The sequence below is a fragment of the Nonomuraea candida genome (assembly GCF_000725485.1).
In the GTDB taxonomy this organism is placed as follows: domain Bacteria; phylum Actinomycetota; class Actinomycetes; order Streptosporangiales; family Streptosporangiaceae; genus Nonomuraea; species Nonomuraea candida.
In genome coordinates, this window is sequence record NZ_JOAG01000045.1 from 1 (window position 1) to 89,717 (window position 89,717).

Annotated in this window: 78 protein-coding genes; 41 read left to right on the forward strand and 37 right to left on the reverse strand. The window is 73.4% G+C overall.

Annotated elements, in window-relative coordinates:
• Positions 1 to 484: 484 nt before the first annotated feature.
• The 3 genes from IO39_RS34705 to IO39_RS34715 all read right to left on the reverse strand — a co-directional run bounded on the left by IO39_RS34705 (position 485) and on the right by IO39_RS34715 (position 3,486).
• Positions 485 to 1,348 carry an SMP-30/gluconolactonase/LRE family protein gene (locus IO39_RS34705; RefSeq protein WP_043632495.1) on the reverse strand — a complete coding sequence of 288 codons (864 nt, stop codon included), beginning with the start codon at positions 1,346 to 1,348 and terminating at the stop codon, positions 485 to 487.
• A 282-nt stretch (positions 1,349 to 1,630) separates the two neighbouring features.
• The gene (locus tag IO39_RS51940; RefSeq protein WP_043632498.1) at positions 1,631 to 2,431 is read right to left on the reverse strand and encodes an NAD(P)-dependent oxidoreductase; all 801 of its coding nucleotides are present in this window, start codon (positions 2,429 to 2,431) and stop codon (positions 1,631 to 1,633) included.
• Positions 2,432 to 2,436: 5 nt separating this feature from the next.
• The gene (locus IO39_RS34715; protein ID WP_084773989.1) at positions 2,437 to 3,486 is read right to left on the reverse strand and encodes an EamA family transporter; all 1,050 of its coding nucleotides are present in this window, start codon (positions 3,484 to 3,486) and stop codon (positions 2,437 to 2,439) included.
• Positions 3,487 to 3,562: 76 nt separating this feature from the next.
• On the opposite strand from IO39_RS34715, the gene IO39_RS34720 reads away from it, so the two are divergent.
• Positions 3,563 to 4,066 carry a MarR family winged helix-turn-helix transcriptional regulator gene (locus tag IO39_RS34720; protein ID WP_043632647.1) on the forward strand — a complete coding sequence of 168 codons (504 nt, stop codon included), beginning with the start codon at positions 3,563 to 3,565 and terminating at the stop codon, positions 4,064 to 4,066.
• Between the two features lie 328 nt (positions 4,067 to 4,394).
• On the opposite strand, the gene IO39_RS51235 is transcribed toward IO39_RS34720, so the two are convergent.
• Both IO39_RS51235 and IO39_RS34730 read right to left on the reverse strand, forming a co-directional pair.
• Positions 4,395 to 4,982, reverse strand: a complete 588-nt coding sequence (locus IO39_RS51235; RefSeq protein ID WP_157549265.1) for a hypothetical protein — start codon at positions 4,980 to 4,982, stop codon at positions 4,395 to 4,397.
• Entirely contained in the window at positions 4,969 to 5,379 is a 411-nt protein-coding gene (locus IO39_RS34730) for a hypothetical protein (protein ID WP_169789177.1), read from the reverse strand. The genes IO39_RS51235 and IO39_RS34730 overlap by 14 nt, the downstream gene beginning before the upstream one ends.
• Before the next feature lie 191 nt (positions 5,380 to 5,570).
• Between IO39_RS34730 and IO39_RS34735 the strand changes: the two genes are divergently transcribed.
• From IO39_RS34735 to IO39_RS34760, 5 genes are all read left to right on the forward strand, one after another.
• The gene (locus IO39_RS34735; protein ID WP_043632504.1) at positions 5,571 to 6,254 is read left to right on the forward strand and encodes a response regulator transcription factor; all 684 of its coding nucleotides are present in this window, start codon (positions 5,571 to 5,573) and stop codon (positions 6,252 to 6,254) included.
• Positions 6,255 to 6,380: 126 nt separating this feature from the next.
• Positions 6,381 to 6,764, forward strand: a complete 384-nt coding sequence (locus IO39_RS34740; protein ID WP_043632507.1) for a response regulator — start codon at positions 6,381 to 6,383, stop codon at positions 6,762 to 6,764.
• Positions 6,734 to 9,259 carry a sensor histidine kinase gene (locus tag IO39_RS51240; RefSeq protein ID WP_052423749.1) on the forward strand — a complete coding sequence of 842 codons (2,526 nt, stop codon included), beginning with the start codon at positions 6,734 to 6,736 and terminating at the stop codon, positions 9,257 to 9,259. Before IO39_RS34740 ends, IO39_RS51240 begins: the two co-directional genes overlap by 31 nt.
• A 188-nt stretch (positions 9,260 to 9,447) precedes the next feature.
• Complete coding sequence (locus IO39_RS34755; RefSeq protein WP_043632510.1) at positions 9,448 to 10,254, forward strand: putative protein N(5)-glutamine methyltransferase; 807 nt, start codon at positions 9,448 to 9,450, stop codon at positions 10,252 to 10,254.
• Between the two features lie 160 nt (positions 10,255 to 10,414).
• Positions 10,415 to 11,536: an esterase-like activity of phytase family protein gene (locus IO39_RS34760; RefSeq protein WP_052423750.1), complete on the forward strand. Its 1,122-nt coding sequence runs from the start codon at positions 10,415 to 10,417 to the stop codon at positions 11,534 to 11,536.
• Positions 11,537 to 11,607: 71 nt separating this feature from the next.
• Here IO39_RS34760 and IO39_RS34765 read toward each other — a convergent pair whose 3' ends face one another.
• Together IO39_RS34765 and IO39_RS34770 are read right to left on the reverse strand one after the other, a co-directional pair.
• Positions 11,608 to 14,673, reverse strand: coding sequence for a pyridoxamine 5'-phosphate oxidase family protein (locus IO39_RS34765; protein ID WP_084773997.1), 3,066 nt, complete (start codon positions 14,671 to 14,673; stop codon positions 11,608 to 11,610).
• Positions 14,670 to 15,419, reverse strand: a complete 750-nt coding sequence (locus IO39_RS34770; protein WP_043632516.1) for an HAD family hydrolase — start codon at positions 15,417 to 15,419, stop codon at positions 14,670 to 14,672. Before IO39_RS34770 ends, IO39_RS34765 begins: the two co-directional genes overlap by 4 nt.
• A gap of 176 nt (positions 15,420 to 15,595) precedes the next feature.
• On the opposite strand from IO39_RS34770, the gene IO39_RS34775 reads away from it, so the two are divergent.
• The 3 genes from IO39_RS34775 to IO39_RS34785 all read left to right on the forward strand — a co-directional run bounded on the left by IO39_RS34775 (position 15,596) and on the right by IO39_RS34785 (position 18,302).
• Positions 15,596 to 16,489, forward strand: coding sequence for a hypothetical protein (locus tag IO39_RS34775; protein ID WP_052423751.1), 894 nt, complete (start codon positions 15,596 to 15,598; stop codon positions 16,487 to 16,489).
• A 146-nt stretch (positions 16,490 to 16,635) separates the two neighbouring features.
• On the forward strand, positions 16,636 to 17,223 hold the full coding sequence (locus tag IO39_RS34780; RefSeq protein ID WP_043632519.1) for a TetR/AcrR family transcriptional regulator: 588 nt from the start codon (positions 16,636 to 16,638) through the stop codon (positions 17,221 to 17,223).
• Between the two features lie 191 nt (positions 17,224 to 17,414).
• A complete protein-coding gene (locus IO39_RS34785; RefSeq protein WP_043632662.1) occupies positions 17,415 to 18,302 on the forward strand; it encodes an ABC transporter permease in 888 nt (295 codons plus the stop codon).
• A 150-nt stretch (positions 18,303 to 18,452) separates the two neighbouring features.
• Here the strand turns inward: IO39_RS34785 and IO39_RS34790 are convergent, their stop codons facing one another.
• Positions 18,453 to 19,430 carry a TolB family protein gene (locus tag IO39_RS34790; protein ID WP_043632522.1) on the reverse strand — a complete coding sequence of 326 codons (978 nt, stop codon included), beginning with the start codon at positions 19,428 to 19,430 and terminating at the stop codon, positions 18,453 to 18,455.
• A gap of 220 nt (positions 19,431 to 19,650) precedes the next feature.
• Positions 19,651 to 20,295: a Dps family protein gene (locus IO39_RS34795; protein WP_245642471.1), complete on the reverse strand. Its 645-nt coding sequence runs from the start codon at positions 20,293 to 20,295 to the stop codon at positions 19,651 to 19,653.
• Between the two features lie 334 nt (positions 20,296 to 20,629).
• Here IO39_RS34795 and IO39_RS34800 point away from each other — a divergent pair, with 334 nt between their 5' ends.
• Entirely contained in the window at positions 20,630 to 20,965 is a 336-nt protein-coding gene (locus tag IO39_RS34800) for a hypothetical protein (RefSeq protein ID WP_043632525.1), read from the forward strand.
• A 120-nt stretch (positions 20,966 to 21,085) separates the two neighbouring features.
• Here the strand turns inward: IO39_RS34800 and IO39_RS34805 are convergent, their stop codons facing one another.
• Together IO39_RS34805 and IO39_RS34810 are read right to left on the reverse strand one after the other, a co-directional pair.
• Entirely contained in the window at positions 21,086 to 21,865 is a 780-nt protein-coding gene (locus IO39_RS34805) for an SDR family oxidoreductase (RefSeq protein ID WP_043632528.1), read from the reverse strand.
• A gap of 104 nt (positions 21,866 to 21,969) precedes the next feature.
• Positions 21,970 to 22,566: a TetR/AcrR family transcriptional regulator gene (locus IO39_RS34810; protein WP_043632531.1), complete on the reverse strand. Its 597-nt coding sequence runs from the start codon at positions 22,564 to 22,566 to the stop codon at positions 21,970 to 21,972.
• Positions 22,567 to 22,650: 84 nt separating this feature from the next.
• On the opposite strand from IO39_RS34810, the gene IO39_RS34815 reads away from it, so the two are divergent.
• Positions 22,651 to 23,484, forward strand: a complete 834-nt coding sequence (locus tag IO39_RS34815; RefSeq protein WP_043632534.1) for an SDR family oxidoreductase — start codon at positions 22,651 to 22,653, stop codon at positions 23,482 to 23,484.
• A gap of 160 nt (positions 23,485 to 23,644) precedes the next feature.
• Positions 23,645 to 24,541, forward strand: coding sequence for an MBL fold metallo-hydrolase (locus IO39_RS34820; protein ID WP_052423753.1), 897 nt, complete (start codon positions 23,645 to 23,647; stop codon positions 24,539 to 24,541).
• Between the two features lie 299 nt (positions 24,542 to 24,840).
• Here the strand turns inward: IO39_RS34820 and IO39_RS34825 are convergent, their stop codons facing one another.
• From IO39_RS34825 to IO39_RS34850, 6 genes are all read right to left on the reverse strand, one after another.
• Entirely contained in the window at positions 24,841 to 25,695 is an 855-nt protein-coding gene (locus tag IO39_RS34825; protein WP_043632537.1) for a geranyl diphosphate 2-C-methyltransferase, read from the reverse strand.
• 39 nt (positions 25,696 to 25,734) lie between these two features.
• Positions 25,735 to 26,907, reverse strand: coding sequence for a family 2 encapsulin nanocompartment cargo protein terpene cyclase (locus IO39_RS34830; RefSeq protein ID WP_043632540.1), 1,173 nt, complete (start codon positions 26,905 to 26,907; stop codon positions 25,735 to 25,737).
• Positions 26,908 to 26,932: 25 nt separating this feature from the next.
• On the reverse strand, positions 26,933 to 28,327 hold the full coding sequence (locus IO39_RS34835; RefSeq protein WP_043632543.1) for a family 2B encapsulin nanocompartment shell protein: 1,395 nt from the start codon (positions 28,325 to 28,327) through the stop codon (positions 26,933 to 26,935).
• Positions 28,328 to 28,501: 174 nt separating this feature from the next.
• On the reverse strand, positions 28,502 to 28,729 hold the full coding sequence (locus tag IO39_RS34840; RefSeq protein ID WP_043632546.1) for a hypothetical protein: 228 nt from the start codon (positions 28,727 to 28,729) through the stop codon (positions 28,502 to 28,504).
• Positions 28,730 to 28,786: 57 nt separating this feature from the next.
• A complete protein-coding gene (locus tag IO39_RS34845; RefSeq protein ID WP_063765401.1) occupies positions 28,787 to 29,587 on the reverse strand; it encodes an SDR family oxidoreductase in 801 nt (266 codons plus the stop codon).
• A 38-nt stretch (positions 29,588 to 29,625) separates the two neighbouring features.
• Positions 29,626 to 30,396 (reverse strand): alpha/beta hydrolase, encoded by a 771-nt coding sequence (locus tag IO39_RS34850; RefSeq protein ID WP_052423755.1) that lies wholly within the window; start codon positions 30,394 to 30,396, stop codon positions 29,626 to 29,628.
• Positions 30,397 to 30,582: 186 nt separating this feature from the next.
• Between IO39_RS34850 and IO39_RS55145 the strand changes: the two genes are divergently transcribed.
• The 6 genes from IO39_RS55145 to IO39_RS34875 all read left to right on the forward strand — a co-directional run bounded on the left by IO39_RS55145 (position 30,583) and on the right by IO39_RS34875 (position 35,290).
• Complete coding sequence (locus IO39_RS55145) at positions 30,583 to 30,720, forward strand: keywimysin-related RiPP (RefSeq protein WP_157549269.1); 138 nt, start codon at positions 30,583 to 30,585, stop codon at positions 30,718 to 30,720.
• Between the two features lie 10 nt (positions 30,721 to 30,730).
• Positions 30,731 to 32,560 carry an asparagine synthase-related protein gene (locus IO39_RS34855; protein ID WP_169789178.1) on the forward strand — a complete coding sequence of 610 codons (1,830 nt, stop codon included), beginning with the start codon at positions 30,731 to 30,733 and terminating at the stop codon, positions 32,558 to 32,560.
• The gene (locus IO39_RS34860; RefSeq protein ID WP_043632549.1) at positions 32,557 to 32,808 is read left to right on the forward strand and encodes a lasso peptide biosynthesis PqqD family chaperone; all 252 of its coding nucleotides are present in this window, start codon (positions 32,557 to 32,559) and stop codon (positions 32,806 to 32,808) included. The genes IO39_RS34855 and IO39_RS34860 overlap by 4 nt, the downstream gene beginning before the upstream one ends.
• Positions 32,809 to 32,861: 53 nt before the next feature.
• Positions 32,862 to 33,230: a lasso peptide biosynthesis B2 protein gene (locus IO39_RS34865; RefSeq protein ID WP_245642472.1), complete on the forward strand. Its 369-nt coding sequence runs from the start codon at positions 32,862 to 32,864 to the stop codon at positions 33,228 to 33,230.
• Positions 33,231 to 33,343: 113 nt separating this feature from the next.
• On the forward strand, positions 33,344 to 33,934 hold the full coding sequence (locus tag IO39_RS59150) for a transcriptional regulator (RefSeq protein ID WP_052423757.1): 591 nt from the start codon (positions 33,344 to 33,346) through the stop codon (positions 33,932 to 33,934).
• Between the two features lie 282 nt (positions 33,935 to 34,216).
• Positions 34,217 to 35,290, forward strand: coding sequence for a Gfo/Idh/MocA family protein (locus tag IO39_RS34875; RefSeq protein WP_043632556.1), 1,074 nt, complete (start codon positions 34,217 to 34,219; stop codon positions 35,288 to 35,290).
• A gap of 143 nt (positions 35,291 to 35,433) precedes the next feature.
• On the opposite strand, the gene IO39_RS34880 is transcribed toward IO39_RS34875, so the two are convergent.
• Positions 35,434 to 37,824, reverse strand: a complete 2,391-nt coding sequence (locus IO39_RS34880; RefSeq protein WP_043632559.1) for an ATP-binding cassette domain-containing protein — start codon at positions 37,822 to 37,824, stop codon at positions 35,434 to 35,436.
• A 343-nt stretch (positions 37,825 to 38,167) separates the two neighbouring features.
• Positions 38,168 to 39,277 (reverse strand): LLM class flavin-dependent oxidoreductase, encoded by a 1,110-nt coding sequence (locus tag IO39_RS34885; RefSeq protein ID WP_052423758.1) that lies wholly within the window; start codon positions 39,275 to 39,277, stop codon positions 38,168 to 38,170.
• Positions 39,278 to 39,471: 194 nt separating this feature from the next.
• Between IO39_RS34885 and IO39_RS34890 the strand changes: the two genes are divergently transcribed.
• Positions 39,472 to 40,311 (forward strand): class I SAM-dependent methyltransferase, encoded by an 840-nt coding sequence (locus IO39_RS34890; RefSeq protein ID WP_043632561.1) that lies wholly within the window; start codon positions 39,472 to 39,474, stop codon positions 40,309 to 40,311.
• Between the two features lie 90 nt (positions 40,312 to 40,401).
• Here IO39_RS34890 and IO39_RS34895 read toward each other — a convergent pair whose 3' ends face one another.
• The gene (locus tag IO39_RS34895) at positions 40,402 to 41,859 is read right to left on the reverse strand and encodes a M81 family metallopeptidase (RefSeq protein WP_043632564.1); all 1,458 of its coding nucleotides are present in this window, start codon (positions 41,857 to 41,859) and stop codon (positions 40,402 to 40,404) included.
• Positions 41,860 to 41,870: 11 nt separating this feature from the next.
• Positions 41,871 to 43,100 carry an ROK family transcriptional regulator gene (locus IO39_RS34900; RefSeq protein WP_084774001.1) on the reverse strand — a complete coding sequence of 410 codons (1,230 nt, stop codon included), beginning with the start codon at positions 43,098 to 43,100 and terminating at the stop codon, positions 41,871 to 41,873.
• A gap of 208 nt (positions 43,101 to 43,308) precedes the next feature.
• On the opposite strand from IO39_RS34900, the gene IO39_RS34905 reads away from it, so the two are divergent.
• From IO39_RS34905 to IO39_RS34935, 7 genes are all read left to right on the forward strand, one after another.
• Positions 43,309 to 45,036, forward strand: coding sequence for a peptide ABC transporter substrate-binding protein (locus IO39_RS34905; RefSeq protein ID WP_043632567.1), 1,728 nt, complete (start codon positions 43,309 to 43,311; stop codon positions 45,034 to 45,036).
• 3 nt (positions 45,037 to 45,039) lie between these two features.
• Positions 45,040 to 45,999, forward strand: coding sequence for an ABC transporter permease (locus tag IO39_RS34910; RefSeq protein WP_043632570.1), 960 nt, complete (start codon positions 45,040 to 45,042; stop codon positions 45,997 to 45,999).
• Positions 45,996 to 46,877, forward strand: coding sequence for an ABC transporter permease (locus IO39_RS34915; protein WP_043632574.1), 882 nt, complete (start codon positions 45,996 to 45,998; stop codon positions 46,875 to 46,877). Before IO39_RS34910 ends, IO39_RS34915 begins: the two co-directional genes overlap by 4 nt.
• A 15-nt stretch (positions 46,878 to 46,892) precedes the next feature.
• Positions 46,893 to 48,911 (forward strand): ABC transporter ATP-binding protein, encoded by a 2,019-nt coding sequence (locus IO39_RS34920; protein WP_043632577.1) that lies wholly within the window; start codon positions 46,893 to 46,895, stop codon positions 48,909 to 48,911.
• A gap of 210 nt (positions 48,912 to 49,121) precedes the next feature.
• Entirely contained in the window at positions 49,122 to 49,769 is a 648-nt protein-coding gene (locus tag IO39_RS34925; protein WP_052423759.1) for a DUF1345 domain-containing protein, read from the forward strand.
• Between the two features lie 78 nt (positions 49,770 to 49,847).
• Positions 49,848 to 51,056 carry a cytochrome P450 gene (locus IO39_RS34930; protein WP_211267271.1) on the forward strand — a complete coding sequence of 403 codons (1,209 nt, stop codon included), beginning with the start codon at positions 49,848 to 49,850 and terminating at the stop codon, positions 51,054 to 51,056.
• Positions 51,050 to 51,748, forward strand: coding sequence for a TetR/AcrR family transcriptional regulator (locus IO39_RS34935; protein WP_043632580.1), 699 nt, complete (start codon positions 51,050 to 51,052; stop codon positions 51,746 to 51,748). Before IO39_RS34930 ends, IO39_RS34935 begins: the two co-directional genes overlap by 7 nt.
• Before the next feature lie 152 nt (positions 51,749 to 51,900).
• On the opposite strand, the gene IO39_RS34940 is transcribed toward IO39_RS34935, so the two are convergent.
• Positions 51,901 to 52,854, reverse strand: a complete 954-nt coding sequence (locus IO39_RS34940; protein WP_157549273.1) for a hypothetical protein — start codon at positions 52,852 to 52,854, stop codon at positions 51,901 to 51,903.
• The gene (locus tag IO39_RS51250) at positions 52,851 to 57,089 is read right to left on the reverse strand and encodes an HPC2 multi-domain protein (protein ID WP_157549275.1); all 4,239 of its coding nucleotides are present in this window, start codon (positions 57,087 to 57,089) and stop codon (positions 52,851 to 52,853) included. The genes IO39_RS34940 and IO39_RS51250 overlap by 4 nt, the downstream gene beginning before the upstream one ends.
• A gap of 267 nt (positions 57,090 to 57,356) precedes the next feature.
• On the opposite strand from IO39_RS51250, the gene IO39_RS34950 reads away from it, so the two are divergent.
• Positions 57,357 to 58,748, forward strand: coding sequence for an amino acid permease (locus tag IO39_RS34950; protein WP_043632586.1), 1,392 nt, complete (start codon positions 57,357 to 57,359; stop codon positions 58,746 to 58,748).
• Positions 58,749 to 58,816: 68 nt separating this feature from the next.
• On the forward strand, positions 58,817 to 59,707 hold the full coding sequence (locus IO39_RS34955) for a sigma-70 family RNA polymerase sigma factor (RefSeq protein ID WP_043632589.1): 891 nt from the start codon (positions 58,817 to 58,819) through the stop codon (positions 59,705 to 59,707).
• Here IO39_RS34955 and IO39_RS34960 read toward each other — a convergent pair.
• Positions 59,697 to 60,296, reverse strand: coding sequence for a helix-turn-helix domain-containing protein (locus IO39_RS34960; protein WP_043632592.1), 600 nt, complete (start codon positions 60,294 to 60,296; stop codon positions 59,697 to 59,699). The genes IO39_RS34955 and IO39_RS34960 overlap by 11 nt on opposite strands.
• A gap of 106 nt (positions 60,297 to 60,402) precedes the next feature.
• Between IO39_RS34960 and IO39_RS34965 the strand changes: the two genes are divergently transcribed.
• Positions 60,403 to 62,082, forward strand: coding sequence for an FAD-dependent oxidoreductase (locus IO39_RS34965; RefSeq protein ID WP_043632595.1), 1,680 nt, complete (start codon positions 60,403 to 60,405; stop codon positions 62,080 to 62,082).
• Between the two features lie 21 nt (positions 62,083 to 62,103).
• Here the strand turns inward: IO39_RS34965 and manA are convergent, their stop codons facing one another.
• From manA to IO39_RS35000, 7 genes are all read right to left on the reverse strand, one after another.
• Positions 62,104 to 63,291, reverse strand: a complete 1,188-nt coding sequence (manA, locus tag IO39_RS34970) for a mannose-6-phosphate isomerase, class I (RefSeq protein ID WP_245642473.1) — start codon at positions 63,289 to 63,291, stop codon at positions 62,104 to 62,106.
• Positions 63,292 to 63,411: 120 nt separating this feature from the next.
• Positions 63,412 to 64,764, reverse strand: a complete 1,353-nt coding sequence (locus IO39_RS34975) for a cytochrome P450 family protein (protein WP_084774003.1) — start codon at positions 64,762 to 64,764, stop codon at positions 63,412 to 63,414.
• Positions 64,761 to 65,852: an NAD(P)/FAD-dependent oxidoreductase gene (locus IO39_RS34980; RefSeq protein WP_043632598.1), complete on the reverse strand. Its 1,092-nt coding sequence runs from the start codon at positions 65,850 to 65,852 to the stop codon at positions 64,761 to 64,763. Before IO39_RS34980 ends, IO39_RS34975 begins: the two co-directional genes overlap by 4 nt.
• Positions 65,849 to 66,793 carry a cucumopine synthase-related protein gene (locus tag IO39_RS34985; RefSeq protein ID WP_043632601.1) on the reverse strand — a complete coding sequence of 315 codons (945 nt, stop codon included), beginning with the start codon at positions 66,791 to 66,793 and terminating at the stop codon, positions 65,849 to 65,851. Before IO39_RS34985 ends, IO39_RS34980 begins: the two co-directional genes overlap by 4 nt.
• Positions 66,794 to 66,868: 75 nt before the next feature.
• Positions 66,869 to 67,864: a hypothetical protein gene (locus tag IO39_RS34990; protein ID WP_052423762.1), complete on the reverse strand. Its 996-nt coding sequence runs from the start codon at positions 67,862 to 67,864 to the stop codon at positions 66,869 to 66,871.
• Positions 67,865 to 67,921: 57 nt separating this feature from the next.
• Positions 67,922 to 69,382: an RICIN domain-containing protein gene (locus tag IO39_RS34995; protein ID WP_043632604.1), complete on the reverse strand. Its 1,461-nt coding sequence runs from the start codon at positions 69,380 to 69,382 to the stop codon at positions 67,922 to 67,924.
• 151 nt (positions 69,383 to 69,533) lie between these two features.
• Positions 69,534 to 70,823, reverse strand: a complete 1,290-nt coding sequence (locus IO39_RS35000) for an MFS transporter (RefSeq protein ID WP_084774005.1) — start codon at positions 70,821 to 70,823, stop codon at positions 69,534 to 69,536.
• 23 nt (positions 70,824 to 70,846) lie between these two features.
• Here IO39_RS35000 and IO39_RS35005 point away from each other — a divergent pair, with 23 nt between their 5' ends.
• The 3 genes from IO39_RS35005 to bla all read left to right on the forward strand — a co-directional run bounded on the left by IO39_RS35005 (position 70,847) and on the right by bla (position 72,799).
• Entirely contained in the window at positions 70,847 to 71,119 is a 273-nt protein-coding gene (locus tag IO39_RS35005; protein ID WP_211267272.1) for a winged helix DNA-binding protein, read from the forward strand.
• 45 nt (positions 71,120 to 71,164) lie between these two features.
• On the forward strand, positions 71,165 to 71,584 hold the full coding sequence (locus IO39_RS35010) for a hypothetical protein (protein WP_052423763.1): 420 nt from the start codon (positions 71,165 to 71,167) through the stop codon (positions 71,582 to 71,584).
• A gap of 231 nt (positions 71,585 to 71,815) precedes the next feature.
• The gene (gene bla, locus IO39_RS35015) at positions 71,816 to 72,799 is read left to right on the forward strand and encodes a class A beta-lactamase (RefSeq protein WP_043632607.1); all 984 of its coding nucleotides are present in this window, start codon (positions 71,816 to 71,818) and stop codon (positions 72,797 to 72,799) included.
• A gap of 131 nt (positions 72,800 to 72,930) precedes the next feature.
• Here bla and IO39_RS35020 read toward each other — a convergent pair whose 3' ends face one another.
• The gene (locus tag IO39_RS35020; protein ID WP_043632610.1) at positions 72,931 to 73,635 is read right to left on the reverse strand and encodes a bleomycin resistance protein; all 705 of its coding nucleotides are present in this window, start codon (positions 73,633 to 73,635) and stop codon (positions 72,931 to 72,933) included.
• 48 nt (positions 73,636 to 73,683) lie between these two features.
• Here IO39_RS35020 and IO39_RS35025 point away from each other — a divergent pair, with 48 nt between their 5' ends.
• Positions 73,684 to 74,454 carry a TetR/AcrR family transcriptional regulator gene (locus IO39_RS35025; protein WP_043632613.1) on the forward strand — a complete coding sequence of 257 codons (771 nt, stop codon included), beginning with the start codon at positions 73,684 to 73,686 and terminating at the stop codon, positions 74,452 to 74,454.
• A gap of 110 nt (positions 74,455 to 74,564) precedes the next feature.
• On the opposite strand, the gene IO39_RS35030 is transcribed toward IO39_RS35025, so the two are convergent.
• Positions 74,565 to 75,758 (reverse strand): MFS transporter, encoded by a 1,194-nt coding sequence (locus IO39_RS35030; protein ID WP_043632616.1) that lies wholly within the window; start codon positions 75,756 to 75,758, stop codon positions 74,565 to 74,567.
• 100 nt (positions 75,759 to 75,858) lie between these two features.
• On the opposite strand from IO39_RS35030, the gene IO39_RS35035 reads away from it, so the two are divergent.
• On the forward strand, positions 75,859 to 76,440 hold the full coding sequence (locus tag IO39_RS35035) for a TetR/AcrR family transcriptional regulator (protein WP_043632619.1): 582 nt from the start codon (positions 75,859 to 75,861) through the stop codon (positions 76,438 to 76,440).
• A gap of 252 nt (positions 76,441 to 76,692) precedes the next feature.
• Here the strand turns inward: IO39_RS35035 and IO39_RS35040 are convergent, their stop codons facing one another.
• Positions 76,693 to 77,244, reverse strand: coding sequence for an AAA family ATPase (locus tag IO39_RS35040; protein ID WP_245642474.1), 552 nt, complete (start codon positions 77,242 to 77,244; stop codon positions 76,693 to 76,695).
• 262 nt (positions 77,245 to 77,506) lie between these two features.
• Between IO39_RS35040 and IO39_RS35045 the strand changes: the two genes are divergently transcribed.
• The gene (locus IO39_RS35045) at positions 77,507 to 78,826 is read left to right on the forward strand and encodes an MFS transporter (RefSeq protein WP_084774007.1); all 1,320 of its coding nucleotides are present in this window, start codon (positions 77,507 to 77,509) and stop codon (positions 78,824 to 78,826) included.
• On the forward strand, positions 78,823 to 79,191 hold the full coding sequence (locus tag IO39_RS35050; protein WP_245642475.1) for a MerR family DNA-binding transcriptional regulator: 369 nt from the start codon (positions 78,823 to 78,825) through the stop codon (positions 79,189 to 79,191). Before IO39_RS35045 ends, IO39_RS35050 begins: the two co-directional genes overlap by 4 nt.
• A gap of 133 nt (positions 79,192 to 79,324) precedes the next feature.
• Here the strand turns inward: IO39_RS35050 and IO39_RS51255 are convergent, their stop codons facing one another.
• Both IO39_RS51255 and IO39_RS35060 read right to left on the reverse strand, forming a co-directional pair.
• Positions 79,325 to 81,136: a discoidin domain-containing protein gene (locus IO39_RS51255; RefSeq protein WP_052423765.1), complete on the reverse strand. Its 1,812-nt coding sequence runs from the start codon at positions 81,134 to 81,136 to the stop codon at positions 79,325 to 79,327.
• Between the two features lie 60 nt (positions 81,137 to 81,196).
• Positions 81,197 to 82,378, reverse strand: coding sequence for an ROK family transcriptional regulator (locus IO39_RS35060; RefSeq protein WP_043632625.1), 1,182 nt, complete (start codon positions 82,376 to 82,378; stop codon positions 81,197 to 81,199).
• Between the two features lie 133 nt (positions 82,379 to 82,511).
• Between IO39_RS35060 and IO39_RS35065 the strand changes: the two genes are divergently transcribed.
• From IO39_RS35065 to IO39_RS35085, 5 genes are all read left to right on the forward strand, one after another.
• A complete protein-coding gene (locus IO39_RS35065) occupies positions 82,512 to 83,756 on the forward strand; it encodes a Gfo/Idh/MocA family protein (RefSeq protein WP_043632629.1) in 1,245 nt (414 codons plus the stop codon).
• Between the two features lie 104 nt (positions 83,757 to 83,860).
• The gene (locus tag IO39_RS35070) at positions 83,861 to 85,483 is read left to right on the forward strand and encodes a beta-N-acetylhexosaminidase (RefSeq protein WP_043632724.1); all 1,623 of its coding nucleotides are present in this window, start codon (positions 83,861 to 83,863) and stop codon (positions 85,481 to 85,483) included.
• Between the two features lie 25 nt (positions 85,484 to 85,508).
• Positions 85,509 to 86,753, forward strand: a complete 1,245-nt coding sequence (locus IO39_RS55150) for an ABC transporter substrate-binding protein (RefSeq protein WP_052423766.1) — start codon at positions 85,509 to 85,511, stop codon at positions 86,751 to 86,753.
• 3 nt (positions 86,754 to 86,756) lie between these two features.
• The gene (locus IO39_RS55155; protein ID WP_043632634.1) at positions 86,757 to 87,635 is read left to right on the forward strand and encodes a carbohydrate ABC transporter permease; all 879 of its coding nucleotides are present in this window, start codon (positions 86,757 to 86,759) and stop codon (positions 87,633 to 87,635) included.
• Positions 87,628 to 88,446 (forward strand): carbohydrate ABC transporter permease, encoded by an 819-nt coding sequence (locus tag IO39_RS35085; protein WP_043632637.1) that lies wholly within the window; start codon positions 87,628 to 87,630, stop codon positions 88,444 to 88,446. The genes IO39_RS55155 and IO39_RS35085 overlap by 8 nt, the downstream gene beginning before the upstream one ends.
• 39 nt (positions 88,447 to 88,485) lie before the next feature.
• Here the strand turns inward: IO39_RS35085 and IO39_RS35090 are convergent, their stop codons facing one another.
• On the reverse strand, positions 88,486 to 89,508 hold the full coding sequence (locus tag IO39_RS35090) for a LacI family DNA-binding transcriptional regulator (protein ID WP_043632640.1): 1,023 nt from the start codon (positions 89,506 to 89,508) through the stop codon (positions 88,486 to 88,488).
• Between the last annotated feature and the right edge of the window lie 209 nt (positions 89,509 to 89,717).

Consider the following 89,717-nt stretch of genomic DNA (forward strand, 5'->3'; position numbering starts at 1 on the left):
CAGGACCTTGACCGCCACCTGCCGCCCCTGAGGGTCGACAGCCAGGTGGACAACGCCCATCCCGCCTTCACCGAGCCGCCTGAGCAGCCGGTAAGGGCCCAGCCGATCGTGCTCGTTCGCGTGTTGGGTCATGCGTTTCCTGATGCTGTGGCGCCCTCGTTTCTCCCGATGCTGACCGGTGCGGCGAGTCTCCGCAACTCCGGCGAGAGAACTGGCTGGGAGTGGAATGCATCAGGCTGCACAAGTCAGGACATGGGCAAGCTCGACTATCCGCAACGGTCCGAGTCGCTGCCGATCGATGGAAAAGACTGTCGGTGGACCTCATGTAAAACGAGCAGGTTGGGCGCAGCGTGTGAAGTACCTGCGGGGGTGAACCCTGGACGCCCCCAGCGGTCGGTCAATGTCTGCTGGGCTGCCCTGCCGGGTGGCTGCCGGGTTGCTCTGGTGGAGATAACCCCGCCGGGAGATCCCCGGCGAACCTCGGTCACAAGGTGGTCGGGAGGACCGGGAGGCCGCGGACGCCGGGGTCGGCGGCGAAGACGGAGCCGGCCAGCGGCTGCTCGGCGCGGTCCACGCCGAGGGCGGAGGTGGTGACGAAGAGCCGGTCGAGGTCGTCGCCGCCGAACGTGACCGCGGTGACCTGGCGGGCCGGCAGGCTGATGACGGCGTCGAGCTGCCCGCCGGCATCGTACCTGCGCACCGCGCCGCCGCCCCACAGCGCGACCCACACCCCGCCCTCGGCGTCCACCGTCAGCCCGTCCGGAGCGCCGTGCCTCGGGTGCACGATCGCGAACGGCCGCCGCCCGCTCAGCCCGCCCTCCCGGTCGTAGTCGAACACGTCCACCTGCCCGGTCGCGGTGTCGGCGTAGTACGCCAGCCGCCCGTCGGGGCTGAACCCGAACCCGTTGGAGACCGTCACCCCGGACAGCACCACGCTCAGCCCGCCCTCCGGCCCGGCCACGTAGAGCGCGCCGCGCCCGGGGGCGGAGTCGTAGGCCATGCTGCCGATGTAGAACCGGCCGTCGGGGTCGCAGCCGCCGTCGTTCATCCGGACCGTGGGGTCGCTCCACGCCTCGCCCAGGGAGCGCAGCGGCGCGTCCAGGTCGTCGGAGTCGGTCAGCAGCAGCTCCCGCTCGCCCGCGACGACGTAACCGCCCGAGACGCGCGGCCGCACGACGGCGGCGACCGCTCCCACGTGCCGGCGGCGCACCTCGCCGCCGGGGCCGAGCGCGAGCACGTCGCCGGCCAGCATGTCCACCCACCGCAGCCCGCCCCAGCGGGCGGACCACACGGGCCCCTCGCCGTGCTCGGCGACGGGGTCGGTGACGGTGTACGCGGTGATGGTCATGCCGCTGCTCCCTGGCGCTCGTCGGCGAATGTCATGATTGATGACCTTATCCGGGACGGGCAGCCCACCCGATCACCCCGCGCGCCGATCCCTGGGCCCGGACGGGGTGGGACAGGACGGGCGGGGTGGGGACAGGATGGGCGGGGCGGGGACAAGGCGGGCGGGCAGGGCGGGCGGGCAGGGCGGGGCGGGCGACCCGCCCGATGGGATCTTCGTCCCGCTTCGGCATGCGCCGAGGCGGCGCGCGTCCCTTCGGTGCGCGCCGAGCCGGCACGCGTCGCGTCAGTACGCGACGGTGAACCTCACCCGGCGGTGCCGGGGACGCTCGGCCTCGTCGAGCAGCGCGACCGCGAAGTCCTCCATCGAGATCGCCGACCTGCCCGCGGCGTCCACGAGCAGCTCGTCGGCGCCGATCCGGTAGCGGCCGGTACGCTCCCCGGGCTCGATCAGCGCGGGCGGGCTCACGTACGTCCAGTCGGCGGCCCGCTCGGCGCGGCAGACGTCGAGCTGGGCGTTGCAGGCCAGGGCGATGGGCCGCCACGAGGGCGGGAAGTCCGGCGTCTCGACGACGGTCAGGCCGCCCGTGCCCGGCACGGTCAGCCCGGCGGCGCCGCCCACGAGCAGCAGCCGCACCCCGCTCTCCGCCACCCCGGCCAGCAGCGCCCTGGCCGTCGTCACCAGGTCGTCCTCGTGGCCGGGCGCGGGGCGGGTGGCGCTGATCACCAGGTCCTGCCCGGCGCTGAGCCGCGCCACGTCGCCGGGATCGGCCGCGTCCCCGACCCGAACCCGCACCCCGGCCCCGTCGAGCAGCCCGGCGGCCGGACCCCGGAGGCCGCTGGGATCACGCCCGCCCACGGGGAGCCGGGGGCCGGTGGGATTGTGGCCGGAGGAGGGGTGCTGGAGGCCGGCGGGACCGCGCGCGGCCGCGGGAGCCTGAGGGGCGGCGGGACGGTGCGCGGGGGAGGGGGGCTGGAGGCGGGACGGGTCGCGGACGGCGGCGGTGACCTCGTGGCCGCGCGACAGCGCCTCGGTCACGACCCGGCTGCCGACCGCGCCCCTGGCGCCGAAGACGGTGATGCGCATGCTGATCAGAGATCCTTTCCGGCGAGCCGGCCGGCGGGCACGTTCGGCGTCCCGGTGAGCGGCGGGAGATCGGGGGTATGGGGGCGCCTGTGGGCGGGCACGTTCGGTGTCCCGGTGAGGGGCGGGTGATCGAGGGTGCGGGGCCGCCTGTGGGCGGGCACGTTCGGTGTCCCGGTGAGGGACGGGTGATCGAGGGTGCGGGGCCGGGCCGGGAGCTGGGCGGCGACGAGGGCGGCCAGCACGACGAGCGCCCCGAACGCCTGCGCGACCGTGAGGTCCTGCCCGAGCACGATCCAGCCGAGCGCGGTGGCGACGACGGGGCTGAGCAGGCCCAGGAAGGTGACCTTGGTGGCCGACAGCAGGCGCAGGCCCCGGAACCACAGGGCGTAGGCGAGGGCGGCGCCGATGAGGGTGAGGTAGGCGTACCCGGCGAGGTTGGCGGCGCTCAGCCCCGACGGCGGCGCGCCCTCGACGACCAGGGCGAGGGGGAGCAGCAGCAGGCCGCCCGCGACGAGCTGCCAGCCGGTGGTGGCCAGCAGCGGCGCCGGTGACTGCCACCGCTTGCTCAGCACCACCCCGGCCGCCATGACGGCGGCCCCGCCGAGCGCGGCGGCGATGCCCACCGCGTCGAGCCGCGCGTCGGCCCGCAGCACGAGCAGGCTCACCCCGGCCACGCCCGCCACGGCGGCCAGCGTCGTGCGCAGGGTGAGGCGCTCGCCGAGCAGCCCGGCCGACAACAGGGCGACCAGCAGCGGCTGGACGGCGCCGACGGTCGCCGCCACCCCTCCGGGCAGCCGGTACGCGCCCACGAACAACAACGCGAAGAACACCCCGATGTTCAGCGCCCCCAGCACGAACGCCCGCCACCACCAGCTCCCCCGCGGCAGCCGCCGGGTGATGGCGACGAGCAGCAGCCCGGCGGGCAGGGCCCGGACCACGGCGGCCAGCAGGGGGCGGCCGGGCGGGAGCAGTTCCGTGGTGACGAGGTAGGTGGTGCCCCAGATGGCGGGGGTCAGGGCGGTGACGAGGACAAGTCCCGTTCGATTACTTAGCACTAAGACAAAGTATCTCAGCGCTAAGGTACTCGCCAGGTGATTTATCTCACCACTAAGACATCGGTAGGCTGGGGTGGTGGCCGATCATGTCGATGTCGTACTTGAGCAATGGCACGCCCAGCGCCCCGACCTGGACGTCTCCCCCATGGCGGTGATCGGGCGGCTGTCCCGGTTGTCGCGGCTGATCGACGCCGAGCTGCGGCGCACGTTCGCCGCGCACGGCCTTGACTCCGCCTCGTTCGACGTCCTGGCCACGTTGCGCCGCGCCGATCCGCCGCACCGGCTGACGCCCGCCGAGCTGATGCGCGCGTCCATGATCACCTCGGGCGCAGTCACGCAGCGGCTGGACCGGCTGGAGTCGCGCGGGCTGGTCACGCGCACCCCCAGCGACTCCGACGGGCGCGGCGTGCACGTGACGCTCACCGAGGAGGGGTACGCGCTGATCGAGCGCGTGCTGCCCGACCACCTGGCGACGGAGCACCGGGTGCTGAGCGCGCTGACGGACGAACGCCGCGAGACCCTCGCCGCCATCCTGCGCGACCTGCTCCAGTCACTCGGCGACACCACGGACGGCCCCTGACCGGACCACCCGGAACCACGGCGGACCCTGTCCGGGCCACCCGGCACACCCGTGATCACGGGCACACCCGGGATCACGGGCACGTCCGGGCTCACGGCACGTCCGGGCTCACGGGCGCAGCCTGGGCCGGGCCGCCCTGGGCGGGCCGTGATCGTGCGGGGCCGGGCCGGAAGCGCATGAAGCGGCCACCCGGACGGGAACGTATCCCGTCCGGGTGGCCGGAGCCTCAGGGGCGCCGGGGCGGCCCGGTGCCCCGGCACGGTGCCCTGGGGCTCGGAAAGGGCGTCGGGCCCGGGTGGCGAGAGCCCGCGCCGCCCCGGGGGCGGGGTCAGCCGGCGAACTGCTCCATCGGGCGCGCCCCGCCCGGTTCGCCGTCGCCCCACGCCCCCGCCCCGAGTGCCACGCCCCGCCGCACGATCTCCACCGTGACGAACTGCGCCCGGCGCGGGTGCCGCACCACCCGGACCGAAGTCGCGCAGCAGGCCGCCGCGATTTCCCCGGCGAACGCCTCGAAGTCCTCCGCGCAAATCCCCGCCCGGAGCAGAATGAAAGCCCTTTCCCCGAAGTGCTCCGGCGTTATCCAGAGGATCAGCGGAATTCTGCCCTTTCGCGTGTGCATCGACGTCTCCAAGCACACCCGCTGCAGCCGGTGCCGGGAAAACAGGCACCAGAAGTGCCGCCGAATCCATTTCCGGCCGGCCGGCACGGTCGCGGGCACCGAGACGGTGCCCGCCAGCGCGACCGCCCACCACATGCCCTGGACCGCGGCCGTCGTGATGACGAACGCCGCCGCCGCGGACAGCCCGGCCAGTGCGATCTCGGTGCGCCAGCGCCACACCACCGTGAGGGCGCCGCTGCCGGGGGCCGGGCCCTCGACGGGCGGGTACGGGTTGTGCCGCGGATTACGCATGGACATGCCGGTCACCTCTCAGGGCCGGGCTCCCGCCCCTGGCCTCCGGGAACCTGCCGTCCTGGGGTCTGCCGTCCTGGGGCCTGGCGCCCTGGGACCTGCCGACCTGGGGCCTCCCGTCCTGGGGTCTGGCGCCCTGAGGTCTGCCGTCCTGGGAGCTGACAACATCCTGGGACCCCGCGCCCTGGTACGCCCTGCCGCCCGTCCGGGCCGCCCGGAGCGCGTCGAAGCGCGGGTCGCGATACCGCCGGGAGCCGAACCCCGTCCTGGTGACCGTCCAGCCGTGCCGCCGGGCCCGCTCGTCCTGGCCCGCGCACACCGCCCGGTCGGCGCGGGCCACCAGCGCGCCGACGCGCGCCGCGATTCGCGCCGCCCACCCCGTGACGTCAAGCATTTCGGCCACCACTTCCCCTCCGTCTTGGCCGTAACTGAAACCCCTCATATCCGCTCGCAGATTGACTGCCGATGCCGTCAGTTTGCGCCGCACCCGGTATTTCAGCGATAAAGCTGCCTTCCGAGTTCGTGGTTCGGTTTTCCGCACCCGTTCAGGGGCAGCCGTTGAGCCGGCGGGGCGCCGCGGACTACGGTTTGCACGTGACGCCACTGCGGATAGTGATCGCCGAGGACAATTTGCTGGTGCGCACCGGGATCCAGGCCCTCATCGCCACGGAGGCCGGGGCCGAGGTGGTCGGTGTCTGCTCGGGGCTCGACGCCCTCATGGCCTGCGTCGACCAGGAGAAGCCCGACGTCGTCGTCACCGACATCCGCATGCCGCCGACCATGACCGACGAGGGGATCAGGGCGGCCACGACGCTGCGGGCCGGCCATCCCGACGTCGCCGTCCTGGTGCTGTCGCAGTTCCTCGACCCCGCCTACCTGCTGGCCCTGATCGAGCAGGGCAGCAGCAGGCGCGGCTACCTGCTCAAGGAGCGCATCGCCGAGCCGGGCGAGCTGATCTCGGCCGTGCGCACGGTGGCCTCCGGCGGCTCGTTCATCGACTCCGTGGTCGTCGACTCGCTGGTGAGCGCCAAGGCCCGCAACGACGACGCCGGGCCGCTGCGGCACCTGACGCCGCGCGAGCGGGAGACGCTCGCCGAGGTGGCCGCGGGCCGCTCCAACCTCGCCATCGCCGCCGCGTTCAACGTCACGGAACGGGCGGTGGAGAAGTACATCAACTCGATCTTCCTCAAGCTCGGCCTGCGCGGCGACCGCGACACCAACCGGCGGGTCAAGGCGGTGCTGATGTTCCTCGACTCGGGCCCGTCAACGAGGTCCTGACACCGCCGGCCCGCACCGGTCAACGCCGAGTGGGGCGGGGCACGGCCGAGACAGTGATGCTGGCACCACCGACGCGTGGGGCTGGCACCACCGACACGGCGGCGATCGAATGCGACGATCAGGTCTGTGGACCAACCCCTCGTGCGCGTTCTGGTCGTGGACGACCTGCCGTCGTTCCGCAGGGCCGTGGCCGGCGTGATCGCGGTGGTGGACGGGTTCGTGCTGGCGGGGGAGGCGGCCAGCGGCGAGGAGGCCCTCGACTTCCTCCGGGGCGAGCCGGTCGGCATGGTGCTGATGGACGTCAACATGCCGGGGATGGGCGGCCTGGAGGCGGCGCGGCACATCAGGTGCCGGCACCCCGACGTCAAGGTGGTGCTGCTGTCGGTCAACAACACCGAGGACCTGCCTCGTGACGCGATGGTGGTGGGGGCTCATTATCGGCACAAGGACCGCTTCGGCCCCGACGAACTGGAGGCGTTGTGGAACGACGGGGGCCATTCAGACTCTTAGCCGGCCTGCGGGGGCACGAGATCATCGAGATCGGCGCGCCGGAGTGGGAGCGCCTGCGCAGCTACATCCAGACCGACCTGCTCGGCGTCGCGGTGGCCGTGGTCTGGCTGACGGTCCTGTGGGCCACCGTCCTGCCCGACGGCCGGCTGCTCGCGATCGTCGCGCTGCTGCTGGCCATGGCGGTGTTCCTGGTGCGGGCCGTCCACCTGATCCACGGTTACCGGCGCTTCGCCGCGGTCGTGGTCTTCGCGCTGGCCAACTGGATCGTGGCCGTCGCGGTCACCGCCATGGTGCCGTTCGCGCTGGCCACCCTGGTGCCGGCCGTGCTGCTGCCGGTGCTGGTGGCCGTGCAGCACATGAACCACGTCCGGCTGTCGGCGATGCTCGGCGCGACCATGCTGGTCGGCACGGCGCTGGTGGTCGTGGGCAGCCTGAGCCACGGGGCCGGGCTGGAGGAGCAGGTGCCGGGGACGGTGACGAACGCGCTGGCGATCGCGTACATCCCGTTCATCACCGCCCTGGTGTCGCTGGCCGCCTGGCAGAACCACGGCATGCTGGTCGCCAGGACCGAGGCGCTGCGCGAGTCGCGCGCCCGGCTGGTCGCGGCGGCCGATCGCGAGCGCTGCCAGATCGAGCGCAACCTGCACGAGGGGCCGCAGCAGCGCCTGGCGGCCGCCGCGGAGCAGACCCGGCGGGCCGCGGCGCTGCTGGAGAGCGACCCCGGCCGGGCGGGCCCGCTGCTGGCACGGCTGTCGGACGACCTCCAGGAGGCCAGCGCGGAGCTGCGCGGCCTGGCGCACGGCATCTACCCGCCCCAGCTCGGCCAGTACGGCCTGGAGACGGCGCTGCGCGCGGCGGCCCAGCACGCCCCGATCCCGACGACCGTGCGCGCCGTCGGCATCGGCCGCTACCCGCCCGAGATCGAGATCAACATCTACTTCTGCCTGCTGGAGGCCCTGCGCAACGCGGTGAAGCACGCGGGCAAGGACGCCACGGTCAGCATCCTGCTGCAGGACCGCAACGGCCTGTCCTTCGACTTCCGCGACTCGGGCGTGGGCACGAGCCCCGCCACCCTCCAGACCGGCACCGGCATGATCAACATGAACGACCGCCTCAGCGCCATCGGCGGCGCCCTCACCATCGACACCAGGCCGGGCGGCGGCCTGCGCCTGCACGGCCACCTGCCGCGCTCGGCGCTGGAGAGCGCGGGCGTGGAGCGTTCCCGCCAGGAGCCGGGCGAGCGCGTGCGCGAGGCGCTGCAGGCCGTCTGGTACGCCATCGCCCGCGTCTACACCACCCTCCAGCGCAGCGCCCACCCGCACCCCTACCAGTACATCGCCACGGGCCTGTGGACCATCCTGGGCGTCGCGCTCGGCGGCGGCGCGCTCGCCCTGGCCGTCTTCGCCGGCACCCGCATCCCCTGGCTGCTCACCCTGGCCGGCCTCTGCGGCGCGGTCGCCCTGCCGGTCGTGGCCGCGCTGCGGGTCGTCAGGCGCGACCGCGTCCGGCACGCCATCGCCGTGTCAGCGGGCACCGCCTGGTGCTTCGCGCTCGCGCTGACCGTGCTGCTCCCCTCCGCGCTGCCCTACGCCACGCTGGTGACCGTCTCGCCGGTGCTGCTGTCGGTGGCGTACCTGCCGCGCGGGCGCTTCAAGCTCGTCATGGGCGCCACCGTCGCCGCCGCGGCCGTCATCACGCTCGCCGGCGTCCTCGCGCCCGGCGTCGGCTTCGAGCAGGCGCCCCGCTGGATCACCGCCCCGGTCGTCATCGCGCTGGTCGTCCTCGGCCTCACCCGGGCCTGCTACCTCGCCTGGCACAACCACGTGATGCTGGTGGCCAGGGCGGAGGCGGTGCAGGAGTCGCGCGCCCGGCTGGTCGCGGCGGCCGACAGGGAGCGCCGCCAGATCGAGCGCAACCTGCACGACGGCGCCCAGCAGCGGCTGGTCGCCGCGGCCGTGCAGTCGCGGGTCGCGCAGCGCCTGGTGGCCACCCAGCCGGACGACGTGGGGCCGCTGCTGGCGCAGCTCTCGGAGGACCTGCGCGAGGCCCAGGCGGACCTGCGCGACCTGGCGCACGGCATCTACCCGCCGCAACTGGCCGAATCGGGGCTGGAGGCGGCGCTGCGCGCGGCCGTGCGGCACTCGCCGCTGCCGGCCCAGATCCACGCCGCCGACCTCGGCCGCTACCCGCCCGAGATCGAGATCAACCTCTACTTCTGCCTGCTGGAGGCGTTGCAGAACGCCAGCAAGCACGCCGGCGAGCACGCCACGGTCACCATCGACCTGCGGGAGAAGGACGGGCTCTGCTTCGACTTCCACGACACGGGCAACGGCTGCCATCCCGGCCTGATCCGTACCGGGCAGGGGATCACCAACATGTACGACCGGCTCGGGGCCATCGGCGGCACCCTGACCATCGAGACCGGCCAGGGCGCGGGGCTGCGCCTGCACGGGCACATCCCGCGCTCGGCCTACGAGCCTTCCGGCAGGACGTGAGAAGCGCTCTGATACTGTGACGTCTCGCGTAAGCGATCGTCCTTCGGCCCCGGGAGGTGAGACCCATTTCCGCTCTGTCAGGCTGGGTGCTCCCTTCCAGCAGCCGTGCCGCGCGTGCGCGCGCGGTGGCGCGGCCCACCGGGCTCAGGTGACCGCGGGAGCGCCCATCGGCATCCCGAAAGGCTCCCATGTCGGTTTTTTCGTCATCTATCGCTACTCCTGCCATCGTTGCCCGCCTCCGCGCCGCCGGCTGCGTCTTCGCCGAGGACGAGGCCGGCCTGCTCGTCTCCACCGCGTCCGGCCCCGCCGAGCTGGCCGCCATGGTCGAGCGCCGCGTGGCCGGCGAGCCCCTCGAACACGTCCTGGGCTGGGCCCGCTTCTGCGGCCTGCGCGTGGCCGTGGAGCCGGGGGTGTTCGTGCCCAGGCCGCGCACCGAGTTCCTCATCCACGAGGCCGTCGCCCTGGCGCGTGCGGCCGCCGGCTCGCCGGTCGTCCTCGACCTGTGCTGCGGGACCGGCGCGATGGGCGCCGCGGTGGGTGCGGGGCTGGCGCGGGCAGGGCTGGCGTGCGCCGAGCTGCACGCCGCCGACCTCGACCCCGCCGCCGTGCGCTGCGCCCGGCGCAACCTGCCCGGCGCCCACGTCTACCAGGGCGACCTGTACGAACCGCTGCCCGCCTCCCTGCGCGGCCGGGTGGACCTGCTGATCGCCAGCCCGCCGTACGTGCCGTCGGAGTCGGTCGGCCTGCTGCCGCCGGAGGCCCGGCTGCACGAGCCGCTGCCGGCGCTGGACGGCGGGGCCGACGGGCTCGACGTCGTGCGCCGGGTGATCGCCGGCGCGCCGGGCTGGCTCGCGCCCGGCGGGAGCCTGCTGGTGGAGACCGGCGAGCGCCAGGCGGACGGCGCGGCCGCGGCGATGCGCGCCGCGGGCCTGTCCGCCCGGGTCGCCACCTCCGACGAACTCGACGCCACGGCGGTCATCGGCACCCGCCATTAATACCGCATTTCGCCGCGCCGCCGGAGAACGCGCAGTAATTTGCGCCCTTTTGTGATGGGGCGTGCCATTGTTTTGTCGTGGACTTCGGGGCTGATCCGCGCTTTCCTTTCCCTCGTCGATTTTCGCTTCGGAGGGTCACATGGGTCGTACAAGGAAAGTCGTGGGAATCGCCATCGCCTGCGCGATGGTGGTGGGCGCGGCGCCGCCGGCGGCGGCGGAGCCGCGCGGGCCGGTGCGGATCACGCGCTTCCTCGGGGAGCAGCGCCTGCCGCACCTCATGAGGTTCGCCGGCACCACGGTCGGCGGCATCTCGGGGTTCGACCGCGATCCGCGCGACGGCACCTGGTACTTCATCTCCGACGACCGGTGGCGCTACGACCCGGCCCGGTTCTACACCGGCAGGCTGGCGTTCGACCGGGTCACGGGAGCGCTGAAGCGGGTGCGCATCAGCGGGGTCAGGACGCTGACCAGGCCCGACGGCAAGCCCTACCCCGCGTACGGCAAGCCGGGGTCGGCCGACCCCGAGTCGATCAGGTTCGACCGGTGGCGCGGGCGGCTGGTGTGGGGCGACGAAGGGGACCGGCCCGACGAGAGAAACCCGAATATCCCCATTTCGCATTCCGCGGTGCGCGCCGTGGGACTGGACGGGCGATTCCAGGGCGAATTGGGGCTGCCATGGAATCTGCGGCTGACGGATGAGAACCGCGGGCCGCGGCGCAATTTCGGATTCGAGGGCGTCGCCGTCTCCCAGCACGCCGTCACCGCCGTCACCGAGGGGCCGCGCTTCGAGGACGGCGCCCTGCCGACGGTCTACCGGGGCTCGGTGGCCCGGGTGACCATGTGGGACCGCCAGGGCCGCCCCCGGGGCCAGTACGCCTACCATCTCGACCGGCTGTCCGTCCCGCCCAGCCCGCCCACCGGCCTGGCCGACAGCGGCGTGTCCGAGCTGCTGGCCATCGACGACTTCCGCTACCTGGCGCTGGAACGCTCCTGGATCCAGGGCGTCGGCTACCGCGTCAAGCTCTACGAGATCGACCTGCGCGGCGCCACGAACGTGATCGGCCGCGACTACCTGGAGCGCGGCGGCCCGTACCGGCCGGTCGCCAAGCGGCTGGTGGCCGACCTGGGCGGCTTCCGCCCGCCGGTGCAGAACCTGGAGGGCATGGCCTGGGGGCCGCGGCTGGCCTCCGGCGAGTGCACGCTCGTGATCGGCTCCGACGACAACTTCGCCAAGGAGGAGGTCACCACGTTCATGGCCTTCGGCGCCACCGGCTGCCCCTGACCGGCCGCACGCCGTGGCGACGGCGTGCGGGCGGCGCCCTCCAGGGAGATGCGGCGGCCGGAGGGATCGGGCTACATGCCGTGGATGCGGCGGCCGGTGATCTGCTGCGGCACGATGCGGATGTAGAGCTGCCGCTCGCCGCCCGCCCACGGCGTAACCCCGGTCCTGGCCGCGCTCCCCACCTCCTCCGGCGGCACGTGGTGCGCCGGCCCCTGCACCAGCACGCTCCACCCCTCCCGGTTGGCCTCGTCGATGTTGTCGATCTGGAAGGCGATCTTGATGTCGACGCCTTCCAGGCCGCTGCGCAGGTCCTTGTCCATGGCCCCGCCGGCGGCGGTGCGGAAGACGATGGCGCCGTTCTGCACCTTGTAGTTGACGGGCAGCACGGTCGGCCCGTGCGAGCCGTTGAACGCCACCCGCCCGATCCCGCCCGGCTCGATCAGCCGCCGGCACTCCGCCTCGTCCAGCGTCTCCAGCGTCGGATGGGCCATGGCGGGACCGCGGCCGGGCGGCCGGTCCTGGCCGCCGCCCAGCAGGTCGTCCACGGTCGTGTTCAGCGCGTCGGCCAGCCGGTAGAGCGAGCCGGTGTCGGGCGTGTCGGCGTTCTCCTCCAGATACCGCAGATAGCCCGGCGACATGTCCGCGTGCTCGGCGACCTGCTCGCGGGTCAGGCCGAGGCGCTCGCGGTGATGGATGATGCGGCGGCCGAGATCGCCGGTGCCTGCCATGATCACGTCTCCTCCGGTGTAAGTGCGGCGCGCGGTCCCGTTGACGCGCGCCTCGCGGTGGTCGGCGTCGATGAACAGCCGGCGGCCGCGATAGCAGATGGGCATCGACACCAGCCCGAGCCGGTCGGGCAGCAGCGGGTCCAGCCGCAGCCCCTCCGGGCGTGGCTCCAGGCCCAGGTAGCAGCGTTGCAGCAGGTTGAGCGTGCCGCCCATGGCCCCCAGGTGGATGCCCTCCGCCGTCGTGCCGCCCTGCACGTCCTTCACGTCGCTCTCGAGCGCCTCGATGAAGAAGCGCCAGGACTCCGCCCGGTTGGAGCGGGCCAGCACCCATGCGTGCACGACGGCGCTGAGCGTGGAGCCGTGGCTGGTGCGCCGCAGATAGTACGAGATCGTCCGCGAGATCAGCTCCGGCCCCGCCCGATAGCCCAGCCGCTCCAGCACGCCGGTCAGCTCGTCGCCCGGCAGCAGGTAGCAGAGCATGAGCGTGTCGGCCTGCTTGGAGGCCTTGTAGCGGTTGACGTCGTCGCCGTCGGCCTCCAGCGCCCGGTCCAGCCTGCGCACCCCGGCGTAGCGGTCCCAGTCGAGCTCCAGCAGGTCGCCGTAGCCGGTGAACTGGCTGATCACGCCGTCGTGGAAGTCGACCCGCAGGCGGCGGCCGACGTCGTCCCAGCGGGCCAGCTCCTCGGGCGACGGCGCCAGGCCGGGCGGCAGGTCGGGCGCCAGGGCGGCGGTGTCGCGGGCGCGGGCCATCAGCCACGCGGTCATGACGTTGGTGTAGGCGTTGTTGTCCAGGCCCGGCAGGGCCGCCCCGGGGTAGGCGTCGTGGTACTCGTCGGGGCCCATGATGCCGCGGATCTCGTACCGGTCGCCTGCGGGCACCGCCAGGGAGGCGAAGAACCTGGCGATGTCGAGCAGCAGCTCCGCGCACCACGACGGCATCGAGCCGGTGGCCAGGTAGTGGTGCCAGACGTTGTAGGCGATGGCCAGGCCCACGTGCCGCTGCAGCCGGGAGTGGTCGGGCAGCCAGCGGCCGGAGGCGGGGTTGAGATGCAGGACCTGGGTCTCCTCGCGGCCGTCGCTGCCGCTCTGCCACGGGAACATCGCGCCCTCGTGGCCGGCCTCCCTGGCGGCGTCCCTCGCCTCGGGCAGCCGCCGCCAGCGGTAGCGCAGCAGCCCCTGCGAGATCTCCGGGAAGCGCAGGTCCAGCCACGGCTGCACGAACAGCTCGTCCCAGAACACGTGCCCCCGGTACGCCTCGCCGTGCAGGCCGCGCGCCGGCACCCCGGCGTCCAGGCCGGCCGTGTGCGGCGAGAGCGTCTGCAGCAGGTGGAAGATGTGCAGGTGGACGATCTGCGACAGCTCGGGGCCGTCCACGTCGAGCCGGGCGCGCTGCCACAGCCGCTCCCAGGCGGCCTGGTGCCGGGCCAGCAGCTCCTCGAAGCGCGGCGCCCGGCGCGCGTGCCGCAGCGCCGACGAGCGCGGGTCGTGGCTGGCCGGGTCGCGCGAGGACGTCAGCGCCACGATCTTCGTGTGCCGGGCCGGCACGCCCTCGGCCAGGTCGAGCACGTGGTCACAGGTGATGTGGTCGCCGGCGGGCGCGGGCCGGGCGGCGGGGGCGGCGGGGGCGGCGGTGTCGATCCTGGCGGCCAGCGCCACGAGCACGTGCGAGTTGCGGGTGCTCGCCGTCAGCCAGGTCAGGCCGTCCTCGGCGCCGGTCGCGTGCCCGGTGAGGTGGTCGCCGCGCAGGTCGCGGTAGCGGGCCACGCCGTCGTTGGCGACCCGGCCCTCCAGCGTGGCGCGCACCCGCAGCGGGCCCGACCAGTTCTCGGCGGTGAACTCCGTCTCCATCGCCGCCAGGTACGGGTCCGCCATCGACACCAGGCGGCGCTGGCGCACCCGGGTGATTCGGCCGGCCCCGTCGCGCCAGCGCAGCTCGCGCACCAGCACGCCGTGCCGCAGGTCCAGCTCGTGCCGGTAGAGCGGCAGGTCGGCGTCCTGGGGGCGGAACCAGCCGGCGCCCGGCGTCGCGAACGTCAGCGGCAGCCAGTCGGGCAGGTTGACGATGTCCTCATTCGTCACGGTACGTCCGGCGATCACCGAGTCCAGCCGGTCGTAACAACCGGCCAGGTACGTGCCCGGCGTGCGCGGCTCGCCGTCGGGCGTGGCGCCGCGCGTGGCGAACCGGCCGTTGCCCAGCGTGCACAGTGCCTCCCGCAACCCTTCGCGCCCGGCGTCGAACCCCTCGTAGACCAGCGTCCACGCGCTCGCCGCCGTCTCGCCCTCCACCGGGCGGTCGTGGCGGGTCGCGCCGGCTCCCGGCTCGATGTCCTCGCAGGCCGTGTCGCCTCCCGGCCCGCCGCCCTCGGAGGTCGTCGCGGTCCCCGGGCCGCCGTAGGGTGGCGTGCTCATCGCCGTCCCACGGGCACGCGCCCCGTGACGTCGGCGTCGGCCAGGTCGGCCATCACCGCGCCGGCTCCCGCCGCCAGCATCGCGGCCGCCTGCGTGCCGCTCCTGTCCACCGCGACCACCTGGCCGAACCCGCCCCTGCGCCCGGCCTCCACCCCGGGCAGCGCGTCCTCCACGATCGCCACCTGCGCGGGCGGCAGCTCCAGCCGGCGCGCGGCCTCCAGGAACAGCGCCGGGTCGGGCTTGCCCGGCAGCCCCAGCCGGGCCGCCTCGGTGCCGTCCACCAGCACGTCGAACAGGTGCAGCAGCCCCGCCGACGACACGACCGCGCGGCAGTGCCTGCTGGCCGAGACCACCCCCGTACGGCAGCCGCGCCGGCGCAGCTCGTGCAGCAGCGCCACCGTCGAGGGGAAGGGCGCCACCCCGTGCTGCCGGATCTGCTCCACGAACAGCGCGTCCTTGGCCAGCCCCAGGCCGTGCACGGTCGCCGCGCCCGGCTCGTCGTCCGGCCCGCCCTCGGGCAGCGAGATGCCGCGCGAGGCCAGGAACGTGCGCACGCCGTCGAGCCGCGGCCGCCCGTCCACGTGGGCCAGATAGTCGGCGCGGATGTCGAACGGCCCGGAACGGCCCCGCAGGAAGGGGTCGAACACGTGCTTCCACGCCGCCGCGTGCACCCGGGCCGTGTCGGTGACCACGCCGTCGGTGTCGAAGACGACGGCGCGCAGGCTGGTCAGATCGAAGGTGGCCATGTCTGGACGCTACCCCCGCACGGCGGGCCCAGCCATGAGACCTTGGACCCGGCGCGCCGGGACGTTCGGCCCCCGCCGGGATCGCCCGCCGCCACAGGTGAACCGGTGTCCCGTGCGCCGCTCGGTGACGCACGTGAATGGGTACGTCTTCCTCGTGAGGCCGCCCCGGACTTCTCGTGCGGCCGCCGGAGCAGGAGGTACCGCATGAGAGCACTGGCCGTCCGCGCCCTGCCGCTGCTGACCGTGATCGCGGTGGCCGGGGCGGGCTGCGGGGCCACCGGGCCGCCGGGGGCCACCACCACGGTCACCGCGACCGGCCCCGCCACCGGCACCGCGACCGCCCCCGGCGCCCCCTCGCCCCCCGACCCGCCCCCGACCGGCGGCACCCCGGCCCCCGAGCCCTCCCCGGCCCCGAGCACCCCGCGGGGGCGTCCCCCGTCCCGCGCGAGACGCTGATCGCCGGCCACTACCACCCGCTGTGGCCGTTCTCCGACCCCGGGCAGGTCGCCGCCTGGCAGCGCGAGTACCGCGCGAACGGCCGCGAGCGCTGGCGCCTCGACCCCGCCCGCACCGCGGTCGCCTTCAGCCGCGACTTCCTCGGCTTCACCGACATCGACCGGGCCGTCAAGACCGTGCGCGACGGCGCGCACGCGCGCGTGCACGTCGGCTTCCGCGCCGAGGAGGGGCCACGCCCGCTGGTGGTGGCCGTCGTGCACCTCATGCGGTACGGCCAGGGCAAGGACGCCCCCTGGGAGGTGGTCGGCACCGACGACACCACGCTCTCCCTGACCAGGCCCGCGTACGGCGCCGCCGCCCGCTCCCCGCTGACCGTCGGCGGGCGCGTCACCGGCGTGGACGAGAGCCTCCGGATCGAGGTGCGCCACCCCTCCTCCCGCAAGCCGCTGGGGGAGCGGTGCTGCCTGCCCGCCGGCGGGCAGAACGCGCCCTGGTCGGGACGGGTCTCGTTCACCGCGCCACCGGGCAGGACGCTCACCGTCGTGGTCTCCACCGGCGGCCACGTCGCGGCCGTCGAACGCTTCGCGGTCACGGCCGTGACCGTGCCCCGCTAGCCACCACCGACGGCCGTGCCGCGCTGGCCGCGAGGGCGGCCGTGCTCACCGCGCGGCCGTTCATACCGTCGTGGGATGGGCCGGGGCGGGCCGGGCTGCTGGTAGTTTTTAAACGAGCGTTCACATATCACGGCCCGGGAGACGACATGGGCAGGCCCCGTACGACCAGTGATGAGGCGATCCTCGCCGCCACCGCGCGCGCGATCCGGCGGCACGGCCCGCAGAGCCTCACCCTGGCCGCCGTCGCCACGGAGGCCGGGCTGTCCCCGGCCACGCTGGTGCAGCGGTTCGGCTCGAAGCGGGGCCTGCTGCTCGCGTTCGCCGTCCACGCGGCCGAGACCGCGGGCGAGCCGTTCGAGCGGGCGCGGCACGAGCACGCCTCACCGCTCGCGGCCCTGCGCGCCGCGCTGGTGCGCATGTCGGAGGGCGTGGCCACGCCGGAGGAGCTGGCGGGCAGCATCGGCTTCCTCCAGATCGACCTGACCGACGCCGAGTTCCGCGGGCACGCCGCCGGGCACGCCCGCCGCACCCGGGACGCGATCGCCGGCCTGCTGGCGGAGGCGGTGGCGGCGGGGGAGCTGGCGGCGGGAACGGAGACGCCGGCCCTGGCGCACGCGGTCCAGGTCGCCTACAACGGCGTCCTGGTCCTGTGGGCACTGACCGGCGAAGGCACCCTGCCCGACGCGATGCGCGCCACCCTCGACCAGACCCTCCGCCCGTACCTGCCGGCCTGACCGGCCTGCCGGGCGCGCGGAGGTTCCGCCGGGGGGTGAATGTCCGGCGTTTCGGGGTGGGGTTTCTCGACTCCGCGACGCTCCGGCCCAAAACTGGACCGATGCCCCTCGCGACAGGGCATGATCATGATCGGACGACCCCTCGGTCACCGGGCCCGCACGCGCGGTGACCGCAACGTTTCGAGGTGCTCATGAGCCACGTGGAAGACCCCGCGCCGCAGTCGCTGGCGGAGCTGGCCCGCAGGCACGGGCTACGCCCCGCCATCGCGCGGCCCCGGTTCAACGTCTACCTACGCCAGCTCTGGGAGCGGCGCCACTTCGTGCTGACGTACGCGACCTCGCGCAACGTCTCCAAATACTCCGGCTCGGCCCTGGGCCAGCTCTGGCAGGTCATCACCCCGCTGCTGAACGCCGCGATCTACTATGTGATGTTCGGCCTCATCCTGGGCGGCAGCGACAACATCCCGAACTATCCGGCGTTCCTGCTGACCGGGATGTTCGTGTTCACCTACACGCAGCGCACGGTGACCGCGGGCGCCAAGTCGATCTCCGGCAACCTGTCGCTGATCCGAGCCCTGCACTTCCCGCGCGCCTCGCTGCCGCTGGCGTACACGATCCAGGAGCTGCAGCAGCTCCTCGTCTCCATGGGCGTGCTGCTGGCCATCGTGCTGATCACCCAGGAGCCGGTCACCTGGTTCTGGCTGATGATCCCGGTCGTGCTGCTGCTGCAGACGATGTTCAACATCGGGGCGGGGCTGATCCTGGCCAGGGTCGGCTCCTCGATGCGCGACCTCAACCAGCTGCTGCCGTTCATCATGCGGACGTGGCTCTACGCCTCCGGGGTGTTCTTCGCCATCCACGACAAGGTCGTCAACAGCGCCGGCCTGCCGGAGTGGGTGGCCACCGTGATGTACCTGAACCCGGCCGCCTCCTACATCGAGTGGATGCGCGACATCCTCATCGGCAGCCACTCCCCGCCACGGCTGGTGTGGGTGTCGTGCCTGGTGTGGGCGGTCGGCGCGCTGGTCTTCGGGTTCTGGTACTTCTGGCGCGCCGAGGACCGGTACGGCCGCGGCTGAGCGGCGCGCCACCACCGGGGCGGGCGCGCCGGGGTCCGGGCGGCGTACCGGGTCCGGGGCGGCGTACCGCAGCCGGGCGGCGCGCCACCGCCCGGGGCGGCGCGCCATGACGGTGGCCCGCCCTCCCGGGGGCCGTGCGCCGCGCGGGGCTCAGCTCTTGGCGCGGGCGTCGAACCAGGGGTAGAGGTGCTGCTTCTTGCCGACCTTGACGAGGGTCTCGACGGCACGGCCCTTGAGATCGACGACGCCGATGCCGTCACGGACGGGCGCGAGCAGGTGCTTCTCGTCGTACCAGCCGAGCACCGGCCCCCAGACGGGGCTGAAGGCGATCTTGATGCGGGTGACGGCCTTGCCGGTGGCGGTGTCCCAGACGCAGGCCGACTTCTCCAGCGAGGTGCACGCCGTGACGAACCGGCGGCCCGAGGGGGAGAACGTGCCCAGCCCGTGGGGCACGGGACGGCCGCGCACGTGCCAGGTGCGCTTGACCGCGCCGGTGAGGTCGTACTGGCGGATGGAGGACTTTCCGTTCTTCCCCCAGCGCACCACCAGGCCGTCGCCGTCCCGGGTCCACTGGAAGCCGCCCACCGTGATCAGCGCCTTCTCGATGCGGACGAAACGCGCCTCGAGCGCGGGCACCTCGACCAGGACGACACCCGCGGACCGCGGCTCGTTGCCCGAGGCGAAGACGTTGAGCAGCAACCGGCTGCCGTCGGGCGACCAGGTGGGCCAGAGCGTGTGCAGCGGCATGTCCCCGTTGCGGGGGTCGGGAGGCACGGGCAGCTCGACGTCGGTCTCGCGGCCGCTCTTCCGGTCGGTGAACCGCACCGTGACCGGCTCGGCGGGCCCGCGCCGCTGCCGGAGCTCGGCCTGCCACTGCCCGCCGGGGGAGACGGTGACGGGCCCTTCGGCCTTGACGAACTTCCGCTTGGCGGGGCTCCACGCCCAGTTCTGCTGCGGGGGCCTGCCGTTGGTGAACACCGAGTAGGAGCCGAGCTGGACCGGCCGGCCCGTCATGTCCACCCCGAAACGGGCGTCGGTGCCGGGCAGCTTCGTGCCGGCGTCCGGCTGCGCGGGCGGCGCGCCGAGCACGGCGGTCAGGGCGAGGACCGCGCCTAAGTTCGTGATCATGAATACCCCCGTGGGTGGTGGTCGGACCCGGCAGATCCTACAAGATCACCACCGTCGGGGAAGGGGAATCGGCCTGCCCACCGTGCTCCTGGCGCCGGACAGGCCCGGCCTCACCGGCATGCACGCGCCCTCCGGCCCGCCTGAACGCGTGCCCTCCGGCACGCCGGGGCGAACGCCGTCCGGTACGGCCGGGCGCGCCCCGGCGTACCGGAGGGCGGGCTCACTTCGACTTGGTGGTCGTGCGGCGCGGCGCGTGCACCTGGCCGTTGCCCGGCGTGTCCACCAGCGGCGTGTCCACCAGGTGCTCGACCAGGAACCACGTCTGCCGCTCCCCGGTGCGGATGACGTCGGAGACGAGCAGGTCGTTCGTGCCGTCGTCGCCCAGCTCCGCGGCGCGGGCGGCGGCGTCGTGCGAGGTGATGAGGATGGTCTCGTGCGCCTCGATCAGGCGCGACAACATCGCCGGCACCTCCTCGGCGCCGTTGGGCGGGCGCGGCACCACGGTGATCTCGGCCACGTGCCGCGGGTCGCCCACCGCGATGCCGCCCAGCGCCTGGATGCGCTCGGCGACCAGGTCCACGAGTTCGAGCTGCTCGCCGGCGTGCTTGTCCAGCAGCAGGTGCAGCTGGTAGAACGTCGGGCCGCGCATCAGCCAGTGGTGCTTCTTGTAGAGGCTGTAGAGGATCTGCGTGTCGGCGAGGATCTGGTTCAGCCGCTCGCAGGCGTAGCCGCGGGCCTCCTCGGACAGGCCCAGGGGCCACGTCCTGATCGTGCCGAACTCCTGAATCTGGGTGCCGTCCACGTGCAGCCAGGGCTGGCTGCTCGATTTCTTCGACGCTTTGCTGGTGCTGCCTTTGGCGGGCACGATCATCTCCTGAGGCGGTGCGTTTGAGCCGGTCCGACCTCGAACCTTCCCGTACGCCCGCCAAAGCAGCTCCCGCCCCGACCAGCGCATGGCAAAGCTTGCGGCATGCCGCCCCGGACCGCGATCCCTGGGCGAGGGGTGGTCTCCGTGCCGGTACTGCCGCATCACAGCTTCGTTGCAGTGTGCAACGGTTGCTTGGCGTGTCCGGACATATCTGGATGAATGGTCCTCTCCTGCCCGCCACGGAGGGGCAGGCCACGCGACGGAGGGGCGTGCGGCGGGGACGGGGACGCGCGTCGCGTCACGGACGGCGAGGAACGGGGGGACGTGAGGCATGCGGCTCTCGCGTAAGGAACGCCGGGCGCTGGCGAGGCTGGAGAGCCGGCTCGCCAGGGAATCGCCCGAACTCGACGCCCTCCTCTCCGGAGCGCTCGGCCCGGACCCGGATCCGCTCCCCGGGCCGCTCCCCGGGCGGCTCCCGCGGCCTGTGCCGGAGCCGCTCCCGGTGCCGGCGGACAGCCGCTCCCTCCTGCACGTGTGGTGCATGCTCGTGATGCTCACGTGCGCGGTGCTCATGCTGGGCATCGTGCTGCTGGCCGCCGGTGACCGGAACTGCACCGGCCTCCAGTCCACCTCCTGCCAGCGCCCGGCGGGCACCCAGGAAGGGTAGGCCCCGCCCCCGGCGGAGGAGCGGCCCGGCGGACGTGCCCGGCCGGACGGCCGGGCCGGGCAGGGGGTGCCGTGCCGTCCGGAGCGGGCCGGACGGCGGCGGGCTGCTCGCCGGCGTGGATCAGGCGAGGCCGCCGTTGCTCATCAGGAGCTGGCCGTTGATCCACTGGCCCTCGGGGGAGCACAGGAAGGCCACGAGGTTCCCGGTGTCGCCGGGCGTGCCGAGGCGGCCCAGCGGGGTGTGGGCGATCAGCTGCTCGCGTGCCTCGCCGGACATCCAGCCGGTGTCCACCGGGCCGGGGTTGATGACGTTGGCGGTGACGCCGAGGTGGGCGAGTTCGTGTGCGGCGGCCAGCGTGATGCGGTCGAGCGCGCCCTTGCTCGCGCCGTAGGGCAGGTTGCCGACGGTGTGGTCGCTGGTGAGGGCGATGATCCGGCCGGTGCCGTGCGGGCCGGCGAAGCGGCGGGCGTACTCGCGGATCAGCAGCCAGGTGGCGCGGGCGTTGACCGCGAAATGCCGGTCGAAGCTCTCGACGGTGGTGTCGAGCAGGCCGGAGTCGACCGACTCGCAGTGGCACATCACCAGGGCCGTGACCGCGCCCAGACGGCGCTCCACCTCGTCGAAGACCCGCGCCGGCGCCTCCGGGTCGGTGAGGTCGGCCTCGACGGCCGTGGTGGCCGCGCTCAGCTCGGCCAGGGACCTGGCGATGGCGTCGGTGGCGCCCGCCTCGGCGCCCCAGGTCATCCGCTCGTCGTACGGGGTCCAGGAGGTGAACGCGACGTCCCACCCGGTCGCGGCCAGCCGCCGCGCGATGCCCGCGCCGATGCCGACGGTACGTCCGACCCCGGTGACCAGGGCGAGCGGGCGGGCGGAGTGGTCGGGGCGGGGCGTCTGATCCATGTTCGTCACCCGACCGATCTTGGGACCGAACCGCCGGCTTCGCAAACGCCATTTCCCGGCCCCGGACACCGCGGGCACCTGACGGGCGGGCCTGCGGGGAGGGCTCAGGGGGCTTCGAGGGAGTCGATCCAGGCGAGCAGCCGGGCGCCCTCCCGGTCCATCACCCCCGGCTCGCGCAGGGCGCTGGCCAGCAGTGACATGCCCTGGTACGCGCCCACCAGCGTCAGGGCGAGACCGTCGGGCTCCGGCTGGCCCAGCTCGCGGAACTGCCGCTCCACCCAGTCGAGCAGCAGCCGGATGACCCGGCCCGCCTCGACGTCCAGGCCGCCCTCGTCGCGCTTGTCGAGCTCGGCGGCGAGCGTGCCGGTCGGGCAGCCGTAGCGGGCGGCGAGGTCGCGCTGGCTCACCCAGCCCTCGACGAGGCCCTTGAGCCGCTCGCGCGGGCCGGGGAGCCGGTCCAGCCGGTCGGTGAGCAGCTCCAGTTGCCGGGCGTGCTCCGACAGGGCGGCGGCGACCAGCTCGTCCTTGGTCTTGAAGTAGTAGTAGACGTTGCCCACCGGCACGTCGGCGGCGCGTGCGATGTCCGCGATGGTGGTGCGCTCGACTCCCTGCCGGTGCACGACCTGGGCCGCGGCCGCCATGAGCCGCTGCCGTTTGGCGCCCGCCGTCCGGACCCGCGCGGACACTTTCGAGTCAGTCACCTGACTAACTATAGGCCCCGCCCTGTGCTACAGTCCTCTCGTTCGCAAGTGAGTCAGCCAACTAACTCAATGGGAGTCAGCTTTATGATCATCGTCACGGGCGCCACCGGGAACGTCGGCCGCACCCTGGTCCGCACCCTCGCCGGGCAGGGTCACGAGGTGACCGCCGTGTCGCGCCGCATCGTCCCGTCCGACGTCCCCGCCGGGGTGCGCGCGGTCGCCGCGGACCTCGCCCAGCCGGCCGCCGGCCCGCCCACCGCGGCGGACGCGGTCTTCCTGCTGGTCGGCGGGGACCTCATGATGGCCGGCGACCCCGCCACGGTCGTCGCCCCCTTCACCGGCGCGGGCAGGATCGTGCTGCTCTCCTCGCAGGGGGTGGCCAGCCGGCCCGACTCCTTGTCGCACGGCCGCGCCTTCGCCGCCTTCGAACGGGCCGTCATGGAGTCCGGCACCGAGTGGACGATCCTGCGCCCCGGCGGCTTCGCCTCCAACTCCTACGCCTGGGCGCCCTCCATCAAGGCCGCCCGCACGGTCGCCGCCCCCTTCGGCGACGTCGGCCTGCCCGTCATCGACCCCGACGACATCGCCGCCGTGGCCGCCGTCGCCCTCACGAGCCCCGGTCACGCGAAGGAGGTCTACGAGCTGACCGGTCCCGAGCCGGTCACCCCGCGCGAGCGTGCCGCCGCCATCGCCGACGCCATCGGCGAGCCCGTCACCTTCGCCGACCAGACCAGGGAGGAGGCCCGCGCCCAGATGGTGGCGTTCATGCCGCCCCCGGTGGCCGACACCACGCTCGACATCCTCGGGACCCCGACCGTCCGCGAGCGGACCGTCAGCCCCGACGTCGAGCGCGTCCTCGGCCGCGCCCCCGGCGCCTTCGCCGCCTGGGCCGCCCGCAACGCCGCCGCCTTCCGCTGATCCCGCCCTCTGCCTGCGCCCGCCTTCCCCTGCCCCGCCCTCCGGAAGGACGACACAGGAAGGAGGGAGGGGCGGGACAGGGGAAGACGGGACGGGGGCGCGGGATAGGGTCGGCGGCAGGCCGGGCAATGTGTCGTGGTCCCAGGGGGAAGGGCGGCGGATGATCCATCGCTTCGCGGTCGGAGACCTGGCCTGCGCCGTCATCAGCGACGGCCAGCCGCCACCGCCCTGGGAGCCGCCGCTGGCCGAGTTCTTCACCCCCGAGACCGGGGTGCCCGAGCCCGACCTGCGCGCCGCCCTCGCCGCCGAGGGGTGCGGCAGGACGACCCTGACCTGCGGATACAACTGCCTGTGCGTGCAGACCCCGGCCGGGCTCGCGGTGATCGACACCGGCCTGGGCAAGGGGTTCCTCGGTTACGGCCCGTACATCACGCCTCAGGTCGGCCATTTCGGCGCGGCGCTGGCCGGGGCGGGGCTCCCGGCGGCCGAGCCGGCCGCCGTCATCCTCACCCACCTGCACGAGGACCACGTCAGGGGCGCCACATGGGCGGGCGAGCCGGCCTTCCCCGGCGCGGTCGCGTACGCGCACGCCGACGAGCTGGCCTTCTGGTCCGGCCGCGCCGCGGAGCTGCCCGACGAGCAGCGCCGGCCCGCGCTGGAGGCGATCAGGATCCTCGGCGAACGGCTGCGCCCCGCCGAGTACGGCGCCGAGCTCCTGCCTGGCGTCCACACCGTCGACGCCGCCGGCCACACCCCCGGGCACACGGCCGTCCTGCTGCGCTCGCGCGGGCAGCGCCTGCTCTGCCTCGGCGACACCTTCTACGACCCGCTCCAGCTCGCCCACCCCGCCTGGCGCACACCGTGGGACCACGACGCCGCGCGCTCGGTGGCCAGCCGCCGCCGGCTGCTGGCCTGGGCGGCGGCCGAACGGCTGCCGGTCCACGCCTACCACCTGCCGTTCCCCGGGCTGGGGCTGATCGAGCGGCGAGGGGACGCCTTCGCCTGGCGCCCGCTCACCTCGCCCGACGACCCCGGCGCGACGCACCCGGCGGGGTGATGCCGCTGAGGCCCGGCACGCGCACCGGTGGGTCCGCGCCGGGGAAGGGCCGGGAAGGGCCGGGGAAGGGCCGGGGAGGGCCGGGGAAGGGCCGGGTGCGGGAGCCGCGCCGTGGGGGCTCCCGCTCGTCCCCGGCCTGCTGAGGGGGCCGGCCGGGCGAGGACGAGTGGAGGCCGCAGTGGCGGGTCCCGGCAAAAGGTCCGGGCAAAGTACCGGCAAGGGGTGCCGGCAAAGAGTGCCGGCAAAGGTCCGGCGCAGTGCCGCGGTGGCGATCGCGGTCGCGACCGCCGGGCGGACCGTCAGACGCGGTCGGCGGCGATCAGCAGGTACTGGAAGCTGCCGCTCTTGTACGCCTCCAGGAAGGACTCCTCGATGCCGGTGGCCAGATGGGTCCTGGCCCGCAGCTCCCAGTAGGGGATGGTGGCGGCGGTGAGATCGACGACGCTGACCGGGACCAGGCGGTGCGCGGCCAGCTCCTTGAAGTAGGTGCTGCGGGAGTGGATGTCGCAGATGTAGTGGGCGTTGATCTGGCTGATGGCCCGCGACGGCAGGCCGTAGGCGTCGTTGTAGCAGCCGGTGATGCAGACGTAGCGGCCGCCGCGGCGCAGCAGCCTGGCGTGCTCGGCGAAGAGCAGGGACAGCTCGACGTACATCGTGCTCTCGTTGTTCCAGGACGCCTGGAAGGCGCCGGTCTCGAAGCCGGTGTCGAGCATGTTGCGGAAGTGGAAGCGCACCTTGTCGTCCACGCCGCGCTCCTTGGCCTGCTGGTTGGCGAAGGCGACCTGGGACTCGGAGATGGACACGCCGTCCACCGAGCAGCCGTGGCGCAGGTTGGCCAGCAGGCTGGAGCCGCCCCGGCCCGAGCCGGCGTCGAGGAGGCGGTGCTCGGGGCGCAGCGGGCCGAGGTGGGCGATGAGCGTCTCGGCCTGCACGCACTCCAGCCGGTGCAGCTCGTTGACGACGCGTTTCTCCCTCGTCTCGGCCGGGCCGTCGAGGACCGACCAGTCCACCTCGCCGATGCCGTAGTGGTGGTGGTAGAAGCCGTCCACCTCGCCGAGGCGCAGGTTGACGGGGTTCTCCTCGGTGTTCCAGTAGTCGGCCACCGATTGCTGGTAGAGGGTGGTCAGCACGGGGGCATGCGGGGTCACGGTCACCGTGGGCTCCTTTCTCGGTTGCGTTTTACGGGGGGCTGGTCAGGACTGGTAGCGGCTGGTGCTGCCGTGCCATTCGAGCCCGCCGGCCATCCACGCCTGCGCGCCGCGCAGGAAGCGCTTCAGCTCGGGGGAGGGCAGGGCGGACAGGGCGCGCTGGCTCTGCTCGAAGCCGCGGACGAAGTGGTTGTGCAGGTGGACGGCGCGCTCGGTGGCCTCGCGCGTCGAGCAGCCGTCCTCGGCGGCCATCAGCAGGATCACGTTGGAGTCGGGCAGCTCGTCGGCCGCCTCCCTGGCCACCGAGTGCAGGTCGTTGACCAGCACGCTCGCGGTGCCCGCCTGCATGAGCGCGGTGTGGAAGCGGCGTTCGGCGAACAGGTCGGGAGGCAGCGCGTAGCCGCCGACGATGTCGATGAGGGTCATGGAGGTGTAGAAGCTGTCGTGCTGGCGGGCGGCCAGGTAGCGCCAGACGGGTGGCGGCGTCTCCAGGTAGCGCCAGGCGGCGTAGGCGGCCCAGCTCACGTACATCTGGCTCGTGATGTTGCAGATGCGCATGACCTGCGCCGGGGTGGAGTGGCGGGCGGCGTGGCTGGTGGCCGAGCGCAGCGAGACCAGGACGGGGTCGTTCCTGATGTGCTCCTCCAGTTGCGCGGTGTAGCCGCCGGCGTCGGGCGGCGGGTCCATGGCCGACATGACCAGGGCCAGCCGGGGCGGCAGCTCGGTGGGCGTGGCGCCGAGGTCGGTCTCGTCGGCGTAGTAGTCGTCGGCCGCCCACCACGCGGCGTTGAGCTGCGCGGCGATCAGCAGCAGGTCGGGGTCGTCGGTGTCGGCGTGGGCGAGCATGGCCAGCCGCCCGAACCCGGTGGCGGCGAACTCCTCCATCCGGCCCGCGTGGATGCCGACCCGCTCGGCCCACGCCACCAGCCGCCGGTCGACCTCCGCGCCCAGCGCCTCGTCCACCCGCGCGGTCTCGGGGCAGTAGAGCGGCGGGTACGTCCCGTCGCCCCACTCCCGCTCCCGGTAGGCGAGCGGGGCGAGGCTGTGGGCGGACGACGGCGTCGCGGGGCCCGGCCCCGGCTCGTGCCCGTCGCCCTCCTCGAACCTGGGCCGGCCGGGCCGCAGCGCGGAGCGCAGGCTGAGGGTGTGGGCGCCCAGCCCCGTCGGACCGGCGGGCACCGGCAGGGTGGCAGGGTCAAAGGGGGCGAAGTCCGGCATCACGCCTCTTCCTCGGGTCGGCGGGTCAGGAGCGCGGGGCGGCGACGTTGACGTCCTCCAGCACCCCGATCGCGTCGGGCACCAGAATCGCCGCCGAGTAGTAGGCGCTGACCAGGTAGGACATCACGGCCTTGGAGTCGATGCCCATGAAGCGCACGTTGAGCCCCGGTTCGTACTCCTCGGGGATGCCCGTCTGGTAGAGGCCCACGACGCCCTGGTCCTCCTCGCCGACCCGCATGGCCAGGATCGAGGTGGTGCGCCGCTCCGAGATCGGGATCTTGCCGCACGGGAAGATCGGGATGCCCCGCCAGGCGGGCACCTCGTGACCGTTGACCTCCGTGGAGCCCGGGACCAGCCCGCGCCTGTTGCACTCGCGGAAGAACGCCGCGATCGCCTTGGGATGGGCGAGCAGGAAGCGGGTCTTGCGGCGCATGCTGATCAGGTCGTCGAGGTCGTCGGGGGTCGGCGGGCCGGACCAGGTGTAGATGCGCTGGTCGTAGTCCGCGTTGTGGAGCAGCCCGAACTCGCGGTTGTTGAGCAGCTCCCACTCCTCGCGCTCGCGCAGCTCGTGGATGGTCAGGCGGAGCTGCTCCTCGATCTGGTTCATCGGGTCGTTGAACAGGTCGGCCACGCGGGTGTGCACGCGCAGGATCGTCTGCGCGACGCTCAGCTCGTATTCGCGGGGGCGCAGGTCGTAGTCCACGAACGTGCCCTCGATGACCGGCTCGCCGGTGTGCCCGGCCGAGAGGGCGACCTCGGCCTCGCCGCGCCGGTTGACCGGCCTGCTCAGGCGGTCGAGGTGGGCCGCCAGGTGCGCGCGCAGCGTGGGGGAGCGCGCCGCGATGCGCCGCAGCTCCTCGCGCCGGGCGAACAGCAGCGTGCAGGCGGTGGCGGCGCGGTAGGTGCACGGCCAGCGCGGGTCGTCCGCGGTGAGCGCCTCGTCGCCGAGCTGGTCGCCGTCGGCGATGACGCCGAGGAACTGCGGCTCGCCGTACGGGCCCTTGTCCACCCGCTCCAGGCGGCCGTGCGCGATCACCCCGGTCTCGGCCACCGGCGTGCCGGCCACGGCCACCACGTCGCCGGCCCGCACCTCACGCACCGTGAACGCGGCGGCGAGCGCCGCCAGCACCTCCGCGTCGGCGAAGCCGCGCAGCGCGGGGATCTCGGTCAGCGTCTCCGGCACGATCCGCACGTCGTCGGCCCCCGCCCGCACCACCCCGACCCGGCCGCGGCCCGGCACGTGCGTCAGCCGCCGGTTCACCCGGTAGGTGCCGCCCCGCACGTCCACCCAGGGCAGCATGCGCAGCAGCCAGCGGGAGCTGATGGCCTGCATCTGCGGGCGGGTCTTGGTCGTGGTGGCCAGGTTGCGCGCGGCCCTGGTGTCCAGGCTGAGCCGGGCTTCCGTCGGCTCCGTGGGCATCTTTCCTCCGGAGGTCGGCGAGCAGTCGCTACTTAAAGTAGTTTTGCGACTACTGATCGTAGAGTCTCCGGATGGTTAGGAATGCTGACGGATCGGGAAGGCCGGTCTGTCCGAACCGCCACATCGGCACCCCCGTAAGATCAGCCGCCTTCCACGCGCCGGGCCGGCGGCGCGTCAGCCGCCTTCCCGCTCAGAGCGGGGCCGCCGGCCGCGGGCGGGCCGCTCGGACTTCGGGCCCTCCGCGCGGTCGCCGCCCACCTTGCGGGCCTGCTTGCCGGGCTCGGACTGCAGCTTCTTGTTCACCTTGGCGTCGAGCTCCCGCTCGCTCATCCCCTTGCGCTCCAGGTCCTTACGCAGGCGGGCGCGCTTGGCGTCGTAGGCGTTGCTGCCTGGTCGAGGCATGGCAGACCACTTCCTTCCCCCTTGCCCGGCCGCTACCCGGCCCGCCGCCGGGCACACCTACAGCTCGCGCCACTCGCCGGAGTCGAGGGCCGAGGCCCCCTGCGGGCCCATCATCGTCATGCCGCCGTCGACGAACACCGTCGTCCCCGTCACGTACGAGGCCGTGGGACCGGCGAGGAAGGCCACCACGGCGGCGACCTCGCGGGCGTCGCCCGGCCGGGGAATGGGGTTGCCCGGCCGGCTGCCCGGCCGCGGCGGGCGGTCCTCCTGTCCCGTCATCGGGGTGGCGATCTCGCCCGGCGCCACCGTGTTGACCGTGATGCCGTGCCCGGCCAGCTCCAGCGCCAGCACCCGGCTGAGCAGCCGCAGCCCGCCCTTGGCCGCGCAGTACGGCCCCGAGCCCATCTTCGGGTACTCCTCGTGCACGCTGGTGACGTTGACCACCCGCCCGCCCCGCCCGGCGGCCACCATCCGCCTGGCCGCGCGCTGCGCGCACAGGAACGGCCCGTCGAGGTCCACCGCCAGGATCGAGCGCCAGCGCTCGTAGCCCATCTCCAGCAGCGGCTCGTGGCTGCCCGTGCCCGCGTTGTTGACCAGCACGCCCAGCCCGCCCAGCTCGTCGGCCAGCTCGTCCACGGCCGCCGCCGCGCCCACGGGCTCGGTCAGGTCGTGCCGGCGGATCGCCGCCGTGCGGCCCGTCCCGCGTACGAGGCGGGCCGTCTCCTCCGCGCCCTCGCGGTCCCGGTGGTAGGTGATGCCGACGTCGAACCCCTGCCCGGCCAGCGCCACGGCGGTGGCCTTGCCGATGCCCGAGTCCGCCCCCGTGACGACCGCCACCCGGTCGTATCCGTTGTCCATGGTCATCACCTGCCCCGGACGGCCGGTTGAAACGGCCCTTACCAGCCCCGGCCGCGCAGGAACGCCGCGCAGCGCAGGGTCCAGTCGCCGGTCACGGGGTCGTCCCCGGCCAGCCCGAGACCGTGCCGGCCGCTGGGATAGACGTGCACCTCCTGCGGGACGCCGTTGCGGGCGAGCGCCTGGGAGAGCAGCAGAGTGTTCTCGACGGGGACCGACTCGTCGTCGGCGGTGTGCCACAGGAACATGGGTGGCGTGCTGGGCCCGACCCGGCCGGGGAGGGAGAGCGCGGCGCGTACCGGCTCGGGGGCGTCCGCGCCGAGCAGGTTGGCGGCCGAGCCCCGGTGGGACCGGGGGCCGGTGAGCGTGGTGACGGGATAGCAGAGCACGGCCAGCCCCGGCCGGGCGTCGGCCGCGTCGATCGCGTCGTGCGGGCCCTCCGCCTGCATCGGGCCGGTCTCGGTCGCCAGCAGCCCCGCCAGGTGGCCGCCGGCCGAGAAGCCGAGCACCCCGACCCGGCCGGGGTCCACGCCGTGGGCGGCGGCGTGGTGGCGTACCCACCGCACGGCTCTGGCGGCGTCGAGCAGGGGCAGCGGGTGGCGGTGCGGCGCGACCCGGTAGCGCACGACGAACGCCGCGACGCCGAGCGAGTTGAGCCACCGCGCGACCGGGGCGCCCTCATGCTCGGCCAGGTGGTGGTACGCCCCGCCGGGGAAGACCAGCACGGCCGGGGCCGCCCCGCCGCCGGCGGCCACGGGGAAGGCGGTGATGGTGGCCGCGCCGGTCGTGGGCCACAGGGGGTGCTCGCTCATGGACGCCTCTCGTCTCGGTCGATCGCCGTGATCGACGACGGATGCTAGCGAGCGCCCGGAGCGGCCCGCGTCGCGGGGCACGGGTCACGCCGGCGGCGATCCGGGAACGTCCGGGACGGCGCAGAACGATGATCGGCACCCGCCGCTGTGCTAGGCAGGTACCGAAGATCGAAAGGAGGTGATCCCATGCAGGACGGACGGAGCACGCAGGACGAGTACGAGGCCCCCGCGCTGGAGGAACTCGGCTCCTTCCAGGAGCTGACCGGGTATGTGGGGCTGCGCAACAGAGAGTCGCTCCTCGGCTATCCCCGCAACATCTGGTGACCCCGCACCCATGAGCACTGGAGGAGTGGAGGTCGGTCACCCGGTGCGACATTTCGTGGTCCTTCCGGACGTTCCCGCCGCCGCCGAGGTGGCCGGCCGCTGCCTGCCAGGAGCGACCCACCAGATCTCCCACCCTTCCGGCCGCCCCCTCGTGCTCGCCGGCGTGCCGGCCGGCCAGATCGTCCGCGCGCGGGCGGGCGACGACCGGCTCGTGCTCATCGGCCGCGCTCCGGCCGACCGCCGCGCCCTCGAAAGGCTGCTGGCCCGCGACCCCGCAGGCGCGATCGACCGGCTCGCCGCGCTGCCGGGCAGCTTTCACCTCGTCGCCGTGACCGGCGGCCGCACGCTCGTGCGCGGCAGCGCCTCCGGCCTGCGCCGCGTCTTCCACGCCACGATCGGCGGCGTCGACGTCGCCTGCGACCGCTCCGACGTGCTCGCCGCCCTGCTCGGCGCGGAGCCCGACCCGGGCGTGCTGGCCCTGCGCCTGCTCGACAGCCTGCCGCACGTGCTGGGGGAGCGGTCGGTGTGGCGCGGCGTGCGGCCGGTGCCCGCCGGGCACTGCCTGGTGTACGACCCGGGCTCCCCGGCCGCGCGCACCCTGGACGCCTGGCGGCCCCCGCAGGGCGGGCTCCCGCTCGACGCCGGGGCGCGGGAGCTGCGCCGGGCCCTGACCGAGGCGGTGGCCGCGCGCACCGGCGACGGCGCGACGATCAGCGCGGACCTGTCGGGCGGGATGGACTCGACGTCGCTGTGCTGCCTGGCCGCCGATGGGCCCGCCCGCCTCACCGCCTTCACCATGGCCAGCGACGACGCGGCCGACGACGACCTGCACTGGGCGCGCATCGCCGCGCGGGCCCTGCCCGGCGTCGAGCACGTCGTCTACCCCGAGCGGGAGCTGCCGGAGTTCTACGCCGGGGTGGGCGCGGAGGCCCGCACGGACGAGCCGTCGCTCGCGGTGCTGAACGCCGCCCGCTTCCTGTGGCGGCTCGGCCGGGCCCGCGAGCGCGGCGCGCGCCTGCACCTCGACGGGCTCGGCGGCGACCAGGTGCTCACCGGGACCCCTGCCCTCTACCACGACCTGCTGCGACGCCGGCCGCTCACGGCGCTGGCCCGGCTGCGCAGGCATCGCCACCTCGACGGGTTCCCGTGGCGGGCGGTGGGGGAGCTGGTCGGCGGCCGCCCCTACCGCGACGCGCTCGCGGGACTGCGCGACCGGCTGCTCACCGGCGCGCGGGAGCCCGCCGGCGGCCGGGCGTTCGGCTGGGAGCCGCCGCCGGCCATCCCGGCCTGGCTCACCCCCGAGGCCAGACGGCTCATCGCCGCGCAGCTCGAAGAGGTCCTGGACCAGGCCCGGCCGCTGGCCCCGCGCCGGGGCGCGCACGCCGATCTCGCCGCGATCCACGCCGCCGGGCGCGAGGTGCGGCTGCTGCACCAGCTCGCCCCGGACGACGGCCCCGCCGCCGAGTCGCCCTTCCTCGACGACAGCGTGGTGGCGGCGTGTCTCGCGGTACGCCCAGAGGACCGGCTGACCCCGTACGAGTACAAGCCGCTGATCAAGGCGGCGATGGCCGGGGTGCTGCCCGGCGGGCTGCTGGCCCGCAGGAGCAAGGCCGACGGCACCACCCTGGCCGCCGAGGGGTTCGCCAGGAACCGCCGCGCCCTGGCCGCCACCTGGGCGGACTCCCGGCTGGCCGGGCTCGGCCTGATCGACCCGGCGCCGCTGACGCGGCTGACCGGCATGACGTACGCGAACCGGTCCCACCACTGGGGCATGGACGCCGCCCTCGCCACCGAGTGGTGGCTGCGCCTGCGGGACGAGGCTGAAAGGCGAGTGACATGAAACTGGGCCCCGGGGTGGTCACCGCGGACACCGAGTACGGCCTGGTCCTGCTCGACGAGGGCAGCGGCCGCTACTGGCGGCTCAACGAGACGGGCGCCCTGGTCGCCACGGTCCTCATCGAGGGCGGCACGCCCGAGACGGCGGCACGCCGCCTCGCCGACCGCTACGGCATCCACCGCCCCCGCGCCGAGCAGGACGTCCGCGCCCTGCTGAACGCCCTCGTCGCCGCCGGCCTGGCCACCGAATGAGCAGCCGCGAGGACGCGGGGCGGCCGGGGCGTGGCGGAACGTGGGGGGCGCGGTTGCGGGCGCGGTGTGCGGTGGGGGCGGCGCGGGTGCTGGCGCGCAGGTCGCCGGCCGGGATCCGCACGGTGCTGGAGCGCCTGCGCGGCGGCGCCCGGCCCGCCTCGCACGCCGAGGCCGAACGGGCGCTCGAAAGCGTGCTCGCCGTCAGCCTGCGCTGCGCCGGGCCGGAGGCGTGCCTGGTCAGGTCCCTCGCCGTGGTGCTGGCCTGCCGGCTGCGCGGGACCTGGCCGACATGGTGCGTCGGGGTGCGCGTGCGCCCGCCGTTCGGGGCGCACGCCTGGGTCGAGGCGGAGGGCCGCCCGGTCGCGGAGGCCGCCGGCCCCGACTACTTCCGTCGCCTGATCGTGGTGGGCGATTCCGGCTGATGACCCGGGACGGGTAGATCGTGTACGTTTGACAACCTGGAACTCCTGTTACCCGAGGCGTATTTCGTGTCGGCCGGGGACCACGACGGCCCCGGCGAGATGGGGGCCGAAGTATGGCAGAGGCGACCGGTGACGACCTGCTGCCGAAACCGGAGACGGCCGGGTCGGTGGCCGAGTTCGTCGCGATGCTCAGACAGCTCAAGTCGTTGTCGGGGCTGACGTACAAGGAGCTCGAGAGCCGCGCCCGCACCGACGGATCCTCCCTGCCGCGCAGCACGCTCGCGGCCGCCCTGAACCGCAACGGGCTGCCGCGCGAGCAGCTGCTGACCGCGTTCCTGCGCGCCACCGGCTGCGGGCCGGGGGAGATCGCGGCGTGGGTGAGGGCGCGCAAGACCCTCGGCGCGAGACCGGCCCCCGCCGCCCCGCCCGTGCCGCCCGGACCCGGGCCGTTCCCTGGCGGCGCCGCGCTGCTTCCCGCCGGGCCCGGGCCGTTCCCCGCCGGGCCTGGGCCGTTCCCCGGCGGGGGCGCACCGTTCCCCGGCGATGCCGGGCCGCTCCCCGCCGGGCCGGGGCAGTTCCCCGGCCGGGACGGGCGGGGGCGGCGCGGTCTCCTGCCGGTCAAGCCGTATGCCCTGCTCGTCGGGTTCGTGCTGGGGTGCGTCACCGGCTACCTCTGGCGCAGATCCGCGCACGCCGGACGCTGATCGCCGGGAGACGGGCCCGGGGTCACCGTGAGACGGGCCCGGGGTCACCGTGAGACGGGCCCGGGGTCACCGGGGGCTTCGGGCCAGGGGGACACGGATGCGAGTCCGCGCCCCGAAAGGGAACGCTGATCCATATGACGGACGTTTCCCGTGCACTCCCGCAGCTCCGACCGGCGCCCCGAGTCGCGCCACCGCCGCTGGCGGGTGCCCGCGCGGAGCGGGTGTGATCGCCGGGATAGGCTGTGGCGGGTTTCGCGACGGCCGGCGAGGAGGTCCGGATTCATGACCACGACGTTCGGGGCGATCGGCAGCGGCCGGCGCACCCGGTTCTTCCTGCGGCTGGCCGCGGCGATGCCCGACCGGCTCCGGGTCGCCGGCGTCGTGACCCGCAGCGCCGCGCGGGCCGAGGAGATCACCGCCGAGTGGGGCGTGCCCGCCTTCCGCTCCATCGACGAGCTGCTGCGCCACGAGCGGCCCGGCTACCTCGCCGCCGCGGTGCCCTGGGACGCGATGCCCGGCGCGATCCGCGAGGCCGCCGCGCACGGCGTGCCGGTCCTCGCCGAGACGCCGCCCGCGCCCGACCTGGCCGGGCTGCGCTCGCTCTGGAACGACGTCGGCGGCACCGGCCTGGTGCAGGTGGCCGAGCAGTATCTGCTGATGCCCGGGCACGCGGCCCGGCTGGCGATCGTCCGCGCGGGGGTGATCGGCGCGCCCACCTCGGTGCAGGTCTCCTCGACCCACCTCTACCACGCGGTGTCGCTGATCCGCGGCCTGCTGGGCGCCGGGTTCGACGCCGCCGAGGTGCGCGCGGGCGCGTTCGAGGCGCCGCTCGCCGACCCGCTGGGGGCCGACGGCTGGACCGGCGACGACACGCCGCGGCGGGCGACCACGACCATCGCCACGATCGACTTCGGCGGCACGATGGGCCTGTACGACTTCACCGACAACCAGTGGTGGAACCCGCTGCGGGCGCGGCGCATCGTGGTGCGCGGCTCGATCGGCGAGCTGGCCGACGACCGGGTGGTCAGGCTGGCCGACCCCACGACGCCGGTGGAGTCCCGGCTGATCCGGCGCGACACCGGCGTCGATCTCAGCCTGGAGTTCCGCGACCTCAAGCACATCAGCTTCGACGGGCGGGTGGTCTACCGCAACCCGTTCGACGGCTGCTCCCTGTCCGACGACGACATCGCGGTCGCGGACATCCTGGCGCGCATGGGGGCCTGGGCCCGGCAGGAGGGGCCGGCCCCGTACCCGCTGGCCGAGGCCTGCCAGGACCACCTCATCGGCCTGGCCATCGGCGAGTCGGCCAGGAGCGGCGGCCCGGTCACCACCGGCAAGGAGCCCTGGGCGGCCTGAACCGGCCGAGGCGGGCACCCGAGGCGGGCACCCGAGGCGGGCACCCGAGCCGGGCACCCGAGGCGGGGCGCGGCCCCGGCCGGCGCGCCGCCGTCCCGAGCGGTTCCGGTCAGGCGCGCGCCGAAGCGGCCGCCGCGCGCCGGTCAGGCGCCGACGTAGGCCGCGAGGTGCTCGCCCGTGACCGTGGAGCGGGCGGCGACCAGGTCGGCGGGCGTGCCCTCGAACACGATCCGGCCGCCGTCGTGCCCGGCGCCGGGGCCGAGGTCGATGATCCAGTCGGCGTGCGCCATGACCGCCTGGTGATGCTCGACGACGATGACCGACTTGCCGGCGTCGACGAGCCGGTCCAGCAGGCCGAGCAGCTGCTCCACGTCGGCGAGGTGCAGGCCGGTGGTGGGCTCGTCGAGGACGTAGACGCCGCCCTTGTCGGCCATGTGGGTGGCCAGCTTGAGCCGCTGCCGCTCGCCGCCGGACAGCGTGGTGAGCGGCTGGCCGAGGCTGAGGTAGCCGAGGCCGACGTCGGCGAGCCGGCGCAGGACGGCGTGCGCGGCCGGCGTGCGCGCCTCGCCGGCGCCGAAGAACTCCTCGGCCTCCGTCACCGACATGGCCAGCACCTCGCTGATGTCGCGCCCGCCGAGGCGGTGCTCCAGCACCGAGGCGTCGAACCGGCGGCCGTCGCACTCCTCGCAGGTCGCCGAGACGCCGGCCATCATCCCGAGGTCGGTGTAGACGACGCCGGCGCCGTTGCAGTTGGGGCAGGCGCCCTCGGAGTTGGCGCTGAACAGCGCCGGCTTGACCCCGTTGGCCTTGGCGAACGCCTTGCGGATCGGGTCGAGCAGCCCGGTGTAGGTGGCCGGGTTGCTCCGCCGCGAGCCGCGGATCGGGCTCTGGTCGACCGACACCACGCCCTCTCCGGCGGGGATGGACCCGTGCACGAGCGAGCTCTTGCCGGACCCGGCGACGCCGGTGACGACGACCAGCACCCCCAGCGGGATGTCGACGTCCACGTCGCGCAGGTTGTGGGCGTTCGCGCCGCGGATCTCCAGCCGCCCCGACGGCTCGCGCACCTTCTCCTTGAGCGTGGCCCGGTCGTCGAGGTGGCGCCCGGTGATGGTGCCGCCGGCCCGCAGCCCTTCGACGGTGCCCTCGAAGCAGACGGTGCCGCCCGCCGTGCCGGCCCCCGGGCCGAGGTCGACGACGTGGTCGGCGATCGCGATCGTCTCCGGCTCGTGCTCCACGACGAGCACCGTGTTGCCCTTGTCGCGCAGCCGCAGCAGCAGGTCGTTCATGCGCTGGACGTCGTGGGGGTGCAGGCCCGCGGTGGGCTCGTCGAAGACGTACGTGACGTCGGTGAGCGAGGAGCCGAGATGGCGGATCATCTTGGTGCGCTGCGCCTCGCCGCCGGACAGCGTGCCCGCGGGACGGTCGAGCGAGAGGTAGCCCAGCCCGATCTCCACGAACGAGTCGAGCGTGCCCCGCAGCGCCGCGAGAAGCGGCGCCACCGAGGGCTCGTCGAGGTCGCGCACCCACGCGGCCAGGTCGCTGATCTGCATCGCGCACGCGTCGGCGATGTTGATCCCGCGGATGCGCGACGATCTGGCCTCGGGGCTGAGCCGGGTGCCGTCGCAGGCGGGGCACGGGGTGAAGACGACCGCGCGGTCCACGAAGGCGCGGATGTGCGGCTGCATCGCCTCCTTGTCCTTGGCCAGGAACGATTTGCGCAGCTTGGGCAGCAGCCCCTCGTAGGTGAGGTTGACGCCGTTGACCTTCACCTTGATCGGCTCGCGGTGCAGGAAGTCGTGCAGCTCCTGCTCGGAGTAGTCGCGGATGGGCTTGTCCGGGTCGATGAAGCCCGACTGGGCGTAGACCTGGACGGTCCACATGCTGTCGGCCTTGTAGCCCGGGATGGTGATCGCGCCCTCGGAGATCGACTTGGAGTCGTCGTAGAGCTGGGTGAGGTCGAAGTCGGAGACCTTGCCCCGGCCCTCGCAGCCGGTGCACATGCCGCCGGTGCGGGTGTAGGTGGCCCTGACGGTCTTGCGGTCACCGCGCTCGACCGTGATCGCGCCGCTCGCCCTGACCGAGGGGACGTTGAAGGAGAACGCGTTGGGCGAGCCGATGTGCGGCTGCCCGAGCCGGCTGAACAGGATGCGCAGCAGCGCGTTGGTGTCGGTGGCGGTGCCGACCGTGGAGCGCGGGTCGGAGCCCAGCCGCTGCTGGTCGACGATGATCGCGGTGGTCAGCCCGTCGAGCACGTCGACCTCGGGCCGCGGCAGCGTCGGCATGAACCCCTGCACGAACGTGCTGTACGTCTCGTTGATCATCCGCTGCGACTCGGCGGCGATCGTGTCGAACACCAGCGAGCTCTTGCCCGAACCGGAGACCCCGGTGAACACCGTCAGCCGGCGCTTGGGGATCTCGATGCTGACGTCCTTGAGGTTGTTCTCGCGCGCCCCGTGCACGCGGATCAAGTCGTGGCTGTCGGCAACGTGCGGTGTGGGAGGCCGCGTGTCCGTCCTCGTGGCCATGCTCATGGTGTCCTGTCTGTCCAGCGGGGCCGCCCGGCAGGGCGGTCTCCGTCGTCGGCGCCTGGCAAGATTTAACCAGCTCCGAGCCATATGTCCGGTTCGCTGGCAGGATCACGTTAGTCGTGGCCGGGGGAGCGGCGCTTCTCGATTCCTGACCGGTTGCCTGGGCGCGCCGGGGACGGCCGCGGAAGGGCGTCCGGCCAGGTCAGGGATTCGGGGGCCGGTCCCCGGGTAGGCGAGCCCGGTATGAAATTCGGGAACTGGGACGTCAGACCGCTGGGCGGGTGGATGGGATGCCTGGCGATGATCGTCATATCGATCGTGTTGTCGGTGCTGCTGACGCTGATCATCAACCTGCTGATCTAGCGGGGTCCCGGTCGCCGTGTTCGCGTGCCGGCGTCCGGCCGCGCAGCAGCGGGAGGAGGTGCTCGCCCTGGCGGCGGAGCTCCGTTAGGTAGGGCGTGTCGGAGAGGATGAAGTGGGTGATGCCGAGCGCCTCGTACCGGCGCAGCGACGTGGCCACCTCCTCGGCCGAGCCGACCAGCCAGGTGGTGCCCGCGCCGCCGCCGCCGTACCGGCCGGGCGCGGTGTAGAGGTTGCCATCGAGCACCTCGCCCCGCGCGGCCAGGCCGAGCAGCCGCCGCTGGCCGACGGCGGCGCTCCAGTTCACGTCGCGCGCGACCCGCCCCTTGGCCATCTCGGCGACCTTGGCCTCGGCGTCGGCCCAGGCCCGCTCGGCGGTGTCGCGGACGACGGTGGTGACCCGCAGGCCGAACTCCAGCGGCGGATGCTCGCGGCCGAGCCGCTCGCCGAGCCGCCTGAGCCGGTCGATGCGCTCGCCGACGTCGTCGAGCGGCTCGCCCCAGAAGAGCTGGACGTCGGCCTCGGTGGCGGCCACCCGCTCGGCGGCCTCCGAGGCGCCGCCGAAGTAGAGCCGCGGATGCGCGCGACCGTCCCGGACGACCGGCCGCGCGGCCACGGTGGAGCCGGTGACGGTGAAGTGGCCGCCGCGGAAGGTGACGTCCTCCTCGGTCCACAACCTCCGCACGACCTGCATGAACTCCTTGGTACGCGCGTAGCGGGCGGCCTGGTCGCCCTCGCTGTCGCCGTACGCCGCCAGGTCGTCCTTGCCCGAGACGATGTTGACCAGCACCCGGCCCCCGGTGAGCCGGTCCAGGGTCGCCGCGGCGGAGGCGAAGTTGGCCGGATGCCAGAAGCCGGGCCGCGCGGCGATCAGCGGCTGGAACGTCGTCGTCCGCGCGGCCAGGGCGGTGGCGACGGTGAAGGTGTCGGGGCGTCCCCAGCCGGTGCCGATGAGCGCTCCGTCCCACCCGTGCTCCTCCAGGGCCCGAGCCTGGCGGGTGAGGGTGTCGAGACTGTTGTGGCCGGCGACGACGTCGTCGCCCCGGTGCCCGGGCTGCACCTGGTTCGGGATGTACCAGAGGAACTGGCGGCTCATGCGCGGTCGTCCTGTTCTGCTCGGAGGGCGGTCACGGCGCATATTACCTATTATTCCAATAGGTTTTAAGGGGAAGGGGGTGAATCCTGAGCGGCCGGCCGCGCAGCCGGCCATCCAGGGCGTCTGACCGCGCCCGGCCCGGGGGCGGAAAATCCGATCGACCGCGGGGCCGCGCGTCGGCCATCATGATCGTCATGACCGCCGAGTCACGGGAACGGGTACGCGAATACTTCGACGCCTTGGGAGACGCCGAATGGCACCGCCTGACCGGTGACATCAGGGGCCGCGTCAGCCTGGAGGTGCACCGCCGGCTGCTCGCCCGGTTCGTCCGGCCCGGCCATCGGGTCCTGGAGGTGGGCGCGGGTCCCGGCCGGTTCACCGCCGAGCTGGCCGCCCTGGGCGCGACCGTCGTCGTCACCGACCTCTCCCCGGTCCAGCTCGCGCTCAACGAGGAACGGCTGCGGGGCAGCGCGGCCGAGGCGGCGGTGGAGCGGCGGGAACTGCTGGACGTCTGCGACACCGGCCGCTACGCCGACGGGGAGTTCGACCTGGTGCTCGCCTACGGCGGGCCGCTGTCGTACGCGTTCGAGCAGGCCGGGGCCGCGCTGCGCGGCCTGTTCCGCATCACCGGGCCGGGTGGCGCGGTCGTCGGCTCGGTCATGTCCCTGCTGGGCGCCTGGCGGCACTTCCTGCCCGGCGCGGTCGGGGTCGCCGAGGCCATCGGCGAGGACGCCAACGACCTGATCCTGCGCACCGGGGACCTGCGCCACAAGGGGGAGCCCGGCGGCCACGTCTGCCGGATGTTCCGCGCCGGCGACCTGACCGCGCTGGTCGAGGCCGCCGGCGGGGAGGTCGTCGCCCTCAGCGCCAGCAACTGGGCCTCCCTCGGCGACCTCGACGCGCTCGCGTCGCTCGAGGCCGACCCCGACCGGTGGGCCCGCTTCCTGGAGCACGAGATCGCCGCGTGCCAGGAGCCCGGCGCCGTGGACGGCGGCACCCACATCCTGTTCGCCGCCCGCCACCGACCGTCCTGACCGGCGCGGCCCGAGCCGGAACGCGGCAGGTCGCCGACGGGGGTCGAGGTGGGCGGTGGGGGGTCGAGGTGGGTGGCGGGAGGTGGGTGGTCAGCGGGGGCCGAGGTGGAGGGCGGTGCCGAAGTCGAGTGCGGCGTCGGGGTCGATCGGGAAGATCGGCCGCCGCAGGTTCCGGTACGGCAGCCGGTGCAGGTCCTGGTCCACGCCCCCCGGCGTGAGCGCCAGCATCCAGTCCGCCGCCGCGTCGAACAGCTCGGGCTCCAGGTACCCGATCTTCACCGTGACCACGTCGACGTCCGCCACCTCCACCCCCAGCCGCCGGTACGACTCCAGCAGCCGGTACTGCATCCGCCGCGAGGTCAGGAAGACGCTCAGCCCCCCGACGCGCACGCCGGCCACCAGCCCGCCGTCGGGGTCGTCGGCCAGCGCCTCCAGCGTGCCCTCCAGCAGCAGCGGCCCCGGCTCGCGGGTGTCGACGCGCCCGCCCGCGCGCACGCTGACCGGCGCGCCGATCGGCAGGCCCGCCAGGCTCGCCACCGCCTCCGGGTCGAACAGGGAGGCGTAGACGGCGCGGACCGAGCCGTCGCGGATCTCCGGCCTGGCCAGCATCCGCTCCAGCGCGTAGGTGACGTCGTCGGCGCCGCCCGCGCCGGGGTTGTCGCCGGAGTCGCTGATGAAGTACGGCCGGGCCGAGCCCTCCTTCAGCGCCGCGTCCAGGCACTCGTCCATGGAGCCCGTGGGCGCGACGAAGGCGAAGTCGTCGCGCGCGTCCCAGAACGCCTGCCCCAGCTCGCGGGCCGCCCGCTCGGTGGCGGCGGCGTCGGTGCCGGTGACCACCACGGCGCCGGTGCAGCGCGGCTCGTCGGCCCAGGCGAAGCCGATCCAGACGGCCGCGTCGATCACGCCCGGCCGGGCCTCGATCTCCGGGACGCGGTCGTACAGGCCACGGGCGGGCTCGACGCGGGTGCTGGTCATCTCGCCGGGCAGCAGGATCGGCACGTGGACCAGCGCCTTGTACGGCCGCCCGCCCCGGCGCAGCGCCTCGACCAGGTTGCGGGCGGCGCGCTCGCGGGTCTCCCAGACGTCCACGTGCGGCGCGGTGCGGTAGCAGGTCAGCAGGTCGCAGCCGTCGAACAGGGTGGGGGAGACGTTGCCGTGCAGGTCCATCGCCGCCGACACCAGCGGCTGCGGGCCGATCGCCGCGCGCACGGCGGTGATCAGGTCGCCCTCGGCGTCCTGGCGGCCGACCACGCTCATCGCGCCGTGGATGTCCAGCAGCACGCCGTCGTACGGGCCGTCGGCCAGGCCCCGGACGATCTCGTCGCGCCAGGCGTCGTACGCGGCCGGCTCGACGGCTCCGCCCGGCAGGGCACGGGCGTGCACGAGCGGCACCCACTCCACGCCGGCCGCCCACGGCGCGCCGAGCCAGTCGTACCTGCCGAGCAGGTCCTGGCCACGGGTGACGTCGAAGTCGGCGGCGCCGCTCAGGTGCGGCGAGAAGGTGCTGGACTCGATGTGGATGCCGCAGATGGCGATACGCAAGGACACGGTGCTGCTTTCTAGGAGGAACTGCCGTCGTTCGAGGGGCGGAGGCTGGTGGAGGGGCGGAGGCCGGGGGAGGGGCGCGGGCCGGCCGGGGGGCCGTGGCCGGCGGGCAGGCGCAGGTCGGCGCTCTCGCGCAGCAGGTGGCCCAGCCCGATCAGCGCCGCGTCGGGGCCGGCCACGCTCGCCTCGATGGACAACGACTGGGTCAGCGGCGGCAGGCAGCGCTCGTACAGCATGCCCTTGACCGCCGCCACGTAGACGTCGAGGCTCGACAGCGCGCCGCCGATCACCACGCTGTCCGGGTTGAGGAAGTTGACCAGGCCCGACAGTGCGACGCCGAGCAGCCGGCCGGCCTGGCGCACGAGCGTCACCACGGCCGGGTCGGCGTTGACGGTGGCGGCGATGACGTCGCGGGTGCTGGCCACCGGCAGGCCGCGGCCGGCCAGCTCGCGGGCGAGCGCGGCGCCGCTGGCGACGGTCTCCAGGCAGCCGCGGCTGCCGCAGGAGCACTCGCGCTCGCCGCTGTCGGCCACCCGCACGTGGGTGACGTCGCCGCTCAGCCCGCGCCCGCCGCGGTAGATCTCGGCGCGGCTGACCAGGCAGCCGCCGATGCCGGTGCCGGCCTTGACGTAGATCATGTCGCCGGTCTCGCGGCGCGTGACGTACTCGCCGATCGCGGCGGCCTTGGCGTCGTTGTCGACGACGGCGGTCACCTCGAAGCGGTCGCGCAGGTCGCTCTGCACGTCGTAGCCGCTCCAGCCCGGCATGCGGGCCGGGCCGATCAGCCGCCCGTGCGGGAAGTCCACGGGGCCGGGCAGCGCCATGCCGACGGCCAGCAGCCGCCGGCCGGGCGCGTGGGCGGCCCGGACGCGGTCGAAGGCCGCGGTGATCTCGTCGAAGATCGCCCCTGGGCCTGCTCCTATGTCGACGGCGAACTCCTCGGCCGCCTGCAGCTCCCCGGAGGGCGAGCAGAGGCCGACGCGGGCGTGACGGGCGCCGAGCTCGGCCACCGCGAACACGCCGCCGTCCTCGCGCAGCCGCAGGATCCTGGGCCGGCGGCCGCCGGTGGAGGCGCCCACGCCCTCCTCCAGGATCGTGCCCTCCTCCAGCAGGCGGCGCACCACGCTGGAGACCGTCGACGGAGCCACCTCCAGGATCTCCACCAGGTCCGCGCGGGAGGCGGCCTTGCCGCTGGCCAGCAGGTTCAACGCCTGCTCGCGCAGCTTGGCGGGCGGCTCCGGCATGGGTCTCCTCCCCTTTGACGAACACAGCAGATGCCCATCATCGGGCACGAAGACGATCACCGATAGGTGCCTTCGCCGCGGACTCTATCCCGAAATAAGTGTCCCGAACAAAGCTGATTTTTCGCATTGACTTACTACTTGCACCTCTATACATTCTCCGGACTGAAGGGCCCCTGGAGGGCACGCGCACCTCTCGACGAGGAGAAACATGGGGACGAGAACCCGCTTCGTGAGCGGCGTGGTGGCCGTCGGGCTCGGTTTGACCGCCTGCAGCGCGGGCGCCGGCGGCAGTGCGCAGCAGGGCGGCGCTCAGGGCAAGGACACCGTGACCGTGGCCCTGCGCACGCCGAACTGGATCCTGCCGATCTCGGCCCCCGGCTTCACCCAGGGCGAGAACGAGATCTTCACCACCGCCCTGTACCGCAAGCTGTACAGCTACCAGCTCGACGGATCCAGCGCCGACAACGTCAACCCGCAGCGCTCGCTGGCCGAGCCGCCCGTCGTCAGCGACGAGGGCAAGACGCTGACGATCACGCTCAAGGACAACACCTGGTCCGACGGCAAGCCGATCACCACCAAGGACGTCAAGTTCTGGTGGGACCTGGTGACCGCCAACAAGGACAAGTGGGCGTCGTACAAGCCGGGGGGCTTCCCCGACAACGTCTCGGACTTCAAGGTCAAGGACGACAAGACCTTCTCCCTGACCACCACCAAGGCGTACAACGCCGCCTGGTTCGTCGGCAACCAGCTCAACCGCATCGTGCCGCTGCCCCAGCACGCCTGGGACAAGGGCGACCCCAAGAAGACCTTCGAGGAGCTGACCGCCGCCTCCAAGGACCCCAAGAGCTACGCGACGAACCCGCTGTGGAAGACGACCAGCGGCCCCTGGAAGCTGGAGAGCTACGTCCCCAGCGGCGAGGTCGTGCTGGCCAAGCAGGACGCCTACTCGGGCCCGGACAAGCCGAAGCTGAACAAGGTCGTGCTGCGCCCGTTCACCGGCGACGACGCCGAGTTCAACGTGCTGCGCGCCGGGCAGATCGACTACGGCTACATCCCGCCGGCCAACCTGTCGCAGCGCTCCTACCTGGAGTCGAAGGGCTACAAGGTCGCCCCCTGGTACGGGTGGTCGATCACGTACCTGCAGCTCAACTTCAACAACCCCAAGACCGGGGCGCTGTTCAAGCAGCCGTACCTGCGCCAGGCGCTGCAGATGCTCATCGACCAGCCCACCATCAGCAAGGTCATCTGGTCCGGCATGGCCGCGCCCACCTGCGGCCCGGTCCCCGCCGAGCAGGGCGCCCCGGCCGGCCAGGGCTGCGCCTACCCCTTCGACCCGGCCAAGGCCAGGCAGCTGCTGGAGAGCCACGGCTGGAAGGTGACCCCCGACGGGCAGACCACCTGCGCCGACCCCGCCCTGTGCGGCGACGGCATCGCCAAGGACACCCCGCTGAGCTTCACCGTCACCAGCCAGTCCGGCTTCGCCGCGACCACCAAGATGTTCGCCGAGATCAAGTCGACGATGGCCAAGGTCGGCGTGCAGCTCACGATCAAGGAGGTGCCCGACTCCGTCGCGGTCACCCCCGCCTGCAAGCCGGAGGAGTCCAAGTGCGACTGGGACATGTCGTTCTTCGGCTCCCAGGGCAGCTGGTACTACCCGGCCTTCGCCTCCGGTGAGCGGCTCTTCCAGACCGACGCCCCCGTCAACCTCGGCAGCTACAGCAACCCCGAGGCCGACAAGCTGATCGAGAAGGCGCAGTTCTCCGCCGACGCCGGCGCCCTGAAGGAGTACAACGACTTCCTGGCCAGGGACCTGCCGGTGCTGTGGATGCCGAACCCGGTCTACCAGATCTCGGCGTACAAGTCGGGGCTGCAGGGCGTCGAGCCGCAGGACCCGATGAACCTGATGTACTTCCAAGACTGGTCCTGGAAGAGCTGACCGTTGACCCGGTACGTCCTGACGCGCCTGGGCCAGGCCCTGGTCATCGTGATCCTGGTGACGCTGATCACGTTCGTGATCCTGCACCTGCTGCCGGGCGGCGCGGCCCGGGCCATCCTGGGCAAGGAGGCGACGCTGCAGCAGATCGCCGCCTTCAACCACGAGATGGGATACGACCGGCCGCTGTGGGAGCAGTACGCGATGTACCTGCGGCGGCTGGTCACCGGTGACCTCGGCTACTCCTTCCAGCTCAATCAGTCGGTGGCCGAGGCCATCGCGCAGCGGCTGCCCAAGACCATGCTGCTGTCGGTGGCCTCGACCCTGCTCGCGGTCGTCGTGGCCGTCCCGCTCGGCGTCGTGCAGGCCGTGCGCCGCAACCGCTGGCCCGACTACACGATCAACGGGCTGTCGCTGCTGGCCTACGCCACGCCGATCTTCTTCATGGGCCTCATGATGATCATTCTGTTCTCCCAGGTGTGGCCGGTCCTGCCGCCCGAGGCGCCGCAGGGCTTCACGCTGGCGGAGGTGCTGGCCGACCCGGCCGGGCTGGTGCTGCCCACGCTCACGCTGACCATCCTCACCGTCGCGGTCTACTCCCGCTACGTGCGCTCGTCCATGGTCGACAACCTGAACGAGAACTACGTGCGCACCGCGCGCAGCAAGGGCCTGTCGGAGGGCCGGGTGATCGTCGGGCACACCCTGCGCAACGGCCTGTTCCCCGTCATCACGCTGCTCGGCATGTATCTGCCGGCGCTGTTCAGCGGCGCCCTGGTGGTCGAGCGGCTGTTCAACTACCCGGGCATGGGGCTGCTGTTCTGGCAGGCGGCGCTCAAGCGGGACTATCCGATCCTGCTCGGCGTCACCCTGCTGATCTCGGTGGCCACCGTGCTCGGCGCGCTGGTCGCCGACGTGCTCTACGCCGCGGTCGACCCGCGCGTACGACTCAAGGCAGGCCGCTCATGACCGCTCGCGAAGAAGAAGAGGCACCCGTCCGCGGGATGTGGCGCCAGGGCCTGGAGGTCTTCTGCGAGAACCGGCTCGCCCTGGTGGGCGTGGGCCTGTTCGTCCTGCTGGCGGCCTTCAGCTTCCTCGGGCCGCTGTTCTACCAGACCGACCAGGTGCACACCGACCTGACCAGGGTCTTCCTGGCCCCCGGCACGGACGGCCACCCGCTGGGCACCGACGGCGTCGGCTACGACCAGCTCGGCCGGCTGATGCTCGGCGGGCAGACCTCGATCGTGGTCGGGCTGGCGGCCGGCCTGCTGGCCACCGTCGTCGGCACCGTCTGGGGCGCCATCGCCGGCTTCGCCGGGAGCTGGGTCGACGCGGTCATGATGCGCGTGGTCGACGCGATGATGTCGATCCCGGCGCTGTTCCTGTTCATGCTCATGGCCTCGATCGTGACGCCCACGGTGCCGATGCTCATCGTCATCATCGGCGCGTTCGCCTGGCTCGGCCCCGCGCGGCTGGTGCGCGGCGAGGCGCTCACGCTGCGCACCCGCGAGTACGTCATGGCGATGCGCGGCATGGGCGGCACCGGCGGGCGCGCGGTGCGCCGGCACATCATCCCCAACGCCATCGGCACGGTGATCGTCAACGCCACCTTCCAGGTCGCCGACGCCATCCTGTACGTGGCCTACCTGTCCTTCCTCGGCCTGGGAGTGCCGCCACCCGCGGCCAACTGGGGCGGCATGCTGTCCGACGGCCTGGCGGACACCTTCAGCGGCCACTGGTGGCTGCTGTACCCGCCGGGCATCGCCATCATCCTCATCGTGCTCGCCTTCAACTTCATCGGCGACGGGCTGAGGGACGTCTTCGAGGTCCGCCTCCGGCGGCGTTAGCAGGAGATTTCGTACATGGAGGCACCCATCAAGCAGCCGCTGCTGCGGTTGCGCGACCTCAGCACCGACATCGCGCTGCGGCGCGGCACCGTGCACGCGCTCGACCAGGTCAACCTGGAGGTCAACCAGGGCGAGACGCTCGGCATCGTGGGCGAGTCGGGCAGCGGCAAGACCATGACCGTCCTGTCGATCATGGGGCTGCTGCCCGCGGGCGGCAGCGTCGTCGGCGGGGAGATCCTCTTCGACGGCCGCGACCTGCGCGGCATGGCGGCGCCCGAGCTGCGCAGGGTGCGCGGCGTCGAGATGGGCATGGTCTTCCAGGACCCGCTCACCTCGCTCAACCCCACCATGCGCATCGGCGCCCAGGTCGCCGAGCCGCTGCGCGTGCACCAGGGCGTGAGCAAGGCCGAGGCGCGCGAGCGGGCCGTGGAGATCCTGCGCCGGGTCGGCATGCCCCGCCCCGACAAGATCGTCGACGACTACCCGCACCAGCTGTCGGGCGGCATGCGCCAGCGCGTGGTCATCGCCATGGCGCTCATCCGCTCCCCGCGCCTGCTCATCGCCGACGAGCCCACCACGGCCCTGGACGTCACCACCCAGCGCCAGATCCTGGAGCTCATCGACGACCTGCGCGAGGAGTTCAGGATGGCGGTCATCCTGGTCACCCACGACCTCGGGGTGATCGCCGGCCGTGCCGACCGGGTCGCCGTCATGTACGCCGGCCGCGTCGTGGAGACCGCCACGACCGCCGAGCTGTTCCGCGCCCCGCGGCACCGCTACACCGAGGCGCTCATGCGCGCCCTGCCCGAGTCCGCCCACGACGGCGACGGCCGCCTCTACAGCATCCCCGGCCTGCCGCCCGACCTGTCGCGCCCGCTGACCGGCTGCCGCTTCGCGCCCCGCTGCCGCTTCGCCACCGACGAGTGCCGCACCACCGACGTCGCCCTCACCGGGGACGGGCACGCGTTCGCCTGCCTGCACCCGGTCACCGAGCCCGTCACGATCGCGGCGGCGGCCGGCCACGACCGGGCCGTCCCCGCCGCCGCCGAGCCGATCCTGACCGTGCGGGACCTGGTCAAGGAGTACGACGCCGGCGGCGCGGGCCTGCGCAGGAGCGCCGGGCGGGTCAGCGCCGTGGCCGGGGTCTCCTTCGAGGTCAGGCCCGGCGAGACGCTCGGCATCGTGGGCGAGTCGGGCTGTGGCAAGTCCACCGTCGGCCGCCTCGTCGCCGGGCTGGAGACCCCCACGGCCGGCCGGATCGTCGTGGACGGCACCGACATCGCCGGCCTCGACCGGCGCGCCCGCCACCGCATGCACCGCCAGGTGCAGCTGATGTTCCAGGACAGCTACGCGGCCATGAACCCGCGCATGCGCATCGACTCCATCCTCACCGAGCCGCTGGAGATCCAGCAGGTGGGCGACGCCGCCGCGCGCCGCGCCCGGGTGAGCGAGCTGCTCGACCAGGTCGGCCTGCCGCGCCGGGCGCTGGAGCGCTACCCGCACGAGTTCTCCGGCGGGCAGCTCCAGCGCATCGGGCTGGCCCGGTCGCTGGCGCTGCGGCCGCGGCTGATCGTGGCCGACGAGCCGGTCAGCGCGCTGGACGTGTCGGTGCAGGCGCAGGTGCTCAACCTCATGCGCGACCTGCAGGGCGAGCTCGGGCTGTCGTACGTGTTCATCAGCCACGACCTGTCCGTGGTGGACTACATGGCCGACCGGATCGGCGTGATGTACCTGGGCAAGATGGTGGAGATCGGCCCCGCCCACCAGGTGGTCCGCGCGCCGCGCCATCCGTACACGAAGGCGCTGCTCGACGCCGTGCCCTCGCCCGACCCCGGCCGTACGCCCAGCCCGGACACGACCATCCAGGGCGAGCTGCCGAGCGCGCTCAACCCGCCGACCGGGTGCCGCTTCCGCACCCGCTGCCCGCTGGCCCAGGACGTCTGCGCCACCGAGCCGCCGCTGAGCGGCGCGGCCCACCAGGTCGCCTGCCACTTCCCGCTGCGGCAGGAGGCCGGCGCGGCGGCGACCGCCTAACGCCGCGCCCGAGGAGACCTTCGGGCGCGGCCGGAGCCGGGCAAGGGTGATCCCCGCAACGGTGACGCACCTGATACACCCATGTGATGTCGAAACCGTGACAAATTCCGGAGCGGCGAGGAGGGTTGCGAATGATCGCGCCCCCGGGAGGGGGAGAGGGTGGAACGCGTCCCCCACCCGGGCAGGTGGCGGAGGGATGAGGGGAGTCCGATGACGCGGATATCCGAGCTGCTCGGGTCCTCGGTGCGGCGCTGCGCGCTGACCGCGGCCGTCGGCGGGCTCCTGGCCGCGGGCGTGGCGGTGGCGGCCGTGCCGCTGCCGTACGTGCCGCTGATCGGCTGGGACGCGGCGGCGGTGGTCTTCCTGACGGTCACCTGGACGCGGATCGCCCGGCTCGACGGCCGGGAGACCGCGGCCGACGTGAACCGCGAGGACCCCACCCGGGCGGGCGCGGACGTGGCCGTGGTCATCGCGGCGGTGGCCAGCCTGGCCGCCGTGGGCAACATGATCGTGCAGGCGGAGACCGGCGCCGCCCTCGTCGTGGGGCTCGGCGTCGCCAGCGTCGTGGCGTCGTGGGCGGTCGTGCACACGATCTTCACGCTCCGGTACGCGCTGATGTACTACTCCGGCGGCGCCGGGGGCGTCGACTTCCACGACAGCGACCCCGGCGCCGAGCCGCGCTTCTCCGACTTCGCCTACCTGGCCTTCACCGTCGGGATGACGTTCCAGGTCTCCGACAGCGAGCTGCGCACGGCCGAGTTCCGCTCGGCGGTGCTGCGCCAGGCCCTGCTGTCGTACCTGTTCGGCACCGTCATCGTCGCCCTGACCATCAACCTCGTCGCCGGCCTGGGCAGGTGAGCCCCCGCCGGGCGAGGGTCGTTGACTTTCGTTAAGTCATTCGGCTTAGATGGGCGCGTCCACACCTCTGGAGGGCACGTGACCGAGATCGCCGAGCAGGTTCCGGACTACCCGTTCACCAACCCCGCCGCCCTGGAGCCGCCGCCGGAGTGGGCCGAGCTGCGCGAGAGGTGCCCGGTGGCGCCGATCCGGCTGGCCAGCGGTGACCGGGCGCTGCTGCTGACCCGCTACGACGACGTCAAGCAGGTGCTGTCCGACCCGCGCTTCACCCGGCAGCTCGACGCGCCCGACGCCGCCCGGGTGACCGCCAACGAGTCGGGCGGCGTGTTCGGCAGCGGCGGCACCAGCATGACCGGCGACGAGCACCGGGCGTGGCGGCAACTGGTCGGCAAGGCGTTCACCGCCAAGCGGGTGATGGCCATGCAGCCCCGGATCGAGGCCATGGCGGAGCGGCTCGTCGAGCGCATGACCGCCGGCGGCGCGCCGGCCGGCCTGGTCGCCGCGCTCGGGTTCCCGCTGCCGGTGTGGGCGATCTGCGACCTGCTCGGGGTGCCCGACTCCGACCGGGACAGGTTCGCGTACTGGTCCGACACCATGCTCTCCATGACCAGGTTCACCCAGGACGAGATCGACGCCGCCCAGGACGAGTTCCGCGCCTACCTGGTCGCGCTGGTGGAGGCCAAGCGGGCCGCGCCGGGCGACGACCTGATCAGCGAACTGCTGTCGATGGTCGAGGGCCTGGACGGGCGGCTGACCGAGGAGCTGATGCTGGGCACGGCCAAGGGCCTGCTGGTGGCCGGGCACGAGACCACCGCCAACATGATCGGCAAGATGGTCGCGATGCTGCTGGCCGACCGCGCCCGGTGGGAGGCGCTGCTGGCCGACCGGGCGCTGATCCGGCCCGCGGTGGAGGAGGCGCTGCGGTTCGACGCCAACCCCGGTTTCGGCATGCCGCGCTACCTCAGCGAGGAGGTCGAGGTGGGCGGCGAGAAACTGCCGGCGGGCACGACCGTGATCTGCAGCATGGCCTCGGCCAACCGCGACGAGCGGCAGTTCGAGGGCGCCGACCGGATGCGCCTGGACCGCTCGCCCAACCCGCACGTCGCCTTCGGCGTCGGCCCGCACTCCTGCCTCGGCCAGGCCCTGGCCCGCACCGAGCTGCAGACCGTGCTGAAGGTCCTGCTCGACCGGCTGCCCACGCTGGAGCTCGCCGTCCCGGCCGGGCAGCTCGCGCGCCGCGAAGGCCTGGTGGTCGGCGGCCTGGAGGAGGTGCCGGTCCGATGGTGAACGCGGCCCCGGAGAAGACGGCCGCAGGGAAGGCGGCCGCAGGGAAGACGGCCGCAAGGACGGGGCGGGCCCGGGGGACGCGGGAGATCATTCTTGACGCCGCCGAGAGGCTGTTCGCCGAGCACGGCGTCGGCGAGGTGTCCAACCGGCAGATCAGCGAGGCCGCCGGGCAGGGCAACCACTTCGCCGTCGGCTACCACTTCGGCACCAAGGCCGACCTGGTGCGGGCGATCGTCCGCCGCTATCTGGCGGACCTGGAGGAGCGGCGCCTGCGGCTGCTGGCGCGGATCGGCGGCTCCACCGACCTGCGCGACTGGATCTCCTGCCTGGTACGCCCCGCCACCGACCACCTCGACGCGCTCGGCGTGCCCAGCCGGCGGGCCCAGTGCATGGCCCAGATCGACACCGTGCCGGCCATGCGGCAGATCGTCATCGAGGAGGCCGCGGGCACCCGCTCCATGCGCGCCACCCTCGACGGCATGATCCGGCTGCTGCCCGGCCTGCCCGAGGAGGTGCTGCGCGAGCGCGGCGACATGAGCCGCCTGCTGCTCGTGCACGCCCTGGCCGAGCGGGAACGCGCGCTCAACGAGGGCGGCCCGGCCGCCCGCCCCGCCTGGGACGCCGCCGCCACCGCCCTCACCGACGCCCTGACCGGCCTCTGGACGGCCCCGATCTCACCTCCCCCCGAGTAAGACCCATCCGAACCTGCATGAACCCGCGCGAACCGGACCCACGTGAACCGGGCCCATACGAACCGGGCCCATACGAACCGGAGCCACACAGACGGTACCCCGCATTGGCCGGCCCCAGGACGAACCGGCCCGGTGTGAACCGGATCGGGGTGTCACAGGTGCCGTAGCGCCGCTTCGACCTGTTCGGGTGCGATGTCGGCCAGTTCGCGCAGGACACGTTCCCGCGTGCCAGGCGCCATGCGGGCGGCGCCCCGGACCAGCGAGGTGATCCATCCGCGGTTCAGCCGGGCCAGGACGGCCGCGTGGTCCGCGAGCCAGCCGGGGTCGTGCCTGCTGAACGTCAGGGGCGTGTGGCTGGGTCCGATGCCGTCGAGCGCGAGCTCTCTGGCCAGCTCGAGCGCCGGCCGGTCGGCCGGGTCGCCGTTCTCGTCCAGGACCAGGACACGATCGTGCAGCAGCAGCGCCGCGTGGTCGAGCAGCGAGGACGCGGGCCGGACGGGATCCGGGACGGAGCCCAGCCAGTCCCGCCGGGCCGCCACCGACCGCGCCAGCAGCCCTGCGCCGGGCGCGTCCCGCTCGTTGGAGAAGAAGTCGTACGCCGCACGTACGAGACGGGGGTCCCCGCAGTCCAGGAGGCGCGCGACGGACCCGCTCAGCAGGGGCCGTTCCGCACCGAGGAGGCGGTACAAGCGGGTGACCCAGACCGTGCGCAGTTCGACGCCGGGCGGTTCGAAGGGAGGCAGCAGGATCGTCCCGGCCGCCAGCGTGTCCCAGTCGGTGGTCGCGTCGAGCCGGACCCCGTCGAGGACGGCGGGCAGCGGGAAACCGGGGTGCCCGGCGCATGTCCAGCCGGTGAGGACCGGATAGAGATCGTCCGGTTCACCGCCGACCTGATAGGTGTCGTGGACGTCCTGCCGCCGGCACCCGCAGCCGTAGCGCCGGTACCGGGCTTTCGCCGGCACCTGGGCTCGCACCGGTTCGCCGCAGCGCTCGCAGGCCAGGTTGTTGCAGCCGACGGCGGTGGCCCAGCCGTACTCGTACGGCTCGGGCGGCAGCCAATGGTCCGGCCCCACCAGATAGGGGTGACGGCGGCAGTGTCGGGTCATGATCTCGTCGTGGTGCCGGGAGCCTCGTCGGGGAACTTGCCGTTCTTGCCGCACGCCCGCAGGGTCGCCTCGGTCAGCGGCTTGACGTCACGGTACATGCGCGGCCCCGGCGTGTAGTCGCACCCGAACTCCCTGGCCGCGACCATGACCTCGACCAGGGTGTGGTGCTGGGCCCCGACCAGGAAGGCGATGCAGGCCAGCCGGGTGGGGTAGCGCTCGCCGCCGAGCACCGCGGCCGCGCTCATCATCGACACCGTCGTGCCGGAGGGCCCGGCGCCGAGTGGCAGGCCCAGCCGCCGCTTGGCCTGGACCCATTGGTTGCTCTCCTTCATCATCCACACCTTCGAACCCGCGACCCACCGTAGCGCCTGGTCCCGCTGCCAGTCCGGGTCGATCCTGCGCTGCATCCGCACCTGCCGGGCGCTGAACCTGAAGCCGGTCTCGGCGAGGGTCAAGCCGAGCTCGCGGCTCTCCCCTTCCGGCCGCGGCTCTCTCGACTCCCGCTGGTGCTCGACCTCGGAGCCCGGGGGAATCGGCGCCATCGCGCGGGGCAACTGCCGTCGCTCGACGGTCTGCGGCGTCATCCCGGCTTCGCGCATCTCCGCCCGCCGGGTGTTCAGGATCTCGAGATTCAGCCCCGCCCGCACGATGAACTCATCGATCTCTGCCTGTTTCTCGCTGTCCATGATGTCCATGCCCAGGATGTTGGTGAAGAACTCGGTGATGTGGACGAACCGTTCGGTGAGGGTGCCCTTGTCGAACACCGCCATCACGTCCTTCACCTCTTTCCCGACAAAGCCGGACTTGTGCTCGTCCTCCTGGCCGATCTTCTTCAAGACCTCGGCGAGTTTCGCGTCCGCGCGGTCCCACTTCCCGCCGGCCTTCGCCTTGATGTACGCCTTCGCGCTGCGCGCCATGGTGGCCATGGCCGAGTTCGCGGCACGATGGGTCGCGGCCTTGGCCGCCAGTTTCCGTTCGAACGCCTTCGCGTCTTCGGTGAAGTGGGGATTGGCGCCCGTCGCCTGGTCGCCCTCCGTCTTCGCGGCCGAGTCGCGGACCCCCTCCGGGTTGATCCTCCCGTACACTGCCCAGTGGTCGCCCTTGACGACGGGACGGAGCACGTCGAGTCCGTAGCGGATCCGGACCGCCGTGAGGAGCGGCTGCAGGAGCTTCCCGGCCACGGGACGGCCGCGGAACCTGTTGACGGCCGCCACCCCGGCCGCCAGCGCAGCGGCGAGCCGTTCGCGCTGCCCGGCCGGGCTGTCGTCGCCGCCGCGCAGCCTGTCCCTGACTCGGGCCGGCAGGGACCTGCGCGGCTTCCCGCGGCGGGTTCTCCGCCTGGCCATACCGGCCTTGAGCTTCGTCCAGAGCTTCCTGACCAGGGCGGCCATCTTGTCGATGACCGCGTCGATGGCGCGGTTGACCGGGCGGGCGAGCCTCTGGAAGATCTGGCGGACCTTGCCGGCGATGCCGCCGATGCCCAGGATCGCGGCCAGCGCGCCGAGCAGGACCGGGATGGAGCGGGCCAGGGCCCGTTCGACCAGCGCGGGCACCCCGCCGCTGCCGCCCCGGGCGATCGCGATCACCGCGTCCAGCACCGCGTTGACGAAGTCGATGATCTGGCGGGCCTGGGTGAGGATGAAGCGGATGATGTCGATGATCATCTTGCAGGCGCGGATGAACGCCGACGCCGGGCTGAACAGCGACACGATCCAGGTGACGCCGGCGATGACGATCGTGGGCAGCAGGTAGGAGACCAGGTCGCGGATCAGGGTCTTCTTCAGGTCGCCGACGCGGGTCTTGAGGTCGTCCCACAGGCCGGCCACGCCGCGCCGCTTGGCCTGGGCGACCAGCGGGACGGCGGTCTCGGCCGCCACCACGGCCTGCTCGGGCACCTTGCGCGCGAGCCGGGAGCGCAGGTTGGCCCACGTCAGACCGAGCAGCGCGGCCAGCACCCGCAGGATGCCCTGGGCGTCGAAGCTCCTGGGCAGTTGCAGCCCGGCCGCCGCGCCGCTGCCCAGCAGCCAGGCCAGCACCCCCGCCTCCAGATGCCGGCCGGCGTTCCTGGCGAACAGCCGCAGGCCGCCGCCGACGCCGGTGACCAGGCGGCCGAGGAAGCCGATCGGGTCCTGGAGGATCGCGCCCACGGCGGTGGCCGCCTTGCGCAGCACGCCCATCAGCAGCCGGCCCAGCTCCTTGATCGTGGCGATGACGCCGCCGATCGCGTCGGCCGCCCTGGAGACCAGCCCCTTGTTCTTCTCCTTCTCCGCCGCGATCTCCTCGTCGACGGCCTTGACCGCGTCGGCGTACTTGGTGGCCAGGGTGTCGACCAGCTCGGTGCCCTTGTCGGAGACGGTGTCCCGCAACTCCGCGAACCTGCCCTCGAAGTCGGCGGCCGCCTCCCGGCCGATCGCCTTCAGGTCCGCGGGCAGCCGGTCGAGGGCGGCCTTGAGCTGCTTGCGGCCGGTGGCGATGCGCTCCTTGGCGCGGCGCAGCTCCCGCTCGATGACGCCGGCGATGTCGGTGATCACCTGGCGCATGTCCGCGAGGTAGTGCCGCTTGGCCGTCTCATAGATCTGGTTGGCCTCTTCCGGCAGGTCGGCGAAGAGGTCCTTGACCCAGCGGGCCTTGCCCGCCAGGCCGGAGTAGCGGCGGTCCTTGTACTCCGCCATGCCCCGCTCGTGCTCGGCCGTGAACCGGTCCCTGGCCCGCTTCTCCTGCCGGGTGAACCGGTCGTCGACCGTCTTGTCCAGATCCGAGAGGATCTTCTCCACGTCGGTCCTGGTCCGGTCGAAGGCCTCCTGCAGCACCGCGGTGACCTGGGCCCGCTTGCTCTCGTCCCGGGTCTTGGCGCCCTGCTTGCCGGCGCCGACCTGCCTGCCGGTGCCCACCCGCGTGCCGTGCATGGCCGCCATCGCGGCCGGGCCCATGGTGGCGGCGGCGTTCCTGGTCTCCGCGATCTCGCGTGCCTCGCCGGCACGCAGCCGCCGGGGCGCGGTCGCGGCGTGGGCGTCCATGGCCTTCTTGTCCCTGACCGCCTTGCCGAAGGACGGCTCGTTGGACCTCAGCAACTGCGGCTCGGTCACCCGGGCCTCGGCCATCTGCCGGTCGACCCGTTCCGGTCCGGCCGACAGGTCCGTCGCCGACGGAGGCAGCCGGTCCGGTACGGCCCGGCCCGGGTCCGGCGCGCCCGGCCTGCCCGGCACCTTGTCCCCCGCCAGCGGCACGACCTCCTTGGTGTCCGGCGCCGGTCGTGGCGGTTGCGCGGTCGTGTCGGCGATCTCCTGCGCCGCCGCCTCCTTGCCCGAGCCGACCTTGCCCTGGACCTCGGCCTTGACCTCCCCGGCCTTGCCCGACTCGCCGAAGGTGTCCGCCTCGTCCAGGTTCTTCGGCGCCCGCCGGGCGACCGCGTCCTCGACGGCCTTGACGAACGCGGCCTTGTCGAACTCCTTGGGCCGCGCGGCGTCCATGTCCTCGGCGTGCGCCGCCTTGCCCCGCGCCTCCCGGTCGTCGGGCGGCGGCACCGCGGCCGCCTGCGCCGCCCCCGCCTCCGCCCCGGCCGGCGGATGACTCGTGCCGAGGTGCCGCTTCTTCGCCGCGACGTCCTTCTGCAACGCCTGGAACTTGGGGTCCGCGCCGGGGGAGCGGGGCCCTGCGGCCCGCTCCTTCTTCGCCGCCGCCCGGCCCGCGTCCTCCTTCGCCGCGCGGTCCGCGTCCTCCTTCGGCGTCGTGCCCGGGTCCTGCCGCTCCGGCCTGGCCGCGGGCGGCGCGGTCGCCTTGCTCCCGGGCGCCGGCGGCTTCCTGCGCGCCGCGGGAATGCCGGTCGTCCCCGGTGATGTGGGTGCGGGACCTGTGGTCGTGACCGGAATTGTGGTCGTGACGGGAGTTGGGGTCTGGGTGGGCGTTCTGGCTGGAATGGGTGCGGCTGGAATGGGTGCGGCCGGGGCGGGTGCGGCCGGGGCGGGCAATGCTCCTGCCCGGGTCGCCACCGCCTGGTTGCCGACGAGCTCCTGGCCGGACAGGAGCAGGGGCCCGCGCCACCCCGACCGGCGCGGGCCGGCGTCGGGCTCCTGCCCGCCCATCGCCGCCGCCACGGCCGCGTTGCCCACCAGCGTCCGCGCGCGGACGACGTCGGCCGAGACCGGGTCCATCGCGCTCGGCCGCCGCCGGCTGTTCGGCAGGGACGACAGGGACGGTGGCGGCAGGGACGGGGACGACACTGCCGGAGCCGGCACCGCCCGGCTGGTCGCCGGCCGTGGTGGGCGCACCTTCAAGGGGACGGGCATGGCGGCGCTTTTCCCGTACGACGACTGGTGGACGAAGCATGGCACCGGGCGCGTCGCGGCGGTGCCGCCCCGGCGTCACCGCGCCGTCACCGAGCGCCCGGGACGCGGAAGAAGCCCGGGACGCGGAAGAACGCCGGGACGCGGAAGAACGCGGTGTCGCCGGTTGAGCGGCCGACGGTGGGGAAGGTCGCCCTCACGGAACGTAGTGGGAGCGTCATGATCAGTAGACGGAGTGTCTTCAGGCGCAAGCCGATCGAGCACATCGCCACCGAGCACGAGGGCGAGCTGTCCAGGTCGCTCGGGTTGTGGCAGCTCACGGCCATCGGCGTGGGCGGCATCATCGGGGCGGGCATCTTCGCCCTGGCGGGCGCGGTCGCCAACGAGACCGCCGGGCCGGCCGTGCTGGTGTCGTTCCTCATCGCGGGGGTGGCCAGCGCCGCCGCCGCGCTCTCCTACGCCGAGTTCGCCGGCCTGATCCCGAAGGCCGGCTCCGCCTACACCTACGGGTACGCGGTCCTGGGCGAGATCGTCGGCTGGCTCATCGGCTGGGACCTGCTGCTGGAGTACACCGCGATCGTCGCCGTCGTGGCCATCGGCATCTCCGGCTACTTCGGCTTCCTCGTCCAGCAGCTCGGCCTGACGCTGCCCGCCTGGTCGCTCGGCGCGCCGGGCACCGGCGAGGGGCACGTGGTGGACCTGTTCGCGGTGGTGTTGTGCCTGCTCATCGCGTTCCTGCTGAACCTGGGCATCCGCGCGGCGGCCAGGTTCGAGACGTTCGTGGTGGGGGTCAAGGTCGCGGTCGTGCTGCTGGTCATCGCGGTCGGCTTCTTCCACGTCAGCACCGCCAACTACACCCCGTTCTTCCCGTACGGGGTCGGCGGCGCCATCACCGGGGCGGCCACCGTGTTCTTCGCCGTGTTCGGCTACGACGCGATGAGCACCGCGGCCGAGGAGTCGCGCGACGCCCGCCGGCACATGCCCAAGGCGATCATCTACTCGCTGGTCATCTCCATGATCCTGTACGTGCTGGCCACGCTCGTCCTGACCGGCATGCAGAACTACCGCGAGATCGACCCGGAGAGCGGCTTCTCCTCGGCCTTCGCCGCGGTCGGGCTGCCCGGCCTGGCCTCGGTGATCGCGGCGGGCGCCATCGTGGGCATCCTCACCGTGATGTTCACGTTCATGCTCGGCGTCACCCGGGTCTGGTTCTCGATGAGCCGGGACGGCCTGCTGCCCGGCTGGTTCGCCAAGCTCCACCCGGTGCGCCGGGTGCCCTCGCGCGTCACCTGGATCGTCGGCGCGGCCTCGGCGCTGATCGCCGGGTTCCTGCCCATCAGGGAGGCGGCCGAGCTGACGAACATCGGCATCCTGCTGGCGTTCGTGGTGGTGTGCGTGGCGGTGATCGTGCTGCGCTACCGGCAGCCGGACCTGCCGCGCTCGTTCCGCACCCCCTGGATGCCCGTGGTGCCGGCCGTCGGGGTGGTCTTCTCGGTCTGGCTGATCACCTTCCTCGCCCCGGTGACGTGGCTGCGCTTCGCCGCCTGGTTCGCGCTCGGGCTGGTCATCTATTTCGCGTACGGGAGGCGGCACTCCGCGCTGGAACGCTGACCCCCGTCACACCGCCCCGGTCGCGTACGTCAATGTGGTGACGGACTGCGACGACGATGTGGAGCGAGATGGACGAGCACGAACTCCTGGCGAGCCGGTTCGAGGCGCACCGGGGGCAGTTGAAGGCGGTCGCCTACCGGATGCTGGGCTCGCTCAGCGAGGCCGAGGACGCGGTGCAGGAGGCGTGGTTGCGGCTGAGCCGCAGCGACGCCGGCGAGGTGGAGAACCTCGGCGGCTGGCTCACCACGGTGGTCGGCCGGGTCTGCCTGGACATGTTGCGCGCCCGCACCTCGCGGCGGGAGGAGCCGCTGGAGGGGCGCCTGCCCGACCCGGTGGTGAGCCCGCCCGGCGGGCCCGACCCGGAGCAGGCGGCGCTGGTGGCCGACTCCGTCGGGCTGGCGCTGCTGGTGGTGCTGGAGTCGCTCGCCCCGGCCGAGCGGCTGGCGTTCGTGCTGCACGACATGTTCGCGGTGCCGTTCGAGGAGATCGCGCCGCTCGTCGGGCGTACGCCGGCCGCGACCAGGCAGCTCGCCAGCCGGGCCCGGCGGCGGGTGCGCGGGGCGGCCCCGGTGCCCGATCCCGACCTGGGCCGGCAGCGGGAGATCGTGGAGGCGTTCATCGGGGCCGCGCACCGCGGTGACTTCGCGGGGCTGGTGGCCGTGCTCGACCCCGGCGTGGTGATGCGCGCCGACGGCGGCGCGGCGCCCGAGGGCGGCTGGAAGGAGGTCCGCGGCGCGGCGAACGTGGCCGCCCAGGCGCTGTCCTTCCGCGGCCGGTCGGCGTCGACCGGGCATCCGGCGGTGGTCAACGGCCTGGCCGGGGTGGTCAACACCGTGGCGGGCAAGCCGTCGGCGGTGATGAGCTTCACGGTCGCCGGCGGGCGCATCGTCGCCATCGACATCCTCGCCGACCCCGAGCGGCTGGCCGGCCTCGACCTGGCGCCGCTGATCACCGGCTGACGTCGCCGCCGCCCTTGGCCGCGGGGCGGGCGCGCACGTGCATGCGCTCGCCCTGCGGGCCGAACAGGGCCAGCACCTCGGCCGGCTCGTCGTCGGGGTTGAGGAAGGCGTGCGGCGTGCGGGTGTCGAACTCGGCCACCTCGCCCGCCGTCAGCACCACGTCGTGCCGGCCCAGCAGCAGCCGCAGCCGCCCGGACAGCACGTAGAGCCACTCGTAGCCCTCGTGGACCTGCTGCTCGTGCTCGTAGCCCGGCCACCGCGGCGGGTAGATCTGCTTGTACGCCTGCAGCCCGCCCGGCCGCCGGCTCAGCGGGATGTACGTCATGCCGTGCTGCTTGACGGGCCGCAGGTGCACGCGCGGATCGCCGGTCACCGGCGCGTCGATCAGCTCGTCGAGCTGCACCTGGTAGGCCCTGGCCAGCAGGAGCAGCAGCTCCAGCGTCGGCCGGCGCCCGCCGGACTCCAGCCGTGACAGGGTGCTGACCGAGATGCCGGTGCTCTTGGACAGCTCTGCCAGCGTGGTGCCCCGCTCCTGGCGCAGCGCCCGCAGCCGGGGGCCCACCGCTTGCAGGACGTCATCGAGTTCCATGCCCCCACATTGCCATTTCGGCAACGACATTTGTCAAATCATCCGGCTGTCGCCGACAGTGGCGCGACACGGGTTGACCGGCAGAGTGATCGAGAGGAGTCGCGGCATGGAAGCGACGTACGACGTGGTGGTGATCGGCGGCGGCGCCGCCGGGCTCAGCGGGGCGCTGGCGCTGTCCCGGGCCCGCCGCAAGGTGCTGGTGATCGACTCGGGACAGCCGCGCAACGCGCCCGCGCAGGGGGTGCACGTCCTGCTGGGCCACGAGGGCGTGTCGCCGCGCGAGCTGCTGGCCCGCGGGCGCGCGGAGGTGACCGGCTACGGCGGCGAGGTCGTGGCCGGCGCCGTCACGGCGGCCGAGCGACTGCCCGGCGGCCGGTTCCGCGTCACGCTGGGGGACGGCTCGTCCGTGGAGGCGAGCCGGCTGCTGGTGGCCACCGGCCTGGCCGACGAGCTGCCGAAGGTGGCGGGCCTGGCCGAGCGGTGGGGCCGCGAGGTGCTGCACTGCCCGTACTGCCACGGCTGGGAGGTGCGCGACCAGGCCATCGGCATCGTGGGCACCGGCCCGCTGGCCGTGCACCAGGCGCTGCTGTGGCGGCAGTGGAGCGACAAAGTCACGCTCTTCCTGCACACCGCGCCCGAGCCGGGGGAGGAGGAGCGCGAGCAGCTCGCCGCCCGGGGCGTCACGGTGGTGGAGGGCGAGGTGAGCGAGATCGTGATGGACGGCGACCGGCTCGGCGGCGTGCGGCTGGCCGACGGGCGGGAGGTGCCCTGCCAGGCGCTGGCCGTCGGCACCGTGCTGAACGCCCGTACCGAGGGGCTGGCGGGGCTCGGGCTGGAGACGGCCACGCAGGAGATGGCCGGGCACGTCATCGGCACCTACATCCCCGCCGACCCGATGGGGAAGACCTCCGTGCCGGGCGTGTGGGTGGCGGGCAACGTGAGCAACGTGATGGACCAGGTCATCAGCGCCTCCGCGGCGGGCGTCCGCGCGGGGGCCGCCATCAACGCCGACCTGATCGCCGAGGAGGCCCGGGACGCCGCCGCCGCCCTCCGCGCCGCGACCGCCGCCGGCCCGGCCGGAGACGGCCCGGCCGGACCGGCCGCGCAGGCCGGGAGCGGGTCCGCCACCGGCTCCGGCGGCGGGACCGCGGCGGAGCCCGGGAGCGGGGCCGTGACGGAGGCGGAGTTCTGGGACGCGCGCTACAGCGAGAGCGAGCGGATCTGGAGCGGGAACCCCAACGTGGTGCTCGTCCGCGAGGTGTCCGACCTGCCGCCGGGCCGCGCGCTGGACCTGGGCTGCGGCGAGGGCGGCGACGCGATCTGGCTGGCGGGCCGGGGCTGGCGGGTGACCGCCGTCGACATCTCGGCCGTGGCGCTGGAGCGCGCCGCCCGGCACGCGGGGGAGGCCGGCGTGCCGGACGGGATCGACTGGCAGCGGCACGACCTCGGGACCTCGTTCCCGGATGGCTCCTACGACCTGGTCAGCGCCTGCTACCTGCACTCGCCGCACGACATGCCGCGCGAGCGGATCCTGCGCCGGGCCGCCGCGGCCGTCGCGCCGGGCGGGGTGCTGCTGGTGGCCGGGCACGCCGGCTGGCCGTCGTGGCAGCACGACCACCCCGAGGTGCACTTCCCGACGCCGCGGGAGGTGCTCGACTCGCTGGAGCCGGCGGAGGGGGAGTGGGAGGTGCTGCGCGCCGAGGAGTTCGAGCGCTCCCAGAACGACCCGGAGGGACGCCCGACCACCCGCACGGACAACGTGCTGATGCTCCGCCGCCGCCGGTAGGCTCCCCTCCCCGTCGGAGATCTACTTTGTAAAGGCGCCGGGCTGGGCGCGATAAACCACGCCCTTGCCGACAAGCCGCACCGAAGGCGCTGCGGCCGGGATGAAGGCGGAGTCTCCCGGCCGCAGCGTCAGGCCGGTGCCGAGTTCGGCCTTGCCCTCGACGCAGAGCACGATCTGCGGCACCCCGCCGAGCAGGGACAGGGTCTCGTCCCCGGTCAGCTCGTAGCGGCTGAGCGCGAACTCGGGGGCGGGGGGCCGGTAGTCGTAGGCGGCGGGGGAGTCGTGGACGGGCTCCACCAGGTGTGGTTCGGAGGGGGTGAAGTCCACGACGCGCATGAGCTCGGGCGCGTCGACGTGCTTGGTGGTGAGGCCGCAGCGCAGCACGTTGTCGGAGTTGGCCATGATCTCCACGCCGACGCCGCCGAGGTAGGCGTGGGGCACTCCGGCGCCGAGGTAGAGGGCCTGGCCGGGGGTGAGGCGGACGTGGTTGAGCAGGAGGGCGGCCAGGATGCCGGGGTCGCCGGGGTAGGCGCGGGCGATGTCGGCGTAGACGGTGAGGTCGTCGTCGCGGGTGCGCAGCAGGGCTTGTTCGGTGTCGGCGCGCAGGGGGCGGGCGGCGTCGTCGAGCATGCCGGCGAAGACGGTGCGCAGGGCGTGGTGGGGCTCTTGGGTGCGGAGGGTGTCGGTCCAGGGGCGCAGGGCGGGCAGGCCGAGGCGGTCGAGGAGGTCGGCGGTGGCGGCGGGTGCGCGGAAGCCGCACAGTCCGTGGAAGGGGGTGACGGCGCAGATCATCTCGGGTTTGTGCGAGGGGTCTTTGTAGGTGCGGGTGAAGTGGTCGAGGGGGATGCCGCGGGCGTTCTCGTCGGCGTAGCCGGCTCGGGCCTGCTGGGTGGTGGGGTGGACCTGGAGGGAGAGGGGGCGTTCGACGGCCAGGACTTTGAGCAGGTAGGGGAGGGTGGGGCCGAATCGGGTGGTGGTGGCCTGGCCGAGGGTGGTGGTGGGGTCGTGGGCGATGAGCTCGTTCAGCGGGGTGCCGCCGATGGTCGAGGGGGCGCCGGGGTGGGCGCCCATCCAGAGTTCGGCCTGCGGCTCGCCGGTGGGTTCCGTGCCGAACAGCTCGGGCAGGGCGGTGGCCGAGCCCCAGTCGTAGGGGCGGATGGTGGTGGCCAGGCGCTGGGGCGTGGCGGGTGGCAGGTCGGTCTGTGGCACGGCGTTGGCTCCAATCGTCGTTCATGGAGCGTAGAACGCGGTCGCCTGGTGCGCACAGCCGGGGCGGGCGTGTCGCCGGGCCCCGGGTGCGGGTGTCGTGCGGGTGGGGTTGCGGTGGGTTCAGTCGGTGTGCGGGCCGAGCAGGACGGGCATGGTGCGGGTGCTGTTGCCGAGGAGGGTGTCCAGTGGTGGGAGTTCCTCCAGCGGTGCGGCGAGTGTCATGTGCGGGAATGTGGTGAAGAGTGCTTGGAGTGCGATTTCGCCTTCGAGTCTGGCCAGTGGTGCGCCGAGGCAGAAGTGCGGGCCGTGTCCGAAGGCCAGGTGTGGTGTTTGCGGGCGGGTGAGGTCGAAGCGGTGGGCGTCTTGGCCGTACTGGTCGGGGTCGCGTCCGGTGGCGGCGAAGCAGGCCAGGACGGGTTCGCCGCCGCGCAGGGGGATGCCGTCGATCTCGGTGTCGCGTACGGCGTAGCGCATGGGGAAGTAGGCGATGGGTGAGTCCCAGCGCAGGGTCTCCTCCACGGCGGCGCTGTAGGGGCACTGCCCGGTGCGCAGCAGGTCGAGCTGGCCGGGCTGGCTGAGCAGGGCGCCGATGGCGTTGGTGATGAGGTTGACGGTGGTGACGTGGCCGGCGATGAAGAGCAGTTCGATGGTGGCGAACAGTTCGTCTTCGGACAGGCGGCCGCCGTCTTTCTCGTGCAGGGCGAACAGGTCGGTGATGAGGTCTTCGCCGGGGTCGTCGCGTCGTTCCTCGATGACCTGGTCGAGGAGTTCGTGGAGTTCTTTGCGCAGGCCGGGTGAGTCTTCCAGGCCGCCGACCTGGGCGACGGCGTCGGTGAGCCGGTGCAGTTCGTCCTGGTGGGCGGCGGGGATGCCGATGAGTTCGGAGATGACCTCGCGTGGCAGCGGGTAGGCGAATTCGAGGCGCAGGTCGACGGGCTGGTCGGGGGGTCTTTGTTTGAGGGCGTCGATGAGGCGGGTGGTGAGTTCCTCGATGCGCGGGCGCAGGCGGTTGAGTCGTCGTTGTGAGAAGGCGGCGGTGAGGGGCATGCGGAGGCGGCGGTGCTGGTCGCCTTCGGCGTTGAGCATGGAGGTGTCGGTGACGATGCGTTCGATGGCGCTGCCGGGTGGCATGGCGGCGGCGCCGGTCCAGTGGCGGAGTTCTCTGGACAGGTCGGGGTGGGTCAGGACGGTCATGAGGGTGTCGTAGCGGGTGGCGGCCCAGGCGGGGACGCCTTCGGCGGTCACGGGGACGAGCGGGCCTGCTTGGCGCAGGCGGTCGTTGTCGCCGTGCAGGTCGTGGGTGGCCGGGTCGAGGACGAAGCGGCCGTCGTGTCCGGGGCGGTCGCCGGACGGGCCGGGGTGCTGTTCCGGCGGGCCGGGGCGCTGCCCGGAGCGGCCGGGGCGGTCCTGTGAGCGGTCCTGAGCGCGGTCCCGGGAGCGGTCAGGGCGGTTGGAGAGGTCGGTCATGGTCATCCCATCCGTCGTGCGCCGATCGCCAGCGCTGTCACGTCCATGCCGGGGTCCTGGTCGAGGTAGAGGTCGCGGACCAGCTCGCCGGCGGCGGGTGCGTTGCACAGGCCGTGGCCGGAGAAGCCGGTGGCGTACAGGAAGGCGGGTGGTCCCGGCCGGTGGCCGATGAAGGCGGTCTTGTCGGGGCTGGCGTCGCGCAGGCCGGTCACGGCGGTGTGCAGGGCGAGTCCGGCCAGGCTCGGGTAGGTGTCGGTGAGTTGCCGGGCGACCTGGCGGCGCCATGATTCGCGGTCGGGTCCGGGGTAGCCCATGCCGATGAGCATGCGGTCGTCGCGCCGGCGGATGAGCAGGCCGCTGGCGGCGTGGAGGGTGACCGGGATGTCGGGTGTGCCGGGTGGTAGCGGGTCGGTGGTGAGCAGTTCCTGTTCGATGGGTTCGGTGAGGGGCAGGTCGACGCCGGCGCAGCGGACGAGTGAGGCGGACCAGGCGCCGGCGGCGCAGACGATGGCGTCGGCGGAGATCTCTCCGTCGGCGGTCTGGACGCGTCCGGCTTCGGGGTCGATGGCGGTGACCGGGCAGCCGGTGCGCAGTGCGGCGCCGGCGCGTTCGGCGGCGGTGGCGTAGGCGGTGACGATGGCGGTGGTGTCGGAGATGTAGGCGTCGGGTGAGTAGGCGGCGGCGGTCAGCGGCAGGTCGCCGATGAGCGGGTTGTGCCGTCTGGCCTCGTCGGGGGTGATGAGTTCGACGTTGACGCCGGCGGCGCGCTGGGCGGGCTGGTCGGCGTGGAAGGCGGCGACCTGGTCGTCGTCGGTGAACAGGACGAGGTAGCCGACCTGGCGTAGTGGCAGTTCGGTGCCGGGCCTGGTGGGGAAGGCGCGGTAGGCCTCGAGGCTGCGTACGGCCAGGGCGGAGCTGAGGGGGTTGCCGGCGAAGTAGGAGCGGACGACGTCGGCGGTGGCGCGGGAGGCGCCGGAGCCGAGGGTGCCGCGTTCGAGCAGGGTGACGTCGACGCCGGCTTCGGCGAGGTGGAAGGCGATCGACAGCCCGATGACGCCGCCGCCGATCACCACCACGCGTGAGTCGGTGCTCATGTCAGGGCCTGCGTTCTGCGCAGGTGGTCGCCTGCCTGCCAGGGGAAGAGGTGGAGGTTCCAGCCGCCGAGGCAGTTGCAGTAGAGGGCCATGTGGGCCATGATCGCGGCGAAGTCCTCGTGGCTGTCGAGGCGTTCGAGGCCGGCCAGGAGTCGCTGGGTGAAGTCCCAGAGGCGGTCCAGGCCGCAGTAGCCGAGGAATTCGGCCGGGGTGTGGGCGAGCTGGCGGGTCATCTGGCGCAGCCAGGGCATGGGCATGCCGTCGAGGGCGGCGCGGACGAGGCCGCCGTAGCAGCTGTAGCCGAGGGGGCGGGTTTCGCCGTTGACGAACAGGAGTGTGGTCAGGACGGTCTCGTAGCTGCCGGCGCCGGAGGGGATGCGGCCTTGGTGCAGGTCGAGGAGTTCCTGGGGCGGGTCGAGCCAGATGCGCTGGGTCTCGGCGTGGACTTCGGTGGCGAGCTGGTTGAGCTGGGGGTCGCCGATGGGCAGGCGGGGCAGGTCGTGTCCGCCGGGTTCGCCGGCGCGGCGTACTTCGGCGATGACGGGTGTCTTGGTGCTGTAGACGGAGTGCCAGACTTCGCGGCCGGCTTGGGCGAGGGCTTCGAGGTCCTGTTCGGCGACCTGGCCGATGGGGGTGGCGGTCATGGGTTCGGTGAGTTCGCCGTATTTGATGCCGAGGTGTTGCAGGCGGGAGCAGAACAGGGTGCCGTCGGGGACGGTGCGCCGGTCCACGCGGTATTCGGCCTCGGTGTGCAGGAGCGAGTGGGCGGGGGCGACGTGGTAGAGGTGGTAGCCGGCGACCAGGGCGTGGCCTTGGAGGCTGCGGTAAGGCAGGGCGTCCCACAGGCATTGGGCCAGTGCGCGGTTGCGTTGGTCGAGTTCGGCGTTGACGGTGATGCCGATGCTGGGCCAGGTGATTTCGATACGCTTTGTCTCGTTCACAGTGTGTCACTCTAGCGTGACTGTTTGTGGTGATAGTGGGCGGGGTTGGAGTGTTTACCGGCCCGTTGGGGGTGTTTACCGCTCCATGACCGCCTTGTGGTCGTGGTCGTCCATGACCAGGGCCCGGCTGCGGTCGTCGGCCCAGATGGAGGTGGTGTCGACGTACGGGCGGAGCAGCGCGGTCAGGGCCGGGTCGGGGCGGCCGCGCAGGGCGTCGAGGGCGATCTTGCGGGCCACGCCGGCCATCACGTCGGCGACCTGCACGCGTTCGTCCAGCTCGGAGTCGGCGAGCCGGATGCCGGCCAGGCGGCCGTCGAGGATCCTGCCCAGGTGCGCGACGCGCTCGTCGGTGAGGGTGGTCTGCTCGTCGTGCACGACGGAGACGGGGCGGCCGTCGGCGCCCCAGGAGGTGACGGCGGCGACGATGGCGGGGATGAGCGGGTCGAGCGCGGGGAAGACGTACGGGTCGGCGAGCAGCCGTTCCCGGAAGGCGGCGACGCGGGGCCTGGCCCGCCACAGCTCCCGCATGAAGGCGCCGGCCGGCCCGTCGGCCCCGCGCAGCTCGTCCACCAGGCGGAAGGTGTCCTCGACCGAGGTGGTGACGCCCTGGCCGTTCTTGGCCCGCAGCAGGTAGTTGAACGCGTCGAGGAAGGCGGTCCACCGCGCGTCGCCGAAGGCGCGCCGGCCCTCGCGGTAGAGGGCGGTGGCGGTGGCGGTGGCGCGGGGGTCGAGGCCGAGGCGGGGCGCGTGGTCGTCCTGGAGCAGGCCGGCGACCTTGCCGACGACGTAGAAGATCTTGTCGGTCAGGAAGACGCGCGCGTTGCCGAGCACGGGGCCCTCGGGGCCGAGCAGCCACAGCAGGGCGGCGCGGTGCTTGTCGCGCAGCACGTGGCCGGCGCGGTACTGGGTGGCCGGGGTGGGCGCCCGCTCGCGCAGCTCGGCCACGCAGGCGGCCGCGGCCCGCGCGTCCATGTGCACGGCGGCATGGGCGAAGACGTCGCTGTTGCCGCCGACGAGCTTCTCGCCCTCCGAGCCGGACTCGTCGCACACGATCTCGCGGGGTTCGTACACGCCGGCGAATCTAGCCGGACGCCGGGCCGCTCCGCGAGGCGATTTCGGGCGGGGGCTTCAGCCGGTGCGGGTGAACTGCTGGTTGTGGCCGCCGTTGCACGGGTACTGCTTGAGCTGCACGTCGTTGGCGGTGGCCGAGCCGGGCACGTCGGCGCACTTGCCGGAGTGCCTGGCGACCAGCCGCAGGTGGCCGCCGCCGGCGTCCTGCAGGGTCCATTGCTGGTTGGCGCCGGCGCCGCAGCCGTACTGCTGCAGGGCGGCCCCGTCGGCGGTGCTCGCGCCGTTGACGTCGAGACATCTGCCGGAGTTGCGGGCGATGAGCTGCACGTATCCGCCGCTGATCGTCTGGATGCGCCACTGCTGGTTGGCGCCGCCGTTGCAGTCGTACTGGATGACGGGGGCCAGGTCGGCGGTGGAGGCGTTGCGCACGTCGGCGCACTTGCCGGAGTGCCGCACCGTCAGCCGGTCGAAGCCGGAGCCGCTCGTGGTGACGGTGCCGGCGGCGGCGTCGATGGTGAGGTGGGCGGCGTAGGTCAGGCTCATGGTCGTGCCGCCGGAGAAGTGGATCGGCAGCCACACGTAGCGGGAGTCGTTGACCGGGCCGCCCCAGGCGCCCGCCCACCGGTCGCCCACGTAGAGGTAGGACGTGCTCGACGTGCCCTGCACGGGCAGCACGAAGGCCGGCTGGGAGCCGTAGGTGAGCCGGTCCCCGGCGTTCTGCCAGGCGCTCCAGGGGCCGGTGATGGTGGTGGCGGTGGCGTACTTGGCCTGGTTGGGCTGCCAGCCGGTGGCGCCCGAGGTGAGCAGGAAGTACACGCCGTCGCGTCTGAACAGGGCGGGCGCCTCCCGGTGGTCGCCGTCCCACGCGCGCACCAGGGCGGCCACGTCGGTGTGGTCGGCCGTCAGGCGGTAGATGTGCAGGTCGTAGTTCTCGTCGGCGGCCGAGATCATGTAGCCGGTGCCGTCGGTGTCCACGTAGGCGGTGATGTCGCGTGACATGTGGCCGAGCGGGCGGAAGCTGCGCAGGTAGGTGTAGTCGCCGTCCACGGTGTCGGAGACGGCGACGGCGGCGCGGGCCTCGCCGTAGTCGCGGCCGTTCTCCTTGTGCATCCACATGACGAACCGGCCGGTGGCGGGGTTGAAGATGACCTTGGGCCGTTCGATGTTGGCGACCCGCAGTTCCGCGGCGCTGGACTGGGTCAGCACGTGGTTGCGGAACTCCCAGGTGCGCAGGTCCGCCGAGCGGTAGGCGGAGACGTAGCGGAAGGTGCCGTCGGCGTTGCGGTTCTCGCCGAACCAGTAGTAGTGCGCGCCTACCTTGATCATGCCGCCGCCGTGGGCGTGCAGCAGGTTGCCCGAGGTGTCGGTGAACTGGGCGCCGACCGGCACGGTGACGGGCGCCGCGACGGGCGCAGTGAGGGGCGCCGTGTTGGGGGCTGTGGTGGGGGCCGCCAGGGCGGGCGGGGCGGGCAGGAGGGCGAGGAGGAGCGCGGCGATCAGGAGGAGGGCGCGGGGCATGGGGTGCTCCTTCCGGAGGTGGCCGGCCTTGGCGTGCGCGGGGAGCCTCCGGCGCTCCGCCACCGCCGGGTGACCGGCCGCGGCGGGCGCCGTGACGCGGACGCTAGACGCGGCTGCCGCGCCGGTCAATGCGGGCGCCGTGACGCGGGTGCTAGACGCGGCTGCTCCGCCGGTCAGCGCGGCCGTCCGCGCCGGTCGCGTGCGCGGCCCGGTGGCGGCGGCCGGGCAGGGAGAGCGTGACCGCCGCCGCCACGAGCGCGGCGCCGCAGCCGACCAGCATCCCGGTACGGAACCCCGCCTCCGACGGCACCGCGTGCCCGCCGAAGTCGACGGTGAGCTGGGACAGCACGAGCCCGACGACGGCGGCCGAGACGGTGGTGCCGATGGAGCGCATCAGCGTGTTGAAGCTGTTGGCCGCGCCGGTCTCCGACAGGGGCACGGCGCCCATGATGAGGGCCGGCATCGCGCCGTAGGCGAAGGCCACGCCGATGCCGCACACGCAGGTGACGACCAGCAGGCCCCAGGTGGAGCCGAGCAGGACGGTGGAGGAGCCGTAGCCGAGGGCCAGGACGAGGCTGCCGGTGATCAGCGTCGCCTTCGGGCCGCGGGCGGCCGACAGGCGGGCGCCGAGGGGGGAGATGAGCATCATCATCAGCCCGGAGGGCGCCATCCACAGGCCGGCGGCCAGCATCGACTGTCCCAGGCCGTGGCCGGTCGCCTCGGGCAGCTGCAGGATCTGGATGACGATCAGCGACTGGGCGTACATGGAGAAGCCGACCACGATCGAGGCCAGGTTCGTCAGCAGCACCTGCGGGCGGGCGGTGACGCGCAGGTCGACCAGCGGGTCGCGGACGCGCAGCTCCCACCCGCCCCAGGCGAGCAGCAGCAGCACCGCGGCGGCCAGCAGCCCGAGCGTGACGCCGCTGCCCCAGCCCCAGTCGGCGCCCTTGGAGACGCCCAGCAGCAGGCAGACCAGGCCCGCGCCGAGGCCGAGCGCGCCCAGGACGTCGACGCGGCCCCTGGCCGCCGCGGGCGTGGCCGGGACCAGCAGCCGGATGAGCACCGCCACCACCAGGCCCAGCGCGGCCGTGCCCCAGAACAGCGCCCGCCAGCTCGCGTACTCGGCGACCGCGGCGGCGATCGGCAGGCCGAGCGCGCCGCCGATGCCCATGGACGAGCTCATCAGCGCGATGGAGGGGCCGAGCCGGTCGGGCGGCAGCACGTCGCGCAGGGCGCTGATGCCCAGCGGGATCATGCCCATGCCCTGCAGCCCGCGCCCGATGATCATCGGGGTGAGCGATCCGGCCAGCGCGCACACGACGCACCCCGCGATCAGGGGGATCGCGCAGATGAGCATCATGCGGCGCTTGCCGTACAGGTCGCCCAGGCGTCCCATCACCGGCGTGGTGACGGCGCCCGCCAGCAGCGTCGCGGTGACCACCCAGGAGGCACACCTCGGCGCTGTTGCGCGCCGGGCTGGCCGAGCGCATCCCCGACCCCGAGGGCGGGATCGCCCGCAAGTTCCGCCTCACCGAGGAGGGGAAGCGTTACCTCGACGCCGAGCGGGCCAGGAACATCAGCGGGCTGGAGAAGGTGCTGGCCGGCTGGACGGCCGAGGAGGTCACCGAGTTCGCGGCCTACCTCAGGCGCTTCAACACCGACATCGAACGCCTCGGCGGCCGCTCCTGGCCCCGCCCTGACCGCGCCTCCCGCCCGAACAGGGCCGCGGGCGTGTAGCCGCCCACCCGTGTGCGGGGCGGGTTCGTGGGTAGCCGTGAGCAGGTGAATCGTGACGAGGAACTCGACTTCGGTTTCGCCTTCGAAGACCGGTACCGGCCGCTGCTGGCCGTCCTCGGCGTCCGTCCGGACACCTGCCGGCTCACGCTGACCGGCGAGGTGCTGCGGGTGCGGTTCGGGCCGTGGCTGGTGCTGTCGCCACGCGCCAACGTCGCCGCCGCCGAGCTGTCCGGCCCCTTCTCGCCGCTCAAGGCGATCGGGGTGCGCGTGTCGCTGTCCGACGGCGGGCTCACCTTCGGCAGCAGCACGCGGCAGGGCGTCTGCATCCGCTTCCACCGCTCGGTGTCCGGCAGCGACCCTCTCGGCGTGCTGCGCCATCCCGCGCTGACCGTCACCGTGGAGGATGCGGCCCGCCTGGCGGGCCTGCTCACCCGGCGAGAGCCGTCCCGCGTCCCGCACGCCTGACCCGGCTGTCCGTCCTGCGTCCCGCACGCCTGACCCGGCTGTCCGCCCCACGGGTAAGCCGTTTCCCTGCCGTGCCGCCTCAGGACGACGGGTCCGACCAGCGTTCATACAGCAGTGGATATGGGGGGATGTGCACTATCACTATTAGACATCGTCTGATCATGTCTGCTTTGCTCCTGCTCGCTGACCTCTTGTACGGACGACGAGCTGACGGACGAGCGAGGACCCGACATGCGTTACCCCCGAGCCGCCGCGGCGCTGCCCGCGACCGCCCTGGCGATCTCCCTGCTGACCTGCGGCGCCTTCGCCCCGGCCACCGCCGCGGCGGCCACGAAGCCCGCCACGAAGCCCGCCACGAAGCCCGCCACGAAGCCCGCAGCCGCGCACACCGTGGTTCGGGAGCCGGTCGAGGCGCGGGTGAAGAAGGAGCTGCGGGCCCTGGAGAGGGCGTTCAACGGCCGGATCGGCGCGTACGCCTTCGACGCGGCCAGCGGCAGGACGGTGTCGTACCGGGCGGGTGAGCGCTTCCCCATGTTGTCCACGTTCAAGGCGCCCCTGTGCGCGGCCGTGCTGCACAAGGCGCGCACCTCCTCACCCGGCCTGATGAGCAAGGTCATCAGGTGGACAGCCGCCGACATGACGCCCAACTCGCCGGTCACGGAGAAGCACCTCAAGGACGGGCTGACGGTCTCCCGGCTGTGCGAGGCGGCCGTCACCCGCAGCGACGGCACCGCCTCCAACCTGCTGCTCAGGCAGATCGGCGGGCCCGCCGGGCTGACGGCCTACTTCCGCACGCTCAAGGACCCGCTCTCCCGCATGGACCGGTGGCACCCGGAGCTGAACGACTGGACGCCCAAGGACAAGCGCGACACCACCACGCCCGCCGCCATCGCCCGCGACCTGCGCCTGCTCACCACCGGGACCGCGCTGCACGCCAAGGACCGCGAGCAGCTCCTCGCCTGGCTGCTGAGGAGCGAGGTCGGCGCCGAACGCATCCCCGCCGGCCTGCCCAAGAGCTGGACGGTCGCCCACAAGACCGGCACCAACTCCAGCGGGTTCGGCGGCGGGAACGACGTCGCCGTCATCTGGCCGGCCAAGGGCGCCGCGCCCATCGTCATGGCCGTCTACACCAACCGCACCCCGGGCCTGCCCACCGACAATCAGACCATCGCGAAGACGGCCACCGTCCTGGCCCGCGCCCTCGGCAGGCTCTGACCCTCCCGCGCCTCCTCATGGCCTGTTCGGCCTGTTCGGCCTGACCGCCGACGGCGCCGCCTTTCGCCCGGAGCCGTCTTCCGCCCCGCGCTCTTCCGCCCGGCGCCGCCGGCGCGGGGCTGCGGCAGGGGTCAGGAGCGCAGGTCGGCGGCCAGTTCGGCGGCGGTGGCGAGGTCCTTGGCGACGCTCTGGCGTTCGTCCTCGGTCAGCTCCAGGGCGTCGACCTCGGACAGCAGCGCCGCCGCGGCCTCCCGGTCACCGGTGCGCAGCCGCAGCTCGGCCAGGTAGACCAGGGCGGGCAGCCGCTGGACGGCGGGCGCGTCGGCGTGCCGGGCCAGGCCGTTCTCCAGCACGCGGATGCCCGCGGCGTCGTGGCCGTGCGAGTCGGCCTGGCGGGCGGCGGCGGCCACCGCGCGCGCCAGCCGACCCTCCTCGGGGGTGGGCTCGTCGGGCTTGCGCCGGGTGATGCGCACCCAGTTCCCGCCCGGGTCCACGACCATGAACCCGCCCGCCGTGCCCTGCATGCGGCGCGGCCGGGTCATCCGCGGTATCCCGGAGGCCGGCACTTTCCCGTACGCGGCCCGCAGCCCCGCCGCGAACGGCGCGTGCAGCTCCTCGGTGTCGTCCACCGCCACGATCACGTTCCCCATCGACTCGGCGGGGTCGAACTCGGGCACGCCGAAGAAGTGCAGCTCGATGCCGCCCCGGCGGACGGCGGCGTAGGGGTTGGGGCGCTCCTGGCGGTAGCTCACCTCGAACCCGAGCGCCTGGTAGAAGGGCAGGACGTCGTCGAGGTGGCGGCATGGCAGGCAGGGGATGACGGTCTCGGCTCGCATGGAAACATCGTACGCTGTTCGGAGTATTTCTTGCAGGAGGATATCCCGATGGAGTACGCGGGACGCGGTGACCCGGCACGCACGATGGCCCTGCTCTGGACCGGGCTGCCCGCTCCGAGACGGGGGCCCCGGCAGCGGCTGGAGCTGTCGCGCATCGTCGACGCCGCCATCGCCGAGGCCGACGGCGCCGGTCCCGCCGCCCTGTCGATGCGGGCGCTGGCCCAGGTGCTGGGCATCGGCACCGCCTCGCTCTACACGTACGTGCCGGGCAAGGCCGAGTTGCTGGAGCTGATGGTCGACCGGGTGGCCGGGGCGCAGCCGCTGCCCGACCCCGAGTCCGGCTGGCGGGAGGGGCTGCGCGAGGTCGCCCGCGCCGACCTGGCCGCCTTCCGCGCCCATCCGTGGCTGCTGCAGGTCTCCACCTCGCGCACCGTCTTCGGGCCGAACGTCCTGACCCGGTACGAAGCCACGCTGACCCTGCTCGACGGCCACGGCCTGCCCCCCGCCGAGCTGGTGCGCTGCGTGGCGGCGCTGGAGTCGTACACGCGGGGGGCCGCCTCGGCGGTCGTGGAGGCGGAGCGGGCGCCCGCGCTGACCGGCAGCAGCGACGACGAATGGTGGCAGCGGCGGGTCCCGTTCCTGGAGGAGCACATGAACGGCCGCTTCCCGCTGTTCGCGGCCCTGGAGTCGGCCGGGGCGTTCGCGGTGTCGGACACGGGGGCGCCGTACACGGTGCAGCGGGCGCTCGACCGCTTCCACCACGGCCTGGACCTGCTGCTGGACTCCATCGCCACCCGCATCGCCACCGCCCGCTCCTGACCCGCCGGCTCCTGACGCGCCGGCTCCTGACGCGCCGGCTCCTGACGCGCCCGCTGCCGGGTCGCCCGCTGCCGGGTCGTCCGCTGCCGGCCGCGCGCCCCTGACGCGGACTACCTGAGGCTCTCGTTCCGGCGGGCGCTCCAGACCGCGAGCGCGGCGGCCGAGACGAGCGCGCCGGCCAGCCACAGGACGCCCTGGAGCGGCAGGGCGTCCACGATCGTGCCGCCGGCCAGCGCCCCGAGCCCGATCGAGAGGTTGAACACCGCCACCCACAACGCCGACGCCTCCTCGACCGCCTCCGGCGCAGCCTTGATCATCCACGTCTGGAGGCTCGTGGAGACCCCGCCGTAGACCAGGCCCCAGACGACGAGCAGCGCCACCCCGCCCGCGCCGGTGAGCCCCGCCACGGGATAGAGCAGCAGGGCCGCACCCAGACCGGCGGCGATGACCAGGACCGTCCGGTGCAGCCGCCGCGCCACGGCGGCGCCCGCGACGAAGTTCCCCGCGACGCCCGCCACGCCGAACCCGAACAGCAGCGGCCCGACCAGTCCCGCGTCGATCCCCGACAGCTCCCGCAGCACGGGGGTGACGAACGTGTAGGCCGTGAAGTGCCCGGTCACGATCAGGAAGGTCGCCAGGATGCCGATCCGGACGCCCCGGACGCGGAACTGGCCGGCCAGCCGCCGCAGGCCGACCGGCCGGGCGGCGGTCAGCGGCGGCAGCACGGCCAGCAGGGCGGCCAGCACGACCAGCGCCAGGGCGCTCAGCGCGCCGAACGCCACCCGCCAGTCCGCCAGCCCGCCGATCATCGTGCCGAGGGGGACGCCGAAGACGTTCGCGGCCCCGACGCCGCCGAAGATGATCGCGGTGGCCCGCGGCACGAGCGGGGCCGGGACGAGCCGTACGGCCAGGCCGCCGGCGATCGCCCAGAACCCGCCGATCGCCACCCCGACCAGCACGCGGGCGGCGATCAGGAGCGGATAGTCCGGGGCCAGCGCGGAGGCCAGGTTGGCCACCGTCATGAGGCCCATCAGGCCGATGAGCAGGAGCCGGCGGTCCATCCTGCCGACGAGCACGGGGACCAGCGGCGCCGCGACGGCGGCGACGACGCCGGGCACCGTGACCATGAGCCCGGCCGCGCCCTCCGACACCGACAGCGCCGAGCCGACGGGGGTGAGCAGCCCGATGGGCAGCTGCTCGGCCGTCACCAGGAGAAAGGTGCCGAAGGCCACGGCCGACACCGCGATCCAGGGGTGCGGCGCCGGCGTGTCCCGCGGGGCCGTGGTGGGTTCTGTTGCCGTCACGTCGAGCTCTCTTCTCTCTCATTTGGGAGCGCTCGCTCCCGTACGGCGGCACACCCTAGTACGGGAGCGAGCGCTCCACAACCCGGGTAAGGTGGTGGCCATGGCACGGCCGAGAGAGTTCGACGAGCAAGAGGTGGTCGCCAAGGCGACCGACCTGTTCTGGCGCCGCGGCTACCACGCCACGTCCGTCCGCGATCTGGGCACCGAGCTCGGCCTCAAGCAGAGCAGCCTCTATCGCACGTTCACCGACAAGCACACCCTGTTCCTGCGGGCGCTGGACCACTATCGGGCGACCGAGTCCGCGCAGGCGCAGGAGCTGCTCGGCGCCCCCGGGCCCAGTCTCGAGATCCTGCGGGAGTGGCTGGTGTGGATGATCAGCCACGAGGCCGGTCGCGGCTGCTTCGTGGTCAACACCGCCGCCGAGCTCGGCACCGCCGACTCCGAGGCCGGGCGGAAGACCGAGGCCGCGTTCGAGGTCACCCGGCAGACCCTCGCCGCGCTGCTGCGCCGCGGCGTCCACGAGGGCGACCTGCCCGCCGGCCTGGACGTCGAGGCGGCGGTGGAGCTGCTGTTCACGACGGTGCTCGGCCTGCGCGTACGCGAGCGCGCCGGCCACGACCCCCGGCGCCTCGCCACCGCGATCGACTTCACGATCACCACCCTCACCCGCCCCCCGTCCTGACCCGCCCGGCACCGCGCGCTCAGCGGACCAGGCGGCAAGGCAGGGCCGTCATGGCAGGTCACGCCGTCGTGACGCGAACGAGGGCGCGGCCGGGCGAGCCCGCACGGCACAGGCGCGGGCGCGGGCCGGAGTCGCTGGGCCCGGCATGGTGCGGGCGAGGGCCGGGGGCCGGTGGGCCTGACATGGCGAGGGTCGGGGCCGGTGGGCCTGGCGCGGCGCGGGCGAGGCCCGGGACCGGGGCCGGGGTCGTGGTCAGCTCACCAGGGCGCGGTGGCCGGCCTCCCGGACGATCCGCTCGGCGCTCTCCTCCGGGGTGAGCGCCGAGGTGTCGAACCACCAGCCGGCATCGCCCAGCTCACGTTTCATGCCGGCCTCCAGCTCCTCGTACCCGTCGAAGTCGAACCGCTGCCGCGGATGACGCATGGCGTTGCGGTACCGGCACACCTCGATGCCCGGCGCGAGAACGACGAACAGGACCCGCCGGCCCGCGAGGAGGGAGACGAAGAAGTCCAGCTGCCGGCGGTCGGGGACCACCCAGTCGATCAGGGGTGTGAATCCGGCGTCGGAGAAGTTGGCCGCCAGCGCGCACAGGTTGCGGTTGCAGAGCTCCGCCTGCCGCGCCGCCTCGTCGGCGGGCTCACCGAGCGGCGAGACCCGCCCGCTGACGACGAGCCGGTTGACGAAGTCGCCGTCGAGCAGCGCGGCGCGCGGCAGGCGCTCGGCGACGAGCCTGGTCACCGTCGACTTCCCGGCCCCCGGCATCCCCGTCACGATCAGGCAGTCGGGCGCATCGGGAACGATCACGCCCGCCATCGTGCCAGCGCACCCCGCCGCCCGGCAATCGCATTCCCGCCCCGGCGCGCCCGCCCCACCGCGCCGGGAGCGGGGGCGGAGGTTGCGCCCGCGTTCAAGAAGGTTCCCGGCCCCGGTCGCCGCTGCCAGGCTCGGGAGGCGGAAGGATCTTCGAGAGGAAGGGTGAGATCCGTTGTCGAACCGTGCCGCCGTCCACGTCGGGCCGCCGGGGAGGTTGACCTTGACGCTAACGTCAAGGTCCTAGCGTCGCGGCATGACAACGCACGGAACCCCACCGGCGGCGGTGGCGGGCACGAGGGCGGCGGACGGCTCGCGCCCGTCCCCGCCGCTGTGGCTGCCGGCACTCTTCCTGCTGGCCTTCTCCTTCGGCACCGACGACCTGATCATCGCGGGCATCCTGCCGGGCCTCTCCCGGGACCTGGGCGTCCCGGTCGCGATGGGCGGCCAGCTCGTGACCGTATTCGCGCTGACGTACGCGCTGGGGGCGCCGGTCGCGGCCTTCCTGACCGCCCGGCTGCCCCGGCGGCGGGTGCTCGTCGGGGCGGCGGTCGTGTTCGTCCTCGCCAACCTCGGCGCCGCCCTCGCCCCGGCGTACGGGCCGCTGCTGGTGGCCCGGATCGTCTCGGGCCTGGCCGCCGCGACCGCGTCACCCGCCGCCTTCGCCGTCGCGGCCACGGCCGCGCCCGCGGGCCGCCAGGGACGGTATCTCGCGATCGTCGGGGCCGGCCTGACCACCTCCCTGGTGGCCGGGGTGCCGGCCGGCACGTGGATCGGCGGCCTGCTGGGCTGGCGGGCCACCATGCTGTACGTCGCCGCCATCGCCCTCGTGGCAGCCCTCGGCCTGCTGGCGACCCTGCCACGGCTACCGGCCGGAGAAGCGGCCGGCCCCGGCGGTCACCTGGCGCCGTCCCCGGGCGGGGAGGCGGCCGGGGTGAAGGAGCGGCTGGCGCTGCTGCGCCGGCCGGCGACGGCCGCGGCGCTGCTGGCGATGATCCCCAGTGGCGCGGGCGGGATGATGTCCTACGTCTACATCACCGAGATCACCGGCCTGCTCGGCGGCGTCCGGGGCTCCGCCGTCGCCCCGCTCATCACCGCCGTGGGCCTGGCCGGCATCGCGGGCGCGTTCGCCGGCGGCCGGCTGGTGGACGCCCTCGGCGCCCTGCGCGCGCTGATGGTCCTGCTGTGCGGGGTGTTCGCCGCGCCCCTTCTCATGGCCGTCCTCGGCGTGGCCGGAGGTCCGTACCCGCTGCCCGTCGTCGCGTCGGTCGTCGTGCTGTACGGCCTGGCCACCTGGGGCATCGCGCCCGCGACCCAGGCCTGGCTGCTCGAGCGGGGCGGCGGCCCCGGCGCCGCGAACGAGCTGCTCGCGCTGAACAACAGCGCCATGTTCCTCGGCTTCTCGCTCGCCGGCGGGATCGGCGGCCTGGTGCTGGAGACCGGCGGCCCGGCGGCCGTGCCCGCGACCGCGGCGGGATTGGTGCTGCTCTCCCTGGCGTTGTTCCGGACGGCCTTCGTGTCCGACCGGCGAAGGCGGCGATCCGGCCCGGACGGCGGGGGAGGAGTGAGCGGATGATGCGGATCGGCGAGCTGGCCCGCTGCGCGGGGGTGTCCACGCGGGCGCTGCGCTACTACGAGGAGCAGGGCCTGATCAGCGCGGCGCGCGACCACAACGGCTACCGGGTCTACGACAGCGACGCCGTCCTCCTCGTACGCGACATCGCCCGCCTCCTGCACGCCGGGCTCAGCTCCGAGGACGTGCTGCGGTTCGTCCACTGCCTGGGCACGGGCGACCCGGAACCGCCGAAGGACTGCGTGGCCCTGCTCCGCACCTTCTCCGAACGCCTCGGCGCGCTCGACGAGCGCATCGCCGCCCTGACCGAGACGCGCGGGCGCCTCGCGGCCGAGACCGACCGCCTGGCCAAGATCCTGGAAGACTGAGCACCCTCGCAAGGCTCTGTGTCCTGCCGGACATCCTGCGACTGCAAGCCGACGTGAAGTCAAGACCCCGGCCCCGGCCCGGACCCCGGGGCGGGGCGGGGCCGGGGCGGGGCCGGGGCGGGCGGTGGTGGGGTCAGCGGGACAGCTCGTACGGGATGATCTCCGCCAGGGCGGAGGCGCCGCCCATGCCGTAGTCGACGCGCAGCCGCACGTACCGGGCCGGGACGCCGTTGAGGTCCACGTCGTTCGGGGCCGTCATGCGCGGCCACTCCACCCGCCGGACGTCCGTGAACGTCGTGCCGTCCGCGCTGACCTGCACCACGCCCTTGAGCACCGTGCCGTTCATGTCGTAACGCAGCTTGGGCTGGAACCGGACCGCCGACAGCTCCCGGACCCGCCCGAGATCGACGGTGATGAAGTGCGGCTGCGGCGCGATCTGCGGGTAGTCGGAGTGGTAGTCGGTCGTCAGGTCGCCGTCGACCGCCCTGGACGGGTCGCCGGCGCCCGGCTTGAAGGTGGTGGCGGTCGCGCTGAGCTCGGCCGGCGGGACCGGCGTGCCGGCCGGGGCGGCGGGCCAGACGCCGGGGGCGTGCTCGGGCTCGTCGGCGACGACCGGCCGGTCGGGGCCGGCGCCCCGGCCGCGGATCACCACGTCGGTGATGACGGAGCTGTGGTCGGAGTAGAACGGGTAGGTCTGGTCGAGGGCGCCGCCCTGGTGGGCGGGCAGGCGGCGGTCGTCGATGCGGGAGCCGAGGACGCGCACGTCCCTGCCCCGGGTGAAGACGTAGTCGATGCGGGCGGGCGCGGAGCGGTAGCCGCTCAGCGGGCTCCAGGTGCGGCCGGGGTGGCGGCCGGCGTCGGGGTTGGCGTGGCGGAAGGTGTCGACGAAGCCGGCGTCGGCGTACATCTTGGTCAGCGGCCACGGCAGCACCAGCCCCGCGTGCCCGCGCGCGTTCTTGAACTGCTCGGTCCAGTCCAGGTACGGCCAGGCGTTGAGGTCGCCGCCCATCAGCACGGGGGCGTCGTCGTCGCCGATGAAGGAGGGCAGCGCCTTGTCGAGGATGGCCTTGCCCATGGCGACGCGGCGGAAGCGGTCGTCGTCGAGGAGCTGCGCGTCGGTCTTGGTGCGCGGCCGGCCGTAGAGGTTCTGCACGGCGGCCTCGTGGACGTCCCAGTTGGCGGAGATCTCGTGCCAGGTCCACATGGTGAAGGCGTGGACGTGCTTGCCGTTGGGCAGGCCGAGCCGGGCGCCGCCGAGGTTGAAGGAGGTGATGTCGGCGTCGGCGTAGCGCGGGTAGACCTTCTCGACCTTGAGCTTGGTGTAGAGCCACAGGTTGTCGCCGTTGGCGCTGTAGTCCTCGGGGTGGGTGAGCCGCACGCCGGTGAACCGGTCGCCCTCGGCGCGGCCGGCGTTGAGCCCGTCGAGGATCTTCTCCCCGGACCCGTACCCCTCGACCACGAACAGCACGTCGGGATCGACCTCGTTGAGGTACTCGATCATCTGCCGGAGGTTCTCGCCCGTCTTCTCCTGGCCGTTGATGGTGCCGCCGACGAAGAGGTTCCAGGTCATCAGCCGCAGCGGCGTGCCCGCCCACGTCTCCGGCATCGAGGTGACGCGGGCGTCGACCGTGACCGGCTGCTCGGGCAGCACGAAGGGCCGGCTGCGCGCCTGCCCGTCGCGGCTGTAGAGGGTGTCGCGCGCCCACACCTGCGCGCCGCTCTTGACGGTGATGGCGAACTCCAGCACCTTGTGCGGGCGCGCCGGGCCGGACGCGACGACCGTGCAGGTGCTGCCCGGGCGCTGGCCGTCACAGTCCAGCCGGTACGTCGCCGGCCTGGCGACGTACGAGGGATAGATGACGGGGTCGGCGGCGGCGGGGACCGGGGCGAGCAGCCCGGCCAGGGCCAGGGCGGCGGCGGCCAGGGGAGGGATGGCGGTGCGCATGGGCGTCGTCCTTCGGGAGAGGGGGTGTGCGGGCGTTCCCGGGAAAGCGGAAGGGGCCGGTCAGGCGGGCCGGCGGGGCGCGGCGGGCCGGGCGATCGAGCCGTCGGGGGAGAAGAAGTGCTCGTCCACGTGGTCCAGCGCCAGGCAGGCCGCGCCGAGCGCGACGCATTCCTCGCCGAGCACCGAGGGCCGGACCTCCGGGACGCGCAGGCAGTGGGGTTCGAGGGCGCGGCGCAGGGCGGGCAGCAGGACGTCGGCGGAGCGGGAGAAGCCGCCGCCCAGCACGACCAGCTCGGGGTCGAGGGTCAGCACCATGGCGGCGGTGCCGAGCGCGAGCTGGTGGGCGTAGGCGTCGACGGCGGCCAGGGCGCCGGGGTCGCCGGCGCGGGCGGCGGTGAAGACGAGCCCGGCGGCGTCCTCGGGCGGGCTGCCCTGGGCGGCGGGGCAGCTCTCCAGGTGGTCGGCCATGGTGCGCCAGCCGGTCATCTCCATGAGGCCGACCTCGCCGGTGGCGCCGCTGAAGCCGTGGTGCAGGCGGCCGTTGAGGATGAGCGCGGCGCCGGGCCGGCGGCCGGCGTGCAGGTAGACCAGGTCGCGTACGCCGGCCGCGACGCCCAGCCGCTGCTCGGCGAGGGCGGCGAGCTTGCTGTCGTTCTCGATGGCGATCGGGCAGGTCAGCCGCTGCCCGAGATGGCCGATGAGGTCGACGCCCTGCCAGTCGGGCAGCGCCTCGACCCGGGTGACCAGCCCTTCCCGGTTGACGACGCCGATGCTGCCGACGGCGACGCCCCACACGTCGGACGGGCCGAGGCCGGCGGCGACGAGCGCGGCCTCGACGGCCCGCCACACGGCCTCCAGCCGCTCCTGCCGGATGGTGCGGCCGTCCACGGCGACCCGGCCGCTGGAGACGGTCCGCCCGGCCAGGTCGGTGACCAGGGCGAGGACCTTGTGCGCCCCTATGTCGATGCCGAGCACGTGCCCGGCGTCGGCGCGGAAGCGGTAGCGCTTGGCGGGCCGGCCCATGCCGCCGGGGGCGGGCTCGACCTCGCCGATCCAGCCGCGTTCGTGCAGGTCGGTGACGACGTCGATGACGGAGTTGCGCGACAGGCCGGTCAGCGCGGCCAGCTCGGTCAGCGTCAGCGGGCCGGGCGCCTCACGCAGGGCGCGGATGCTGCCGAGCGAGTTCAGCTGGCGCAGCCGCTGAAGGTCCCCACCACTGACCTGCACGGGCTCCCCTCTCATTAACCACAGGCTCCGGATTATGTCGCCCTCATGTGATGCTCGCCACCTGGATCATCTGACAACAGGGGGCTTGACTGCAAGACCGACTCCATGACTATCTATGGACTCCGCAATAAATCGGGGAGTTCGGCACATGACTGTGACCTTAGCCGTCGTCGGGGCCGGAGCCCGCGGCCAGATCTACGCCAGGGCGGCCGCCGCCGACGGCCGCGCGCGCGTGGTCGCCGTGGCCGATCCCGACCCGGCCCGCCGCGACCGGCTGGCCGACGAGCACGGCCTGCCGGAGCAGGCCCGCTTCGCCGGCTGGGAGGAGCTGGCCGCCGTGCCGAGGCTCGCCGACGCCGTCGTCGTCGCCACCCAGGACCGGCTGCACGTCGAGCCGGCCGTGGCCTTCGCCGGGCTGGGCTACGCCATCCTGCTGGAGAAGCCCATGGCGCCCACCGAGCCCGAGGCGCGCCGGATCGCCGAGGCCGTCGAGCGCGCCGGGGTCGTCTTCGCCGTCTGCCACGTCCTGCGCTACACCGCCTACACCCGGGCGTTCAAGGAGCTGGTGACCGGCGGCCGGCTGGGCACCATCTCCAGCGTCCAGCACCTGGAGCCGGTCGGCTGGTGGCACATGGCCCACTCCTTCGTCCGGGGCCACTGGCGCAACGCCGCCGAGTCCGGGCCGATGCTGCTCACCAAGTCCTGCCACGACATCGACTGGCTGCTCCACCTCGTCGGGGACGAGCCGGTCGGCGTGGCCTCCTTCGGCTCGCTGACCCACTTCCGGCCGGAGAACCGGCCGGAAGGCGCGGGCGCGCGCTGCGTGAGCTGCGCGGCCGAGCCCGGCTGCCCGTACTCCGCGCGCCGCCTCTACCTGGACTGCCTCGGCGACCCCGACCGCGAGTTCTGGCCGCTCGGCGCGGTCACCTCCGACGCCACCACAGCCGGGGTCCTGCACGCGCTGGAGCACGGCCCGTACGGCCGCTGCGTCTACGACTGCGACAACGACGTGGTCGACCAGCAGGTGGTGACGCTGGAGTTCGCGCGCGGCGCGACGGCGTCGTTCACGATGACCGCCTTCACCCCGCTGGAGCACCGCAAGACGCGGGTCTTCGGCACGCACGGCTTCGCCGAGGGCGACGGCCGCACCATCAGGGTGGTCGACTTCGTCACCGGCGCCGAGGAGCTGATCGACACCGGGACCCGCGCGGGCGCGTCCCTGGCCGACGGCCACGGCGGCGGCGACGCGGGCCTCGTCCGGGCCTTCATCGACGCCGTGACGGCCGGCGACCAGGCGCCGCTCGGCGCGGACGCCTCTGACGCGCTGGCCGGGCACCTCGTCGTGTGGGCCGCCGAACGCGCCCGCGAGACCCGGACGGTGCAGCCCCTGTGACCACGAACCCCGCCCCCGGCCCTGACACCCGGGCCGAAGGGACGACGAACCCCGCCCGCGGCGCGCGGACCGGACCCGCCCCCGCCCCCGTCACCCGGGCCGAGGTGCCGGCGATCCCGGCGCCCGTGCACGCCACCCGGGCCGAAGGGCGCTTCACGTTCACCGCCGCCACCCCGCTGGCCGCCGACCCGGCCCTGGCCGGGGCCGCGGCGTGGCTGCGCGCGAGCCTCACGCCGGCCACCGGCCTGCCGCTGCCGGACCGATCCCGGGGGTCCGAGGGGGCCGGTGGGGTGGAGCTGCGCCTGGCCGGAGGGCTCGGGCCGGAGGAGTACCGGCTCACGGCCACCCCGGAGTCGGTGCTGATCGAGGCCGCGACCCCGGCCGGCGCCTTCTACGGGGCGCAGACCCTGCGCCAGCTCCTCGACCCGGCCGCGTTCCGCCGCGGCCGCACCGGCGACAGGACGTGGAGCGTGCCCGCCGTCACGATCGCCGACGCCCCCCGGTACGGCTGGCGCGGCTGTCTCATCGACGTGGCCCGCCACTTCCTGCCCAAGAACGACCTGCTGCGCTACATCGACCTGCTGGCCGCGCACAAGCTCAACGTCCTGCACCTGCACCTGACCGACGACCAGGGCTGGCGGCTGCAGATCAGGAAGTATCCCAGGCTGACCGAGGTCGGCTCGTGGCGGCGCGAGTCGCCGCTGGGCGCCCGGCGGCACCGCCGCTTCGACGGCCGGCCGCACGGCGGCTACTACAGCCAGGACGACATCAGGGAGATCGTCTCCTACGCCGCCGACCGGTTCATCACGATCGTCCCGGAGATCGACCTGCCCGGCCACACCCAGGCCGCCATCGCCGCCTACCCGGAGCTGGGCAACCTCGCCACCCCGCTGGAGGTGCGCACCGACTGGGGCGTCAGCGAGAACGTGCTCAACGTCGCCGACTCCACGATCGCCTTCTTCACCGACGTGCTGGAGGAGGTGCTGGAGCTGTTCCCCGGCCCGTACGTGTGCGTCGGCGGCGACGAGGTCCCCAAGACCCAGTGGAACGAGAGCGTCCCGGCCAAGGAACGCATCCGCGAACTGGGCCTGCGCGACGCCGACGAGCTGCAGACCTGGTTCGTGCGGCACTTCACCGACTACCTGCTCGCCCGCGGGCGCCGGCCGCTGGGCTGGGACGAGCTGATGGAGGGCGGCCCGCCGCCCGGCCTCACCGTCGGCGCCTGGCGCGGCGAGAAGTGCGCCACGATGGCCGCCCGGGCCGGCCACGACGTCGTCGTGTCGCCCTTCGCCGAGACCTACCTGGACTTCCGGCAGGCCGAGGGCGACCAGGAGCCGGTGCCGATCGGCAGCGTGACGTCCCTGGAGGCGGTGCACGGCTTCGACCCGGTCCCCGGCGGCCTCACCGAGCAGGAGCGGGGCCGCATCCTCGGCGCCCAGGCGGCGCTGTGGACCGAGCACATCGACTCGCCCCGGCTGCTCGACTACATGGCCTTCCCCCGCCTGGCCGCATTCGCCGAGGCGGTGTGGAGCGGCGGGCGCGACTTCGAGGACTTCCTCGGCCGGCTCGCCGTGCACGAGAAGCGGCTCGACGCCCTGGGCGTGGAATATCGCCCGGCCGCCGGCCCGCACCCCTGGCAGCGCCGTCCCGACGCCCCCGGCCACCCCCGGACCCGGGCGGAGATCGACGGCACGCTCGCCGCCTGGACCGCGAACCTGCGGTTCTGATCACACCCCCCACCTGGAGAAACCCGTGCGCATTCGCCTTCCCCTGGCAGGGCTGCTCGCCCTCGCCGTCCTGGCCGCCGGCTGCGGCTCCTCCGCCGAGCCGGCCGCCGACGGCAAGGTCACCATCAGCTACGCCATCTGGGACAAGAACGACCAGGCCGGCGCGGAGAAGATCATCGCTGCGTTCCAGCAGGCCAATCCCAAGGTCACGGTCAAGCTGGAGATCACCCCGTGGGAGCAGTACTGGACCAAGCTCCAGACCGCCGCCTCCGGCGGCACCGCCCCCGACGTGTTCTGGATGAACAGCCTCAACGTGCGCATGTACGCCAAGGGCGGCGTCATCGCGCCATTCGACGACGCCAAGGCCGCGGGCCTGCCCGAGGCCGTCGTGGACGGCTACCGCCACGACGGCAAGCTCTACGGCCTGCCGCACAACGTCAGCATCCCGGCGCTCTGGTACGACAAGAAGATCTTCGACGCGGCCGGCGTGGACTACCCCACCGCCGGCTGGACCTGGGACGACGTCAAGGCCGCCGCCAAGAAGCTGACCGACCCGGCCAAGAAGCAGTTCGGCATCCTGGCCCCCATGTGGGACCAGGGCGGCTTCTACAACACGATGATCCAGGCCGGCGGCCACGTGCTGTCGCCCGACGGCAAGAAGAGCGGCTTCGACCACCCCGCCTCCATCCAGGGCCTGGAGTTCTGGACCGGCCTCATCCAGGACAAGCTCGCCCCCGTCGCCGAGATCTACACCGACACCGACCCCCTGCAGCTCTTCCAGTCCGGCAAGTACGGCATGTACTACGGGGGCGTCTGGTTCGCCTCCACCTACTGGGCCAACCCCGAGATCCGCGAGCGGATCGACGTGGCCCCGCTGCCCAAGGGCCCGGCCAGGGAGGCCGTCATCCTGCTCGGCCTGGCCAACGCCGTGTCGGCCAAGAGCGAGCACCCGGCGGAGTCGGCGGCGTTCGCCGAGTTCGTCTCCTCCGAGCAGGCCCAGAAGATCCTCAGCGACAGCGGCGGCGGCGCCCTGTCGGTCCGCCCCGGCACGCAGGACGGCTGGTTCAAGGCCTTCCCCTCCTGGAAGCTGAAGGAGACCTACGACGCCTCGATGCCGCACGGCGTGCCGTACCCGGCGACGCTGAACACCGCGCAGTGGCAGGACGTGCAGAACAAGCTGCTCGCCGAGGCCTGGTCCGGCAAGCGGCCGGTGGCCGAGGTGGCCAGGGAGATCGCGGCGCAGATGAACGAGATCCTGGCCAAGGAGTAACGGATGCTCTCCAAGCGCGAGTGGGCGTGGGGCTACCTGCTCATCGCCCCCATGGCGCTGGGCCTGGCCGTCTTCTACCTGTGGCCCATCGCCCAGACCCTCTATCTCAGCTTCACCGAGTCGGGCGTCTTCGGCGGGTACACCTGGGTGGGGACGGCCAACTTCGCCGAGCTGCTCGGTGACGAGGAGATGCTCGGCGCGCTCGGCAACACCCTGCTCTACGCCGTGCTCGTGCTGGCCGGCGTGCCGCTGTCCATCGTCGTGGCGGCCCTGCTGAACGTGCCGGGGCTGCGCGGCCTGAGCGTCTACCGGACCCTGTACTTCCTGCCCGTCGTCACCATGCCCGCCGCGGTGGGCCTGACCTGGCGCTACCTGTTCAACGGCGACTTCGGCGCGATCAACCACCTGCTGGGCAAGGTGGGCATCGACGGGCCGTACTGGGTGGGTGATCCCGACTTCGCGATCTACGCCATCGCGATCGTCGGCGTCTGGAGCACGATCGGCTACAACGCCGTGCTGTTCCTGGCGGGGCTGCAGGGCATCCCGCGCCCCTACTACGAGGCGGCCTCGATCGACGGCGCGGGGCGGCTGCGGCAGTTCTTCCGCATCACGCTCCCGCTGCTCACGCCGACCACGTTCTTCGTCATCGTGATCACGATGATCAACGCGTTGCAGGTCTTCGACCTGGTCTTCCTCATGATCGACCTGAAGAGCCCGGCGCTGAGCGGCAGCCGCACGATCGTCTACCTGTTCTTCGAGAAGGGCTTCGTGCAGAACCAGCGGGGGCTGGCCGCGGCGATCGCCGTGCTGCTGCTCGGGCTGATCCTCGTGCTGACCGCGATCCAGTTCAGGCTGCAGAAGAAGTGGGTGCACTATGAGTAGGCGGCCCAGGACGTGGCCGGCCCACGTGCTGCTGACCGCGGGCGCGCTGGTGATGGTGGCGCCGTTCGCCTGGCAGGTCGTGGTCTCGCTGCAGACGCTGCCCGAGTCGCTGCGCGTGCCGCCGAAGTTCACGCCGTCCTGGCAGTGGTCCAACTTCGCCGACGTCTTCCGTACGGTGCCGCTGGCCCGGCAGTTCCTCAACACCGTCGTGGTCACCACGGCCGTCACCGCCGGGCAGCTGCTGCTGTGCTCGCTGGCCGCCTACGCCTTCGCCCGGCTGCGCTTCCCCGGCCGGGGCGCGGTCTTCATGCTCTTCCTGGCCGTGCTCATGGTCCCGGCCGAGCTGTTCATCATCCCCCGCTACGAGATCATGCAGGGGCTGGGCTGGCTCAACACGCTGCAGGCGCTGATCGCGCCGGGCGTCTTCGGGGCCTTCGGCACGTTCCTGCTGCGGCAGTTCTTCCTCACGCTGCCCAAGGAGCTGGACGAGGCCGCGCGCCTGGACGGCGCCAACCCGCTGCAGATCTACTGGCACATCATGCTGCCGCTGGTCCGGCCGGGACTGCTGGCGCTGGGGCTGCTGACCGTCATGTGGTCGTGGAGCAGCCTGCTGTGGCCGCTGGTGGTCAACACCGATCCGGAGATGATGACGCTGTCGGCCGGGCTCGCCTCGCTGCGCGGCCAGTTCCAGACCAACTTCCCGATCCTGTTCGCCGGGTCGGTCGTGGCGTCGCTGCCGGTGATCGCGCTCTTCGTCGTCCTGCAGCGGCACCTCATCGCCGGCATCGCCTTCACCGGCTCCAAGGGCTGACCGCCCCGCCGCCCCGCCGCACACGCCGGCGGGGCGCGTTCAGCCGGCCGGGGGCGGGGGAGGGGCGGTGCTCTCCCGCACCACCAGCTCGGTGGCCAGCTCGACGCGGCTCTGCGGCAGCGGCTCGCCGTTGGCCAGCGTCAGCAGCATCGAGGTGGCCGCCGCGGCCATCTCGCTGAGGGGCTGGCGGATGGTGGTCAGCGGCGGGATCGCCCACCGCACCGACGGCAGGTCGTCGAAGCCGATCACGCTGAGATCGTCGGGGACGCGCAGGCCGAGCTGGTGGGCCGCGTGGTAGATGCCGATGGCCTGGCCGTCGTTGGTGGCGAAGATCGCGGTCGGCCGGTCGGGCAGGCGCAGCAGGCGGTGCGCCTCGGCCAGGCCACCCTCGATGAGGAAGTCGCCCCGGCCGATCAGCTCCGGGTCGACGGGCACCCCCGCCATGTCGAGCGCGGTGCGGTAGCCGTCGAGCCGGGCCCGGCTGGACAGCGCCGAGTCGGGCCCGGTGATGATGGCGATGCGGCGGTGCCCCAGCTCCAGCAGGTGGCGGGTGGCCGTGAGCCCGCCGTTCCAGTTGCCCGCGCCGACCGACGGGATGCTGCGGCCCGGCGCGTCGGCCGGGTCGAGCAGGACCAGCGGGATCTCCCGGCGGGCCAGCTGCAGGTGCTGGGCCTCGGTCAGGCCGGAGAACACCGCGATCACGCCGCTCGGCCGGCGGCGCAGCACGCCCTCCAGCCAGGCGTCCCCCGCGGACAGGTCGCGGTGCAGGTCGGAGACGCCCACCATCAGCTCGTGCTTGCGCGCCACCTCCGCCACGCCCTTGGTGATCTCCACCGGGTAGTCGCCCTCCAGCGCGTGGAAGACCAGCTCCACCAGCGCAGTCGGCGTGGAGCGGCGGCGCTGGCGGCGGTAGCCGTGGCGGCGGATGAGCTCCTCGACGGCGGCGCGGGTCTCCGACGACACCTCGGAGCGGCCGTTCACGACCTTGGAGACCGTCGCGGTGGAGACTCCGGCCAGCTCGGCGAGCTGGGCGATGGTGAGAGGGGACGACTCCGTGGTCATGGCGGCAGTCTAGCCACGGACAAGGGGCCGGAGGGCGGCGGTGGCGTACCAAGATCAGGGTTGTCGCCGGGCCCGCCGGACCGGCCCCCGCCGGCCCGGCGGGCGTGCGATCAGTACTGGCGGGTGGACAGGACCTGCTTGGCCTGCTCCTGGGTGAACGTGGTCTCCTCGGTCACCACCCGGGCGGGCACCTGCTCACCCTTGACGAC

What these genes read in the sequence shown, in the direction of transcription:
- IO39_RS34705 (WP_043632495.1), bottom strand. Translation starts at nt 1,348, where the DNA reads ATGACCATCACCGCGTACACCGTCACCGACCCCGTCGCCGAGCACGGC.
- IO39_RS51940 (WP_043632498.1), bottom strand. Translation starts at nt 2,431, where the DNA reads ATGCGCATCACCGTCTTCGGCGCCAGGGGCGCGGTCGGCAGCCGGGTC.
- IO39_RS51235 (WP_157549265.1), bottom strand. Translation starts at nt 4,982, where the DNA reads ATGTCCATGCGTAATCCGCGGCACAACCCGTACCCGCCCGTCGAGGGC.
- IO39_RS34755 (WP_043632510.1), top strand. Translation starts at nt 9,448, where the DNA reads ATGTCGGTTTTTTCGTCATCTATCGCTACTCCTGCCATCGTTGCCCGC.
- IO39_RS34765 (WP_084773997.1), bottom strand. Translation starts at nt 14,673, where the DNA reads ATGAGCACGCCACCCTACGGCGGCCCGGGGACCGCGACGACCTCCGAG.
- IO39_RS34770 (WP_043632516.1), bottom strand. Translation starts at nt 15,419, where the DNA reads ATGGCCACCTTCGATCTGACCAGCCTGCGCGCCGTCGTCTTCGACACC.
- IO39_RS34780 (WP_043632519.1), top strand. Translation starts at nt 16,636, where the DNA reads ATGGGCAGGCCCCGTACGACCAGTGATGAGGCGATCCTCGCCGCCACC.
- IO39_RS34785 (WP_043632662.1), top strand. Translation starts at nt 17,415, where the DNA reads ATGAGCCACGTGGAAGACCCCGCGCCGCAGTCGCTGGCGGAGCTGGCC.
- IO39_RS34790 (WP_043632522.1), bottom strand. Translation starts at nt 19,430, where the DNA reads ATGATCACGAACTTAGGCGCGGTCCTCGCCCTGACCGCCGTGCTCGGC.
- IO39_RS34800 (WP_043632525.1), top strand. Translation starts at nt 20,630, where the DNA reads ATGCGGCTCTCGCGTAAGGAACGCCGGGCGCTGGCGAGGCTGGAGAGC.
- IO39_RS34805 (WP_043632528.1), bottom strand. Translation starts at nt 21,865, where the DNA reads ATGGATCAGACGCCCCGCCCCGACCACTCCGCCCGCCCGCTCGCCCTG.
- IO39_RS34815 (WP_043632534.1), top strand. Translation starts at nt 22,651, where the DNA reads ATGATCATCGTCACGGGCGCCACCGGGAACGTCGGCCGCACCCTGGTC.
- IO39_RS34820 (WP_052423753.1), top strand. Translation starts at nt 23,645, where the DNA reads ATGATCCATCGCTTCGCGGTCGGAGACCTGGCCTGCGCCGTCATCAGC.
- IO39_RS34830 (WP_043632540.1), bottom strand. Translation starts at nt 26,907, where the DNA reads ATGCCGGACTTCGCCCCCTTTGACCCTGCCACCCTGCCGGTGCCCGCC.
- IO39_RS34835 (WP_043632543.1), bottom strand. Translation starts at nt 28,327, where the DNA reads ATGCCCACGGAGCCGACGGAAGCCCGGCTCAGCCTGGACACCAGGGCC.
- IO39_RS34840 (WP_043632546.1), bottom strand. Translation starts at nt 28,729, where the DNA reads ATGCCTCGACCAGGCAGCAACGCCTACGACGCCAAGCGCGCCCGCCTG.
- IO39_RS34845 (WP_063765401.1), bottom strand. Translation starts at nt 29,587, where the DNA reads ATGGACAACGGATACGACCGGGTGGCGGTCGTCACGGGGGCGGACTCG.
- IO39_RS34850 (WP_052423755.1), bottom strand. Translation starts at nt 30,396, where the DNA reads ATGAGCGAGCACCCCCTGTGGCCCACGACCGGCGCGGCCACCATCACC.
- IO39_RS55145 (WP_157549269.1), top strand. Translation starts at nt 30,583, where the DNA reads ATGCAGGACGGACGGAGCACGCAGGACGAGTACGAGGCCCCCGCGCTG.
- IO39_RS34855 (WP_169789178.1), top strand. Translation starts at nt 30,731, where the DNA reads ATGAGCACTGGAGGAGTGGAGGTCGGTCACCCGGTGCGACATTTCGTG.
- IO39_RS34860 (WP_043632549.1), top strand. Translation starts at nt 32,557, where the DNA reads ATGAAACTGGGCCCCGGGGTGGTCACCGCGGACACCGAGTACGGCCTG.
- IO39_RS59150 (WP_052423757.1), top strand. Translation starts at nt 33,344, where the DNA reads ATGGCAGAGGCGACCGGTGACGACCTGCTGCCGAAACCGGAGACGGCC.
- IO39_RS34875 (WP_043632556.1), top strand. Translation starts at nt 34,217, where the DNA reads ATGACCACGACGTTCGGGGCGATCGGCAGCGGCCGGCGCACCCGGTTC.
- IO39_RS34880 (WP_043632559.1), bottom strand. Translation starts at nt 37,824, where the DNA reads ATGAGCATGGCCACGAGGACGGACACGCGGCCTCCCACACCGCACGTT.
- IO39_RS34885 (WP_052423758.1), bottom strand. Translation starts at nt 39,277, where the DNA reads ATGAGCCGCCAGTTCCTCTGGTACATCCCGAACCAGGTGCAGCCCGGG.
- IO39_RS34890 (WP_043632561.1), top strand. Translation starts at nt 39,472, where the DNA reads ATGACCGCCGAGTCACGGGAACGGGTACGCGAATACTTCGACGCCTTG.
- IO39_RS34900 (WP_084774001.1), bottom strand. Translation starts at nt 43,100, where the DNA reads ATGCCGGAGCCGCCCGCCAAGCTGCGCGAGCAGGCGTTGAACCTGCTG.
- IO39_RS34905 (WP_043632567.1), top strand. Translation starts at nt 43,309, where the DNA reads ATGGGGACGAGAACCCGCTTCGTGAGCGGCGTGGTGGCCGTCGGGCTC.
- IO39_RS34915 (WP_043632574.1), top strand. Translation starts at nt 45,996, where the DNA reads ATGACCGCTCGCGAAGAAGAAGAGGCACCCGTCCGCGGGATGTGGCGC.
- IO39_RS34920 (WP_043632577.1), top strand. Translation starts at nt 46,893, where the DNA reads ATGGAGGCACCCATCAAGCAGCCGCTGCTGCGGTTGCGCGACCTCAGC.
- IO39_RS34925 (WP_052423759.1), top strand. Translation starts at nt 49,122, where the DNA reads ATGACGCGGATATCCGAGCTGCTCGGGTCCTCGGTGCGGCGCTGCGCG.
- IO39_RS34935 (WP_043632580.1), top strand. Translation starts at nt 51,050, where the DNA reads ATGGTGAACGCGGCCCCGGAGAAGACGGCCGCAGGGAAGGCGGCCGCA.
- IO39_RS34940 (WP_157549273.1), bottom strand. Translation starts at nt 52,854, where the DNA reads ATGACCCGACACTGCCGCCGTCACCCCTATCTGGTGGGGCCGGACCAT.
- IO39_RS34950 (WP_043632586.1), top strand. Translation starts at nt 57,357, where the DNA reads ATGATCAGTAGACGGAGTGTCTTCAGGCGCAAGCCGATCGAGCACATC.
- IO39_RS34955 (WP_043632589.1), top strand. Translation starts at nt 58,817, where the DNA reads ATGGACGAGCACGAACTCCTGGCGAGCCGGTTCGAGGCGCACCGGGGG.
- IO39_RS34960 (WP_043632592.1), bottom strand. Translation starts at nt 60,296, where the DNA reads ATGGAACTCGATGACGTCCTGCAAGCGGTGGGCCCCCGGCTGCGGGCG.
- IO39_RS34965 (WP_043632595.1), top strand. Translation starts at nt 60,403, where the DNA reads ATGGAAGCGACGTACGACGTGGTGGTGATCGGCGGCGGCGCCGCCGGG.
- IO39_RS34975 (WP_084774003.1), bottom strand. Translation starts at nt 64,764, where the DNA reads ATGACCATGACCGACCTCTCCAACCGCCCTGACCGCTCCCGGGACCGC.
- IO39_RS34980 (WP_043632598.1), bottom strand. Translation starts at nt 65,852, where the DNA reads ATGAGCACCGACTCACGCGTGGTGGTGATCGGCGGCGGCGTCATCGGG.
- IO39_RS34995 (WP_043632604.1), bottom strand. Translation starts at nt 69,382, where the DNA reads ATGCCCCGCGCCCTCCTCCTGATCGCCGCGCTCCTCCTCGCCCTCCTG.
- bla (WP_043632607.1), top strand. Translation starts at nt 71,816, where the DNA reads ATGCGTTACCCCCGAGCCGCCGCGGCGCTGCCCGCGACCGCCCTGGCG.
- IO39_RS35020 (WP_043632610.1), bottom strand. Translation starts at nt 73,635, where the DNA reads ATGCGAGCCGAGACCGTCATCCCCTGCCTGCCATGCCGCCACCTCGAC.
- IO39_RS35025 (WP_043632613.1), top strand. Translation starts at nt 73,684, where the DNA reads ATGGAGTACGCGGGACGCGGTGACCCGGCACGCACGATGGCCCTGCTC.
- IO39_RS35035 (WP_043632619.1), top strand. Translation starts at nt 75,859, where the DNA reads ATGGCACGGCCGAGAGAGTTCGACGAGCAAGAGGTGGTCGCCAAGGCG.
- IO39_RS35045 (WP_084774007.1), top strand. Translation starts at nt 77,507, where the DNA reads ATGACAACGCACGGAACCCCACCGGCGGCGGTGGCGGGCACGAGGGCG.
- IO39_RS35050 (WP_245642475.1), top strand. Translation starts at nt 78,823, where the DNA reads ATGATGCGGATCGGCGAGCTGGCCCGCTGCGCGGGGGTGTCCACGCGG.
- IO39_RS51255 (WP_052423765.1), bottom strand. Translation starts at nt 81,136, where the DNA reads ATGCGCACCGCCATCCCTCCCCTGGCCGCCGCCGCCCTGGCCCTGGCC.
- IO39_RS35060 (WP_043632625.1), bottom strand. Translation starts at nt 82,378, where the DNA reads ATGAGAGGGGAGCCCGTGCAGGTCAGTGGTGGGGACCTTCAGCGGCTG.
- IO39_RS35065 (WP_043632629.1), top strand. Translation starts at nt 82,512, where the DNA reads ATGACTGTGACCTTAGCCGTCGTCGGGGCCGGAGCCCGCGGCCAGATC.
- IO39_RS55155 (WP_043632634.1), top strand. Translation starts at nt 86,757, where the DNA reads ATGCTCTCCAAGCGCGAGTGGGCGTGGGGCTACCTGCTCATCGCCCCC.
- IO39_RS35085 (WP_043632637.1), top strand. Translation starts at nt 87,628, where the DNA reads ATGAGTAGGCGGCCCAGGACGTGGCCGGCCCACGTGCTGCTGACCGCG.
- IO39_RS35090 (WP_043632640.1), bottom strand. Translation starts at nt 89,508, where the DNA reads ATGACCACGGAGTCGTCCCCTCTCACCATCGCCCAGCTCGCCGAGCTG.